Source organism: Polaromonas sp. P1_F8 (assembly GCF_056405635.1).
The window spans coordinates 1-113,231 of sequence record NZ_JBFUBS010000009.1 but is presented as its reverse complement, the minus strand read 5'-3'; the positions used below and the strand labels follow the sequence as shown (position 1 = coordinate 113,231).

General features: G+C 62.8%; 104 protein-coding genes and 2 pseudogenes (1 of these 106 running past the window's edge). 63 read left to right on the top strand and 43 right to left on the bottom strand.

The genetic code is table 11. From position 1 onward, the window contains the following. Together AC1D1J_RS21465 and AC1D1J_RS21460 are read left to right on the top strand one after the other, a co-directional pair. On the top strand, positions 1-629 hold the 3' portion of the coding sequence (locus tag AC1D1J_RS21465; protein ID WP_477695849.1) for an SMP-30/gluconolactonase/LRE family protein. The gene continues 283 nt to the left of window position 1, outside the view; only the last 629 of its 912 coding nucleotides appear in the window; the start codon falls outside the window, past its left edge; its stop codon occupies positions 627-629. 48 nt (positions 630-677) lie between these two features. Further along, the gene (locus tag AC1D1J_RS21460) at positions 678-1,604 is read left to right on the top strand and encodes an aldose 1-epimerase (protein WP_477695814.1); all 927 of its coding nucleotides are present in this window, start codon (positions 678-680) and stop codon (positions 1,602-1,604) included. Positions 1,605-1,618: 14 nt separating this feature from the next. On the opposite strand, the gene AC1D1J_RS21455 is transcribed toward AC1D1J_RS21460, so the two are convergent. After that, entirely contained in the window at positions 1,619-2,347 is a 729-nt protein-coding gene (locus AC1D1J_RS21455; protein WP_477695813.1) for an IclR family transcriptional regulator, read from the bottom strand. A 110-nt stretch (positions 2,348-2,457) separates the two neighbouring features. On the opposite strand from AC1D1J_RS21455, the gene AC1D1J_RS21450 reads away from it, so the two are divergent. Then, positions 2,458-3,399, top strand: a complete 942-nt coding sequence (locus AC1D1J_RS21450) for a hydroxymethylglutaryl-CoA lyase (protein ID WP_477687463.1) — start codon at positions 2,458-2,460, stop codon at positions 3,397-3,399. Continuing rightward, a complete protein-coding gene (locus AC1D1J_RS21445) occupies positions 3,392-4,603 on the top strand; it encodes a CaiB/BaiF CoA transferase family protein (RefSeq protein WP_477687464.1) in 1,212 nt (403 codons plus the stop codon). Before AC1D1J_RS21450 ends, AC1D1J_RS21445 begins: the two co-directional genes overlap by 8 nt. A 38-nt stretch (positions 4,604-4,641) precedes the next feature. On the opposite strand, the gene AC1D1J_RS21440 is transcribed toward AC1D1J_RS21445, so the two are convergent. After that, positions 4,642-5,574, bottom strand: coding sequence for a LysR family transcriptional regulator (locus AC1D1J_RS21440; protein WP_477695812.1), 933 nt, complete (start codon positions 5,572-5,574; stop codon positions 4,642-4,644). Positions 5,575-5,675: 101 nt separating this feature from the next. Here AC1D1J_RS21440 and AC1D1J_RS21435 point away from each other — a divergent pair. The 15 genes and pseudogenes from AC1D1J_RS21435 to AC1D1J_RS21365 form a co-directional block, all read left to right on the top strand. Further along, positions 5,676-6,617: pseudogene (locus AC1D1J_RS21435) on the top strand (ketopantoate reductase family protein); the annotation flags it as partial. 18 nt (positions 6,618-6,635) lie between these two features. After that, on the top strand, positions 6,636-7,046 hold the full coding sequence (locus AC1D1J_RS21430) for a VOC family protein (protein ID WP_477695848.1): 411 nt from the start codon (positions 6,636-6,638) through the stop codon (positions 7,044-7,046). Between the two features lie 10 nt (positions 7,047-7,056). Further along, positions 7,057-7,539 carry a MaoC family dehydratase gene (locus tag AC1D1J_RS21425; RefSeq protein ID WP_477695811.1) on the top strand — a complete coding sequence of 161 codons (483 nt, stop codon included), beginning with the start codon at positions 7,057-7,059 and terminating at the stop codon, positions 7,537-7,539. A 58-nt stretch (positions 7,540-7,597) separates the two neighbouring features. After that, positions 7,598-8,821, top strand: a complete 1,224-nt coding sequence (locus AC1D1J_RS21420) for a CaiB/BaiF CoA transferase family protein (RefSeq protein ID WP_477695810.1) — start codon at positions 7,598-7,600, stop codon at positions 8,819-8,821. Beyond that, positions 8,818-9,639, top strand: coding sequence for a shikimate dehydrogenase (gene aroE, locus AC1D1J_RS21415; protein ID WP_477695809.1), 822 nt, complete (start codon positions 8,818-8,820; stop codon positions 9,637-9,639). Before AC1D1J_RS21420 ends, aroE begins: the two co-directional genes overlap by 4 nt. A gap of 32 nt (positions 9,640-9,671) precedes the next feature. Beyond that, positions 9,672-10,268: a TetR family transcriptional regulator gene (locus AC1D1J_RS21410; protein WP_477695808.1), complete on the top strand. Its 597-nt coding sequence runs from the start codon at positions 9,672-9,674 to the stop codon at positions 10,266-10,268. Positions 10,269-10,442: 174 nt separating this feature from the next. Beyond that, on the top strand, positions 10,443-10,973 hold the full coding sequence (locus AC1D1J_RS21405; RefSeq protein WP_477687469.1) for a TRAP transporter small permease: 531 nt from the start codon (positions 10,443-10,445) through the stop codon (positions 10,971-10,973). Beyond that, complete coding sequence (locus AC1D1J_RS21400; RefSeq protein WP_457282361.1) at positions 10,970-12,253, top strand: TRAP transporter large permease subunit; 1,284 nt, start codon at positions 10,970-10,972, stop codon at positions 12,251-12,253. The genes AC1D1J_RS21405 and AC1D1J_RS21400 overlap by 4 nt, the downstream gene beginning before the upstream one ends. Positions 12,254-12,352: 99 nt before the next feature. Continuing rightward, positions 12,353-13,360, top strand: coding sequence for a TRAP transporter substrate-binding protein (locus AC1D1J_RS21395; RefSeq protein WP_457282362.1), 1,008 nt, complete (start codon positions 12,353-12,355; stop codon positions 13,358-13,360). A gap of 82 nt (positions 13,361-13,442) precedes the next feature. Continuing rightward, a complete protein-coding gene (locus AC1D1J_RS21390; RefSeq protein ID WP_477687470.1) occupies positions 13,443-14,495 on the top strand; it encodes a Gfo/Idh/MocA family protein in 1,053 nt (350 codons plus the stop codon). Between the two features lie 69 nt (positions 14,496-14,564). After that, the gene (gene aroQ / locus AC1D1J_RS21385; protein ID WP_477687471.1) at positions 14,565-15,014 is read left to right on the top strand and encodes a type II 3-dehydroquinate dehydratase; all 450 of its coding nucleotides are present in this window, start codon (positions 14,565-14,567) and stop codon (positions 15,012-15,014) included. 21 nt (positions 15,015-15,035) lie between these two features. Next, the gene (locus AC1D1J_RS21380) at positions 15,036-15,824 is read left to right on the top strand and encodes an SDR family oxidoreductase (protein WP_477695807.1); all 789 of its coding nucleotides are present in this window, start codon (positions 15,036-15,038) and stop codon (positions 15,822-15,824) included. A 97-nt stretch (positions 15,825-15,921) separates the two neighbouring features. After that, positions 15,922-16,755 (top strand): shikimate dehydrogenase family protein, encoded by an 834-nt coding sequence (locus AC1D1J_RS21375; RefSeq protein WP_477687473.1) that lies wholly within the window; start codon positions 15,922-15,924, stop codon positions 16,753-16,755. A gap of 101 nt (positions 16,756-16,856) precedes the next feature. Continuing rightward, positions 16,857-17,789: a LysR family transcriptional regulator gene (locus AC1D1J_RS21370; RefSeq protein WP_477695806.1), complete on the top strand. Its 933-nt coding sequence runs from the start codon at positions 16,857-16,859 to the stop codon at positions 17,787-17,789. A gap of 18 nt (positions 17,790-17,807) precedes the next feature. Next, the gene (locus AC1D1J_RS21365; RefSeq protein ID WP_457282368.1) at positions 17,808-18,257 is read left to right on the top strand and encodes a DUF2214 family protein; all 450 of its coding nucleotides are present in this window, start codon (positions 17,808-17,810) and stop codon (positions 18,255-18,257) included. A gap of 25 nt (positions 18,258-18,282) precedes the next feature. Here the strand turns inward: AC1D1J_RS21365 and AC1D1J_RS21360 are convergent, their stop codons facing one another. Then, positions 18,283-18,924: a LysE/ArgO family amino acid transporter gene (locus tag AC1D1J_RS21360; protein ID WP_477687475.1), complete on the bottom strand. Its 642-nt coding sequence runs from the start codon at positions 18,922-18,924 to the stop codon at positions 18,283-18,285. A gap of 96 nt (positions 18,925-19,020) precedes the next feature. Here AC1D1J_RS21360 and AC1D1J_RS21355 point away from each other — a divergent pair, with 96 nt between their 5' ends. After that, positions 19,021-19,941, top strand: coding sequence for an HTH-type transcriptional regulator ArgP (locus AC1D1J_RS21355; RefSeq protein WP_477695805.1), 921 nt, complete (start codon positions 19,021-19,023; stop codon positions 19,939-19,941). A 146-nt stretch (positions 19,942-20,087) separates the two neighbouring features. On the opposite strand, the gene AC1D1J_RS21350 is transcribed toward AC1D1J_RS21355, so the two are convergent. Next, a complete protein-coding gene (locus AC1D1J_RS21350) occupies positions 20,088-20,384 on the bottom strand; it encodes a PsiF family protein (RefSeq protein WP_457282371.1) in 297 nt (98 codons plus the stop codon). A gap of 135 nt (positions 20,385-20,519) precedes the next feature. On the opposite strand from AC1D1J_RS21350, the gene argS reads away from it, so the two are divergent. The 8 genes from argS (at position 20,520) to AC1D1J_RS21310 (ending at position 28,788) form a co-directional block, all read left to right on the top strand. Beyond that, positions 20,520-22,205, top strand: a complete 1,686-nt coding sequence (argS, locus tag AC1D1J_RS21345) for an arginine--tRNA ligase (RefSeq protein WP_477695804.1) — start codon at positions 20,520-20,522, stop codon at positions 22,203-22,205. 42 nt (positions 22,206-22,247) lie between these two features. Next, the gene (locus AC1D1J_RS21340; RefSeq protein WP_477695803.1) at positions 22,248-22,883 is read left to right on the top strand and encodes an SPOR domain-containing protein; all 636 of its coding nucleotides are present in this window, start codon (positions 22,248-22,250) and stop codon (positions 22,881-22,883) included. 82 nt (positions 22,884-22,965) lie between these two features. Continuing rightward, positions 22,966-23,628, top strand: coding sequence for a thiol:disulfide interchange protein DsbA/DsbL (locus tag AC1D1J_RS21335; protein WP_477695847.1), 663 nt, complete (start codon positions 22,966-22,968; stop codon positions 23,626-23,628). A gap of 158 nt (positions 23,629-23,786) precedes the next feature. Further along, the gene (gene lptA / locus AC1D1J_RS21330; protein WP_477687480.1) at positions 23,787-24,413 is read left to right on the top strand and encodes a lipopolysaccharide transport periplasmic protein LptA; all 627 of its coding nucleotides are present in this window, start codon (positions 23,787-23,789) and stop codon (positions 24,411-24,413) included. Positions 24,414-24,427: 14 nt separating this feature from the next. Further along, entirely contained in the window at positions 24,428-25,219 is a 792-nt protein-coding gene (lptB, locus tag AC1D1J_RS21325) for an LPS export ABC transporter ATP-binding protein (RefSeq protein ID WP_477687481.1), read from the top strand. Between the two features lie 146 nt (positions 25,220-25,365). After that, the gene (locus AC1D1J_RS21320; RefSeq protein WP_477687482.1) at positions 25,366-26,901 is read left to right on the top strand and encodes an RNA polymerase factor sigma-54; all 1,536 of its coding nucleotides are present in this window, start codon (positions 25,366-25,368) and stop codon (positions 26,899-26,901) included. 40 nt (positions 26,902-26,941) lie between these two features. After that, entirely contained in the window at positions 26,942-28,372 is a 1,431-nt protein-coding gene (locus AC1D1J_RS21315) for a THUMP domain-containing class I SAM-dependent RNA methyltransferase (protein WP_477695802.1), read from the top strand. Further along, entirely contained in the window at positions 28,369-28,788 is a 420-nt protein-coding gene (locus AC1D1J_RS21310) for a putative toxin-antitoxin system toxin component, PIN family (protein ID WP_477695801.1), read from the top strand. The genes AC1D1J_RS21315 and AC1D1J_RS21310 overlap by 4 nt, the downstream gene beginning before the upstream one ends. 44 nt (positions 28,789-28,832) lie before the next feature. Here the strand turns inward: AC1D1J_RS21310 and AC1D1J_RS21305 are convergent, their stop codons facing one another. Beyond that, positions 28,833-30,614 (bottom strand): FMN-binding glutamate synthase family protein, encoded by a 1,782-nt coding sequence (locus AC1D1J_RS21305; protein ID WP_477695800.1) that lies wholly within the window; start codon positions 30,612-30,614, stop codon positions 28,833-28,835. Positions 30,615-30,733: 119 nt separating this feature from the next. Between AC1D1J_RS21305 and AC1D1J_RS21300 the strand changes: the two genes are divergently transcribed. The 8 genes from AC1D1J_RS21300 to AC1D1J_RS21265 all read left to right on the top strand — a co-directional run bounded on the left by AC1D1J_RS21300 (position 30,734) and on the right by AC1D1J_RS21265 (position 39,022). Continuing rightward, positions 30,734-31,564 (top strand): YecA/YgfB family protein, encoded by an 831-nt coding sequence (locus AC1D1J_RS21300; RefSeq protein WP_477687486.1) that lies wholly within the window; start codon positions 30,734-30,736, stop codon positions 31,562-31,564. A 681-nt stretch (positions 31,565-32,245) separates the two neighbouring features. Beyond that, the gene (locus AC1D1J_RS21295) at positions 32,246-33,850 is read left to right on the top strand and encodes an ABC transporter substrate-binding protein (protein ID WP_477695846.1); all 1,605 of its coding nucleotides are present in this window, start codon (positions 32,246-32,248) and stop codon (positions 33,848-33,850) included. Between the two features lie 13 nt (positions 33,851-33,863). Beyond that, entirely contained in the window at positions 33,864-34,958 is a 1,095-nt protein-coding gene (locus AC1D1J_RS21290) for an ABC transporter permease (RefSeq protein WP_477690221.1), read from the top strand. Further along, positions 34,955-35,869 (top strand): nickel transporter permease, encoded by a 915-nt coding sequence (gene nikC / locus AC1D1J_RS21285; RefSeq protein ID WP_477695799.1) that lies wholly within the window; start codon positions 34,955-34,957, stop codon positions 35,867-35,869. Before AC1D1J_RS21290 ends, nikC begins: the two co-directional genes overlap by 4 nt. Next, complete coding sequence (locus tag AC1D1J_RS21280) at positions 35,866-36,714, top strand: ABC transporter ATP-binding protein (RefSeq protein ID WP_477695798.1); 849 nt, start codon at positions 35,866-35,868, stop codon at positions 36,712-36,714. The genes nikC and AC1D1J_RS21280 overlap by 4 nt, the downstream gene beginning before the upstream one ends. 23 nt (positions 36,715-36,737) lie before the next feature. Then, positions 36,738-37,502, top strand: a complete 765-nt coding sequence (locus AC1D1J_RS21275; RefSeq protein WP_477687596.1) for an ABC transporter ATP-binding protein — start codon at positions 36,738-36,740, stop codon at positions 37,500-37,502. Between the two features lie 73 nt (positions 37,503-37,575). Further along, the gene (locus tag AC1D1J_RS21270; RefSeq protein ID WP_477695797.1) at positions 37,576-38,547 is read left to right on the top strand and encodes a dipeptidase; all 972 of its coding nucleotides are present in this window, start codon (positions 37,576-37,578) and stop codon (positions 38,545-38,547) included. A gap of 28 nt (positions 38,548-38,575) precedes the next feature. Further along, positions 38,576-39,022 (top strand): acyl-CoA thioesterase, encoded by a 447-nt coding sequence (locus AC1D1J_RS21265; RefSeq protein ID WP_457282388.1) that lies wholly within the window; start codon positions 38,576-38,578, stop codon positions 39,020-39,022. Positions 39,023-39,040: 18 nt separating this feature from the next. Here the strand turns inward: AC1D1J_RS21265 and AC1D1J_RS21260 are convergent, their stop codons facing one another. Then, complete coding sequence (locus AC1D1J_RS21260) at positions 39,041-39,979, bottom strand: LysR family transcriptional regulator (protein WP_477695796.1); 939 nt, start codon at positions 39,977-39,979, stop codon at positions 39,041-39,043. A gap of 99 nt (positions 39,980-40,078) precedes the next feature. Here AC1D1J_RS21260 and AC1D1J_RS21255 point away from each other — a divergent pair, with 99 nt between their 5' ends. Further along, on the top strand, positions 40,079-40,723 hold the full coding sequence (locus AC1D1J_RS21255; RefSeq protein WP_477687492.1) for an NAD(P)-dependent oxidoreductase: 645 nt from the start codon (positions 40,079-40,081) through the stop codon (positions 40,721-40,723). A 171-nt stretch (positions 40,724-40,894) separates the two neighbouring features. Here the strand turns inward: AC1D1J_RS21255 and pyrF are convergent, their stop codons facing one another. After that, positions 40,895-41,734 carry an orotidine-5'-phosphate decarboxylase gene (gene pyrF, locus AC1D1J_RS21250; RefSeq protein ID WP_477687493.1) on the bottom strand — a complete coding sequence of 280 codons (840 nt, stop codon included), beginning with the start codon at positions 41,732-41,734 and terminating at the stop codon, positions 40,895-40,897. A gap of 199 nt (positions 41,735-41,933) precedes the next feature. Here pyrF and AC1D1J_RS21245 point away from each other — a divergent pair, with 199 nt between their 5' ends. The 3 genes from AC1D1J_RS21245 to AC1D1J_RS21235 all read left to right on the top strand — a co-directional run bounded on the left by AC1D1J_RS21245 (position 41,934) and on the right by AC1D1J_RS21235 (position 44,856). Continuing rightward, positions 41,934-42,830, top strand: a complete 897-nt coding sequence (locus tag AC1D1J_RS21245) for a cupin-like domain-containing protein (protein WP_477695795.1) — start codon at positions 41,934-41,936, stop codon at positions 42,828-42,830. Positions 42,831-42,851: 21 nt separating this feature from the next. Further along, entirely contained in the window at positions 42,852-43,631 is a 780-nt protein-coding gene (locus tag AC1D1J_RS21240; RefSeq protein WP_477695794.1) for a hypothetical protein, read from the top strand. A 334-nt stretch (positions 43,632-43,965) separates the two neighbouring features. Continuing rightward, positions 43,966-44,856: a DMT family transporter gene (locus tag AC1D1J_RS21235; protein ID WP_477695793.1), complete on the top strand. Its 891-nt coding sequence runs from the start codon at positions 43,966-43,968 to the stop codon at positions 44,854-44,856. Between the two features lie 7 nt (positions 44,857-44,863). On the opposite strand, the gene AC1D1J_RS21230 is transcribed toward AC1D1J_RS21235, so the two are convergent. Genes AC1D1J_RS21230 through tsaB form a run of 3 tightly spaced genes read right to left on the bottom strand, consistent with a single transcriptional unit; the run spans position 44,864 to position 46,874 of the window. Next, on the bottom strand, positions 44,864-45,646 hold the full coding sequence (locus AC1D1J_RS21230) for a uracil-DNA glycosylase family protein (RefSeq protein WP_477695792.1): 783 nt from the start codon (positions 45,644-45,646) through the stop codon (positions 44,864-44,866). Further along, the gene (rimI, locus tag AC1D1J_RS21225; protein ID WP_477687497.1) at positions 45,643-46,122 is read right to left on the bottom strand and encodes a ribosomal protein S18-alanine N-acetyltransferase; all 480 of its coding nucleotides are present in this window, start codon (positions 46,120-46,122) and stop codon (positions 45,643-45,645) included. The genes AC1D1J_RS21230 and rimI overlap by 4 nt, the downstream gene beginning before the upstream one ends. Then, entirely contained in the window at positions 46,119-46,874 is a 756-nt protein-coding gene (tsaB, locus tag AC1D1J_RS21220) for a tRNA (adenosine(37)-N6)-threonylcarbamoyltransferase complex dimerization subunit type 1 TsaB (RefSeq protein ID WP_477695791.1), read from the bottom strand. The genes rimI and tsaB overlap by 4 nt, the downstream gene beginning before the upstream one ends. A 176-nt stretch (positions 46,875-47,050) precedes the next feature. On the opposite strand from tsaB, the gene dacB reads away from it, so the two are divergent. Beyond that, the gene (gene dacB, locus AC1D1J_RS21215) at positions 47,051-48,556 is read left to right on the top strand and encodes a D-alanyl-D-alanine carboxypeptidase/D-alanyl-D-alanine endopeptidase (RefSeq protein WP_477695790.1); all 1,506 of its coding nucleotides are present in this window, start codon (positions 47,051-47,053) and stop codon (positions 48,554-48,556) included. Continuing rightward, entirely contained in the window at positions 48,553-48,816 is a 264-nt protein-coding gene (locus AC1D1J_RS21210; RefSeq protein WP_457282398.1) for a SemiSWEET transporter, read from the top strand. Before dacB ends, AC1D1J_RS21210 begins: the two co-directional genes overlap by 4 nt. A gap of 196 nt (positions 48,817-49,012) precedes the next feature. Here the strand turns inward: AC1D1J_RS21210 and AC1D1J_RS21205 are convergent, their stop codons facing one another. From AC1D1J_RS21205 to purE, 3 genes are read right to left on the bottom strand one after another with little or no spacing between them, the layout of a single operon-like run. Further along, positions 49,013-50,002, bottom strand: coding sequence for an L-threonylcarbamoyladenylate synthase (locus tag AC1D1J_RS21205; RefSeq protein ID WP_477695789.1), 990 nt, complete (start codon positions 50,000-50,002; stop codon positions 49,013-49,015). Next, complete coding sequence (locus AC1D1J_RS21200) at positions 50,002-51,270, bottom strand: 5-(carboxyamino)imidazole ribonucleotide synthase (protein ID WP_477687501.1); 1,269 nt, start codon at positions 51,268-51,270, stop codon at positions 50,002-50,004. Before AC1D1J_RS21200 ends, AC1D1J_RS21205 begins: the two co-directional genes overlap by 1 nt. Further along, on the bottom strand, positions 51,267-51,776 hold the full coding sequence (purE, locus tag AC1D1J_RS21195) for a 5-(carboxyamino)imidazole ribonucleotide mutase (protein WP_457282402.1): 510 nt from the start codon (positions 51,774-51,776) through the stop codon (positions 51,267-51,269). Before purE ends, AC1D1J_RS21200 begins: the two co-directional genes overlap by 4 nt. A 167-nt stretch (positions 51,777-51,943) precedes the next feature. On the opposite strand from purE, the gene trxA reads away from it, so the two are divergent. Continuing rightward, positions 51,944-52,843, top strand: a complete 900-nt coding sequence (trxA, locus tag AC1D1J_RS21190; protein ID WP_477695788.1) for a thioredoxin — start codon at positions 51,944-51,946, stop codon at positions 52,841-52,843. A 30-nt stretch (positions 52,844-52,873) separates the two neighbouring features. Here the strand turns inward: trxA and AC1D1J_RS21185 are convergent, their stop codons facing one another. From AC1D1J_RS21185 to def, 9 genes are all read right to left on the bottom strand, one after another. Next, positions 52,874-53,260: a hypothetical protein gene (locus tag AC1D1J_RS21185; protein ID WP_477695787.1), complete on the bottom strand. Its 387-nt coding sequence runs from the start codon at positions 53,258-53,260 to the stop codon at positions 52,874-52,876. A gap of 30 nt (positions 53,261-53,290) precedes the next feature. Continuing rightward, positions 53,291-54,199: a phosphoribosylaminoimidazolesuccinocarboxamide synthase gene (locus AC1D1J_RS21180; RefSeq protein ID WP_477687505.1), complete on the bottom strand. Its 909-nt coding sequence runs from the start codon at positions 54,197-54,199 to the stop codon at positions 53,291-53,293. Between the two features lie 122 nt (positions 54,200-54,321). Next, the gene (gene fba, locus AC1D1J_RS21175; protein ID WP_477687506.1) at positions 54,322-55,386 is read right to left on the bottom strand and encodes a class II fructose-bisphosphate aldolase; all 1,065 of its coding nucleotides are present in this window, start codon (positions 55,384-55,386) and stop codon (positions 54,322-54,324) included. Positions 55,387-55,803: 417 nt separating this feature from the next. Beyond that, positions 55,804-57,237 (bottom strand): pyruvate kinase, encoded by a 1,434-nt coding sequence (gene pyk, locus AC1D1J_RS21170; protein ID WP_477687598.1) that lies wholly within the window; start codon positions 57,235-57,237, stop codon positions 55,804-55,806. A 179-nt stretch (positions 57,238-57,416) separates the two neighbouring features. After that, the gene (locus tag AC1D1J_RS21165) at positions 57,417-58,610 is read right to left on the bottom strand and encodes a phosphoglycerate kinase (protein ID WP_477695786.1); all 1,194 of its coding nucleotides are present in this window, start codon (positions 58,608-58,610) and stop codon (positions 57,417-57,419) included. A gap of 303 nt (positions 58,611-58,913) precedes the next feature. Then, positions 58,914-59,249, bottom strand: a complete 336-nt coding sequence (locus tag AC1D1J_RS21160) for an AzlD domain-containing protein (RefSeq protein ID WP_457282408.1) — start codon at positions 59,247-59,249, stop codon at positions 58,914-58,916. Beyond that, on the bottom strand, positions 59,246-59,992 hold the full coding sequence (locus tag AC1D1J_RS21155) for an AzlC family ABC transporter permease (protein ID WP_477695785.1): 747 nt from the start codon (positions 59,990-59,992) through the stop codon (positions 59,246-59,248). The genes AC1D1J_RS21160 and AC1D1J_RS21155 overlap by 4 nt, the downstream gene beginning before the upstream one ends. 34 nt (positions 59,993-60,026) lie before the next feature. Then, the gene (gene fmt / locus AC1D1J_RS21150; RefSeq protein ID WP_477695784.1) at positions 60,027-61,013 is read right to left on the bottom strand and encodes a methionyl-tRNA formyltransferase; all 987 of its coding nucleotides are present in this window, start codon (positions 61,011-61,013) and stop codon (positions 60,027-60,029) included. Between the two features lie 83 nt (positions 61,014-61,096). Beyond that, on the bottom strand, positions 61,097-61,618 hold the full coding sequence (gene def / locus AC1D1J_RS21145) for a peptide deformylase (protein ID WP_477687510.1): 522 nt from the start codon (positions 61,616-61,618) through the stop codon (positions 61,097-61,099). Between the two features lie 216 nt (positions 61,619-61,834). Here def and AC1D1J_RS21140 point away from each other — a divergent pair, with 216 nt between their 5' ends. The 3 genes from AC1D1J_RS21140 to AC1D1J_RS21130 all read left to right on the top strand — a co-directional run bounded on the left by AC1D1J_RS21140 (position 61,835) and on the right by AC1D1J_RS21130 (position 64,882). Beyond that, positions 61,835-63,058 (top strand): LysM peptidoglycan-binding domain-containing protein, encoded by a 1,224-nt coding sequence (locus AC1D1J_RS21140; RefSeq protein WP_477687511.1) that lies wholly within the window; start codon positions 61,835-61,837, stop codon positions 63,056-63,058. Between the two features lie 103 nt (positions 63,059-63,161). Next, on the top strand, positions 63,162-64,310 hold the full coding sequence (dprA, locus tag AC1D1J_RS21135) for a DNA-processing protein DprA (protein ID WP_477695783.1): 1,149 nt from the start codon (positions 63,162-63,164) through the stop codon (positions 64,308-64,310). A gap of 59 nt (positions 64,311-64,369) precedes the next feature. Continuing rightward, on the top strand, positions 64,370-64,882 hold the full coding sequence (locus AC1D1J_RS21130; protein ID WP_477687513.1) for a Smg family protein: 513 nt from the start codon (positions 64,370-64,372) through the stop codon (positions 64,880-64,882). Between the two features lie 66 nt (positions 64,883-64,948). On the opposite strand, the gene AC1D1J_RS21125 is transcribed toward AC1D1J_RS21130, so the two are convergent. From AC1D1J_RS21125 to AC1D1J_RS21105, 5 genes are all read right to left on the bottom strand, one after another. Then, positions 64,949-67,411: a DUF1631 family protein gene (locus tag AC1D1J_RS21125; protein ID WP_477695782.1), complete on the bottom strand. Its 2,463-nt coding sequence runs from the start codon at positions 67,409-67,411 to the stop codon at positions 64,949-64,951. 28 nt (positions 67,412-67,439) lie between these two features. Beyond that, positions 67,440-68,393, bottom strand: a complete 954-nt coding sequence (gene secF, locus AC1D1J_RS21120) for a protein translocase subunit SecF (RefSeq protein ID WP_477687515.1) — start codon at positions 68,391-68,393, stop codon at positions 67,440-67,442. Between the two features lie 37 nt (positions 68,394-68,430). After that, complete coding sequence (secD, locus tag AC1D1J_RS21115; RefSeq protein ID WP_477687516.1) at positions 68,431-70,305, bottom strand: protein translocase subunit SecD; 1,875 nt, start codon at positions 70,303-70,305, stop codon at positions 68,431-68,433. Positions 70,306-70,373: 68 nt separating this feature from the next. Then, positions 70,374-70,715: a preprotein translocase subunit YajC gene (gene yajC, locus AC1D1J_RS21110; protein ID WP_477656808.1), complete on the bottom strand. Its 342-nt coding sequence runs from the start codon at positions 70,713-70,715 to the stop codon at positions 70,374-70,376. Positions 70,716-70,945: 230 nt separating this feature from the next. Next, complete coding sequence (locus AC1D1J_RS21105) at positions 70,946-74,512, bottom strand: indolepyruvate ferredoxin oxidoreductase family protein (RefSeq protein ID WP_477695781.1); 3,567 nt, start codon at positions 74,510-74,512, stop codon at positions 70,946-70,948. A 182-nt stretch (positions 74,513-74,694) separates the two neighbouring features. Between AC1D1J_RS21105 and AC1D1J_RS21100 the strand changes: the two genes are divergently transcribed. Together AC1D1J_RS21100 and AC1D1J_RS21095 are read left to right on the top strand one after the other, a co-directional pair. Then, entirely contained in the window at positions 74,695-75,180 is a 486-nt protein-coding gene (locus AC1D1J_RS21100; RefSeq protein ID WP_477687518.1) for an Lrp/AsnC family transcriptional regulator, read from the top strand. Between the two features lie 135 nt (positions 75,181-75,315). Then, positions 75,316-75,972 (top strand): hypothetical protein, encoded by a 657-nt coding sequence (locus AC1D1J_RS21095; protein ID WP_477687519.1) that lies wholly within the window; start codon positions 75,316-75,318, stop codon positions 75,970-75,972. Positions 75,973-76,062: 90 nt separating this feature from the next. Here AC1D1J_RS21095 and AC1D1J_RS21090 read toward each other — a convergent pair whose 3' ends face one another. Both AC1D1J_RS21090 and mltA read right to left on the bottom strand, forming a co-directional pair. Next, a complete protein-coding gene (locus AC1D1J_RS21090; RefSeq protein ID WP_477687520.1) occupies positions 76,063-76,401 on the bottom strand; it encodes a hypothetical protein in 339 nt (112 codons plus the stop codon). A 35-nt stretch (positions 76,402-76,436) separates the two neighbouring features. Next, the gene (gene mltA, locus AC1D1J_RS21085; RefSeq protein ID WP_477695780.1) at positions 76,437-77,549 is read right to left on the bottom strand and encodes a murein transglycosylase A; all 1,113 of its coding nucleotides are present in this window, start codon (positions 77,547-77,549) and stop codon (positions 76,437-76,439) included. Here mltA and AC1D1J_RS21080 point away from each other — a divergent pair. After that, positions 77,548-77,775, top strand: coding sequence for a hypothetical protein (locus AC1D1J_RS21080; protein WP_477687522.1), 228 nt, complete (start codon positions 77,548-77,550; stop codon positions 77,773-77,775). The two genes, mltA and AC1D1J_RS21080, sit on opposite strands and share 2 nt — an antisense overlap. 18 nt (positions 77,776-77,793) lie before the next feature. Here the strand turns inward: AC1D1J_RS21080 and AC1D1J_RS21075 are convergent, their stop codons facing one another. Genes AC1D1J_RS21075 through AC1D1J_RS21060 form a run of 4 tightly spaced genes read right to left on the bottom strand, consistent with a single transcriptional unit; the run spans position 77,794 to position 85,549 of the window. Beyond that, positions 77,794-78,420 (bottom strand): response regulator transcription factor, encoded by a 627-nt coding sequence (locus AC1D1J_RS21075; protein ID WP_477687523.1) that lies wholly within the window; start codon positions 78,418-78,420, stop codon positions 77,794-77,796. Positions 78,421-78,430: 10 nt separating this feature from the next. Next, positions 78,431-80,524, bottom strand: a complete 2,094-nt coding sequence (locus tag AC1D1J_RS21070) for a two-component system sensor histidine kinase NtrB (RefSeq protein ID WP_477695779.1) — start codon at positions 80,522-80,524, stop codon at positions 78,431-78,433. A 10-nt stretch (positions 80,525-80,534) separates the two neighbouring features. Beyond that, complete coding sequence (locus AC1D1J_RS21065) at positions 80,535-81,341, bottom strand: carbon-nitrogen hydrolase family protein (RefSeq protein ID WP_477695778.1); 807 nt, start codon at positions 81,339-81,341, stop codon at positions 80,535-80,537. Between the two features lie 2 nt (positions 81,342-81,343). Beyond that, a complete protein-coding gene (locus AC1D1J_RS21060; protein WP_477695777.1) occupies positions 81,344-85,549 on the bottom strand; it encodes a YhdP family protein in 4,206 nt (1,401 codons plus the stop codon). Between the two features lie 73 nt (positions 85,550-85,622). Between AC1D1J_RS21060 and glnE the strand changes: the two genes are divergently transcribed. The 8 genes from glnE (at position 85,623) to AC1D1J_RS21020 (ending at position 97,940) form a co-directional block, all read left to right on the top strand. Then, the gene (gene glnE / locus AC1D1J_RS21055) at positions 85,623-88,445 is read left to right on the top strand and encodes a bifunctional [glutamate--ammonia ligase]-adenylyl-L-tyrosine phosphorylase/[glutamate--ammonia-ligase] adenylyltransferase (RefSeq protein ID WP_477695776.1); all 2,823 of its coding nucleotides are present in this window, start codon (positions 85,623-85,625) and stop codon (positions 88,443-88,445) included. A 45-nt stretch (positions 88,446-88,490) separates the two neighbouring features. Continuing rightward, positions 88,491-89,249, top strand: coding sequence for a CerR family C-terminal domain-containing protein (locus AC1D1J_RS21050; RefSeq protein WP_477687528.1), 759 nt, complete (start codon positions 88,491-88,493; stop codon positions 89,247-89,249). Next, positions 89,236-90,762 (top strand): efflux transporter outer membrane subunit, encoded by a 1,527-nt coding sequence (locus AC1D1J_RS21045; protein WP_477695775.1) that lies wholly within the window; start codon positions 89,236-89,238, stop codon positions 90,760-90,762. The genes AC1D1J_RS21050 and AC1D1J_RS21045 overlap by 14 nt, the downstream gene beginning before the upstream one ends. 49 nt (positions 90,763-90,811) lie before the next feature. Next, positions 90,812-91,990 carry an efflux RND transporter periplasmic adaptor subunit gene (locus AC1D1J_RS21040; RefSeq protein ID WP_477695774.1) on the top strand — a complete coding sequence of 393 codons (1,179 nt, stop codon included), beginning with the start codon at positions 90,812-90,814 and terminating at the stop codon, positions 91,988-91,990. Between the two features lie 11 nt (positions 91,991-92,001). Further along, positions 92,002-95,136: an efflux RND transporter permease subunit gene (locus AC1D1J_RS21035; RefSeq protein WP_477687531.1), complete on the top strand. Its 3,135-nt coding sequence runs from the start codon at positions 92,002-92,004 to the stop codon at positions 95,134-95,136. A gap of 144 nt (positions 95,137-95,280) precedes the next feature. Further along, positions 95,281-96,327, top strand: a complete 1,047-nt coding sequence (locus AC1D1J_RS21030; RefSeq protein WP_477695773.1) for an SDR family oxidoreductase — start codon at positions 95,281-95,283, stop codon at positions 96,325-96,327. Between the two features lie 114 nt (positions 96,328-96,441). Then, a complete protein-coding gene (locus tag AC1D1J_RS21025) occupies positions 96,442-96,681 on the top strand; it encodes an acyl carrier protein (RefSeq protein ID WP_457282434.1) in 240 nt (79 codons plus the stop codon). 26 nt (positions 96,682-96,707) lie between these two features. Then, positions 96,708-97,940 (top strand): beta-ketoacyl-[acyl-carrier-protein] synthase family protein, encoded by a 1,233-nt coding sequence (locus tag AC1D1J_RS21020; RefSeq protein ID WP_477687533.1) that lies wholly within the window; start codon positions 96,708-96,710, stop codon positions 97,938-97,940. Between the two features lie 77 nt (positions 97,941-98,017). Here the strand turns inward: AC1D1J_RS21020 and rfaE2 are convergent, their stop codons facing one another. Beyond that, entirely contained in the window at positions 98,018-98,524 is a 507-nt protein-coding gene (gene rfaE2, locus AC1D1J_RS21015; protein WP_477687534.1) for a D-glycero-beta-D-manno-heptose 1-phosphate adenylyltransferase, read from the bottom strand. Positions 98,525-98,601: 77 nt separating this feature from the next. Continuing rightward, positions 98,602-99,471, bottom strand: a complete 870-nt coding sequence (locus tag AC1D1J_RS21010; RefSeq protein ID WP_457282437.1) for a ferritin family protein — start codon at positions 99,469-99,471, stop codon at positions 98,602-98,604. A 416-nt stretch (positions 99,472-99,887) separates the two neighbouring features. Between AC1D1J_RS21010 and AC1D1J_RS21005 the strand changes: the two genes are divergently transcribed. Next, a complete protein-coding gene (locus AC1D1J_RS21005; RefSeq protein ID WP_477695845.1) occupies positions 99,888-100,472 on the top strand; it encodes a glutathione peroxidase in 585 nt (194 codons plus the stop codon). Between the two features lie 633 nt (positions 100,473-101,105). On the opposite strand, the gene AC1D1J_RS21000 is transcribed toward AC1D1J_RS21005, so the two are convergent. Further along, positions 101,106-101,723, bottom strand: a complete 618-nt coding sequence (locus tag AC1D1J_RS21000; protein ID WP_457282438.1) for a glutathione S-transferase family protein — start codon at positions 101,721-101,723, stop codon at positions 101,106-101,108. A 176-nt stretch (positions 101,724-101,899) separates the two neighbouring features. Here AC1D1J_RS21000 and purB point away from each other — a divergent pair, with 176 nt between their 5' ends. Further along, positions 101,900-103,291: an adenylosuccinate lyase gene (gene purB, locus AC1D1J_RS20995; protein WP_457282439.1), complete on the top strand. Its 1,392-nt coding sequence runs from the start codon at positions 101,900-101,902 to the stop codon at positions 103,289-103,291. A gap of 206 nt (positions 103,292-103,497) precedes the next feature. On the opposite strand, the gene AC1D1J_RS20990 is transcribed toward purB, so the two are convergent. Together AC1D1J_RS20990 and AC1D1J_RS20985 are read right to left on the bottom strand one after the other, a co-directional pair. Beyond that, on the bottom strand, positions 103,498-103,803 hold the full coding sequence (locus tag AC1D1J_RS20990; RefSeq protein ID WP_477695772.1) for a putative signal transducing protein: 306 nt from the start codon (positions 103,801-103,803) through the stop codon (positions 103,498-103,500). Between the two features lie 77 nt (positions 103,804-103,880). Continuing rightward, positions 103,881-104,345 carry a DUF3717 domain-containing protein gene (locus AC1D1J_RS20985; protein WP_477695771.1) on the bottom strand — a complete coding sequence of 155 codons (465 nt, stop codon included), beginning with the start codon at positions 104,343-104,345 and terminating at the stop codon, positions 103,881-103,883. Between the two features lie 512 nt (positions 104,346-104,857). Here AC1D1J_RS20985 and AC1D1J_RS20980 point away from each other — a divergent pair. The 3 genes from AC1D1J_RS20980 to AC1D1J_RS20970 all read left to right on the top strand — a co-directional run bounded on the left by AC1D1J_RS20980 (position 104,858) and on the right by AC1D1J_RS20970 (position 106,633). Beyond that, entirely contained in the window at positions 104,858-105,583 is a 726-nt protein-coding gene (locus tag AC1D1J_RS20980) for a TerC family protein (protein ID WP_477695770.1), read from the top strand. A 79-nt stretch (positions 105,584-105,662) separates the two neighbouring features. After that, complete coding sequence (locus tag AC1D1J_RS20975; protein WP_457282443.1) at positions 105,663-106,112, top strand: hypothetical protein; 450 nt, start codon at positions 105,663-105,665, stop codon at positions 106,110-106,112. A 167-nt stretch (positions 106,113-106,279) separates the two neighbouring features. Beyond that, positions 106,280-106,633: a phage holin family protein gene (locus tag AC1D1J_RS20970; protein WP_477695769.1), complete on the top strand. Its 354-nt coding sequence runs from the start codon at positions 106,280-106,282 to the stop codon at positions 106,631-106,633. Here the strand turns inward: AC1D1J_RS20970 and AC1D1J_RS20965 are convergent. Then, a complete protein-coding gene (locus AC1D1J_RS20965; protein ID WP_477695844.1) occupies positions 106,589-108,142 on the bottom strand; it encodes a M48 family metalloprotease in 1,554 nt (517 codons plus the stop codon). The two genes, AC1D1J_RS20970 and AC1D1J_RS20965, sit on opposite strands and share 45 nt — an antisense overlap. Positions 108,143-108,206: 64 nt before the next feature. Further along, the gene (gene tfpZ, locus AC1D1J_RS20960; protein WP_477695768.1) at positions 108,207-108,983 is read right to left on the bottom strand and encodes a TfpX/TfpZ family type IV pilin accessory protein; all 777 of its coding nucleotides are present in this window, start codon (positions 108,981-108,983) and stop codon (positions 108,207-108,209) included. Positions 108,984-109,024: 41 nt separating this feature from the next. Here tfpZ and moaC point away from each other — a divergent pair, with 41 nt between their 5' ends. Then, on the top strand, positions 109,025-109,525 hold the full coding sequence (gene moaC, locus AC1D1J_RS20955; protein ID WP_477695767.1) for a cyclic pyranopterin monophosphate synthase MoaC: 501 nt from the start codon (positions 109,025-109,027) through the stop codon (positions 109,523-109,525). Here moaC and AC1D1J_RS20950 read toward each other — a convergent pair. From AC1D1J_RS20950 to AC1D1J_RS20940, 3 genes and pseudogenes are all read right to left on the bottom strand, one after another. Continuing rightward, positions 109,497-110,933: a PglL family O-oligosaccharyltransferase gene (locus AC1D1J_RS20950; RefSeq protein WP_477695766.1), complete on the bottom strand. Its 1,437-nt coding sequence runs from the start codon at positions 110,931-110,933 to the stop codon at positions 109,497-109,499. The genes moaC and AC1D1J_RS20950 overlap by 29 nt on opposite strands. Positions 110,934-111,085: 152 nt before the next feature. After that, entirely contained in the window at positions 111,086-112,756 is a 1,671-nt protein-coding gene (locus tag AC1D1J_RS20945; RefSeq protein ID WP_477695765.1) for a PglL family O-oligosaccharyltransferase, read from the bottom strand. A 268-nt stretch (positions 112,757-113,024) separates the two neighbouring features. Beyond that, positions 113,025-113,231, bottom strand: a pseudogene (locus tag AC1D1J_RS20940) (pilin); the annotation flags it as partial.

Here is a 113,231-nt window from a genome sequence, read left to right as displayed (position 1 = left end):
GCGAACCACACTACCTGCACCAACCCGAGGCTGCGTTGCCGGGCAATCGCTTCAACGATGGCAAGTGCGACAGGCAAGGCCGCTTTTGGGCGGGGACGATGGACTTTGACTGCGTGGCCCCCACCGGCGCGCTGTATCGCTATGACCCTGATGGCCGCTGCACGCGCCATGAAGAAGGTTTTGCGGTGACCAACGGCCCCACTTGGTCCGCCGAAGGACGCACCCTGTATTTCAACGATACCGTCAACGGCCGCATCCATGCGTATGACTTCGACAGCGCGGCGGGAACCTTGTCAGGCAAGCGGCTCTGGCTGGCCTTTGCGGCCGGCGACGGCGTACCCGACGGCATGACCACCGACGCCGCCGGCCGCCTGTGGATTGCCCATTGGGGCGGTGCCTGCATCAGCTGCCATGACCCGGTCACTGCACAGGAGCTGTGCCGCGTGCCGCTGCCGACAAGCCATGTGACCAACTGCGCCTTTGGCGGGCCGGACATGCGCACGCTTTTTATCAGCACGGCACGCACCGGGCTCACGGCCGAACAGCTTGCCGCAGAGCCGCTGGCCGGTGGCATCTTCGCGGTGTCGATTGACAGCCCGGGTCTGCCTGCCGGTTTGTTCGGCGGCTGATATCACGAACAAAACACCATCTACCTGCCCTCACGTGAAAGATCTTCAATGACCGATTCCGCACATCCTGTAGTCTGGCTGCGCCATTCCGGCCAGCGCCTGGGGCTGGTGCCCTCGCTCGGCGGCAGCGTCGCCGCCTGGCAACTCGACCGCGCGCAAGGGCCGCTGGACCTCTGGCGGCCCTGGGACGGTAAAACGGACGATCTCTACCAGACCGCTTCATTTGCCATGGTGCCGTGGTCCAACCGTATCAGCGGCGGAGGCTTCACGCATGAGGGGCAATTCCACGCCATGCGTCCGAATCGCGCGGGCGAACCCTATCCCATTCATGGCGACGGCTGGCTGCAGCCGTGGCAGGTTTCGCAGCCGGCTGCCGACACCCTGGTGATGACGCTGGTGTCGCACGGCTTCGACGGCAACCCGTACGACTACGAAGCCGTGCAGACCTTCCGGCTGGTCGAAGGCGGGCTGGACCAGCAGGTGCAGGTGCGCCACCTGGGCGTCAAGCCGCTGCCATATGGCTTGGGCGTGCATCCCTGGTTTCCCCGCACCCCGCAAACACGGATTACCGCGCCGGTGGAGGGCCTTTGGCTCTGCGGCGACGACCCGCTGCCGGTTGCGCACACGACCGACTTTCCGGCGGGCTGGGACCTGAACAAGGGTGCGCCGGCCAACGGCCCGCTCATCGACAACGGCTACACCGGCTGGGGCGGCAAGGCCTGCGTTGCCTGGCCCGAGCAGGGCCTGCAGGTCACGGCCCGCATGCCGGACTTTGCGCGCGACGGCGGTGCCGACGAGCACTTCTGCCTGGTTTACCGCCCACCGCAGGGGCCCGCGTTTTGTTTTGAGCCCATCACACAGCCTATCGATGCCTTTCATTTGCCAGGGCAGCCCGGCTTGCGTGTGCTGGGCCCAGGGGAACAGTTTTCGCTCAACATCCAGTGGCGCATCGAGCCCACTTCGGCGCAAGGCTGAACCGGGGGAAGCCTTTAAACCAGGCCTGTCAGGCGGCGGGCTGCTTCCAGCACGGGCTTGACATGGCGTTCGCTGTAACGATTGCCGGGCATGGTCAGCGTCAGCGCGCCTGCCAGTGCACCGTCGGCCCCAAACACCGGGGCCGAAATGCCGGCCACCTCGGCCAGTCGGTCGCCCACAGCCGTGTAGTAACCCTGTTCGCGGATTTTGGCGTATAGCTGACGGTCTTTTTGGTCTCGAGCCCTTAACCGCCCTGCGCCGAACGCTATCAAAATGCGAGCACCCGTGCCGCGGTTGGCGGGTAGCAGGTCGCCGGCCTTGATGTGGTCGCGGATCGGATGCGGCGAGTCCACGCGGTACAGGCACAGGCGGGCCTCGCCCTGGCGCACATGGTAGGCCGCGCTCTCGCCGGTGGCCGCAACCAGCTCACGCAGCACCGGCAGCACCACACGGTCCAGCGAAAACGAGGCGGCGTAAACACCATGCAGGCGCGCCACCTCGGCGCCCAGCGCGTAGCGGCCGTCGCCGAGTTTCTGGACCAGTCGCGCGTGCTCCAGCGAAGCCAGCAGCCGCAGCACCGTGCTCTTGTAAAGCTGCGTGCGCTCCGCCAACTCGCCCAGGCCCAGTGAGGCGTCGCCCGCCCTGAAAGCCGACAGCAGCGACAGGGCACGGTCCACTGCCGCGGCGCCGCCTGGCGCGGCATGGGTGTCTGCAACGGATTCTGTCTGGGCTTTGCGCGGCATGGCTCGATCTCCTGGGCTTTCGTGTCGGTTACCTGCTTGACAGTGCTTGCAACCTGCTTCATCATTTCATTAGAAAGAATATAGTTCTATCTTACAGAATACCAAAGACGATGCAAATCCCCCAGCCCAGCCAGGTGCTGATCAGTGAAGTCGGCCCGCGCGACGGCCTTCAAAGTGTCGCGCGCACCATGGCAACCGCCGACAAGTTGCACTGGATTACAGCCCTGCACGCTGCCGGCCTTCGCGAGATTGAAGTGGGTTCGTTTGTTCCCGCAAAACTGCTGCCGCAAATGGCCGATGTGGCGGAGGTGGTGCGGCATGCGCTCACCTTGCCCGGCCTCACGGTCATGGCCCTGGTGCCCAACCGCCGCGGCGCTGAAGCAGCGCTGCAGGCCGGCGTACACAAGCTGACCATGCCGGTGTCGGCCAGCGCGGCGCATTCGCTGGCCAATGTGCGCAAGACGCGCGAAGAGATGGTCGAAGAAGTGCGGGCCATTGCCGGCCTGCGCCGCGAATTGGCACCGCATGTCAAACTTGAAGCCGCCATTTCAACCGCTTTCGGCTGCACGCTGCAGGGCGAAGTACCGGAGGACGATGTGATCTGGCTGGCCGCGCAATGCATCACTGCCGGTGCTGATGAATCAGGTTTATCGGACACCGTGGGTTATGCCAACCCCGCGCAGGTGCGCCGCCTCTTCAGGCGCCTGCGCGCCGAGCTTGGCGCCAGGTCAGGCGCCGCGCACATGCACAACACACGCGGACTGGGCCTGGCCAACTGCCTGGCTGCGTATGAAGAAGGCGTGCGCACCTTCGATGCTTCGCTGGGTGGCCTGGGCGGCTGCCCCTATGCGCCGGGCGCGTCAGGCAATGTGGTCACTGAAGACCTGGTCTTCATGTTTGAGGCCATGGGCGTTTCCACTGGGGTGGATCTCGTCAAGCTGATGGCTGCGCGCGAACCACTCAAAGCCGGATTGCCGGGCGAACCGCTTTATGGCATGACGCCCGAGGCGGGCCTCCCCAAAGATTTTGTACAAGGAAGTTTGCATGCCTGAAGCCCGCGTATCCGGCGAACAAAGCCTGCCCTATGCAGGCCTGCGTGTCGTCGAATTCACCCATATGGTCATGGGGCCGACCTGCGGCATGCTGCTGGCCGACCTGGGGGCCGAGGTCATCAAGGTCGAGCCGATCACGGGGGACAACACGCGCAAGCTGCTCGGTTCCGGTGCGGGATTTTTCCCCCTGTTCAACCGCAACAAAAAAAGCATCGCGGTCGACCTGCAGACACCCGAGGGACGTGAGCTGGTGCTCAAGCTGGTTGCCACCGCCGACATCGTCAGCGAGAACTTCAAGCCCGGCACCATGAAAAAGCTCGGCCTGGATTACGCCAGCCTTTCGCAGCTCAACGAGCGGCTGATCTATGTCAGCCACAAAGGTTTTCTGCCGGGCCCCTACGACCATCGCACCGCACTCGACGAAGTGGTGCAGATGATGGGCGGCCTGGCTTACATGACGGGCCGCGCCGGTGACCCGCTGCGCGCCGGCAGCAGTGTCAACGACATCATGGGCGGCATGTTCGGCGCCATCGGTGCCATGGCCGCACTGGCCGCGCGCGAAAAAACCGGCAAGGGCCAGGAGGTGCAGGCCGCACTGTTTGAAAACAATGTTTTCCTGGTCGCCCAGCACATGATGCAGTTCGCGGTGACGGGCCAGCCCGCCGCGCCCATGCCGAGCCGCATTTCGGCCTGGGCGATTTACGACGTGTTCACGGTCAGGGATGGCGAGCAGATTTTTCTGGCGGTGGTCAGCGACACGCAGTGGGCCATTTTCTGTGAGGCTTTTGGGCTGCAAGACCTGCGGGCCGACCCGCGGCTGCTGACCAACAACGAGCGCGTACTTGCGCGCGAGTGGCTGATGCCCCTGCTGCGCTCACATCTGGCTGGGCACAGCGCGGCCGAATTGGGTGCCGTGTTCGAAAAACATGCATTGCCGTTTGCGCCCATCACCCGGCCGCAGGATTTGTTTGACGACCCGCACCTCAAGGCCACGGGCGGGCTGGCGCCCATCACCTTGACTGACGGCGCCCGCGCTGGACAAGAAAGCGCCACCGTATTGCTGCCGCTGACCCTGGGCGGCAAGCGCCCCGGGGTGCGCCTGAACCCACCCAGGCTGGGCGAGCACACGCGCGAACTGCTGCGGGAGCTCGGTTATGACGAGGACGCCATCCAGGCTCTTCAGGCCAACCGGGTGACGCACTGAGCTGAATTGCTATAAAAAATATAGCTGCTTGCGCCCGGCTATAAAGGGCTGGAGGCACTTTTCATAAACAACTCGGCACACACGCTGCGCAACCAGCGGGAGGCTGGGTCGTGGTGGTAGCGGGCATGCCAGTGTTGCTTCACGGTAAATCCGGGAATCGCCAGCGGGCAGGGCAGCACCTGGAGGCCAGCGGCGCGGGCCAGGGTTTCGCCGATGTGGCGCGGCAGCGTGGCGATCAGGTCGGTGGTGGACAAAATGGCCGAGAGGCCCAGAAAGCCCGGGAGCTCCAGCAACACCCGGCGCGAGATGTTTTGTGACGCCAGGGCGCTGTCCAGCAGCTGGTAGCCGGTGCCGGAACTGATGCCGATATGCGCCTCGGCCTGGTAAACAGCCAGGCTCCAGTCGGCGCCCAATTCGCTGCCCACCCGCGGATGCCGGGTATTGGCCAGGCAAATCCAGTCCTGGCCGTACAGCGTCTGCTGGTAGAAGCCCGTGTCGAGCCAGGGCAAAAAGCCGACAGCCAGATCGGCCTCGCCTGCTTGCAGGGCATGCGCCAGGCCGGTATCGATACGCGCGGCTTCCAGCGCCACACCCGGCGCCACCGCCCGCACATGGGACAGCAGCCGGGGCAACAGCGTGACGTGGCTGGCGTCGGTCATGCAGATGCGAAAGCGCCGCAGCGCCGTAGACGGGTCAAAGGCAGCCTCTGACTGGGCCAGTCGCTGCAACCCGCCCAGCACTTCGCGCACCGTGGCAATCAGCATATCGGTGCGCGGCGTGGGCAGCATGCCGCATGCCGTGCGCACAAACAGCGGGTCGCCAAGCTGCTTGCGCAGGCGCGCCAGCCAGATGCTGACGGTGGGCTGGCTTTGCCCCAGGGCCTCGGCCGACCGGGTGACGCTGCGGGTGGTGTAGAGCTGGTCCAGCAGCCGCAGCAGCTTGATGTCCAGCAGATCAAGGTCTCTTTCCATACCTCTATTGTTATACGCAATGATTGGTATTGCCTTCATTGCATGGACGACATGGTCGGACCCACCCAGAATTCGCTCCTGAATCACGAAGGAGTTCTGCAGTGAAGATTTGTGTTCTGGGCGCCGGCGCGCTGGGCTGTGCCCTAGGCGGCGTGCTGACGGAGGCTGGCCACGAGGTCTGGCTCATCAACCGCAATGCTGCCCAGGTCGAGGCCCTGAACAGCCGCGGGCTGATCCTGCGCGAAGGCGGTGTAGACCGTTGCGTGCAGGTGCATGCCGCGACCTCCGCCACGGGCGTGGCCATGGACACCGGTGCGGTGGACCTGGTGATCGTGCTGGTCAAGTCCTTCGATACCCGCCCGGCCATGGAGGCAGCCCTGTCGCTGCTGGGGCCGGACACTGTCGTTCTGTCACTGCAAAACGGGCTGGGACACGAAGACATCCTGGGCAGCATCGTGGGCCGCGAGCGTGTGCTTGCCGGCAAAACCTATACGGGCGGCACGCAGCTTGGCGCCGGGCATGTGCTGATTGGAACGCGCGGCAAGGACACCCACCTGGGCGAACTGGACGGCCGCATCACGGAGCGCGTGCAGCGCATTGCCGCCGCCTTCAACGCCGCCGGGCTCGACACCACCGTCAGCCGCAACATCATCGGCACCATCTGGGACAAGCTGCTGGTCAATGTGGCCACCGGCGCCGTCAGCGCCGCCACGCGTCTAACCTATGGCGAGATGTACCAGGTGCCCGAGCTTGAAGCCTGCGGCATTGCGGCCGTGGCCGAAGCGATGACAGTGGCGAAAGCCAGCGGCATCACGCTTGCCACCACCGACCCGCGCCAGCCCTGGGTCAAGGCGGGTGAAGGCCTGCCCTACGCGTTCAAAACCTCGATGCTGCAAAGCCTGGAGAAGGGCTCAATCACCGAGATCGACTTTGTGAACGGCGCGGTGGTGCGCCAGGGCGCGAAATGCGGCGTACCCACACCCGTCAACCAGGCCCTGGTGGCCTGCATCAAGGGCATTGAGCGCGCACTGCCTCGTCAACGCGATTCAAAAGAGCACACCATGGCCCCCCACAAACAAAAATCCTATGTAGAACACGTTGCGGTACGCGTCAAAGACATCCAGTGGCACATCAACTTCTTCCTGGAGGTGCTGGGCATGGATGTGCGCGAGATCGACGGACCCGCCGATGCACCGCACCAGTACTGGACGATCGGGGGCCTGCAGCTCATGAGTACGCCCGGCTTTGCGGCGCCGCCGTCCAATGACGCCGGCTGGCTGGCGCATCTGGGCATCATGGTGGAAGACCTGGAGGCCGCACTGGCCGGGGCACAGACATGGGGCGTGAAGCAACTGCCCCAGGGCCGCAACTGGCTGCAACTGCCCGATGGCCTGGCCGTCGAGCTGATCCAGGCCAGCACCGGCAGCGTGTCTGCTGTATTGGCAGTCAATCCCAGAGCCACCACTGCCTGAAAGGCGTCTCATGCCCAACCCCAACATCCAGTTCGCCACGCCGGAAAAATACTGGGACGACGCACAGGTCGGCGACGAGTGCACCAGCCCGTCCTACACCTTCACCGCCGCGCGCATCGATGCCTACGCCGAACTCACGGGCGACTTCACGCCGGTGCATGTGGATGAGGCCTACGCCAATGCCTCGCACTTCGGCTGCCGTGTTGCGCACGGCCTGATGGGGCTGTCGGTTGCCGACGGCCTGAAAACCCAGAGCGAATACCGCTTCCTGCCCGGCATGTCGCTGGGCTGGACCTGGGACTTCCTGCTGCCCATCAAGATCAATGACACGCTGCATGTGAAGTTTCGTGTGGACAGCATGCGGCCCTCCAAAAGCAAGCCGGGCTGGGGCATCGTGGTGCTGCCGGCCGAGTTGATCAACCAGGCCGGGCAGGTGGTGCAAAAGGGCGAGCACCGCCTGATGGTGCCGCGCCGGCCGTTATCTGAAAAGTGATCTGCTATGAAAAACATAGCTGCTTGCGCCCGATATACAAGGATGAACCCAGGTTTTTATGAGTAAAACTACACAAGCGCTGCCACTGGCGGGCATCCGCGTCGTCGATTACAGCCATTTCCTGGCCGGGCCTTATTTGTCGCGCTGCCTGGCAGCGATGGGTGCAGACGTCATCAAGGTCGAGCGGCCCAAGGACGGGGATGCGGGACGCGCCCACGCTTACTTCATCAAGGGACAAAGCGGCTACTTTTTGCAGCAGAACATGGGCAAGAAGGGCTTGTGCATCAACCTCAAGGACCCGCGCGGCCTGGAAATGATGCACAAGCTCACCGACACAGCTGACGTGTTCGTCGAGAACTACCGCCCCGGCGCATTGAAAAAACTCGGCCTGGGCTACGAAGAGCTGTCCCGGCGCAACCCTGGCCTGGTGTACTGCTCGATCTCCGCCTACGGCCATACCGGCCCGGACGCGCACCGTGCCGGCTTCGGCCTGATTGCCGAGGCCAAAAGCGGCATCATGGCCATGGTCGGCGAGCCCGGCAGCGCACCGCCGCTGCTGCGCGTTTCATTGGGCGACATGTATACCGGCATCCATGGCGTGGCGGCTGTATGTGCCGCACTGCTGGGCCGCATCAAGTCGGGCAGGGGCCAGCATATTGACTTGTCCCTGTACGACTGCCTGGTGTCCATGCACGACTATGCGGTGCAGTGTTACACCCTCTCGGGCGGCAAGGAAATTCCGCAGCAAACCGGGCACGACATGCCGCAAAGCACGTTGTACGGCGTATTTGCCGCCAGCAACGGTTACCTCGTGATTGCCGCGCAGGTCGACGACGCCTGGAAGCGTTTTGCCTTGCTGATAGGCGGCGAAGCGCTGGCGCTTGACGCGCGCTTTCACAGCGCCGCAGGGCGCAACGAAAACCGCACCGAAATACTTGCCCTGGCGAAAGCCTGGGTAGCGGGCCGTACTGTGGCCGAATGCCTGGCCGCGCTGGACGCGATTGATGTGCCCAGCGCCAAAGTGCAGAACATCGAGGAAGTGCTGAACGATCCGCAAATTCAGGCACGCAACATGGTGATTGAGCAGGACCACCCGGTGCTGGGGAAAATACGCCTGCCCAACCTGCCTTTCAGGTTTTCGGAGTGCGACACCTCACCTGCCTGCGTTGCACCCGGCATGGGCCAGCACAACCGCGAGATCGCCGCGAGCGTTGGTTATAGCGCCGCCGACATTGACGCGATGGAGCGCGACGGCGTGCTGTATGCAGAGGCGCAGCCATGACCGACCGCTATGCCGTCATCGGCAACCCGATAGGGTTCAGCAAATCGCCGCTGATCCACGGCATGTTCGCGCAGGCTTGCGGGCAGGACATGGAATACACGGCCATCGAAGGGCCGCCAGGCGGGTTCACCGGCGCCGTTGATGCCTTCCGCGCCCTGGGCGGCAAAGGCATGAACATTACCGCGCCATTCAAGCTCGACGCCTTTGCCTATGCCACCGAACGCTCGGAACGGGCGCAGCTCGCGGGGGCGGCCAATGCCATGAAGTTTGAAGGCACACGCGTGGTTGCCGAAAACTTCGACGGCGTTGGCCTGGTGCGCGACGTCACGCACAACCTGGGCTGCCAGCTGCAAGGCAAACGCGTGCTGCTGCTGGGCGCCGGCGGAGCGGCCCGGGGCGCGTTGCTGCCGTTTCTGGCGCAGGCCCCGGCCGAACTGGTGATTGCCAACCGCACGGTTGCCAGGGCACTTGAACTGCAGGCCATGGGCGCGGCCCAGGCAAACGTCCGCGGCTGCGGCTATCAGGATCTGGCGGGGCAGACCTTTGACGTGGTGTTCAATGCCACCTCGGCAAGCCTGCGCGCCGAACTGCCGCCGGTGCCGGCAAGTGTGTTCGCCCCCGGCTGCCTGGCCTACGAACTGGCGTACGGAAAAGGGCTCACGCCGTTTTTGCGCCTGGCGCAAAACGCGGGAACCCGGCGGCTGGCCGATGGCGTGGGCATGCTGGTGGAGCAAGCGGCCGAAGCCTTTGCATGGTGGCGCGGCGTACGGCCCGATACACGCGCTGCGATTGAACGCATCACCATTGCGCTGGTATGACATGACCTCAGCCTGCCCCCTATACTGCGCGAATGGACGAAACAGTACATTCGCAGGCAGCTTCGGCCAAGGTGCGTACGCGCAAAAGCAGGGCCCCGGTTGTGCAAACGGCCACGCGCACCAACGATCCGGCGCGCACGATGGCCGGCATCCTCGAAGTGGCCACAGCGGAATTCGCCGAGAAGGGCCTGAGCGGCGCACGCATCGACGAGATCGCGGCCGCCACCCGGACCAGCAAGCGCATGATCTATTACTACTTCGGCAGCAAGGAGGGGCTGTACCTCGCCGTACTGGAGGAGTCGTACCGGCGCATGCGCAGCATCGAGGCGGAACTGCACCTGGAAGACCTGCTGCCGGAAGATGCGCTGCGCCGCCTGGTGGGCTTTACCTTCGACCATCACCACAGCAACCCGGGCTATATCCGGCTGGTGATGTCCGAGAACATGGAGCGCGGCACCTACCTGGCGCAAAGCAAAATCATCCAGCAGCTCAATGTGCCGGCCATCGATGCCATCCGCAAGCTTTACGAGCGCGGCGTGGCGGCGGGCATATTCCGTACCGGCCTGGACCCGATCGACATTCATGCGTCCCCCCCCCCCCCCCCCCCCGCGACAGCATCATCGAAATGATCGTGCGCTTCGTGCGCAAGTAACTTCCGGATCGCGCCGGCCGGGGGGCCGGCATGTCGGGTTTCTACCGATTCGATTAAAACTAACTAGTTCGTACATTATGGGTTAAGGCAATCCTCAACAGGCTCAGCGCTGGACGGCCGCGCGCGCGGCCACGCATAAAAAGGAGACAACATGGACAAATGGATAAACCGGTTTTGCCGGGTGCTGGATGGCGTGATTGCGCTGTTCCTGGCACTGATGGTGGTGCTGGTGTTCGGCAACGTGGTGTTGCGCTATGGCTTCAACTCGGGCATCAATCTGTCAGAGGAGTTGTCCCGCTGGCTGTTCGTCTGGCTGACCTTTCTCGGTGCCGTGGTGGCGATCAACGAGCGCGGGCATCTGGGCACCGACATGCTGGTGGGGCGCCTGGGCCCCAGGGGCAAGAAGATATGCCTGGGCATCGGTTACCTGCTGATGATTTTTGCCTGCTGGCTGATGTTCCGCGGTGCGTGGGAGCAGGTCAAGATCAACTGGACCACCACCAGTGCCGTGATGGAAGTGTCCATGAGCTGGTTCTACGGCTCGGGCATGGTGTTCGCCGTGCTCGGCGGCCTGTTGCTGCTGCGCGACCTGGTCAGGCTGCTCAGCGGCAAGACCGGAGACGGCGAGCTGATGATGATCAGGGAATCCGAAGACCAGCCACATGAAGGGGGTCCGGCATGACCATCGCTATATTCCTCGGATCGCTGCTGGCCGCCATGGCGCTGGGCATCCCGATCGCGTTTTCATTGCTGCTGTGCGGCGCGGCGCTGATGTGGCACCTCGACATGTTTGACGCGCAGATCCTGGCACAGAACGTCGTGAACGGCGCCGACAGCTTTCCGCTGCTGGCCGTGCCCTTTTTCATGCTCGCCGGCGAGGTCATGAACGCAGGTGGCCTGTCGCGCCGCATCGTCAACCTCGCCATGGCCCTGGTCGGCCACATCAAGGGCGGCCTGGGCTATGTCACGATCGTGGCGGCGGTCATCATGGCGGCGCTGTCGGGCTCTGCCGTGGCCGACGCGGCTGCGCTGGCGTCGCTTTTACTGCCCATGATGGTGGCCGCCGGCCATGACAAGGCGCGCTCCGCAGGGCTGATTGCATCGGCGGGCATCATCGCCCCGGTCATTCCGCCTTCGATCGCCTTTGTCATCTTCGGTGTGGCCGCCAATGTGTCAATCTCCAAATTGTTCCTGGCCGGCATCTTCCCAGGTCTCTTGCTGGGGTTGTCGCTGTGGCTCACCTGGTGGTGGCTGGTGCGCAAGGAAGTGGTGAAAGCCCCGCCGCGCAAGAGCCGTGCAGAAGTCCTGGTGGCGTTGAAGGAGTCGACCTGGGCGCTGGTGCTGCCGCTGATTGTGGTGTTCGGCCTGAAGTTCGGCATCTTCACGCCGACCGAGGCCGCCGTGGTTGCTGCGGTGTACGCAACGCTGGTCTCCGTGCTCGTCTACAAGGAACTCACGCTCAGGAAGCTCTACCCGCTGTTCGTGGGCGCCGCCAAGACCAGCGCGATCGTGATGTTCCTGGTGGCCGCGGCCATGGTGTCGGCCTGGCTGATCACGGTAGCGCAGATACCGGGCCAGGTGGTTGCCCTGCTGCAGCCGCTTCTGGACAGCCCGAAGTTGCTGATGCTGGCAATCATGGTGCTGGTGATGGTGGTGGGAACCGCGCTGGACATGACACCCACCATCTTGCTGCTGACGCCGGTGCTCATGCCGGTCGTCAAGGCCGCCGGCATTGACCCTGTGTACTTTGGCGTGCTGTTCATCATCAACAACGCCATCGGGCTGATCACCCCGCCGGTGGGCACGGTGCTGAACACGGTGGCCGGGGTGGGCAAGGTGAGCATGGACGAAGTCACCAAGGGCGTGTTGCCCTTCATGTGGGCCCAGTTCGCCATCATGTTCCTGATGGTGGCTTTCCCGCAAATCGTCATCATTCCGGCGCGCTGGTTCTACGGCGGCTGACAACTTTCCGCGCTGCCGGGCGTGCTGGGTACGCCACGGCCGGCAGCCACGTCAAAGCGTACCGTGACACCTCATCCCCTCAAAAAACCGGAGACAACCATGAAACGCCTGTTTATCAAATCCGTCCTCGCCACCGTCGCCCTGGCGGCCTTCGGCATGGCCTCAGCCCAGGACATCAAGGAACGCACCGTCAAGTTCGCCACGCAGAACCCGGATGGCCATCCGATTGTGCTGGGCATGAAAAAATTCGCTGAAACCGTGGCAGCGAAATCGGGCGGCAAGATCAAGGTCAACCTCTTCCCCGGCGGTGTGCTGGGCGGTGACGCGCCGAACATCTCCGCGCTGCAAGGCGGCACGCTTGAAATGGTGGTGATGAATTCCGGCATCCTGGCCAGCCAGGCCAAGGAATTTGCCGTTTTCGATTTTCCGTTCATGTTTGCAAGCTCGCAGGAAGCCGATGCCGTGGTGGACGGGCCCTTCGGGAAAATGATGCTCACCAAGCTCGATGCCAAAAACATCCATGGGCTGGCCTACTGGGAACTCGGCTTTCGCAACATCACCAACAGCAAGCGCCTCATCACCAAGGTGGACGACATTGCCGGCCTGAAACTGCGCGTGATTCCCAATGCCATCAACATCGACTGGGTGACCGCCCTGGGCGCCAACCCGACGCCGATGGCTTTTCCCGAGGTTTATGCCGCGATGGAACAAAAAGCCATTGACGGCCATGAAAACCCGTTCACGGTCATCAACGCGAACAAGTTCTACGAAGTGCAAAAGTACCTGGCGGTGACCAACCACCAGTACAACCCGCAAACCGTCATCGTCAGCAAAAAGCTGTGGGACACCCTGAGCAATGATGAGAAAAAAATATTCTCGGATGCGGCCGCCGAAGCTGCTGCGTACCAGCGCAAGGCCTCGCGTGAACAGTCCGGCACCGCGCTCGAAAACCTGAAGAAGAACGGCATGCAGGTCAGCGAATTCAGCCCCGCAGAAATGGCCAAATTCCGCGAGAAGATGAAGCCCGTGATCGAGAAGCACTCGGCCATCGTGGGTGCCGATGTGGTCGGCGCACTGCAGGCAGAGCTCGCCAAACTGCGCAAATAAGATTTCACGCCCCGGCCGGCCCAGCGCACCGGAGCGCCGGGCCGGCCTGTTCTTTCATTCCGGTTCCGGGTATCTTTCCTTCATGAGCAAAATCCGCATCGCTGTCGCAGGGGCCGGCTACATCGGTCTCGCCCACATGGATGTGGCTCAAGAGAGCCCAACCTGCATCCTTTCGGCCATTGTCGATCCTGCGCCGGCGGCAAAGGCTATCGCCGCCAGGGCGGGCGTTCCGCTGTACCCATCGCTGGATGAGCTGCTCAGCAAGGACCGCCCCGACGGCGTGATCCTTGCAACGCCGAACCAGCTGCACGTGCCGCAGGCCCTGCAGTGCATCAAGGCCGGTGTGCCCATCCTGCTGGAAAAGCCCATCGCGCCCACGCTTGCCGAAGGTGAACAACTGGTCAAGGCGGTCGCTGAAACGGGCGCCAAGGTACTGATCGGCCACCATCGCGCGCACAGCCCCATCATGGCCAAAGCGAAAGAAATCGTTGATTCGGGAAAACTCGGCAAGCTGGTCGCCGTGATGGGCAGCGCCGCATTCTTCAAGCCCGACCGCTACTATGAAGACGCGCCATGGCGCCGCGAGATCGGCGGTGGCCCCATCCTCCTGAACATGATTCACGAGGTGCATAACCTGCGTATGTTGTGCGGCGACATTGTGGCCGTGCAGGCTTTCTCCTCGAACGCCACGCGCGGCTTTCCGGTGGAAGACACGGTGGCCATCAACCTGCGCTTTGCCAGCGGCGCGCTGGGCAGCTTCATGCTGTCGGATACCGCCGCCTGCGCGCGCAGCTGGGAGCAAACCTCCCAGGAAAACAAGGCCTACCCAAGCTATGGCGACGAAGACTGTTACGTCATTTCCGGCACCAACGGAAGCCTGTCGGTTCCGACCATGCGCCTGAAAACCTACCCCAGGCCGGAAGACCGTTCCTGGTGGAAGCCATTTGACGAGAGCGTGGCCGACATGGTGCGCGACGATCCGCTCAAGCACCAGCTGGAGCACTTCGGCGCCGTCATTCGTGGTGAAGCACCGCCGCTGGTCAGCGCCCGCGACGGCCTGCTGAACCTGCGCATCACCGAGGCCATTGCCCAGGCCGCCCAGACCGGCCAGGTGATCGAGTTGCCCGTTGTTTAAGCAGCTCGACCCTCCCACCTACAAATCAAACCACGACAAACAACGTCAACAACCAGGAAAGAAATCACCATGAAAGTGCTCATGCTTCACGGCATCAACCACAACATGTTCGGCAAACGCGACCCGGCGCAGTACGGCACCATCACGCTGGATGAAATCAATATCAGCCTGCAGGCTTTGGGTCGGGAGCTCGGCGCCGAGGTGGAACATTTCCAGACCAACAGCGAATGTGACATGTGCGAACGGATCCACCAGGCATTTACCGACAAGGTCGATGCCGTGCTGATCAACGCCGGTGCCTGGACGCATTACAGCTACGGCATCCGCGACGCGCTGGCCATCCTCACCGTGCCGGTTGTCGAGCTCCACATGTCGAACATCCACGCCCGCGAGCCTTTCCGCCATGTGTCGGTGTTCGCCGAAATCGTCAAGGGGCAGATCTGCGGCTTTGGCGCAGACAGCTACCTTCTGGCATTGCGCGCGGCTGTTTCGGCGATCAACGCTGCAAGGGTTTCGTAAATCATCAGAAAGAGAGCGGCCATGTCGCAGGAGTTCGCTGGAAAAGTCATCGTTATAAGTGGTGCCAGCCGCGGCATTGGCCATGGCATCGCCGCTGCGTTTGCCGCACGCGGTGCGCAAACCGTTTTGGCAGCATCCTCCATTGAGAACCTGAAGACTACCGCGGACGCGATTGCCAGTACCGGAGCAATCCGCCCTGAGATATGTGCTGCGGATCTTCGAGGCGCAGAAGGTTGCAAAGCGGTGTTCACCCTGGTGGCCGAAAAATTTGGGCGCTGTGACGTGTTGGTCAATTCCGCGGGTGCCACGCGCGCCGGTGCGTTTCTGGACCTTCCGGAGGACGCATGGCATGACGGCTTTGCATTGAAGTTCTTCGGCTGCGTGAACCTGTGCCGCCTGTTCTGGCCGATGTTGAAAACTGCGGGCGGGCACGTTGTCAACATCATTGGCGGCGCTGCCCGTACGCCCGACCCGGGCTTCCTGATCGGTGGGTCGGTCAACGCTGCGATGCACAACTTCACCAAGGGCCTGTCCGGGCTTGGAAAGCGGGACGGCGTCAATGTCAACGCCATTCTTCCGGGCTTGACTGAAACAGGCCGTGTAGCGCAACTGTTTCAGCAGCGTGCAGCCGCAAGTGGAAAGCCCGTCGAAGAAGAACGACAGGCACAAATCGCGCGCGAAGGACTCAGCCGGCTGGGTACGCCCGAGGATGTCGCCGCACTTGCGATATTCCTGTGTTCGGAGAGTGCCCGCCACATTCAAGGTACGGCCATCGCTGTGGACGGCGGTGGCACCCCTGGCCTGTATTGATCGCCAAAGGCATCTTTGTTGCCGGTGAATGACCGTCAGCACTGATCCTTCGGCGTTATTTTCAACAGCGGTTTAACTGCAAATTTCTGGAACTTCCATGATCAACGGCCATACCGAACTCATCGCCCACATCGGCTACCCGACACATTCGTTCAAGGCGCCGATGATCTACAACCCCTACTTTGAACAGGCAGGGGTGAACGCGGTGGTCGTGCCCATGGGTTGCAAAGCCGAAGACTACCCGGCCTTTCTGCGGTCGGTGTCTTGCCTGGAGAATTTCCGCGGCGCGCTGATCACCATGCCGCACAAGGTCACGACAGTCGATTTGCTGGACGAAGCCACAACCACGGTACGCATCGCCGGCGCCTGCAATGCCGTCAAGCGTGACGCGAACGGCAAGCTCGTGGGTGACATGTTCGATGGGGAAGGTTTTGTGCGCGGCGTGCAGCGCAAGGGCTTTGATCCGCGCGGCAAACGTGCCCTGGTCGTCGGCAGCGGCGGCGTGGGCTCGGCCATTGCCGCTTCACTGGCCAAGGCTGGCGCGCGCGCGCTGGGATTGTGCGACGTCAATGCAGACTCAGCGCAGGCCCTGGCAGGGCGGCTGCGTCAGCACTACGCGGCACTGGAACTCTCCACCGGGTCCAGTGACCCGGCAGGCTACGACCTCGTCGTCAATGCCACGCCCATGGGCATGAACGAAGGCGATCCGCTGCCCATGGATGTCTCGCGCATCGCCGCCTCCAGCTTCGTGGGCGAAGTGGTCATGAAGTCGGAAATGACCGCGTTTCTGGCGGCGGCCAAGGCGCGTGGCTGTACGGTGCAAGTGGGGTCCGACATGCTGTTCGAGCAGATCCCGGCCTACCTCGAGTTTTTTGGCCTGCCGACCACCACACCGGACGTCTTGCGGTCGGTGGCCCGGCTGAGTTATTAAAAAAGTGCAGGAAGGCGCGTGCACCGTGCGCCCTGGAGCAGGAAGTGTTGGAATCAATGCTAAAAACGTCTGATTTCAGACGTTCATGGACATAATCCAGCATGGACAAACTCAAGCAGCTTGAATCCTTCGTGTCGGTTGCGACGCGCGGCAGCCTGACCGCTGCCGCGAACGCCGAAGGCGTGGCGCCGGCCATCATGGGGCGCAGGCTTGATGCGCTGGAAGGCCGCCTGGGCGTCAAGCTGTTGGTGCGCACCACCCGGCGCATCACATTGACACATGAAGGCAGCGCCTTTCTTGAAGACTGCCAGCGCCTGCTGATTGATTTTGCCAACGCCGAAGCCAGCGTGTCGGCCGGCGGCGTCAAGGCCAGCGGGCACTTGCGCATCACAGCGCCTGCCGGCTTTGGCCGCCGCCATGTGGCGCCACTGGTCACACGCTTTCGCGAAGTACATGCCGATGTCACGATCTCGCTGAACCTGAGCGATCGGGTGGTCGACCTGGCCGGCGAGGGTTTTGACTGCGCAGTGCGCGTCGGCGACATGCCGGACTCTTCGCTGGTGAGCGTGCGCATGGCCGACAACCGCCGCCTGTGCGTCGCCACGCCGGCCTACCTGGCTCGCCACGGCACGCCCCAGCACCCCAGCGAGCTGGCGAAATTTGACTGCCTGACGCTGTCCAGCGACGCCTCGCAAACGCGGGGCTGGGCGTTTCGGGTCGAAGGGGAAGTAATCCACCTCAAGCCGGGCGGGCCGCTCGACTGCTCGGACGGCCAGGTCCTGCATGACTGGTGCCTCGGAGGCTATGGCATTGCCTGGCGCAGCACCTGGGAGGTCGAGGCGGAAATTGCCGCCGGCCAGCTAGTGGCGGTGCTGGAGGATTTTGCCGCGCCGCCCAACGGTATTTACGCCGTATTTCCGCAACGCAAGCACCTGCCACTGCGGGTTCGCCTTTGGCTGGATTTTCTGAAGCACCATTACAGCCAACCGGAGTTCTGGTGCTCGTCGCCAGCCGCCACCACCACAAAACCCTGACTGGAAAGGATCCCGACGATGGTTCTCGAATCTCTTTTGGCCTATGCCCACCTGCTGGCGATTCTCACCATGGTGGTTTTTCTGGCGAGTGAGGCGGCACTGTGCCGCACCGAGTGGCTGAACGCCGCCGTGATCGAGAGACTCGGCAAGATCGACATGGTCTACGGCATCTCGGCCGGCGCGGTGTTCCTGACCGGCCTGGCGCGCGTGTTTCTGGGCAGCAAGGGCGCAGCCTGGTACGCCCACAACCCCTTGCTGTACGTCAAGCTCGTCATGTTCCTGGCGATCGGGCTGATTTCCATCAAGCCCACCATGATGTTTTTGCGCTGGCGCCGCGAGCTGCGCGCCAGCGGCGCCCTGCCCGATGCACTGGAAGTCAAACAAGCGCGGCGGCTGGTGATGGTGCAGGCGCACATACTGCCCTTCATTCCGCTGGCCGCCGTCTTTCTGGCCCGCGGCTTTGGTTAGGCGCACGCCAGTGCTGCCGCCGGCGTCAGGCTGAAAACAGGCCATGCACCAGCCAGAAGGCGGTGCCCCACATCATCAGCGCCACCAATAGGTCCATGGCGCGCCATATGGCTGGCGTGTTGAGCCTGCGCCCCACGCACCACAGCGCCACACCCAGGCCGGTAAACCACAGCAATGAACCCGTGATGGCGCCCAGGCCGAACACGGCGTTGTCCGGCCGGGCGTAAGCCAGTGATGCGGTGCCGATGACCACGGCTGTGTCCAGCCATGCATGGGGGTTGAGCCACGACAGCGCCAGTGCCAGCCCGATGGCCTTGCGGCGCGGCATGGCCTCTGCGCCGGCCATATCGGGGTTCCGGGCAGACGCGTGCGCAGGCTGCAGAAAACGCCGCATGGCCTGGGCGCCATACACCAGCAGCACCAGCGCGCCCGCGCCGGTCATGGCGCCCAGCAGCTTGTCGGAAAGACCGCCCAGTTGCGCGAGGCCAGCAACGCCTGCGGCGATCAGGGCCACATCGGTCAGCACACAGACGGCGACGGTGAGCCAGAGATGCTGGCGCAGCAGGCCCATGCGGATCACGTGGGCGTTCTGCGGGCCTATGGCCATGATGAGCGAGAGACTGAGGACCATGCCGGTCAGAAAAGCGGGGGCGGTGAGCGGGTTCATGGCCGCAAGTGTGTGCCAAGGCTCATAATAGTTAAATAGAATTAACTAAAACTAGCTTTAGTCAATTATTAATTGATTTAATAGGCGCCTAACAACATGCTCGACGCCCGACAACTCGAAGCACTGGCCGCCGTGATCGAGCACGGCAGTTTCGGCGAAGCCGCCAAGGCCCTGAGCCTGACGCTGGCTGCCGTGTCCCTGCGCATCAAGTCACTTGAAAACGCACTGGGGCAGCGGCTCCTGGTGCGCGGCAAACAGGTACGCGCCACGTCGGCCGGCCAGGCTTTGCTCGGGCACACCCGGCAGATTCGCCTCATGGAAGGCGACCTGCTGGCCGGGCTGCAGGGCGGGGGAAAGCCCGCGCGCCTGCAAAGCCTCAGCGTGGCGGTGAACGCCGACTCCCTGAGCACGTGGTTCTTGCCGGGCGTGGCCTCAGCCCTGCACACTCACGGCCTGCTGCTCGATGTCGTGGTGGACGATCAGGACCACACCCACGAAGCCCTGAAAAGCGGAGATGTCACGGGCTGCGTGACTGCATTGGCGCAGGCCATGAGGGGCTGCGTGGCTGAACCGCTGGGCGTGATGCGTTACCGCTGCATGGCCTCGCCCGCACTGGTGGCGCAGTGGAACGAGCCCGCGGCGGGTGGCAAGGCCGCACCGAACCGGCTGGCCCATCGCCTGCTGGCCAGCCCTGCCGTGATCTTCAACCGCAAGGACGCGCTGCAGGATACTTTTCTTGAACAGCATTTCGGGCTGCGCGACGCGCTGTACCCGCGCCACTTCGTGCCGGCGGTGGATGCGTTCGAGCTTGCGCTGGAGCTTGGCATGGGCTGGGGCATGGTGCCCGACCTGTTGCTGGCCGCGCGCGCCCGTAAGCCGCCGCTGCAGGAGGTGCTGCCGGGCAGCACGGTCGACGTGCAGCTGTACTGGCAGCACTGGGCACGTGAACCCGCTGCGGCACAGCGATTGACGCAAGCGGTCAAGCAGGCGGCGCAAGAGCAGCTACTGCAGGTGTGACGGTGCGTTTATGAGAAAAAAGTGCCGCTTGCGCTTTGTGGACGGGCGCAAGCAGCTACTGAATTAATAGCATTCGCAAAGAAGTTTGGCGCAAAAAAAGCCCGCCATAACATCCATGGCGGGCTGGTTCTGTTTGATGCGACTGGCTACTTGCTCAGGCACTCTTTCATGAAGGCTTTGCGTTCGTCGCCTTTTTTGCCCTTGGCGTCGACGTTGCAGGTTTTCATTTTGGTTTGCTGCGTTGGCGCTTCTTTCTTGGCGCTGAGACACTCTTTCATGAATGCCTTGCGTTCGTCGCCCTTCTTGCCTTCAGCGTCCTTGTTGCAGGCACCCATTTTGGTTTGCTGCGCGGTTTTGGCTGGAGCGTCCGCGGCGTGGGCCACCGGAGACAAGGCCATCGAGACGGCAAAAACGGCGGCGATCAGGGATAACAGCTTTTTCATGGTGGCTCCATTGGGTTGGGGAATCAGGTTTGAGTTCCGGCTGGAATTCCAACACATAACGCCGTGCCGGGCAAATTCGATGACCGGGCATTTACCGGCTCCGGACGGCGCATGGCTTAAACGTAAAATCAGCCCATGCTCTCGATTAAAAAAGACCTGCTCGCGGCCCTGGCTGCGGGGCTGGAAGAACTTTCCCCCGGCGCAGGCGACAAAGCTGCCTTTGAATCCCCCAAAGTGGCGGCCCATGGCGACTTCGCCTGCACGGCTGCCATGCAGCTTGCCAAGCCGCTCAAGCTCAACCCGCGCCAGGTGGCGGAGAACCTGCGCGCCAACCTGCTCACCAAGCCCGCGTTTGAGCGCTGGGTAGACGCCATCGAAATCGCCGGCCCCGGTTTCATCAACATCCGCCTCAAGCCCGCCGCCAAGCAGGAGACCGTGCGCGAGGTGCTGGCCGCCGGCGCGCAGTTCGGCGTACAGCCCGCCGACCCGGCGCGCAAGATGATCGTCGAGTTCGTCTCGGCCAACCCGACCGGCCCTCTGCATGTGGGCCACGGCCGGCAGGCCGCGCTGGGCGATGCGATCTGCAACCTGTTCGCCACTCAGGGCGCGAAAGTCTGGCGCGAGTTCTATTACAACGACGCGGGCGTGCAGATCCAGACCCTGGCTACCAGCACGCAGGCACGAGCCAAAGGCATCAAACCTGGTGATGCCGGCTGGCCTGAGCCGGCCTACAACGGCGACTACATCGCCGACATCGCCGCTGACTTCCTGGCCAAAAAGACCGTCAAGTCTGACGACCGCGAATACACCGCTTCGGGCAACGTGGAAGACATCGATTCGATCCGCCAGTTCGCCGTGGCCTACCTGCGCCACGAGCAGGACCTGGATCTCAAGGCTTTCTCGGTCAGGTTCGACAACTACTACCTCGAGTCCAGCCTGTACAGCTCGGGCCGTGTCGACAGCGCCGTGACCAGGCTGAAGGACGCCGGCAAGACCTACGAGCAGGACGGCGCGCTGTGGCTGAAGTCGACTGATTACGGCGACGACAAAGACCGCGTGATGAAAAAGAGCGACGGCAGCTACACCTACTTTGTACCGGACGTGGCCTACCACCTCGCCAAATGGGAGCGCGGCTTCGGCAAGGCCATCAACATTCAGGGCATGGACCACCACGGCACCATCGCCCGCGTGCGCGCCGGCTTGCAGGCCGCTGGCGAAGGCATTCCGCAGGGCTACCCCGACTACGTCCTGCACACCATGGTGCGCGTGGTGCGCAACGGCGAAGAGGTCAAGATTTCCAAGCGTGCCGGCAGCTACGTCACTTTGCGCGATTTGATCGAATGGACCAGCGCCGACGCGGTGCGTTTCTTTCTGCTCAGCCGCAAGCCCGACACCGAATACATCTTCGACATCGACCTGGCGCTGGCCAAGAACAACGAAAATCCGGTGTACTACGTGCAGTACGCGCATGCGCGCATTTGCTCCATCCTCACCACCTGGGCCGGCCAGGGTGGCGACGAAGCAAGCCTCAAAGCTGTCGACCTCTCGGCGCTGGAGAGCCCGCAGGCGCAGTCATTGATGCTGCTGCTGGCCAAGTACCCCGACATGCTGACCAATGCGGCTGACGGATTTGCACCACACGATGTGGCTTTTTACCTGCGGGAACTGGCGGCAAGCTATCACAGCTATTACGATGCCGAGCGCATCCTGGTGGACGACGAAGCTGTGAAGCTTGCCCGCCTGGCGCTGGTCGCCGCGACCGCTCAGGTGTTGCACAATGGCCTCGCAGTGCTGGGCGTGAGCGCCCCGCGCAAGATGTAAACCATGCGAATTTCAGGACAAGGCAATGAACGTGGGCAAGGTATGAATACACAACGAGGCGGAACCCTGCTGGGGTTGATCATTGGCGCGCTGATCGGATTGGGCGCGGCGCTGGCGGTGGCGGTTTACATCACCAAGGTGCCGGTTCCGTTCATGAACAAGAGCCAGGCACGCAACCCCGACAGCGACGCTGCGGAAGCCAAGAAAAACAAGGACTGGAACCCGAACGCCCCGCTGGCCGGCAAGAACCAGCCCAAGCCGCCGCCTCCGGCCGCAGTTGAAGTGCCTGGTGTTCCGGTACCCGACCCCTCCGCCGGGCCCGCCCCCAAGGCCGCCGCTTCGGCGCCGGCCAAAGTGGCCAAACCAGCAGCGCCTGCCGATCCGCTGGGCGATCTGGCAAAGGCCAAGGTCGAAGGCCTGTCGTCCGCTCCAGGAGCGGATCCCTTCAGCTATTTCATTCAGGCCGGTGCCTTTCGCACGCCGGAAGACGCCGAACAGCAACGCGCCAAGCTGTTGCTGCTGGGCATGCAGGCCAAAGTGACCGAGCGCGAACAAGCCGGCCGCACCGTCTACCGCGTACGCCTCGGGCCTTTCGACAAAAAGGAAGACGCCGACAAAGCCAAGGAGCGCCTGGACAACAACTCGGTAGAAACGGCCCTGGTCAGGGTCCAGCGCTGACACTTTGCGGGGCGACTGAACTTTTTCAGCGGCCGCTGTACCAACCCGTACGAGTATTACCGTCATTCAGGAGAAAAATTTGATGCAACGCCGTGAGTTTTCGCTTTCTGCCGCCTCCATGGCTGCTGCTACCTTGGGCGGCACGACGCTGTCTACCGCGGCACGCGCCCAGGCCAACGCCTTCAAGGAAGGTGTTGATTACCTGACACTGGACAAGCCCGTTCCGACCGAGGCACCCGCAGGCCGGGTTGAAGTCGTGGAGTTCTTCTGGTACAGCTGCCCGCACTGCCACGCCTTTGAGCCCCAGCTCGAAGCCTGGGCCAAGCAGTTGCCGAAAGACGTCACGCTCAGGCGCGTGCCCGTGTCCTTCCGTCCAGACTTTGAACCCCAGCAGCGCCTTTATTACGTGCTCGAGGCCATGGGCAAGGTCGAAGAACTGCATAAAAAGGTGTTTAACGCCATTCACGTAGAAAAACAGCCGCTCAATACCGCCGATGCGGTGATTGCCTGGGCTGAAAAACAGGGCCTCAACAAGGCCAAGTTTGCGGAGATGTACAACTCCTTTTCGGTGACGACCAAAGCACGCAAAGCGACGCAACTTCAGGACCTGTACAAGGTTGACGGCGTTCCCGCACTGGGTATCGCAGGGCGTTACTACACCACAGGCTCCCTGACCCAGACCATGGCACGGGCGCTGCAGGTCACCGATTACCTGGTTGGACAGACCCGTAACGCCAAAAAGTAAGGCCCGGCAAAGCCAGGCCGGCGCCTGCCTTTCGAAAACCCGCCCTTTGCACGGCGGGTTTTTTTATGGCTTTTATGCCCCTACTTTTTCGGTGTAAGCCATTCCCGCAGCTGGCATGGCTACAATGACCCAACACCAAGCAGCAAGATTCGTGCCTTATGAAACACCCCATTTTTTCCCTCATCCTGCCGGTCATCCTGGCGCTGGGGTCGGCTTTCCCGGCCGCTGCCGAAAAAGCTGATCGGGACAAGCCCATGAACGCGGAAGCAGATGCCCTGCGTTATGACGACCTGAAGCAAACCAGCGTTTTTACCGGCAATGTGGTGATCACCAAGGGCACGACCATCGTGCGCGGCGAGCGCGTTGACGTCATGCAGGATCCCGAGGGCTACCAGCAGGCGGTGTCCGTCGCGGCGCCCGGCAAGCTGGCGTTTTACCGGAAAAAGCGTGACGGCGTAGACGAATACATCGAAGGCGAAGGCGAACGCATTGAATATGACAGCCGTGCCGACCTGGTGAAGTTCATCAAGCGGGCGGTGGTGCGCCGCTACAACGGCGCCACCCTGGTGGACGAAACCACCGGCAGCCTGATCGTTTACGACAACAACACCGACGTCTTCACCGTGGATGGGGGCGCGCAAAACCGCACGGCCAGCAACCCCACGGGGCGGGTTCGCGCCATGCTGTCACCCCGCGCGACAGCCTCGACACCCGTCGCGGCGCCGCCCGCAGGCCCCGCCCCGGTTCTGCGCCCCAGCACGACGCTGGGCAATGAAAAGAACTAGAAAGACCTGCACAGATGGATGTGGTGACTGACACTTCAGCGGCCCCGGCCGCTCCTGCCTTGACCCCCAGTCGCCTTGTTGCGCAAGGTCTGCAAAAATCGTACGGCAGCCGCAAGGTGGTGCAGGACGTTTCGCTGTCCGTGCAAAAAGGCGAAGTCGTGGGCCTGCTGGGCCCCAACGGTGCCGGCAAAACGACCTCGTTCTACATGATCGTGGGCCTGGTGCGCGCCGATGCAGGCGAAATTTCCATCGACGGCGAATCGGTCGAGCACATGCCGATTCACCTGCGTGCCCGCCTGGGCCTGAGCTACCTGCCGCAGGAAGCGTCGATTTTCCGCAAGCTCACGGTGGAAGAAAACGTGCGTGCCGTGCTGGAGCTGCAGCTCAACAAAGCCGGAAAACCGCTGGGGCGCGCAGACATCGAGTCGCGGCTCGACGCGCTGCTGCAGGATTTGCGGGTAGATCATTTGCGCAATTCACCGGCGCCGGCGCTTTCCGGCGGTGAACGCCGCCGGGTCGAAATCGCGCGGGCGCTGGCAACCCAGCCGCGCTTCATCCTGCTGGATGAGCCCTTTGCCGGTATCGACCCCATTGCCGTGATCGAAATCCAGCGCATCATCGGCTTCCTCAAATCGCGCGGCATCGGCGTGCTGATCACCGACCACAACGTGCGTGAAACACTTGGCATTTGCGACCACGCCTACATCATCAGCGACGGCCACGTGCTGGCCCAGGGTACGCCTTCCGAAATCGTGAACAACGCCGATGTGCGCCGCGTCTACCTGGGCGAGCACTTCAAGATGTAAGAAGATGGCTCCCCCCTGTTGTCGCTCACTTCGTGTAGCTCCCTCTCCCCCTCCAGGGACGGCGCCTGCGGCCTGGCAAAGCCAGTTCCGCGGCGCCCGCTGGTTAAAGACGTATCGCCTCAACCTTCCGCAAGTTTGAAAGTCCAGTGAAACAAGGTCTGTCATTACGCGTCTCGCAGCATCTTGCGCTGACACCTCAACTACAGCAGTCGATCCGGCTGTTGCAGCTGTCGACGCTTGAGCTGAGCCAGGAGGTCGAGCAGATGCTCGACGAAAACCCGTTCCTGGAAGTGTCGGAAGAGACGGCGGTGCGCGAAGAGTTTGGGCTGGAGCACATCAACACGCCGGTCAGCCAGGACAGCCGCGAGTTTGAATCTGCTACGGATTCGATAGCTGGCGGCGCCGACGAGACCAGTGCTGCAACCCCGAATGACGCAGAAGTCAGTGCGGAGCCCAAGCTCGAGGAAAGCTGGGAAGGCGATGGCACGGTAGAAACCGCGCCCGACGACAGCGAGTGGGGAAGTGACGCACCGGCGCGCAAGAACAACAATGAAGAGAGCGAAGCCGAGGCCTCCGACCTCACGGGCAGCCATGAGTCGCTGCAGGACCACCTGCACCGGCAATCGCTGAGCTTGCGCCTGTCGGAAGAAGACCGCGCCGCGCTGCACTTCCTCATTGAATCGCTCAACGACGACGGCTACCTTGAAGACAGCCTGGCGTCGCTCGCGGCCGGTCTAGCAAAAGATGACATGGCGCAGGCGGAAGAGCTGGAGCAGCGTTTTGCGATGGCGCTCAAGCTGCTGCACCACATGGAGCCTGCCGGTGTCGGTGCGCGCAACCTGGCGGAATGCCTGAGTCTGCAGCTGCTGGACTGCAAGGACTGCGAGGAAACCCGCGCCGCCATTGCCATGTGCAAGCAACCGATGGAGCTGCTGGCCAAGCGCGACGTCAAGCGCCTGTCTCACCTGTGCGGTTTCACCGAAGCCGCCATCAAGGGTGCGATCACGGTGATAGGCCGGCTCGACCCCAAGCCCGGACGCCGCTTTGTAAACGTGGAGCGCAACCTGATCGTGCCCGACGTCATCGTCATCAAATCGGGCCGGGGCTTCAAGGTTTCGCTCAATGGCGACGTCATGCCGCGCCTGCGCGTGCACGACATTTATGCCAATGCCCTCAAGCAGCACAAGGGCCAGGGCGGCCAGGCGCTGCAGCAGCGCCTGCAGGAGGCCCGCTGGTTCATCAAGAACATCCAGCAGCGCTTTGACACCATCCTGCGCGTGAGCAGCGCCATCGTGGAGCGGCAGAAAAACTTCTTCACGCACGGCGAACTCGCCATGCGCCCGCTGGTGCTGCGCGAAATTGCCGACGAACTGGGCCTGCACGAATCCACCATCTCACGCGTGACCACGGCCAAGTACATGGGCACCCCTTTCGGCACTTTCGAGCTCAAGTATTTCTTCGGTTCCGCGCTCGGCACCGAAACCGGCGGCAATGCTTCCAGCACAGCGGTGCGCGCGCTCATCAAACAATTTGTCTCGTCAGAAAGCCTCAAGAAGCCGCTCAGCGACAACCAGATTTCCGAAATGCTCAAGGAGCAGGGCATTGAATGCGCACGCCGCACCGTGGCCAAGTACCGCGAGGCGCTCCGCATCGCGCCCGCCAACCTGCGCAAATCACTCTAGCCGCCAACCAGGCCGCGCTGCCCGTCCCTCAAAGTCAGTCATGAATCAACTCCAATTGTTTTTACCGTGCGCCGCAGGCGTCGAAACCCTGCTGGCCACCGAGGTCAAGCGTGTCACCGGGATCGACGGCAAAGCCTGGCGCGCCGGCGTGCAGCTGCAGGCTTCGTGGCGCGACGCGCTGCAGCTCAACCTGCACAGCCGGCTGGCGCAGCGTGTACTGATCGAGCTGCAGCACAACCAGTACCGCAGCGAACAAGACCTCTACAACGCTGCCGCCAATGTGGCCTGGGAAATCTGGTTCACGCCCAAGCAGACCTTCAAGGTCGAGATCACCGCCCAGCACAGTCCGCTGCAAAGCCTGAACTTCGCGGCGCTGAAGATCAAGGACGCGATCGCCGACCGCTTTCGCGCCAAGTTCGACGACGTGCGGCCCAGCGTCGACACGCGCTGGCCCGACGTGCGCGTCTACGTGCACCTGACGACGGACACCGTCACGGTTTATATCGACACCTCGGGCGAGCCACTATTCAAGCGCGGCTGGCGCGAAGACAAGGGTGATGCCCCGCTGAAAGAAACCCTGGCCGCCGCCATGATTGCCGCCAGCGGCTGGGATCAGCTCTGTAAAGAAGGCGTGCCGCTCTATGACCCCTGCTGCGGCTCGGGCACCATCGCGATTGAAGCCGCGCAAATCGCCTGCAACATTGCGCCCGGCATCAACCGACGCTTTGCCTTCCAGAAATACTTGCCCTTCCAGGGCCATGTGTGGGATGGCCTGCTGGACCAGGCCGAAGCCGCCATCACCGAACCCACCGCGCCGGTGTTCGGCAGCGACGTGTCCTTCCGCATGGTCGATTTCGCCGAACGCAATGCCGAGCGTGCCGGCGTAGCCAATGCGGTGGAATTCCGCGGCGGCGACGCACTGCAGCGCATGCCGCCCGCGCCTTCGGGCGTGATGCTGGTGAATCCGCCTTACGGCGAACGGATCGATGTGGCAGGCGTGGCCGGCATCACCGGCCTGCAGGGACGCGACCAGCGCCGCCAGCAAGGACATGCCGAAGGACGCGTGCAGCAGGACCACCGCAACCAGCCCATCGACGAATTTGGCCAGCCGCTGAACCGGGACAGCGGTGATCAGGGCGACACGCGTGAAGAACCCGCCTTCGAGACATCGCGGGACCGTTCTGCCAATCCCGGCCGCGAGCAGGCACAAAACGCCTGGGGCGAAGAAGCGACGGACTTCTTCCCGCAACTGGCCGCGCACTGGAAGAAAAACTACGCCGGCTGGACCGCTCACGTGCTCACGCCCGACCTCAAACTACCCGGCAAGATGCGTCTGAAAGAATCGCGGCGCGTGCCGATGTGGAACGGTCCCATCGAATGCCGCCTGTTCCGCTTTGACATGGTGGCGGGCTCCGCACGCGGCAAGCCCGGCGCAGCCACCCTCACCCCACCGAACGAGCCGGCGGCGTGACGGCCTCAGTGCGCCAGCCTGTGGTGCTGGACACCAACATCGTCCTCGACGTGTTTGTCTTCAACGATGCGGCAGCGCAGCCACTGAAAAAAGCGCTGGAGGCCGGCGAGCTCGACTGGCTGGCCACGCAGGCCATGCGCGACGAACTTGAGCGCGTGCTGGCCTATCCGCAAATCATTCCCCGCCTGGCGTTTTACGAATTAAGCGCCGGTGACGTGCTCGCCGCCTTTGACCGGCATGCTCGCCTGACGGAGGTGGCAGCCAAGGCGGGCGTCACCTGCAGCGACCCCGACGACCAGAAGTTCATCGACCTGGCGGTGGCCGGCAAGGCCTTGCTGCTCAGCAAGGACCGGCATGTGCTTTCAATGAAAAAAAGGCTCCTGACCCAGGGAATACGGGCGCAAGCAGCTATTTAACTGATAGCAACCCGTTCATCGCCCTGAAACGCCGTGAGGGGCGTTCAACCCGCAGCGCGCTCTGCGGAGGCGCCGGGGGGAACTGCCCCCGATACCGCCGAGGCATCACCCGTCACCGGCACACGGATGCCGTTGGCCTGCGCAGGCATGTGCCCCCCGGGCCCTACGCCGTTGGCGCGAAAACTGTGCGCGCTGGCCAGCGGCCAGTAGTAGCTGAACACCGTGTTCTGTTTTTCCAGCGAGCCCAGCAGCGCGCCGGGCTCCACCTGCATGATGAGGTTGCTCAGCAGCCGTACCTCGGTATCCGTCAGCCGCCGCACGATGTGATGCGCGTTGACTTCGCGCGGGTGGCACAGGCCCGCGGCTTGCACCAGCTCCTGCAGCGCATGCAGCGTGCTGCGGTGAAAGTTGCGCACCCGCTCGGCCTTGTCGGGCACCACCAGCGCCTGCTGGCGAACCGGGTCTTGTGTGGTGACGCCGGTGGGGCATTTTCCGGTGTGGCAGCTTTGCGCCTGGATGCAGCCCAGCGCCATCATGAAACCGCGCCCGGCATTGCACCAGTCGGCGCCCAGCGCCATCAGCCGCACCATGTCAAAAGCGCTCACCACCTTGCCGGCGGCACCGATGGAAACGCGGCTGCGCAGGTTCACGCCGATCAGCGTGTTGTGCACCAGCAGCAGGCCCTCCTGCAGCGGTGCGCCCACGTGGTCTGTGAACTCGACGGGCGCAGCGCCCGTGCCGCCCTCGGCGCCGTCCACCACGATGAAGTCCGGCGTGATGCCGGTCTCCAGCATGGCTTTCACAATCGCAAACCACTCCCAGGGGTGGCCGATGCAGAACTTGAAGCCGGTCGGCTTGCCGCCCGACAGCTTTCGCAGTTTGGCGATGAAATGCATCATCTCGACCGGCGTGGAAAACGCACTGTGGCTGGAGGGCGAGATGCAGTCCTTGCCTTGCGGCACACCGCGCGCCGCCGAGATTTCCTCGGTGACCTTCGGCCCGGGCAGGATGCCGCCGTGGCCGGGCTTGGCGCCCTGGCTCATCTTGAGCTCGATCAGCTTGACCTGCGGGTCGCGTGCGTTGGTGGCGAAACGCTCCTCGCTGAACGTGCCGTCCTCGTTGCGGCAACCAAAGTAACCCGAGCCGATTTCCCAGATCAGGTCACCGCCATGCAACCGGTGGTGCTGCGAGATCGAGCCCTCGCCCGTGTCGTGCGCGAAGCCGCCGAGTTTGGCGCCCTTGTTCAGCGCCATGATGGCATTGGCCGAGAGCGATCCGAAGCTCAGCGCCGAGATGTTGAACACGCTGGCGTGGTAAGGCTGTGTGCAGGGCTCCACCGAGGGCGACGGGTGATCGGGCGTGCCGCCTATCCAGACGCGAAAGTCGTGGGTTGGCAGTTTGGTCGGCGACATCGAATGGTTGACCCACTCATACCCTTGCGCGCCCACGTCGAGCTGCGTGCCGAAAGGTCGGTTGTCGGGTTCGCCCTTGGCGCGCTGGTACACCAGCGAGCGCTGGGCGCGTGAAAACGGCGTGGCCTCGCTGTCGCTTTCGATGAAGTACTGGCGCATTTCGGGCCGGATGTACTCAAACAGGAAACGCATGTGGCCGATGACCGGGTAGTTGCGCAGCACGGCATGGCGCGTTTGCCGCAAGTCGCGCACACCGACACACACCAGCACCACGCCGGCCACCAGGGATACCAGCGCCAGCTTCCCCACGCCAAAAACCATCAGGCCGAGCAGCCCCAGCAGCGCGGCAAGCCCGCACAGGGCCATAAAGGTGTAACGGACGGGGAACCAGGCATCCAGGCGCTGAAGAAACATGACAGGGCTTCCGTGGGAGGGGATCACAAAAGGGCACAAAACACAGGCATGCAGCCGCGACGCGCCAGATACACTTTGCATCATAAGAGCCTCACGTGACGCTCATAACTGTTTTTTTCATGAAGTCCACGCCCAAATCCGTCATCCCCTCAAAGCCCTCGCCGGAGCCGGTTTTCCTGGAAGTCGAGGCGTTCGACGAGCTCGATGCCATCCTCGATGACCTGCGCACCCGTTACGACGAAACACCCCAGTGGGAATTCTGCGAAGGCTTCATGGCCGCCGTGATCTGTTCGCGCCGGCCCATCGAGGCAGCCGAATACCTGCCCGTGCTGCTGGCCGTCCCCGCTGAGGGCGAGGCGCCGGATCCGGAAGGCGGTTCGTTCGCCAGCGAGGCGCAACGTGAACGCTTTCTCATGCTCTGGAGCCAGCGCTGGCAGGAAGTCGAAACGGCACTGGACGCCGAAGTAGATTCGCTCGAAGACGACAACTGCTACCACCCCGAGGTCATGGACATACGCGGCGCCGTGGCCGACATGCCGCCCGACGAACGTGCCGCCTTCAAGGGTGAAGACCTGCCCGCATTCGCGCAGGTCTGGGCGCTGGGCTTCATGTTTGCGGTGGAAAGCTGGCCCGACGAGTGGATGGCGCCGCGTGACAAAGACGCCGCCAAATGGCTCGATGGTGCCCTGCAGGCCGTGGTCGCCATGACCGAAGACGACAGCGCCCCGCCCGAGGTGTCACCCCTGAGCGAAGACGGCACGCCCAGCACCAGCATTGCCAGGCTCAACGCGTTTGGCGAGGCCATCTGGGCGGTGTATGACCTGCGTGAGTTGTGGAAGACCATGGGCCCCAAGGTCGAGACGGTGCGGGTGGAGGCCACGCCCGGGCGCAACGACCTGTGTTATTGCGGTAGCGGGAAGAAGTACAAGAAATGTCACGGGGCGGGGTAAAGGCCGTGATCTGACGGCAGGTGTCCTTTGCCGGATCCGGACGCATTGAATATTCGCTATCAATTTCATAGCCTGTTGCGCCCGATTTAATTGGCCTCTAGCCACTTTTGACCCGAAAAAACAAGGCCCACGCCCCCCCGAACGCACGCCAGAAGAAGGGACTTCCCCCCCAAACTGAAACCAGACCCGGTTCAGGCTGTTTTCAGGGGAGGTTTCGGCCTTAAGCCCAATATGGATGGGCGCCAGCAGCTATGCTTTTAATAGCAACAACAAACACCGGTAAAACCCGCAGAGTCCAGCCGGTTGTCCACCAGGATATTCCGCCGAACAGCAGGTCGTAACGCTTCACCCTGGAAGGCGGCTTCTGGACACTTTTTTGGAGCAACGGTGTTGGCTACATAGGCGACGGCCAGGCGGTCCGCCGCCGGACCGCCGGTTTTCATGAAGTCAGCAATCGCGGAAAACCCGGGTCTTGACGCGCGCGGTCGGCGGCGCAGAATGCATCAGTCGCCCTGGACCGTGAACAGGTCCCTGACTTGTATGTACAAGTTACCGGCGGCAACCACCAGCGGTATGGGCATGATTCCTGCTCACCCCTGAGACCCCCGGGCGCGGCCGCCACAAGCGGTCAGGCGCAATGTTTGTTTGACTGTCCAACCGAAGGAAATCATCTTGAACCACATGCTTCCCCACCTCAGCCGCCGCGTTCTTTGCGCCACCGCCGCAGCCGCCATGCTGGCCTGCAGCGCCGGCGCCGTGCTGGCCGCCACGCCCAAAGACACCCTGGTGCTGGCCTTCGGTTTCGATGACATCATCACCATGGACCCGGCCGAGGCCTTTGAGCTGTCCGCCGGCGAGATCATGGGCAACACCTATGACCGCCTGCTGCGCCTGGATGTGAACGACCCTTCCAAACTGGTGGGCGACGTGGCCAAATCCTGGACCGTCTCGGCCGACGGCAAGACCTATACCTTCGAGCTCAAGCCCGGGATCAAATTCGCCTCCGGCAATCCGCTCACGGCCGAAGAAGTGGCGTATTCGCTGCAGCGCGCCGTGATGCTGGACAAGTCCCCCGCCTTCATCCTGACCCAGTTCGGTTTCTCCAAGACCAACGTCAAGGACAAGATCAAGGCCACCAGCCCGACCGTGGTGACCCTGGAAACCGACAAGGCCTATGCACCCACCTTTGTCTTCAACTGCCTGACGGCCAACGTGGCCGGCATTGTCGACATGAAGCTGGTGCAATCGAAAGAGGTCAACGGTGACTGGGGTTACGCCTGGCTGAAAACCAATTACGCCGGCTCCGGCCCGCTCAAGCTGCGCGAATGGCGTGCCAATGAAATCGTGGCGCTGGAACGCAACGACAACTACTACGGCGCCAAGCCCAAGCTGGCCCGCGTGATCTACCGCCACGTCAAGGAATCGGCCACGCAACGCCTGCTGCTGGAAAAAGGCGACATCGACATCGCCCGCAACCTGAGCCCGCAGGACATCGCCGCGCTCTCGGCCAACAAGGACGTGAAGATGACCTCCACGCCCAAGGGCACGGTCTACTACATCAGCCTGAACCAGAAAAACGCCAACCTGGCCAAGCCCGAGGTGCGCGAGGCCCTGAAATACCTGGTCGACTACGATGCCATCGGCGACACGCTGGTCAAGAACATCGGCGTGATCAACCAGAACTTTTTGCCGCAGGGCCTGCTGGGCGCCAGCACCGTCAAGCCGTACAAGCTCGACGTGGCCAAGGCCAAGGCGCTGCTGGCCAAGGCGGGCCTTGCCAACGGCTTCAAGGTCACCATCGACATGCGTACCATCCAGCCGGTACAGGGCATCACCGAGGCCTTCCAGCAGACGGCCAAGCAGGCCGGCATTGACGTCGAGATCATTCCCGGTGACGGCAAGCAGACGCTGACCAAGTACCGTGCCCGCACCCACGACATGTACATCGGCCAGTGGGGCGCCGACTACTGGGACCCGCATTCGAACGCCGACACCTTCACGCGCAACCCCGACAACGCCGACGATGCCAAGGCCAAGCCGCTGGCCTGGCGCAATGCCTGGGCGATTCCCGAGTTGACCAAGCAGTCGGACGCGGCGGTGCTGGAGCGCGACGCCGGCAAGCGCAAGAAGATGTACGAGGACCTGCAGGCCGAGTTCCGCAAGACCAGCCCCTTCATCATGCTGTACCAGCAAACTGAGGTGGCGGCTTTCCGGAGCAACGTGGACGGCCTGAAGCTGGGCCCCACCTTCGACAGCAACTACATGTTCAACGCCTCCAAGCGCTGATAGCCCACCGACTTTGGCCATTCCCGACCCCACAGCTGCCGGCGTGGCACCGCTCAGCGCGGTAGCCACGCGCACGGCAGGCCAGCGCTTGACGCCGCACGCCAAAAGCTTTGGCAACTTCCTGGTGGTGATTTTGCTCACCTACCTGGGTCTGCTCGCGGTCACGTTTTTTATCGGCCGCGTGATCCCGATCGACCCGGTGCTGGCCATCGTGGGCGACCGCGCGCCGGCGCACGTGATCGAACGCGCGCGCCAGGAGCTGGGGCTGGACAAGCCGCTGTATGAACAGTTCTACATCTACATCGGCAAGGTGCTCAAGGGCGATTTCGGCGTCTCGGTGCTGACGGCCAACCCGGTGATGACGGACATCAAGCGCGCCTTTCCGGCCACGCTGGAGCTGGCGAGCCTGGGCATCCTGATAGGTGCGGGCCTGGGCGTGCCGCTGGGGGTATGGGCCGCGGTGCGGCGCGGCAAGCTGGTGGACCAGGTGGTGCGCGTGATCGGCCTGGTGGGCTATTCGGTGCCCATCTTCTGGCTGGGGCTGATGGCGCTGGTGGTGTTTTATGCGCGACTGGGCTGGGTCTCCGGGCCGGGCCGGATCGACGTGAGTTATGAGTACACACTCAAGCCCATCACCGGGCTTTTGCTGCTCGACACGGCCATGACCGGCGAGTGGGAGGCTTTTCGCAATGTGTTTTCGCACCTGATATTGCCGGCTTCGCTGCTCGGCTATTTCGCGCTGGCCTACATCAGCCGCATGACGCGTTCCTTCATGCTCAATGAACTCGCGCAGGAATACGTGATTGCTGCGCGCGCCAAGGGCCTGTCGGAGTCGCGCATCATCTGGCGCCACGCGCTGCGCAACGCCATGGTGCCGCTGGTCACGGTGATCGCGCTGTCGTACGCGGGTCTGCTCGAGGGCTCTGTGCTGACCGAGACCGTTTTTGCCTGGCCGGGCCTGGGTCTCTACATCACCAACTCGCTCCAGAACGCCGACATGAATGCGGTGCTGGGCGGCACGATTGTGGTGGGTTCGATTTTTGTGGGCTTGAACTTGCTCTCTGACGTCTTGTACAAATTGCTGGACCCAAGGACGCGAATCCGATGACTTCAAAGGTTGCATCTTTGCGCGACTGGCTGAGCACCGACCGCCCTGCCTCGCGCCGCCAGGCCTTCATGGGCCGCATGTACCACGGCTGCCACGATTTTTCGCGCAACCGTCTGGCCATGCTGGGCCTCTTCATCGTGCTGGGCCTGGTCCTCGTGGCGATTTTTGCCGACCTGCTGGCGCCGTATTCGGCCTACACCGGCGACCTGCGCACCACACGGCTGCTGCCGCCTTCGTGGGCGCACTGGTTCGGCACCGACGACCAGGGGCGGGACATCCTCTCACGCATCATCATCGGCTCGCGCATCACGCTGATGGTGGTGATTCTGGTGGCGGTGCTGGCCGCGCCGCTCGGCCTCATCGTCGGCACTGTGGCCGGTTATGCCGGCGGCTGGGTCGACGCAGTGCTGATGCGCATCACCGACATCTTCCTGGCGTTCCCGCGTCTCATCCTGGCGCTGGCGTTTGTCGCGGCGCTGGGCCCCGGCATCCAGAACGCGGTGATCGCCATCGCCATCACCTCCTGGCCGCCGTATGCGCGCATGGCGCGGGCCGAGACGCTGACGATACGCCAGACCGACTACATCGCGGCCGTGCAATTGCTGGGTGCCTCGCCCTGGCGCATCGTGCTGGGCCACATCATGCCGTTGTGCGTGTCGTCGGTGATCGTGCGCGTCACGCTGGACATGGCCGGCATCATCCTGACCGCCGCCGGGCTGGGTTTTCTGGGCCTGGGCGCACAGCCGCCCATGCCGGAGTGGGGCGCGATGATCGCCAATGGCCGCCTTTATGTGCTGGACCAGTGGTGGGTGGCGGCCGCGCCCGGTGCGGCGATTTTTGTCGTGAGCCTGGCCTTCAACCTGCTGGGCGACGGCCTGCGCGATGCGCTGGACCCGAAGGCCGCCAAATGACGGGCGCCAACAGGCCCCTGCTGGTGGTCGACGACTTGCGCGTGAGCTTTCCGCGCCGCGACGGCGGCATGACTGAGGCCGTGCGCGGCGTGTCCTTCACGCTCGGCCGCGAGCGCCTGGGCATCGTGGGCGAGTCGGGTTCCGGCAAATCACAAACCGGCCGCGCCATCATGGGGCTGACCGCACCGGAGGGTCGCATCAGCGCCAAGCGTCTTGAGTTCGCCGGCGTGGACTTGCTCAATTGCCCGCCCGCCCAACGCCGCGAACTGCGCGGCGGCCGCATCGCCATGGTGTTGCAGGACCCGAAGTTTTCGCTGAACCCCGTCATGACAATTGGCGCGCAGATCGTGGAGACGCTGCAAGCCCATACCCGGGTGTCGTCGGCGGAAGCCAAAAAGCGTGCCCTCGCCGCGCTGGAGTCCGTGCGCATCGACGACCCGGCGCGCGTCTACAAGCTCTACCCGCACGAGGTGTCGGGCGGCATGGGCCAGCGCGCGATGATCGCGATGATGCTCATCGCCGACCCGGACCTGCTGATCGCCGACGAGCCGACCTCGGCGCTGGACGTGACGGTTCAACTGCAGGTGCTGTCGATCCTCGACACGCTGGTGGCTGAGCGCGGCATGGGCTTGATTTTGGTCTCGCACGATCTGCGGCTGGTGTCCACCTTCTGCGACCGCATCCTCGTGATGTATGCGGGCCGCGTGGTGGAAGAGCTGGCCGCCGGCGGCCTCGCGAACGCGCAGCATCCCTACACACGCGGCCTGATGGCCTGCCTGCCGCAGCTGGGCGCGTCCACGCATCCGCTGGCGACGCTGGACAGGCAACCGGAGTGGGCGCTGTGAACGCCGTGGCTTCATCCGCATCGCTGGGCCTGGAAGTCAGCAACCTGCGCGTGGTGTACGACAGTTTTGTCGCCGTCGCCGATACCTCCTTCATCGTGACCCCCGGCGAAAGCTTCGGCATCGTCGGCGAATCGGGGTCCGGCAAGTCCACCGTGCTGCGCGCCATCTGCGGCCTGGCGCCTCGCACGGCCGGCACGGTCAAGTTATTGGGCCAGGACAGCGCACCCGGCAGCAAGGCCTTCAGGCGGCAGGTGCAGATGGTGTTCCAGGACCCGTATGGATCGCTGCACCCGCGCCATACGGTAGACCGCATCCTCGCCGAGCCGCTGGCCATCCACGGCATCAGCGATGCGGAAGCGCGCATCGAACGTGCGCTGGAAGAAGTCGGCCTGGGCACGGGCTTTCGCTTTCGGTACCCGCACCAGCTCTCGGGCGGGCAGCGTCAGCGCATCGCGATTGCGCGCGCCTTGATTCTCGAGCCGCAAATCCTGCTGCTGGACGAGCCCACTTCGGCACTGGACGCCTCGGTGCAGGCCGAGGTGCTGAACCTGCTGGAAGAACTGCGCCGCAGGCGCGGCCTGACCTTCGTCATGGTGAGCCACGACCTGGCCGTCGTCACGCATCTGTGTGAACGGCTGATGGTGATGCAACGCGGCCAGACGGTGGAGATGCTGCCTGCGGCCGACCTGGCGGCACACAAAGTCACGAATGCCTATACGCTGAGCCTGATGGAAGCCTCCACCGGGTTCAAACGCCGCGCAGCGGCGGATGTGTCCGCCACGGCGTAAATCGTTACCAGGCAGGTCTGGCGTGCCGCAGCGCCGCATGCTTTAATTTCTCTTCAACACCACACGCCACGCCATGATCCACTGGGAAGCCCACGCCTGCCTGCCATTGCACCCGGCAGCCAATTTTTCGCCGATGGACGCGTTGCGCGCCGCGGGCGTGAACTATGTGTCCGTCAATGTCGGCATGGACATGAACCCGGTGGCGCAAGTCATGGCGGTCATTGCGGCCTTCCGCGCGAAGATCGCCGCGGACCCCGGGCGCTTGCGACTGGTGTCCAGTGTGGATGAGATCCGCGAGGCCGCAGCGGCGGGCCAGCTTGCCATCGGCTTTGACCTGGAAGGCGCGATGCCCTTGCAGGAGCGGCCCGAGATGGTGAACTTGTATCGCGACCTCGGCGTGCGGCAAATCCATTTCGCCTACAACCGCAACAACAGCGTGGCCGACGGCTGCCACGACGAAGCACGCGGTCTCACGCCGCTGGGTGTGCGCATGGTGCAGGCAGTGAACGAGGCGGGCCTCTTGATGGACTGCTCGCACACCGGCCGCCGCTGCAGCCTCGACATCATGGCCGCCTCGGCCAAGCCGGTGATCTTCAGCCACGCCAACCCGCTTGCGCTGGTGGAGCACGGGCGCAACATCACCGACGAGCAGATACGCGCCTGCGCCGCGACCGGCGGCGTGGTGTGCGTCTCGGGCGTCTCCGCCTTCCTGGGTACGCGCACGCCAACGGCTGACGACATGGCGCGGCATGTGGCCTATGTGGCGGGCCTGGTCGGCGCGCAGCATGCGGGCATCGGCCTGGACATCAGCTTCCGGCAGGACGAGCTCAATGACAACCCGCCCGGCGACTACGACCCCACCTACTGGTGGCCCAGGTCTGCCGGCTACGACCGCGCCGTGCAACGCATGACTTACACACCGGTTGAAACCTGGCAACTGCTGCCCGAAGCGCTGCGCCGGGTGGGCCTGGGTGCAACCGAGATCGAAGGCGTGATGGGCGACAATATGATGCGTGTCGCCGGCATCGCCTGGCAGCACGCATGAGAACCTCGTAAAACTACCGGCAGCCTCCATGTCCTCCATCACCCTCCGCTTCCTGGCCGAACCCAGCACCGTCAACTTCGGCGGCAAAGTGCACGGCGGCACCGTCATGAAATGGATTGACGAAGCCGGCTACGCCTGCGCCACCAGCTGGGCGAAACGCTATTGCGTCACCGTGTCGGTGGGCAGCATACGTTTTCAGCGCCCCATCATGATCGGCGACCTGGTCGAAGTCGAAGCCCGCCTGGCCTATACCGGCACGACCAGCCTGAACATCTCGGTGGAAGTGCGCGCCGGCGACATGAAAGTCGGACAGATGCAGGTCATCACCGAATGCCTGGTGGTGTTTGTCGCCGTAGACCTGGACGGCAAGGCCTTGCCCGCCCAGGAATGGCGGCCAGAGACCCCCGGCGACGTCGCGCTGGCCCAGCGTGTGAAGGCGCACCTGGATGCCGCGCGCTCCATGCAACTGACCTGAGCCGCCGCACACTGGTGTTCAGGCCGCGTCCGCAACAGGCCTGGCCCCGGGCTGCCCGCCGCCAAACCAGGCCGCCAGCAGCTCCAGCGTGTAGCGCACCTTGGCCGGCTGCTCGCCGCGCCGCGGCGTGACGGCGTAGACCGGAACATCCGCCATGCGCCAGCCCGGCAGTATCGGCAGCAAGCGGCCTTCGGCCATCGCTTTGCGGTCGTCCTCGCTCACACCCATGCTGATGCCCCAGCCGGCTATGGCCAGCGCATGCAGCGCCGTCACCTGCGAGGCCTGCACCCGGCCTTCCAGCCTCAGGGTTTCGCGTTCGCCGGACGGGCCCAGCAGCTCCAACATGTCCGCGCTGTTGCTGCTGTTGGGTTTGCTGGCCAGCCAGTCGTGGCGCAGCAAGTCCTGCGGCGTGGCGGGCCAGCCCCGTTCGGCCAGGTAGGCCGGCGAGGCGCAGAGCTGGCGCGTCATATCGCCCAGCTTGCGTGCCACCAGGCTGGAGTCGGCCAGCTCCCCCACGCGCACCGCGATATCCACGCGTTCGCCGATCAAGTCCACCAGCTTGTCGTCCAGCAGCAGGCGCAGCGTGAGCCGGGGGTAGCCGCGCAGCGGCGCCAGCGCCGCTGCCAGCAGGCTGCCAAAGCCGGCCGGCGCGGCCAGGCGCAGCTCGCCTTCGGGTTCGTCGCGCAGCCGCACCAGCGCCTGTTCCGCCGAGCGCGCAGCCGCCACCATGGCAGCGCAACCAGCGTGGTAACGCTCACCCGCTTCTGTCAGCGTCAGGCGCCGGGTGGACCGGTGCAGCAGGGCCAGGCCGAGCGACTGCTCAAGCTGCCGCAAATGCTGGCTCACGGCCGAAGGCGTCATGCCCAGCTGCCGCGCCGCCGCAGTCAGGGACCCTTTGGCAACCACCTCGGCAAAAATGGCCATGCGCTTGAGCTGGTCCATGGATTTATCGCTCATTAGTTAGCTCTACTTCACAGTGTTAGCGAATTTTGCCGTCTATTCAGACTGTTGTGAAGTAATGACACTGGAGGCTCTTTTCACCCACAGGAGTTTTTTATGAACATCGCACTGATCGGCGCCACAGGTTTTATCGGCGCACCTATTCTTTCCGAGCTGCTGAGCCGCGGCCACAAGGTCACCGTGCTGGCCCGCAACCCCGGCAAAGTCACCCCGCAAACCGGCCTGACCGTGGTCGCCGCCGACGCACTGAATGCCGGCCAGGTGGCCAAAGCGGCAGCGGGCCACGATGCTGTCATCAGCGCCTACAACCCGGGCTGGAGCGAGCCGAAAATCCACGACCTGCACCTTGAGGCGAGCCAAGCCATCGTGAGCGGCGTCAAGCAGGCGGGCGTCAAACGCCTGCTCGTGGTGGGTGGCGCCGGCAGCCTGTATGTGGCGCCCGGCCTGCAGCTCGTGGACACGCCGGAGTTTCCCGCGCAATACAAGCAGGGCGCGCTCGCCGCACGCCAGGCGCTGAACCAGCTCAAGCTCGAAACCTCACTGGACTGGAGCTTTGTCTCGCCTCCCATTGGCTTGGCGCCTGGCGAACGTACCGGCAAGTACCGGCTGGGCGCGGACGACCTGCTGCCTGGCCAGGGTGACAAGCCAGCCGGTATTTCGGTGCCTGACCTGGCTGTGGCCATCGTGGACGAGATTGAAAACGCGCGGCATGTTCGGCGCCGGTTCACGGTTGCCAATTAATCGTCTTATTGGCCTTACACCCAATAGGGACGGGCGCAGGCAGCTCCTAAATTAATAGCTATTTTCTTTTTTGGTTGTTGTTGTTTCGGTGTTTGCGGTCTTTGCTGAGGGTTGCTGGCCGGGGGTAGCCCGGCCAGCAACACTCAGCAAAAAGCGCTGGAACAAGAAAGACTACAGCTTCAGAGCCTCACCCCGAGCCGCCTCCAGCACATCCCGAGTCTTCACCGCCTCGCGCCGGGCAGCCTCCGCAAAATCATCCGCTGAAGAGGCATAAATAATCGCGCGCGACGAATTCACGATGATGGGCGCACCAGCGCGCCAACCCGCCTTCACGGTCGCCACCGCATCGCCGCCTTGCGCCCCCACACCAGGAATCAGCAGGGGCAAGGTAGGCGCGACTGAACGCACACGTTCGATCTCGGCCGGATAAGTCGCCCCCACCACCAGACCCAGCTGGCCATTGAGGTTCCACGGCCCTTGCGCCAGGCGCGCCACGTGCTCGTACAGCAGCGGCTGACCTTCAATCGAGGCGAAGCGCTGGTTCTGCAGGTCGTCGCCGCCGGGGTTGGAGGTGCGGCACAGCAGGAAAGCGCCCTTGCCTTCGTATTTCAAATACGGTGCCACCGAATCAAACCCCATGAAGGGCGAGAGCGTCACCGCGTCGGCACCGTAGCGCTCAAAGGCTTCCTTGGCATATTGCTCCGCCGTGCTGCCGATGTCGCCGCGCTTGGCGTCCAGGATGATGGGTACTTGCGGCGCCACGCGGCGCATGTGTTCCATCAGGCGTTCAAGCTGGCCTTCGGCGCGGTGTGCGGCGAAGTAGGCGATTTGCGGCTTGAAGGAAATCACCAGGTCGGCAGTGGCGTCAACAATCGCCGCGCAGAAATCGTAGATCTTGTTGGCGTCGCCCTTGAGCTTGCCGGGGAATTTCGTGGGTTCAGGGTCCAGGCCGACGCAGAGCATGGAGCTGTTCTGGCGTTCTGCGGCGCCCAGCATGTCGAGAAAAGTCATGTCCCATTTTAAGCTCCCACGATCTCCGCAGCTTGCACCGTGCCCCTGATGGAGAACCCCCTGTATGCCAAACGCGCGATTGTCGCCAGTGGCTACTTGTCTGGCGTTTTACACGACGCAACAAAAAACAAGCGCTAGCGTCATCAGGATTTCACAGTGAATTTTTACGATCACCGCATTGCAAGTGCTGGAGGTCGTTGTGAATTTGCGGATCAGTCAAGGCGAATGCCCGCTGGAGATACCTCGTTCCAGGCTCGGGGCCGTGCCGGAGATGGTGTCTCCCCAGGGGCATGAGTGGATAGGTCATGGCCCTGTTGTTTTGCGGGGCATGGGGCGCAACTGGGCAGCGCTGGAGCGCTGGACATTTCAGCACCTTGCCCATCTGGGCGGGGCCAGGCCTGTGACTTTGGTGGTGGGTAATCGGGAGAGGTCCAGTACCCGGTTTGTGACGTCCACACTTGACCACTATGTGGCACAACTGGAGTTGCAGACAGCCGCGCAGGAAGAAGGCTCGCATATCGGCTACCTCAAAGAGTTTGATCTGCTCAAGGAGATACCCTCACTGCGCCAGGACGTGCAGCAAGACGCATTATTCCCGCCAGGCAACATCGTCTCCAGCAGCGCATGGATTGGCCCGCAAGGTGCCCACACAGGTTTGCATTACGACTTGCTGGACAACCTGGCGGTGCTCACGCGCGGAGTCAAACGCTTTTACCTGGCACGCCCCGGCACCGTGGAGCACCTGGGTGCGATCTCGCAGAAGTATGACCGCTGGGCCAAACTGGCATCGGTGGGCATGCGCGATCTGGCACAAAGCGATGTGCCGGCAGACGCACTGTTTGCTGTCGATCTGTATCCGGGTGATGCCATCTACGTGCCTCGTGGTTGGTGGCATGAGGTGGTGAATTTGCAAGCCAGCATTTTTCTGAGCGGATTTTTCGGCAGCAAGGCACGAGTCGTTGGATTGTGGCTCGCCACAGGTGCTGTGCAGCTGATGCATGACTTCCAGCCATCGGGCACTCGCAATTGCTCCTGCCATTCGGGTACCGCACACCCACCACCAGCACCCGTAGTTCCGGGCAATCAACTCCTTTAACACCCGCGCATACCGTTACCCATGACAACCAAACCGACCATCAAAAAGCGCAGCTACATCACCCGCAATTTGCGTATCGGCGATATTCCGTCCTTGCTGGATCTGGAGCGCAAGCAATGGACGCAAGAGCAGCAAGCCACCGCAGAAGACTTTCGATCACGCATTGCCGCGCATCCCGATTTGAGCGGGGGTGCATTTTGCGCAGAAACGGGTGAATTGCTGGCGTCGCTCTTTTGCAAGCCCACCACGGAGGCGGAGTGGGTCAACCCGGGCGACTGGCAAAAGAGTGCCGCTCTGGACGGCAAGGTGCCGAAGAATAAGCACGCCTCCAACTGCCTGTTCGGCATCAGCCTGACCAGCGTGGATGCCGGCGCTGCCTTGCAGCTGATCGCTTTTAACTATCTGTATGCGGTGAAATGCGGCAATCGTGAAGTGTTTCTGGGCTCTCCCATGCCCGGGCTCAAGCGTCATTTGCAACGTAAACCAGGCGCATCGGTAGAGGCCTATGCACGGGCTACGCGAGCCGGTTTGCCGGTTGATCCACAGCTGCGCTACTACCACGGCAAGGGGTTTTGTGAGCTTGTGGCCGTGCGTGAGAACTACTTCCCCCACGAAGCCTCGTGTGATTACGGCGCCATTCTGAAATCCAGAGTGCCATATCCCTGGCTGACGCCGCTATTTCGCTTGGTACCCGTCCCGGTGTTGAGGTCGCTTGCAGCATTGGCGCCACGCTATGCCATTCCAGAAGACGACGGGGTGCCCGCACGAACAGGGTCTGCCGCTGAGCCAGAGGCGGCGTAGCCGTTCAACCCGTGGTGCGCAGCCCAGCCGGGCAGGTTACGCCACCGATTCTTCAACCCAGTATGAGCCGTGGAACCGGCGAAGCCGGACCCTCGGCCCTCACTGGTGAAATACCTTCATCACTGGTCGTACCCACCGAATTGTTCAAGCCAGCGGGTGCAGCGGAACCGGCTTTGCCGGGCCGCAGGCACCGTCCCCTGCAAGGGGAAAAGGGCTACACGCAGTGAGCCCGATAGGGGTGTGCCAATTTCGGCTTTGCCAGACCGCAGGCGGGCGGCCCCCTCGGGGGGCAGCGCATTACACGAAGTGAAAAGCGTGGGGGCACAATAGTTCCATGCAACTCTCCCAACGCCAACTCATCCTGCTGGTTCTGCTCACCCTGGTCTGGGGCCTGAACTGGCCGGTGATGAAACTGGGGATTGCGGACTTTCCACCCTTGACGTTTCGGGCGATGTCGATCTGGCTGGGCATTCCGGTGCTGGGCATCGCCATGGTGGTGCTGAAGGTGCCGTTTGGGGTGCCCCGGGGCAGGTGGCGTGAGCTCTTCTGGCTGGCTGCGGCCAACATGTTTGTCTGGCATGCACTGATCATCCTCGCCGTCAAAAACTTGAGCAGCGGCCGCGCGGCGATTCTGGGCTACACCATGCCGATTTTTTCGGCGCTGCTGGGCGCCTGGTTTTTTGGCGCGACGCTAAAAGCCCGCAACTGGCTGGGTGTGGCGGCCGCCGCGCTGGGCGTGGCGCTACTGCTATGGAATGAAATGACCAACCTGTCGGGCAGCCCCCTGGGTGTGCTGTGCGCGCTGGTGGCGGCCGCGGTGTGGGCGCTGGGCACGCAGCTGCTGCGCAAGACCACGATACCGGCCGCGACGCTGACGTTGTCGTTCTGGATGACGGTGATGACCGCCGTGATGCTGACCGTGTTGGGTGTCGTGTTTGAGATGCCGCAGTGGAAGGCACCTTCGCCCACGACCTGGGGCGCGATTCTTTACAACGCGGTGCTGATCTTCGGTTTTGCGCATGCGGCGTGGTTCACGCTGGCGCGCGCGCTGCCGCCGGTGGCTTCCACGCTGAGCGTGATGATGATTCCCATCCTCGGGGTGTTTTCAGGCGCTCTGGGCCTGGGCGAAGTGCTGCACTGGCAAGACTGGGCTGCCGTGGTGCTGATGGTGGTGGCGATTGCTTCAGTGCTGGCGCCCAGCCGCACAGTACCTGAAAAGGCCTGAAGGAAAATCAGGCGACGCCGGGAGTAACGACCAAACTCATGGCCAGGCACAGGTCGTCCCAGGCCTTGCCCTTGTCGGCCGGGTTGCGCAGCAAATAGGTGGCGTCGTAGGTCACGACCATGCGGGCTCCATGCAGGCTGTGCAATTGGCCGCGCTGTTTGCCGAAAGGCTCTGTCGATTGCAACACCGCCTGCGCGGCCAGGCGGCCCATGACGAGCACGACATCAGGCTGCGCGCTGGCCACCAGGGCGGGCAGCGCTTCGGGCAGGCCGGCGCCCGCACCGGATGCCGCCTGCCGGACCAGCGGCGCCAGCAGCACCATGCCGGCCTTGTGCAGCCGCGTAGCGCGCAGCATGTTGTCAAGCAGCCTGCCGGCATCGCCTTCAAAGGGGTTGAAAGGCTCCCGTTGCAGTGCAGCCGCCGGCGTTTCGGCCAGCACCAGCCAGCGTGCGCCTTCAGCATGGGCGGCGTCGGCATACAGGGCTTGCGCGTCGCCCATGCGCCACGCTGCCGTCGTGCCGGGCGCAGCGGTTTCGCGCGCCTCGGCCTGCGGGCGAGCCGGCGCCTGCATGGGCCGCACGGGCGGCGCAACCTCTCGCGGTCCAGCGGACGTGGAAGGCGCACTGACTTTTTGATCAAATTCACTTGCAGGCGTTACTGACCGTGCGCCAGCAGCTACCAAATCAATAGCAGCGGCAGCTTCAGCAGGCGCAGCGGCAACCGGCAGCCACACGCGCACACCCATTTCGCGCAGCATGGCGCGCTGGCGTTTGTCGAGGTCCAGGCTCATAGCGCCAGGCTCATGACGACCGCATCTTCGCGCGTGGAAGCGCCGTCCGGGTAGTAGTTGCGGCGCGTGCCGACGTGGCGAAAGCCGTAGCGTTCATAGATGGCCTTGGCCCGCACATTGCTCACGCGCACTTCCAGCCACAACCACTGCGCGCCCTCTCCGCGCGACCAGAGGGCCAGCGCATCCAGCATGATGCGGGCCCAGCCCTGGCGCTGGTGTTCGGGGGCCACGGTGATGTTGAGCAGGTGTACTTCGTCAACGCCCTTCATGGCCACGAAATAACCCAGCAGCACGGCGTCGGGCGCATTGCCGGCAGTGAGCAGTTGCGCCTGGTAGCCGGCGTTGAGCGAATCGTTGAAATTGCCGTGCGTCCAGGGGTGGTCATACGCGGTTTTTTCCACGCGCACCACCTCATCCAGCCATGCGGGTGTCATGGCTTCGAACTGGGCTTCGAGGGGCTTGAGGATGGCGTTCATGAAAGGGGTGGGGCGGCCGCCAGTTTGGCGGCCTTGACCTGGTCGCGCTCTTCGGTGGTCAGCGCTACTTTATCGCGAACGTAGAGCGGCAGGGCGAGGTCGGCGCTGACGCACAGCCCGGCAGCAGCCAGCTGCGGCGCCAGGCGCAGCATGGCGGTGGCCGTGGGCAGGGCCTCGGCCTGTGCAAATGCCGCAAGGCCGCCCGGCAAACGCCCGGCGTACACCGCGAAAACATTGCCCGCGAACAAACCGGCCGCAGTGTCCGGCACCAGGTTTTCAGGCCGGACCAGCCCGCATTCGCCCAGCGCCCGGCAGTGCCCGCCGCTGAACTCAAAACCCTGCACATACATTTCGTCCATGCGCGCATCCAGCAGTGCGGTGACGCGCAGGGACGCTTCGCCATCACCCTGCTGCTGAAAGCGCGCTTCTTCAGCCACAGCCATCAGCGTGTCGACAGGCAGCACGGGAATGCCGGCGCCCTGGTTGGCGCCCAGCGCCAGGCCTTGCGCCACCGCGCAGGCGGTGCGCAGGCCGGTAAAGGAGCCGGGGCCGCGCCCGAAGGCGATGGCATCCAGCTCGCCCAGCGCCAGGCCAGCCTCGGCCAGCAACGCCAGTATGGCGGGGATCAGCGTGGTGGAAGCCTGCGCGCCGCCTGGGCCGTTGTGCTGCCAGACGTGCGCACCGTCGGTCAGCGCCACGGACATGCGGTCGGTGCTGGTGTCAAAAGCGAGGAATTTCACAAGTTCAGGCATTAAATCGGGCTCAAGCCCTTATATATCAGGCGCAAGCAGCTATTAAATTCATAGCAATCTGCGGGTACCCGGAGGCTGGGGCCGATGGGTAAGCCCTGATTATCCGCGCCAATGGCCGGCCACCCCGGCGCCCACCGGCAGCGCCTTGCAGAACGCTCAACCGCGATAATCCCCGCATGACCCACGACTTGCTGCGCCCGCGCACGACACACACTGTTGCGCTGGCTGCCCTGGCGGCCATGGCAGCCCTGGCCGCAAGCCCCGGCCTGGCACAAACCGCACGCCTGCCGGCCCCGATTGAAAAAGCCCTGTCGCGCGCCAGGGTGCCGCGCGATGCGGTGTCCATGCTGGTGGTGGAAGCCGGCAGCGGCAAACCGGTGCCGCGCCTGAGCTGGCGCGCCGATGTGCCGATGAACCCTGCCTCCGTCATGAAACTGGTGACCACGTACTCGGCGCTCGACGCGCTGGGCCGCGACTTCACCTGGAAGACGAAGGTGATACTGGACGGCAGCACCTCGGGCGGCCTGCTCAACGGCAACATGGTGGTGCAGGGCGGCGGCGACCCCAAGCTGGTCGTTGAACGCCTGCAGGCCTTGCTGGCCGAGGTGCAGGCCGGAGGGGCGCGGGCGATCCGCGGCGACATCGTGCTGGACCGCAGCGCCTTCAGCGTGCCGCCCACCGATCCGGGCGAATTTGACGGCGAGCCGCTGCGCCCCTACAACGCCCGGCCCGATGCGCTGCTGATCAATTTCAAAACCATCGTGATGACCTTCACGCCGGACCTGCCCAGCGGCCGCGCGCTGGTGCGCTATGAGCCGCCGCTGGCAGGTGTGCAGGTGGGCGCGAGCGTGCCGATCGTGCGTGTGGCGCGTTGCGGCGACTGGCGCAGCGAGCTGCGCGCCAGTGTTGAAAATCCCGTCAACATCGAATTCCTGGGTACCTATTCTTCGGCCTGCGGCGAAAAAGTGTGGCCCAGCGCCTATGCCGACCCCGTGAGCTTTGCGGCGCGCGCCATCGAAGGGTCGTGGCGGCAACTGGGTGGCCTGCTGACGGGAACGGTGCGCGACGCCACGCCGGCAGAGCTGGCCGTGCTGCGCAGGAGCGGCACCCTCTCGGGCGAAAAGGCCGCAGTGCGGTTTGAATACCAGTCGCCGCCACTGCTGGAAATGGTGCGCGACGTCAACAAATACTCCAACAACATCATGGCCCAGCACCTCTTTTTGACACTCGGGCTTTGGGCCGGCCTGGGCCAGCCCAAGGCCGGCACGCTTGAATCTGCGCGCGCAGCGCTCACCGCCTGGTGGCGCAAAAGCCTGCCCGGCAGCACGCCCCCGGTGATGGACAACGGCTCGGGCCTGAGCCGCGATGAACGCATCAGCGCCGCCAGCCTGTCGGCCCTGCTGCAGCATGCCGCCAAAAGCCATTTTGCCGCCGATCTCGCCGATTCGCTGCCGGTGGCCGGCACCGACGCCACCATGCGCGAACGCGCCAGGCCGGTGGCCGGGCTGGCTTTCGTCAAGACCGGCTCGCTGCGCGACGTGACCGCGGTTGCCGGTTATGCCAATGGCGACAGCGGCGCACGCTACATCGTGGTGGGGCTGATCAACCACCCGAACGCGCCCGCTGCGCGCCCGGCACTGGATGCCATGCTGGAATGGGCCGTCAAGGAGGGCAAGCGATGAACGCAACAGACATCGTGGGCTTTCTGGCCGCCGTGCTGACCACGGCGAGCTTTGCGCCGCAGGCCTGGCTGACCTTTCGCAGCCGCGATGTCAGCGGCATTTCACTGGCGATGTACAGCGCCTTTACGGTTGGCGTGGCACTGTGGCTGGCCTACGGCGTGCTGGCGGGCGCCTGGCCCATCGTGCTGGCGAACGCGGTCACGCTGGGCCTGGCGCTGGCCATTCTGGTGATGAAGCTGGTGTACGGACGCGGTGACTGAATAGCCCGGTCCCACACACGCCCAGCGCGGCAGGCACGGATGCTTCATCAATGTGCCTGCAAGTTATCCCTGCCGCCTGTGGACAAGGCTGTTGATGGCGGCGGGACTTGTGGACGAAAACACCGCTTGGCGCGGCATTGCGCCACAATGCCCGAAATTTGGGCAACCGCCCTAGCGGCCTCCCGGGAAGGGCGCCTCAGCTCGCGGCAGCGCGCCCCAGCCGGTCGCGCACGCCATCCCACTCGGCGGCCGCCGGCGGGTTTTCAATCCAGATCAGCTTGACGCCCTTGGCATCAAAGTCGCGCAGCACGGCAAACAGCTGCTGCGCGGTGGCCAGCGCATCGTCGGGCATGCGGCGATACAGCACCTTGTCGGACTTGATGCGCACGATGCTGCGCGCGTACACGGCGATGTGGGCCGCGTCGGCGCCCAGCAAATCGAGTGCGGTTTGTATGGGGCCTGCGTCCATCAGGCGCACCTTGGCATCGGGCGCGTAATGCGCTTCCAGCGTGCCGGAAGCACGCGGCGCATCGCCCAGAGCCTCTTGCTCGAATTCGTCTTTCCCCAGCACGGCTTCACCGCACGCGGCCTCGAGTTGCGCGCGCGTGAGGATGCCCGGGCGCAGCAGCACGGGGCGCCCGCGCGTGCAGTCGACGATGCTGGACTCGATGCCGACATCGCAGGGCCCGCCTTCGAGCACCAGCAGGCTGTCGCCAAATTCCTGCTGCACGTGCTGCGCGGTGGTGGGGCTGATGCGGCCGAAACGGTTGGCGCTGGGGCCGGCCACGCCGGTGTCGCAAGCCTTCAGAAAAGCCAGCGCGACAGGGTGCGAGGGGCAGCGCAGACCGATGGAATCCTGGCCACCAGCCGCGGCCGCCGCCACGCCTTCCTTGCGCGGCAGGATCACGGTGAGCGGCCCGGGCCAGAAGGCTTTCATCAGGCGCGCGGCAAACGGCGGCACGCTGCTGGCGTAAGCGTCTACGTGCGCCGCATCGGCCACGTGCACGATGAGCGGATGGTCGGACGGACGGCCCTTGGCTTCAAAGATGCCGGCGACGGCTTGATCGCTGGAAGCGTCGGCGCCCAGGCCGTACACCGTCTCCGTCGGGAAGCCCACCAGCCCGCCGGCCCGGATGCGGCGTGCGGCTTCAAGAATGGCCTCAGGGTCCGTACCGGGAAGAATCATCAGAGGGGGTCCAGGCCGGGCAGGCCCAGGATGGATGCAACCTGGCGCGCTGCGGCCTTGACTGAAGCGACGTCGGGGCCCGTGATGTTGAGATGGCCCATCTTGCGGCCGGTGCGGGCTTCGGTTTTGCCGTAGAGATGCAGGTGCGTGCCGGGCAGTGCCAGCACGGCCTGCCAGTCGGGCGTGCGCATCTTTCCATGGGCGTCAAACCACACATCACCCAGCAGGTTGAGCATGATGGCGGGAGAATGCTGGCGCGGCTGCGGCAGCGGCAGGCCGGCCATGGCATGCACCTGCAGGTCGAACTGCGACACGTCACAGGCGTCCATCGTGTAGTGGCCGCTGTTGTGCGGGCGTGGCGCCATTTCATTGACGATGAGCGCGCCATCGGCGCTGCCGTCGTCCACCAGGAAGAACTCGACGCAGAGCACGCCGACATAGTCAATGTGTTTTGCTATGGTTTTGGTAGCTGCTTGCGCACGATCGGCAAGCGCTGCGGGCATATTTCCTTCATAAGCCTGCGTCACCGCGAGAATGCCGTCGACATGCACGTTCAACTGGGGCGCAAAGCCCACGACGCTGCCGTCCCAGCCGCGCGCCACGATGACCGAGCACTCGGCCTTGAGCGGCAGCATTTTTTCGAGCACACAGGGCACCTGCTTCAGGCCGGCCCAGGCGGTGGCCAGTTCGTCCGCATTCTTGACGCGGACCTGGCCCTTGCCGTCGTAGCCCATGCGTGCCGTCTTGAGGATGCCGGGCAGCAAGCCGGCCGGCACAGCCTTCAGCTGCCCGGCTGTTTCAATCACGGCGTAGGGTGCGCAGGTAACGCCGGCCAGCACGCCGGATTCGGCAGCGCTGGCGGTGAAGTGGGATTTTTCCTCGATGCGGTTTTGCGCGATGGCCACGGCGGCAGCGCCAGGTGCCACGGGCCGGCTGGCGGCCAGCGCCTGCAGCGCGCCGGCGGGCACGTTTTCAAATTCGGTGGTGACGGCGGCGCACAGTGCGGCCAGTTGGGTCAGCCCTTTTTCATCGCTGTAGCCGGCCTGGATGTGGTGATGGCTCACCAGGCCCGCGGGGCTTTGCGGATCGGGGTCCAGCACCGCCGTGAAATAACCCAGGCGCTGCGCGGCATGCACAAACATGCGGCCCAGCTGGCCGCCGCCCATCACGCCGAGGGTAGCGGGCTGGCCGGAGGCCGAGGCCGTGCCGGGAAAAATAGGCAACTCCGGCAGGCTGGAGGCGGCCCGGGAAGAGGCGGAGGCGGTCATGCGGGCGGCAGCGTCATGGCGTGCGCGGCAGCGGTTTGCTCTGCACGGAAAGCCTGCAATTGGGCGGCCAGCGCCGGGTTGTGCAGGGCCAGCATGGCCACCGCGAACAGGGCGGCATTGGCTGCGCCGGCATTGCCGATGGCAAAGGTGGCGACCGGAATGCCCTTGGGCATCTGCACGATGCTGTGCAGCGAGTCCACGCCCTGCAAATGCTTGCTGGCCACGGGAACGCCGAGCACCGGCACGGTGGTTTTGGCGGCCAGCATGCCGGGCAGGTGCGCTGCGCCGCCGGCGCCGGCAATGATGGCCTGCAAGCCGCGTCCGCCGGCACCTTCCGCATAGGCAAACAGCTCGTCGGGCATGCGGTGGGCCGACACCACCCGGGCTTCGTGCGCAATGCCGAACTGCGTCAGGATCTGCACGGCGTGCTGCATGGTCTCCCAGTCGCTGCTGGATCCCATCACCACGCCTACCAGGGGTTTTGCCGAATTGTTGCTTGTTGTCATGCGGGGACCTTCAAGGCCGGGGTTGCAGGCTGCTTGCCCGTAACCCCTGATTTTAAGGGCAGGCCACCGCTAGGGCCGTGCCGTGCGTGCTACGCTCTTGCCTCCCAGGCGTCCAGCTGCGCCGACCGGGTTGAAAACCGGCCCCGATACCCCAACTCTGCCAGACCATGATCGACGTCACCATTGCCAACTTTGAAGCGGAAGTCGTTGCCGCATCCATGACCACGCCTGTGCTGATCGACTTCTGGGCGCCCTGGTGCGGCCCCTGCAAGTCGCTGGGCCCGATTCTTGAGAAGGTGGAGGTGGAATACGCCGGCCGCTTCAAGCTGGTCAAGATCGACTCCGACCAGGAGCAGCAACTCGGTGCCGCTTTCGGCATCCGCAGCATCCCAACCTGCATATTGATGATGAACGGCCAGCCGGTGGACGGTTTTGCCGGCGCCCTGCCCGAAGGCAAGGTCAAGGAATTCCTCGACAAGCATTTGCCGCCGGCTGAGGAGCAGGCTGAAGAGCCTGAATTGACGCTCGAGGAAGAAAGCACCGACCCTGCCGCCGTGCTCGAAAAACTGCAACATACCGTCGCCGCCAACCCGGCCGACGACAACGCCCGATTTGACTATGTGAAGCTCTTGCTGCAGCTGGGCCGCGAAGACGACGCCAAGGTGGCATTCGCACCGGTGATTGCGCAAACCACGGTGGTGCGGCGATTTGACTCGCTCAAGCGCTGGATGGATGCTATGGATTTTGTAGCTACCGGCGCTCATGGGGTGGGCGCCGCAACCGGTTTTGATGCAAAGATTGCGGCCAACAAACGCGACTTCGAAGCACGTTTTGACAAAGCCCGCTGGCTCATCGCACAGCAGCGCTGGACCGAGGCGCTGGACGAGTTGCTGGAAATCCTGATGCGCGACAAGACCTGGAACGAAGACCTGGCCCGCAAGACCTACATCGCCGTGCTCGACGTCATGGAAGCGCCCAAACCCAAGGTGGCCGATGGGCAGATTCCGCCGGAAGATGCGACCGTGGCTACGTATCGCCGGCGCCTCAGCAGCGTCGTGTTGAGCTAAGGCGTCGCCGGGGCCGGCTTGCCGCGGGCTTTAGTGCCCAAACAAAAGCCGGCTGAGGTTAAACGCCATGCCGGCCATAAAGGCCTGAAACACAATGGCGCGCCCGGACCATGGCGCCGCGCCCGGCGCAGCGGACCTGGGCCGGTTTCTTCGCCACAGCAGAATCAACAGCGCGGCCAGCAGCGGGCTGAGCAAAGCGTTGAGCCATTGAAGAATGGGTTCACGTAAAGCCAACAGGGGAATGAAATAGACGCTGGCAAGTCCCAGTGCAAACCCGAGCGCCACCCCCACCAGGAGGTCGCCCAACGGGTCTGCCTCTGGGCGTGTGCGCAGTGATTTGCGCAGCCCGAGGTTGAATAACTCCGAGAAGAGAGTCAGCACGCCCTCGATCAGGATCTCGGCGATGAACTCAACCATTGGCCGTCCTGCGCTGAGCGTAGCGGCGGTTCAGGCCGTCAGGCGGGCCAAGGCCTCTTGATATTTGGCGGCCGTTTTGGCGACCACATCGGCCGGAAGGTGCGGCGCGGGCGGCGTTTTGTCCCAAGGCTTGCCGTTGATGCGTACGCTTTCCAGCCAGTCACGCACAAACTGCTTGTCGTAACTCGGCGGGTTCAGGCCTGCTGCGTAGGCAGCTTCGTAACCCTCAATCGGCCAGTAGCGTGAGGAGTCGGGCGTCAGCACTTCATCCATCAGCGTGAGCGTGCCGTCTTCGTCGAGCCCGAATTCGAACTTGGTGTCGGCAATGATGATGCCCTTGGTGAGGGCGAAGGCGGCAGCGGTGCTGTAGATCTCGATGCTGATCTTTTTGATCTGCGCGGCGAGCTCGGGACCCACGACCTTCACCACCTGCTCGTAGCTGATGTTTTCGTCGTGCTCGCCGGCTTCGGCTTTGGCGGCCGGTGTAAAGATGGGCTCGGGCAGTTTGCCTGCGTTCTTCAGGCCCGCGGGTAGCGGTACGCCGCAGACGGCCTGGCTCTCCTGGTATTCCTTCCAGCCGCTGCCGGCCAGGTAGCCGCGCACCACGGCTTCAACCGGGATGGGCTTGAGGCGCTTGACCAGCATGGAGCGGTTCACGACCTGCGGCACCTCGGCCGGCGTGACCACGCTTTCTGGCGTCTCGCCGGTCAGGTGGTTCGGGCAGATGTGGCCGAGCTTGCCAAACCAGAACAGCGCCATCTGCGTAAGCAGCGCGCCCTTGCCGGGAATCGGCTCACCCAGGATGACATCGAACGCACTCAGCCGGTCGCTGGCCACCATCAGCAGCCTGTTCTTGCCCACGGCGTAGTTGTCGCGCACCTTGCCGCGCGCCAGCAGGGGCAGGGAGGTCAGGGCGGAGGTATGGAGTGCTTGGGTCATGGTGGGGGCGAAGCGTAACGAAGGTGAGTCAAAGTAAAAAGCCCGCGCGACTCAGGAAGAGTCCACGGGCTTTGAATTATCGCCAATCCGCGCGGGCGGGCCGCGGGAATTTTCGGTGCTTTTTAATGCACGACCTGGGCCAGCTCGCCCTTGGCGTACTTGGCAGCCACGACCTGCAGGTTGTCGCCCTTGATCTTGGCGCCCTGGCCTTCACAGCCGAATTCGATGTAGCGCTGCTTGCACAGGGCCTTGGCGGCTTCGCGGGCGGGCTTGAGCCACTCGCGGGCATCGAATTTTTCGGGGTTTTCAGCCAGGAACTTGCGCACCGCGCCGGTCATGGCCAGGCGGATGTCGGTGTCGATGTTGATCTTGCGCACGCCGTGCTTGATGGCTTCCTGGATTTCCTCGACGGGCACGCCGTAGGTTTCCTTCATCTGGCCGCCGTACTGGCGAATGACAGCCAGCATTTCCTGCGGCACCGAGGACGAGCCGTGCATCACCAGGTGGGTGCTCGGGATGCGCTTGTGGATTTCCTTGATGCGGTCAATCGCCAGGATGTCGCCGGTGGGCTTGCGGGTGAATTTGTAGGCGCCGTGGCTGGTGCCAATGGCAATCGCCAGCGCGTCAATTTGCGTGCGCTTGACGAAGTCGGCGGCCTGCTCGGGGTCGGTCAACAGCTGCTCGCGCGTCATGGTGGCGTCGGTGCCGTGGCCGTCTTCCTTGTCGCCCTTCATGGTCTCCAGCGAACCCAGGCAGCCGAGCTCACCTTCGACGGTAACGCCGTATTTGTGGGCCAGCTGCGAGACCTTCTTCGTCACCTCGACGTTGTATTCATAGCTGGCGATGGTCTTGCCGTCGGCTTCGAGCGAGCCGTCCATCATCACGGACGAAAAACCAAGGTCGATGGCGCCCTGGCAAACGGCAGGGTTCTGGCCGTGGTCCTGATGCATGACCAGCGGGATGTTGGGATACATCTCGATGGCCGCCTCGATCAGGTGTTTGATGAAGGGTTCACCGGCGTATTTGCGGGCGCCTGCGCTGGCCTGCAGGATGACGGGCGCGCCGGTCTCTTTGGCCGCTTCCATCACGGCTTGCACCTGCTCAAGGTTGTTGACGTTAAAAGCCGGAATGCCGTAGCCGTTGACTGCCGCATGGTCCAGCAGCTCGCGCATAGAAACGAGTGCCATGTGTGATATCCCCAGAAGTTAGAAAAACACTGCCAAAAGGCGGGTTCCTCGCGAGGGCCGTGCGGCGTAAAAGCCGCCTGGAAACGCCCGTAACCACGAAGTAACCGAAGCCCTGATTCTAACGTTTACCCGAATAGGGTGGGATAACCGAACTTGTGTCTGAATGCATGCCGTAACGGCGTGTAAGCATCGTCCACCCCCGTCCAGGCTCACTGCGTGTAGCCTGTTCCCCCCTCGAGGGGGCGGCGCCTGGGGCCGGCGAAGCCGGACCCGCGGCCCCCCTGGTGGAATACCCCACGCTAGTTGCGCCCTGAATTCTTCATACCAGCATGAGCCCCGGAACCGGCTTTGCCGGGCCGTAGGGCGGGCGGCCCCCTCGGGGGGCAGCGCATTACACGAAGTGAAAAGCGTGGGGGCTCAAGCTACCCTGCAGATCTTCAGCATATTGGTGCCGCCCGGCGCGCCCATGGGTTCACCGCAGGTGATAGCGTAGATATCACCGCTTTCGACGATGCCGCGTTTTTTCAGATGCGCCTCGGCATCGCCGAGTGCGGTATCGCGCTCGACACTCTGGTCCATCAGCAGCGGCCTGACATTGCGGTACAGCGCCATCTTGCGCTGGGTCGTCAGTTTGGGCGTCAGTGCGTAGATAGGGATATGGATACGGTGGCGGCTCATCCACAGCGCCGTAGAGCCCGAGTCGGTCAGCGCCACAATGGCTTTGCAACCCAGGTGATGGGCCGTGAACAAGGCGCCCATGGCGATGGACTGGTCAATGCGGTCAAAGGTCATGCCGGTGAAGTCGGCGTCCAGTTTCACGTCCTCGGCTTTTTCGGCTTCAGCGCAGATATTGGCCATCTCGATGATGGTCTCCAGCGGATAACGGCCGGCGGCGGTCTCGGCCGAGGTCATGACGGCGTCGGTGCCGTCAAGCACCGCGTTGGCCACGTCGCTGACCTCGGCGCGCGTGGGCACCGGGTTGGTGATCATCGACTCCATCATGTGGGTCGCGGTGATGACCACCTTGTCCAGCTCACGGGCCATCTTGATCATGCGTTTTTGCAGCGCCGGCACAGCGGCATTGCCGACCTCGATGGCCAGATCGCCGCGCGCGACCATGATGCCGTCGCTGGCCCTGCAGATGGCTTCCAGATTGGGGATCGCCTCGGCACGCTCGATTTTGGCGATCAAGCCCGGCTTGTGGCGGTGCTCGGCACCGGCCACGTTGCACAGCTGACGCGCCATTTCCATGTCACTGGCATTCTGCGGAAAGCTTACCGCGACATAGTCGGCCTGGAAACTCATCGCGGTGCGAATGTCTTCCATATCCTTGGCCGTCAGTGCCGGCGCCGTCAGGCCGCCGCCCTGCTTGTTGATGCCCTTGTTGTTGGACAACACGCCGCCGACTTTGACCGTCGCATGGACCTGCTCGCCCTTCACTTTGTCGACAGTCATGACGATCAGGCCGTCGTTGAGCAGCAGGGTGTCACCGGCCTTGACGTCACGCGGCAGTTCCTTGTAGTCCAGGCCCACGCCATTGATGTCACCCAGCTCGGTGCGGGACGCGTCGAGCACAAACTTCATGCCTTGCTCGAGCTGCACCTTGCCCTCGGCAAATTTGCCGACACGGATTTTCGGGCCCTGCAGGTCGGCCATGATGGCGACCTCGCGCCCGGCGCGGGTGGCGGCCTCCCGCACCAGCCTGGCACGGTCGATGTGGTCTTGCGCCGTGCCGTGGCTGAAATTCAGCCGCACGCAATTGACGCCAGCGCGAATCATCTGCTCCAGCAAGGCCGGATCGCTGGAGGCGGGGCCAAGGGTGGCAACGATTTTGGTGCCGCGGCGCTGCATCTTCATGTCTGTCTCCTGTAATTTAGTTTCTTATTTTTACACGAATGAGTTACACAGCGGTTACCAAGCCACCGCCGCAGCCGGGGTATTGGCCAGAAGCCGGAGGGTGGCCCGTTGCATGCAGCGTGTCGCGCCCTGAACCTGCAAACCGCGGTTTGCCGTATTTTGCAAGTAGCGCCTCAATGACCCGCGCGCTTTTGCAGGATTTCAAAGGCCGGCAAGGTCTTGCCTTCCAGCACTTCCAGAAAAGCCCCGCCGCCGGTCGAGATGTAATCGACCCGCTTTTCAATACCGTACTTGGCAATGGCGGCCAGCGTGTCCCCGCCTCCGGCGATGGAGAACCCGCTGCTGTCCGCAACGGCGCGCGCAATACCTTCGGTGCCCTTGGAGAAGGCGTCGAACTCAAACACGCCGACCGGGCCGTTCCAGACGATGGTGCCGGCCGCCTTGAGCTGCGCCGCCAGCCGCGCCGTGGTTTGCGGGCCGATATCAAGAATCAGGTCGTCATCGGCGACGTCAGTGGCCGCCTTGACGGTGGCCGGCGCATCAGCGGCAAAGGTTTTGGCGGTGACGACGTCCGTCGGGATGGGCACCTCGGCGCCGCGCGCCTTCATGGCCTCGATCACGGCTTTGGCTTCAGTCAGCAGATCGGCTTCGGCCAGGCTTTTGCCGATTTTCAAACCAGCTGCCAGCATGAAGGTGTTGGCAATACCGCCGCCCACGATGAGCTGGTCCACATTGCCGGCGAGTGATTTGAGGATGGTGAGCTTCGTCGAGACCTTGCTGCCGGCAACGATGGCAACCAGCGGCCTGCGCGGGCTGGAGAGGGCCTTGGAAATCGCGTCCATCTCGGCGGCCAGCAGTGGGCCGGCGCTGGCCACAGGCGCGTATTGCGCAATGCCATAGGTGGAAGCCTCGGCGCGGTGCGCCGTGCCGAAAGCATCGTGCACAAAAATATCGCAGAGCGCGGCCATCTTGCGCGCCAGCTCTTCGCTGTTTTTCTTCTCGCCCTTGTTGAGCCGGCAGTTCTCCAGCATCACCAGCTGGCCGGGTTTGACATCCACACCGTCCACCCAGCCCGACACCAGCGGAACGTCGCGTTTCATCAGCTCGCCCAACCGTTTGGCCACAGGCGCCAACGAATCAGAAGGCTTGAATTCACCCTCCACCGGCCGACCGAGGTGGGACGTCACCATCACCGCCGCACCAGCGTCCAAAGCCATTTGAATACAGGGGATGGAAGCGCGGATGCGCGTGTCTTCGGTGATGTTGCCGCTGTCATCCTGCGGCACGTTGAGGTCGGCACGGATGAACACGCGCTTGCCGGCAACTTTGCCGCTGGCACACAGGTCGGAGAAACGGATGAAGTTCATAAATCGCTCGCAGAATAAAAAAGGCTTTGGGCCACAGCGCCCAAAGCCTCAAATTGTAGGTGCCTGTATGTACCTGGGCCCGTCAGACAAAGCCGGGAAAACGTAAATTTACGCATCAAATCGACCTCCAGCCCAAGCAGAACGAGCGCAAGCAGCTACTGATTTGATAGCACTCACCATCAACCGCGATGCGAAGCGAGCCGTACCAGGCCAGCATGAGCCCCGGAACCGGCTTTGCCGGGCCGAAGGGCGGGCGGCCCCCTTGGGGGGCAGGGAGCTACACGAAGTGAGCGACCGTGGGGGCTACCAATTCAACCCCATATGCAGCGGCAAATACACCGCCATGCCAGCCAGGATGGTGCCCAGCACGCCGTGGCGCCAGTAATACCAGGCGGTGCCGGCGACCACGGCAAACAGCCGCGCGTCTTTCCAGGTTGCGATGAAATGGCCCTGCGTCATCACCATTTCCGGCACGATCACTGCGGCCAGCGCAGCAATGGGCGCGTAGTGCAGGCCGCGCTGCGCCCAGCCGGGCAAAGTCCAGGGCTTGCTGGAGAGAAAAAAGAAGGAGCGCGTGAGGACGGTCATCAGCGTCATGCCGATGATGGTCACCACCGTCCAGAGATCGGTCTGGTTCATGCTGCGTCTCCGGTTCCTGGAGTGGATACCGCAGGCTTGGTCGGAGCTGATTTTTCCAGCACCAGACAGACGATGACGGCTACGGCAATGCCCACCAGGATATTGAGCTTGAGCGGCAAGGCGAAGGTGGCGACAGCGGCGGCACCCGCGATGGCTGCAGACACCGCGCGCAGTCGGGTGGTGGCCAGCGACCACATGATGCCCAGCAGCGCCAGGATGCCGGCAAAGCCCAGGCCCCAGGACAGCGGAATGGAATTGGCCAGCGCAATGCCCACCAGTGTGGCGCCCACCCAGCTGACCCAGCTCATGCCGCAGCTGCCGACCCAGTAGGCGTCCTGGGCTTCAATGCCGGCAGCATCGGCGGCCGGGTGCGGGAAGCGTTTGGTAAAAAGCACATAGTTCAGGTCGGCCATGCCGTAGCCAAAAGCCATGCGGCGCCACAGGCTCTGGTGCATCACATAGGGGCGCAGGTGGGCGCTAAAGACCATGAAGCGCAGGTTGACGCAAAACGAGGTGGCCAGAATCACCCACATGGGTGCGCCCGCTACGATGAGAGGCAAGGCTGCCAGTTGGGAACTGCCGGCAAAAACCAGCACCGCCATCAGCAGCACCTCGATGAGGCTCATGCCCGACTTCACCATTGCCACGCCCGTCATCAGGCCCCAGGCGGCGATGCCCGGCGCGACGGTGGCGAGCTCACTCACCCCGAGCCGGAAGTCCGGATGCTTGAAGAATGTCTTCACAAAAACCCCGCCCTTTTCTGTTCCGTCATTTTTTTCACCCCTGTTTGGCGATATCCGGTTGAATGAAGACCATGCCGGGACGGATCTCAAACCCCCGCAAAAACTCGGACGCATCCAGCGCCTTGCCGCCGGCTTTTTGAAGCCGGCTCACACGCAGAACGCCATCGGCGGCACAAATGTCCACGCCTTGGGGCCCTGCGGCCAGGACTTCACCGGCCTCGGCCCCACGCGGCCGGCTGACATCCGCCAGAACTTCGGCACGCCAGAACTTGAGGGTTTGCCCGTCTACAACACCGGCCGCGCCGGGAAACGGGTTGAACGCCCGGATCCGCCGCTCGAGTACGGAAGCGCCTTGCGACCAGTCCAGTAATGCCTCATGTTTTTCAATTTTGTGTGCGTAAGTGATGCCGTCCGCGGGCTGAGAGACCGCCTGCAGGCCTCCGCACGCAGCGATCTCGAGGGCCTCCACGATGAGCCGCCCGCCCAGATTGGCCAGCTTGTCGTGCAGCGAAGCCGTGGTGTCGCCGGGTGCGATGCGCAGCTTTTCCGTCAGGAGCATGTCGCCCGTGTCCAGCCCGGCATCCATTTGCATGATGGTGACGCCGGTTTCCGGATCACCGGCTTCGATGGCCCGGTGAATCGGCGCGGCACCGCGCCATCTCGGCAACAGCGACGCGTGGATATTGAGGCAGCCCAACCGCGATACATCCAGAACCCACTGCGGAAGAATGAGTCCATAGGCCGCCACCACCATGACGTCCGCGCGCGCTGCGGTGATGGCTTCGCGCGCAGCGGCTGCATCGTCAGGGAATTTGCCGTCCAGCCGCAAGCTTCTGGGTTGGGCGATGGGTGCGTGTGAGGTTTCGGCCCATTGCTTGACGGGCGAAGCCTGCAGTTTCATGCCGCGGCCTGCTGGGCGGTCAGGCTGGCTCAGTACGAGGGGAATTTCAAAACCAGCTGCGTGCAGTTTTTCCAGGGCTACTCGGGCGAATTCAGGGGTACCGGCAAAAATAACGCGCATGGGGTCCGATTCTAAAGACCCCTAAGCAAATCCGGGGCGGCAGCAGCAAAGCCCCGCGTATCCGGCAAGCCGACCGGAAACGCTCAGCGCACGGCGTCGCGCTCTTCGTCCTTCTTCTGCTTGATCATCTTGGTCTTGATGCGGTTGCGCTTGAGCGGCGACAAGTATTCGACAAACACCTTGCCCATCAAATGGTCCATTTCATGCTGGATACAAACCGCCAGCATGCCTTCAGCCTCATGCATCTGCAGCTTCCCGTCCAGGTCAAGGGCCTGCACCTTGATGGACGTGGAGCGCTCAACGCCGTCATAAATGCCGGGAACCGAAAGACAGCCTTCGTCGCCCACCCGCGTTTCTTCGCTCGCCCAGACGATCTCGGGATTGATCAGCACCAGGGGCTGGGTCCGGTCTTCGCTGACATCAATCACGACCAGGCGCTCATGCACATCCACCTGGGTTGCCGCCAGGCCGATGCCCGCCGCTTCGTGCATGGTTTCGAGCATGTCGTCGACCAGCTTGCGCAGGCGTGCATCAACGGCCGCCACAGGCTTGGCAACGGTGTGGAGGCGGGGGTCGGGGTAACGAAGAATGGTTAACTGGCTCATGGAGGAAGGCTGGGCAATGGGTGAGATGTCGCTATTTTCGCCACTTTTCCCTGTTTTTCGGCATCCTGATATTCCCAGAATCGTGTATTCGTTGCTTAATCAAGGGCTTAGGTACAAAATCGTTAGTGATTTATCAAGATATAGACACGGTTTTTTCGCGGGGTTGCACCCCGAAAACGCCGTACTAGCCCCATAAAAGCGCCGAAGGCCTACAAGATGCAAACAATTTCTGGTCGTTTCAGTCAAATTTCAATAGCCGCCGCAGCTCTTTTGGGCATCTCAGTCGGCCTGCATGCTCAGAACTTTCCCATCACGGCCGACCAAAAAGCCACGGCAGCCCAAGTGGCCCAGACAGGCGTTCCCCTGGGCGACCTGGCTCCCAATGCGCCCGATACCTACACGGTGAAGCGCGGCGACACCTTGTGGGCAATTTCCGGTTTATTCCTGAAAAACGCCTGGCGCTGGCCCGAGCTATGGGGCATGAACCTCCAGGACATCCGCAACCCTCACCGTATTTACCCGGGGCAACAGCTCTATCTGGAGAAATCCAATGGGCGTGCCGTTTTGCGAACCCGCCAGGCCCAAACCGATGGCCCGCCGACAGACACCGTACGCGTTTCTCCGCGCACCCGCTTTGAAACCCTGGCAGACGCCTCCATTCCCACGATCGCGCCCAACCTGATCGAGCCCTTCCTGAATGAGGCCCTGATTGTTGATGAGGCCATGCTGTCCAACGCTCCCCGCATTGTGGCGGCCCAGGAAGGCCGTGTCCTGCTTAGCCGCGGAGATCGCGCCTATGCGCGTAGCCAATACGGTGCCGGCAGCACCACCGGCAAGCCCCTGAGTATTGAAAAAGGCGAACCGGTCAATTACCGGGTGTTTCGCAACGCAACGCCGCTCAAAGACCCGACGACCCAGGCGATTCTGGGCTACGAGGCGCAATACGTCGGCAAGGCGGAAATAGCGCGCGGCGAATCCGTTGCGGAGATAGCCGGTAAAGACGGCAAGCTGCAATCCGAAATCGTGCCCGCCACAATTGACATTGTTGCCACCAAAGAGGAAATGCGTGTAGGTGACCGGCTGTTGGTGGAACCACCACGCGAGTTGCTGAACTACATACCGCATGCACCCTCCACTGCCGTTGCCGGACAAATCGTCTCGATTTACGGCAGCGCCGTGACCAATGCGGCGGAAAACCAGGTCGTAGTCATCAATCGCGGCGCCAAGGATGGCATGGAGCGTGGCCATGTTATGGCCATCCTCAAGGACGGTGCACGACTCCAAGACAAGACTGACAGTAGCCGCGCGCAGATCAAGCTGCCCAACGAGCGAAATGGCCTGTTGATGGTGTTTCGTACTTTCGATGCCGTTTCCTATGCCCTCGTCTTACAGGTGACTGATGGCGTGAAGGTTGGAGATCGCTTCGTCAACCCCAATTAACCGGCGGACAAGCAACGCAAGAACTTGGGCAAGCCAGGTCCATCGACATTCGAGATATTCTCGAATTCGTTGATCCTGTTTTTCTTTTAGCCCTGGCCATCACGTGGAAAAACAAGAGCTCCGGGCCTGGTTGCGCCTGACCCTCTCGACGGGGGTAGGAAATGAGAATTCCCGCAAACTGTTAGCCGTGTTTGGCTCAGCGCAGGCGATTTTTGACCAGAATTCGACTACTCTGGAACAACTGGGGTCTGAGAAACTGGCACGAACTCTCCAGACAGCGCCTCCGAATCTGGCAGCCCAGTTGCAAATGACACTGGAATGGCTGCAGGCTGGGGATGACCGGCGGGTGGTCGCGTTGGGAGATGAGGCCTACCCTGCGGCCTTGCTCGATATCGCCGATCCCCCGCTGATGCTCTACATGCTCGGCAAGCATGCAACCCAGCCGCAGACGTTATCGCCATCCCACGTGGCCCATATAGCCATTGTAGGCAGCCGCAACCCGACGCCGCAGGGCGAAGCTAATGCGCGCCAATTCGCCAAGGCCCTGGCCGGTGCCAAACTCTGCGTTGTGTCAGGCTTGGCCTTGGGTATCGACGGCGCGGCGCATGACGGCGCCATGCAGGCCGGTGGAGATACCATTGCCGTGGTGGGTACCGGACTTGACCGCGTCTATCCCAAAAAACATCTCGAGCTGGCGCACCGTATTGCGCAGCAAGGCATGCTCATCAGCGAATTCCCGCTCGGCACGCCACCGCTGACCGCGAACTTCCCGAGACGCAACCGCATCATTTCCGGCCTGTCGCTGGGCACTCTGGTCATCGAGGCGGCTCTGCAATCCGGCTCGCTGATCACCGCGCGGCTGGCGGCCGAACAGGGCAAAGAAGTGTTTGCCATACCCGGCTCCATCCATTCGCCCCAGTCGCGCGGCTGCCACGCACTGATCAAGCAGGGAGCCAAGCTGGTGGAAACTGCGCAGGACGTATTGGAGGAATTAAATCTCCCTGCACGGGGCATGGCGCCGGGTGCAGCGGCGCATACGCCAACAGAGGAAGAAACCGGTCCCCTGGTCGAACCCCCTCCATCTACCGCCCTGATCGCCGCGCTGGGATTCGACGTGGTGAGCCTGGACACACTACAGGCGCGAACCGGGATCGAAACAGCCTTGCTGCAGGCACAGCTACTTGAGCTGGAACTCGACGGGCAGGTGTTCAGGCTTCCCGGCGGCCTGTTCCAGCGACGCGCTGACGCATAAACACCGCACTCTTTTCACCGGCTTGACAATGCTGCCGCCAACTGCGTTATATTGGACGCATGTTCGAAGTACTCGTGTACGTCTACGAAAATTACTGGCAAGGTGACGCTTGCCCCGAACTTCAGCGGCTCGGCCGCAAACTGACAGCGGCGGGTTTTGAGGCGGAAGAAATCCAGGCGGCCCTCGTCTGGCTCGACGGCTTGAATATCGCTGCCCAAGGCACGCAAATCAGCCTGCCGGCCAGTGCCCCGTCAGAGCTCACTGAGCCCGGTGCACATCCGCTCATTCAGCCCCAATCCCCCGACAGCCTTCGCGTTTATTCGGTTGCCGAGCAAACACAACTCGGCGCACAGAGCCTGGGATTTGTGAGCTTCCTTGAGTCGTCCGGCGTATTGCCTCCGCACATGCGCGAGATTGTGATTGACCGTGCCATGGCGGCACCAGGCGACCCCGTCACGCTGGATGACCTGAAAATCATCGTATTGATGGTCTATTGGAGCTTCGGCGAAGAACCCGATGCGCTGGTTCTGGACGAATTGTGCGACGACGCGGAAGGTCGCCTTGCTCACTGAATAGCACTGCGGCACAAAAACGACATTTTTGAACCGGTTGCCCGGGCACGCCGGACAACGAGGCGCTTAGCCGAGCAACCGCTCGGGATTTGCATCCAGCTTGGCAAGCGCGTCGCGCGTGGCACGTACCGTGAGCGCCTCCTCTTCAGTAGGCACCAGCAAACCCGACTGCAGGTAGGCCGCGAGCCGACGAGCCTGGATCAGGAAGTTCCGGCCATCGGCAGAAGCAAACAGGTGCAACTGCTTGCGATCACTGCACCAGGCAAACTGCACATGACTGATCTTGCCGTTGTGGTCCAGGCTGAACCATGTACCTACCTGGAGCTCCCGGGCCCATGCGCGCATGGCTTCCGTGGGCTGGCTGCCGCCATCGGCGATCACTTCAATGTCGGTAGCATCGATCCCGATCATGGTGACCAGGCTGTCAGTATCCAGCGGCAGGTCGCCGACGTCCTCATCGGAAAGATAATCTTCCAGGTTCATCAGCCGTTTGGCCATGATCTCCACCCGCTCCTGCGAAATGGTGTCGGTTTTGGACATGAATGCATCGGCCAGCGTATCGCTGATGGTCTTCAGGTGCCCGTCCTGGTCAGACACACCCAAGCCCAGCATGGACATGCCCAGGCGCAGCAGCTGCAGCAATTTCGGCAGGTCTGCAATCACGCGGGCGCGATCATTGCGGTTCGGTTTGGCGCTCGCGGCCCACACCAGATCAGCGGCAGCCCGCTTGAGCGTGATGGTTTCCTCGTGCTGCGGCCCGTTCTTCATCGCGGCGATCGCCAATACCTCAGCCCATACCTTGAAGAGGAATTCGCGGATCTCGTCACGAACCGGCATGTCATTGAGCATGTTCCGCATCTCAATGGTGTACTGGATCGTCATGGTCTCTTTTTGTTCGACCTGTTGCGCGACACTCACAACACGGGCGGCGCTGCCATGCTCGGAAAGGAATTTGGATAAAAACTTTTCGAACTCGTCATAAACCAGCTGAAACACCCGGCGCCCTGTTTCGGGATACTGCTCTATCACTTGCACAATGCGCTTGACTTCAGATTCCATGGCCCCGCCGGCCACCGTGACGTCAAAGCCCAATACGCAGGAACCCATGCGGTCGATCAACCGGCGTGCAGGATGCTGCAGCGACTCAAAGAACTCTGGCTCGGAAATCGCCACACGCAATACCGGCATCTGCAAACGGGCAAACCAGACCCGGATCACAGGCGGAATGCGGTCTTCGGCAAGAATGCTCTGGAACATCAGGGCCACGATTTCAATCGTCGCCTTCTCGGATGAGGTGGACGCCGCCTGCTTGAGCGTATTGGTTCGTTCCCGCAAGGCAGTAGCAGCATTGTCGACATGCACCTGGCCATAGATCTGGCCTTGCGCATCTGCGAGCAAGGTACGCTCTGCACCGGTTTCTTCCAGCTTCTGCACACTCACCATGGCCTGCGCGAGCTGAGGGGAAGCCTGTGTGGGGTGGGTATCGTCGAAGCCTGCGACCTGGTTCGACAGCAAACGCTTGAGGTGCCCCATCACACCCTGGGCCCTCATGCGTGCCCTGGCGAGCGGCGTCGTCGCCGTTTGCATGCGGGTTTCATCGTAGACTGCGCCGCCTTGCCTGGATACGCCTGGCTGCGACCCTGCTCCTTCGGACGCTGCACCTGGAGAAGCTGCACCCTGACGGCCGGCAGAGGCTGAAGATCGCCCGCCACCCACACCCTGAGCCCGGCCATCAGGCCCATCGCCTTGGCCTCCACCAAAACCACGTGCACCACCGCCCTCAGACCCGCCGGCCCTGAACCCGGTTTCGCCGCCGAATTTGCCGCGTTCCTTCTCGGGACTGGAGGCTTTCCTGGCAGACGCCCCGGCATCCGCCGCGGAGGGAGTGCGTTTGACCAGCGGCCGTAAGTCGATTTCCGCCATCACCCCCTGCTGCACCAAAAACTCGTTGGTGGCGTGGTAAGTCTCCAGCAGGTGTGTACCCATGTCCTTCTGGATGACATCCTGGACAACGAGCCAGACATCCCGTGGCAGCGATGCAAGACTCCATTGTTCAACCATGTGCTGTGCAAGCACCTCGGGGCGAAGAATGTCCTGCTTGTGCAATTCCGTGACGGCCTCCAGGTTTTGGATGCGCAACCGCAGGTCGTTCAACTCCCAGCTTGCGAAGTCCAGCAACCGAAGCGCGAGCCGCGAAGCAAGGATTTTGTCCTCCATCACGTCGTTACCCATCAATTCAAATTTGCCGCTGTCGGCAAACCTCGAGGGCGAGTTTGGTGCGGGAATCGTCTGGGCAGTGGTCCATGCGGCAGTTGTGCCACGGACCCAGGTGGCACCACTTTTCTGGAAAGCCATCCAGGCATCACGCCGGTCCTGCATTTCCCGGACGCTACCGGGCTGATCAACCGCGGCAGTGAGCCTGTCCTGAATGGTTTTCGCCAGCGCAGGCAGTACGCGTACAGCGCGCTCCGCAAACAGCGCACGTGCCTGCTCGACCAGAACCCTGCTATTTTTGTTACTTGGAGCCACAGCCGCCCTAGGATGATTAAGTCATAGCTTACACCGTGGCCCCGGCGTTGGGGTCATTGGGATCCTCGTCTTTTTTGGCCGGCCCTTTCATCAGGTCTTCACGCCGGATGCCTAGCCACATGGCGATTGCAGCGGCAACAAACACCGACGAATAGATCCCGAACAGGATGCCGATGGTCAGCGCCAGGGCAAAGTAAAACAGGGTCGGGCCGCCAAAGAGAAGCATGGACAGCACCATGATCTGGGTGGAACCGTGGGTAATGATGGTACGGCTGATGGTGGACGTGATCGCGTTGTCGATGATCTCGGTGGTATTCATCTTGCGATAGCGTCGAAAATTCTCGCGGATCCGGTCAAAAATCACCACCGACTCATTGACAGAGTAGCCCAGCACCGCCAGCACAGCAGCAAGCACAGCCAGTGAAAACTCCCATTGGAAGAAAGCGAAGAATCCCAAAATGATCACGACGTCGTGCAAATTGGCGATGATGGCCGCCACGGCGTATTTCCATTCAAAGCGGAAAGCCAGATAGACCATGATGCCGAAAACGACCATGGCGAGCGCCTTCAGCCCGTCGTGGGCGAGTTCCTCGCCCACCTGCGGGCCGACAAATTCAGTGCGCCGCAACGTCACATCCGGGCTGGCAGTTTTCAGGGCTGCAAGCACCTTGTCGCTTTGCTGCGCAGTGCTTACACCCTTTTGCGCCGGCAGGCGGATCATCACGTCGCGTGAGGTGCCGAAGTTCTGGACCTGCACATCGGCGAAGCCCAACCCAGCCACCGTATCGCGGATTTTCCCGACGTCGGCAGCCTGGGTGTAGTTCACCTCCATCAGGGTGCCACCGGTGAATTCCACGGACAGGTGCAAGCCCCGCGAGAACAGGAAGAATACGGCCAAAGCGAACGTGGCAAAGCTGATGGCATTGAAGATCAGGGCGTGCCGCATAAACGGAATGTCACGCCGGATTTTGAAAAATTCCATCTGGAGTCCTTGGGAAATTCAGGAAAAAGGGCCGGGCTTACTTCGCAACCACACCCGAAGTGGCGGGCCGCCATACGGTGCCAATGGAAACCGTCTTGAGCTTCTTCTGGCGGCCATACCAGAGGTTGACCAGGCCGCGCGAGAAAAAAACCGCCGAGAACATGCTGGTCAGGATACCGATGCAATGCACAACGGCAAAGCCGCGGACCGGGCCGGACCCAAAAGCCAGCAACGCAAGACCCACGATCAATGTCGAGGTGTTGGAGTCCAGAATGGTTGCCCAGGCCCGCTCATAACCTGCATGAATCGCCGCTTGCGCGGAGGCACCGTTTCGCAACTCTTCCCGCACACGCTCATTGATCAGCACATTGGAGTCGATCGCCATACCCAGCGCAAGCGCCATGGCCGCCATGCCAGGCAAGGTCAGGGTAGCCTGCAGCATTGACAGCACCGCGACCAGCAACAGCAGGTTGACGGCTAGCGCCAGGCCGGAAAACAGGCCAAAAAGCATGTAATAGGCCGCCATAAACGCCACGATCACGACGAAGCCCCACGACACACTGTGAAAGCCCTTGGCAATGTTGTCGGCGCCCAGCGTCGGGCCGATGGTGCGCTCTTCAATGATTTCCATGGGGGCGGCCAGCGAGCCCGCACGCAGCAACAGGGCGAGATCGTTGGCGGCATTGATATTCATGGCGCCCGAGATGCTGAACCGTGTACCCAGTTCACCACGAATGGTTGCCACCGAAATAGCCTGCCCTTTGCCCTTTTCGAACAGCAGGATGGCCATCGGCTTGTCCATGTTCTCGCGGCTTGTTTCGCGCATCACCCGCCCACCCTTGGCATCCAGCGTCAGGGATACATTGGGCTCCTGCTTTTGCGAATCGAAGCCGGCCTGGGCATCCGTCAGGCTCTCGCCGGTAACAAGAACCTGCTTCTTCACAATCACCGGATTGCCGCTGATATCGGGGAATTTTTCCGAGCCGAAGGGCACCATGCCTCCCCCGGTCATGGCTGCACGGGCCTCAGCGCTGTCATCCACCAGACGCATTTCCAGGGTGGCGGTACGGCCAATAATTAGCCGGACCCGGGCAGGATCCTGAATACCCGGTAGTTGCACAACAATGCGATCTATGCCCTGCTGCTGTATTACCGGCTCTGCCACGCCCAGCTCGTTGACCCGGTTGTGAAGGGTCACCATGTTCTGTTTGAGAGCCTGGTCCTGAATGCGGCGCGCCGCCTCAGGCTTGATCGTAGCCGTAAGCTTGTATTCCGTGCCCTCGGGGACCTCAGCAGTCTGGAGGTCGGGAAACTGGTCTTGAATCAGGGCTTTGGCTGATGCCAGCGTGGCAGAGTCACGCACCTTGATGTCAATGGCCTGTCCATTACGGGCGATGCCGCCGTGCCGGATATTTTTCTCACGCAGCGATGTCCGGAGGTCGCCAACCAGGGACTCGGCGCGCTTGGTTAGCGCGGCCTGCATATCCACCTGCAGCATCAAATGCACGCCGCCTCGCAAGTCAAGCCCGAGGTACATTGGGAAAGCATGAAGCCGGGCTAGCCAGGGAGGTGAGAGCGATAGCAAATTGAGCGCAACGACATACGGAGGATCTTCGGAATCCGGCGCCAGTACTTTCTGGATCGCGTCCCTGGCCTTGAGTTGCGTATCGGTATCGCCAAACCGCGCCCTGACGGAAGTATCGTCCAGGGCGACGGCATCGGCCGCAATGCCGGCTTCCTTCAGTATTTGCTCCACTTTCGCCATCGTCGTACTGTCGATCTTGACGGTGGACTTGGCGCTGGAAACCTGGACCGCAGGCGCTTCGCCGAAAAAGTTGGGCAGCGTGTACAGGGCTGCGACGATGAGCGCGATCACAATGATGGCGTACTTCCAGGCCGGATAACGATTCATGAGAGGGCTGTTCCTGGTGGACGGATGAACAAAGTCAGGCCTGCCGGCCGTTGCGGCCGGCGAAAGCCTTATTTGGCTGGATTGATAGCGCCTTTGGGCAGCACCTGGATGATCGCGCTGCGCTGCAGCTGGACTTCGACGCCTGGCGCCAGTTCGAGGGTCAGGTACACGTCGCCCAGCTTGGTCACCTTGCCCAGCAGGCCGCCTGCGGTGGCGACTTCATCGCCCTTGGCCAGCGCCTCAATCATGGCGCGATGCTCTTTCTGCTTTTTCATCTGCGGGCGGATCATGACGAAATACAGCACCACGAACATCAGCACCAGAGGCAGCATGCCCGTCAGCGAGGACATCATGTCACCGCCGGCAGCGGCAGCGGGAGCGGTTTGGGCAAAGGCGGAAGAAATGAACACGGCTAACTCCACAACGATTTAAAAGACACACTGGCGCGCGCCATCCGGCACGGACAGCGCACAGAGTTCACGATTGTATGCGGCGGGGCATCCGCAGAAAGGGGTAACTGGCGCGCGCCAGGGGCTTTTCAAGCCGGGGGTGCGCGCAAGGGGCTGCTGCAAGCTCCGCAGCAAAGCCGTCCCATGAAGGAAACACCGGACCGGCGGCGAGGCCAGCGCCGGTCCAGGCTTTAAGCCGCTACCCGCTGAACGGTAGATCCGGGGGTACGAAAGGACTCCATCAACGCGGCCCACTGGGGCCGCGCGGCGGCCAGGTGGCGTGCCTTGACATGGCCATAACCCTTGATCATTTCCGGAATCCGGGCGATTTCCAGCGCCGTGGCATGGTTTTCGGCCGTCAGGCCCGCCATCACGTCCTGCAGGCTCGCCTTGTATTCCTCAATCAGGGCCCGCTCGGTGCGCCGCTCCTCCGTGCGGCCAAAGACATCCAGCGGCGTGCCGCGCAGACCTTTCAGGCGAGCCAACACCTTGAATGCGCCCAGCATCCAGGGGCCGAACTGCTTCTTCTGCAGCTCGCCCTTGTCGTTTTTGGACGCAATCATGGGCGGCGCCAGGTGGTAATTGAGCTTGAAGTCGCCTTCAAACATGCCGTTGACTTTGTTCAGGAAACCAGTGTCGGTGTGCAGGCGCGCCACTTCATACTCGTCTTTGTAGGCCATCAATTTGAAGAGGTAGCGAGCCACCGCCTCGGTCAGCAGCGTCTTGCCCAGCGGCGCTTCCGCGGCGCGCACCTTCTCGACGAAGGCCTGGTAGGTCTGCGCATAAGCCGCATTCTGGTAGGCCGTCAGGAAGTCAACCCGCTTGGCCAGCATGTCGGCCAGTGCGGGCCGTTTGACGAACTCGATCACCTGGGCTGCCTTGAACAAGGCCTGCACAGCAGCCAGGTCGTGCGCGCAGCGCCGGCCCCACTCAAAAGCTGCCTTGTTGTTGTCGATTTGCACGCCATTGAGTTCAATGGCCCGCATCAACGCAGCATGCGACAGCGGCACCCGGCCTTTTTGCCAGGCAAAGCCGAGCATGAGCGGGTTGGTATAGATCGAGTCACCGACCAATTGCACCGCCACCTGCTCTGCATCGAAGCTACCGAGCAAGTCAGCGCCCACTGCAGCAGTCACGGCCGTCTCGCAGTTGCCGCCAGGGAACTGCCAGGCGGGGTTGGTCACAAAGGCAGCCGTCGGCGTACCGTGCGAGTTCATCGCCACATAGGTGCGGCCCGGCTGCATGACGGTGAGCGTGTACTTGCTGGCCGCCACGATCGGGTCGCAGCCAATCACCAGGTCGGCCTTGGCGGTGTCGACCTTGGTCGTGTAAATGGCTTCCGGCCGGTTGGCGATCTGGATGTGGCTCCAGGTGGCGCCGCCTTTTTGCGCCAGGCCGCCCGCATCCTGCGTGACCACACCCTTGCCCTCAATGTGGGCTGCCATGCCCAGCAATTGGCCGATGGTGATGACGCCGGTGCCTCCCACGCCGCCTACCACGATACCCCAGGCGTTTTCCGCCACCGGCAACACGGGCTCGGGAACCACAAACAGGCTGCTGGGTGCGCCTTTCTTGTCTTTTTTTGGCTTCTTCAGCTGCCCGCCTTCGACAGTGACAAAGCTGGGGCAAAAGCCCTTCACGCAGGAGTAATCCTTGTTGCAGGTGTTCTGGTTGATGCGGCGCTTGCGGCCGAACTCGGTTTCCAGCGGCTCCACTGACAGGCAGTTGGATTGCACCGAGCAATCGCCGCAGCCTTCGCAGACAAGCTCGTTGATCACCACGCGCTTTTCAGGGTCCACCAGGGTGCCGCGTTTGCGGCGGCGGCGCTTTTCGGTCGCGCAGGTCTGGTCGTAAATGATCGCGGTCGTGCCCTTGATCTCGCGGAACTCGCGCTGGATGCTGTCCAGCTCGTCGCGGTGGTGCACCGTCACGCCCTCGAGCAGCGGCGCGCCGTCGTATTTCTGCGGCTCATCGGTCACGATGACCAGTTTGGCCACGCCTTCGGCACGCAGGCTTTGCATGATCTGCAGCACCGAATGGCCTTCGGGCCGCTCGCCGACCTGCTGGCCGCCCGTCATGGCGACCGCGTCGTTGTAGAGGATCTTGTAAGTGATGTTCACACCCGAGGCGATGGCCTGGCGGATCGCCAGCAGCCCGCTATGGAAGTAGGTGCCGTCGCCCAGGTTGGCAAAGATGTGTTCGTCGGTCGTAAAAGCCGCCTGGCCCACCCATGTCACGCCCTCGCCGCCCATCTGGGTGAAGGTGGAGGTGGAGCGGTCCATCCAGGTTGCCATGTAGTGGCAGCCGATGCCGGCCACGGCGCGCGAGCCTTCGGGCACGCGCGTGCTGGTGTTGTGCGGGCAGCCGCTGCAAAACCAGGGCGCGCGCTCGCCGGTGTCGGCTTTGCCGGCGGCCAGGGCGCGCTCGCGCCCTTCGATGACGGCCAGGCGCTCGTCCATGCGGGAGATGATGTCGGCGGGCACGCCCAGTTTCTTCAACCGCTTGGCAATCGCCTTGGCGATGATGGCCGGCGTCAGGTCGGCCTTGGCGCGCAGCAGCCAGTTGTCGCTCGGGTTGGAACGGCCCCATTCCCCGCCCGACTGGTCGCCTTCAGGTTCATCGAACTTGCCCAGCACATTGGGGCGCACATCGGCACGCCAGTTGTAGAGCTCTTCCTTGATCTGGTATTCGATGACCTGGCGTTTTTCCTCGACCACCAGGATTTCCTGCAGGCCTTCGGCGAAGTCGCGCGTGATGGTGGCCTCCAGCGGCCAGACAACGTTGACCTTGTGCAGGCGAATGCCGAGCTGGTGGCAGGTCTCTTCGTCCAGGCCCAGGTCGGCCAGGGCCTGGCGCGTGTCGTTGAAGGCCTTGCCGCTGGCGATCAGGCCGAACCGGTCTTTGGGGCCGGCGATGACGTTGTAGTTCAGCTTGTTGGCGCGAATGTACGCGAGCGCCGCGTACCACTTGTAGTCCATCAGCCGCGCTTCCTGCTCCAGCGGCGCGTCGGGCCAGCGGATGTGCAGGCCGCCGGCCGGCATCTCGAAATCTTCGGGGATGATGATCTTCACGCGGTCCGGATCGACCAGGATGGAGCTGGACGACTCGACAACTTCCTGGATGGTTTTCATGCCCGACCAGACGCCGGAAAAGCGGCTCATGGCAAACGCATGCAGCCCCATGTCGAGGATGTCCTGCACATTGGAAGGAAAGAACACCGGCAGGCCGCAGGCCTTGAAGATGTGGTCGCTCTGGTGGGCGGCGGTGGAACTCTTGGAGACATGGTCGTCGCCGGCAATGGCGATCACGCCGCCGTGTTTGGCCGTGCCCGCCATGTTGGCATGCTTGAAGACGTCGGAGCAGCGATCCACGCCCGGGCCCTTGCCGTACCAGATGCCGAATACGCCATCGAATTTTTTGCTTTGCGGGTACAGGTCGAGTTGCTGCGTGCCCCAGACGGCCGTGGCACCCAGCTCTTCATTGACACCGGGCTGGAACACGATGTTTTGTGCAGCCAGGTGCTTTTTGGCGGCCCACAGGGCCTGGTCATAGCCGCCCAGCGGCGAGCCGCGGTAGCCACTGATAAAACCCGCCGTGTTCAACCCCTCGATCGCATCGCGCGTGCGCTGCAGCATGGGCAGGCGGACCAGCGCCTGGACACCGCTCATGAAAGCGCGGCCGTGGCCTAAAGAATATTTATCGTCAAGCGTGACGGTCTCTAGCGCTTTGCGGATGTGTTCAGGTAGGGGCGCGTTCATGTTCGTGGGTCTCCAGGACTGTTTTTAGTACCGCCTTGTGGGCAGGCCGAGAAGGGTCACCCCCGGATAGGGGGCGCCCTCTAGTTGCATGCAAAGTGTATGCCGCCAGCCGTGATATGTCTTTGCTTTGTTTGCCCGATTTAGGGCACTTCCAGAAAGAATATTGCTGTAAAGTGGCAAACATGGAAACATTAGACAAGTTTGACATCGCGATCCTGAATGAGTTGCAACTCGACGCCCGGTTGACGAACACGGAATTGGCCTCCCGTGTGGGCCTGTCGGCCGCGCCCTGCTGGCGGCGGGTGCGGGCGCTGGAAGAATCGGGCTTCATCACCGGCTACCGTGCCGAGATCAACCGCCACAAGATCGGGCTGGGCGTTCTGGCCTTTGTGCGGCTGGACGCTGACCGCAACAGTGGCGACGCAACGCGCCAGCTGGAAGAGGCCATCAAGAAGCTGCCGGAGATCGTCTCTTGCCACTACATCAGCGGCACCGGCACTTTCGAGCTGCAGGTGGTGGCGCAAGACCTGGAGGCTTTCAGCAAGTTTGCGCTGCAAAACCTGATCAACCTGCCCAATGTGAAAGACTTGCACACCAGTTTTTCGCTGGGCGAAGTCAAAGCCAGCAGCGCGCTGCCGCTCGGGCACCTGACGCGGGTTACAGCCTAAAATTCAAGAAAATAGTGCCTGAAACCCTTTACCGACGGGCGCAACCAGCTATTTATTTAATAGCACCAAACTCGCTCGCTGTGCACATGGCCGGCACATGAAACACCTGCAAGATAACGCCTGAAGGAGCCCCGCATGAAACCATCCGCCCGTCCCGCCTCTTTGGCCTTTATGCTTTTTATGGCCCTGGCGCCCGCCCTGCAAGCGCAACCAGCTATCAATTCAGGAGCAAACCCGGAGGCGCTGCCCATGCGCAACCTGCAGATAGAAGTGCGGCAGGCCGGCAGCAGCCTGCGCTCCCAGAGTGCCCTGGGCGCACAGGGCGGTGTTGTGCTGCAACCGGGCCGTTCGGGCCTCAATGCCCAGATCACAGCCCAGGACAGCCAGCGCAGCGATTCACGCGACCTGGTGCAGCGCGTGCTGGTGCTCAACGGGCGCAACGCCAACATCAACCTGGGCAACAGCCAGCCATTGCGGCTGGTGCAGGCACGCCAGGCCGGCACCGTGTTCATCGAGGCCAACAGCGGCTTTTCAGCCAGGCCCACCTGGTACGGCGGCGACAACGTGGAGCTGGAACTGGCCGCGGGGCAGGCCAGCCGCACAGGCTCGTCGCCGCAGGCGCCCCTGTCCTCATCGTCCACCAGCACCTCGCTGACCGTTCGCCTCGGGGAATGGGTCACCGTGGCCGAGTCGGACGATACGGGCGCCGGCAGCAGCAGCGGCATCGCCGACAGCCGGCAATCCACCCGTCGGGACGGGATGAGGGTGGAAGTCCGCCTCTCCGTGCGCTAAAAAAGAGCCGCTCACAAAACCCGGCGAAGCGGTCCTGGCATGGCAGGGCGGCGCGACAACGCCGGGAGGGTTTTGAGCGCCTCCGGGGAGTCAGTCGCGCACGCAGCGCGCGACCAGCGGCAGCAGCGGATAACGCAGCACCGCCTCGCGGCCGCTGGCGCCCAGGCCAAACTCGGCGCGTATGCGCGGATTGCTGTACACCGTCTGCTGTGCACCCTGGCCGCCTGCGTCGCGAAACAGCAGGTCCGAGCCGCCGGCGCTATCCAGCACGGCGGTGTCGTCCACAAACTTCACCTTGAAGTCAGCGCCGTGTTCGCAGCGGTACTGCGCGGCAAACGAAGGCCCGCCACCTGCCGCGCAGGCTGCCAGCACAAGCGCTCCGGTCACCGCTACAAAGCCCATCCCGGTCCGGGTCGACAGTTGTTTCATGGAATCTCCTTCAGCTTGCCCAACGTTTCGAGCACTCACTTCGGCCAGAGCACCCAAAGCCGCAGCGGCTGGTTGACACGCGCCGCCAGCAGGCCGGCTTCGGGGCCGGTTCCGGCAAAATAATCGGCCCTGACCGCACCCACAATCGCGCTGCCGGTATCTTGCGCCAGCACCAGCTTCTGCAGATTGGCCGCGCCGCCGCGGGACGCCAGCCATACCGGCGTGCCGTACGGAATACTTGCCGGGTCAACCGCGATTGATCGGCCCGGCGTCAATGCCACGCCCTGCGCACCTTTGGGTCCAAAGGCGGTGTCCAGTTCACTCAGCGGCTGCTCCTGGAAAAAAGTGTAGCGCGGGTTGCTCCAGAGCATTTGCTGGGAGCGCTGCGGATTTTTCGCAACCCATGCCTTGGTGGACTCCACCCAGGGCGCCGTCATGCGGCCTTCGCCCTGCTCCAGCAGCCACTGGGTCACGCTGCGAAACGGCTGCTCGTTCGTGCCTGCGTAGGCCACGCGCACGACACGCTGCGAGCCGTCGGCTTCCGTGATGTTCAGCCGGCCCGAGCCTTGTATGTGCAGCGACATCGCCTCAACCGGGTCGGCCAGCCAGGCGATCTCGCGGCCGCGCAGCGCGGCTTTGGCTTCGGCAAGGGTGTCGATTTCCTGCCGCGAGAACCACGGTTTGCGGCTGCCCAGCGATGCGGGAGGGCGGTACAGCGGCACCTCGTAGCCCGCACCGGGCTGCCGGCTGGCCTTGAGCACAGGCTCGTAGTAACTGGTCAGCAGCCCCTCGGCAACGCCTTGCAGGCTCTCCACCCGGTAGGGCTGCAAGCGCCGGACCATCCAGTTGCGCTGCTCATCGGCAGACGCAATGCTGAGGCGCCGGATCTCGCCGCACAGGGGGGCAAAACCCGGGCCGGGACGCTCGCAGCTCTTGAGCCAGGCGTTCCAGGCCTCAAACAGCGCGTCTTCTTCGAAGCCGGGCAACTCGGCCCAGCGGACCGCGACCCAGCGGCTTTTCCCCTGCACCATGGGCGCGGGCAATGGGCCGGTATCGCCGGCGCGGACGCCCGGGGCTGTGGGCTCGCCCGCCGGGACGGTCGAAGGCGGCCGGGGCGGGCTTGCGCAGGAAGCGAGCAGCGCCACCATGGCGATAATTGGGACAAGCCGCAATGAGCGCATTGACGGCAGCACAGGCATCGAAGCCTTTTTTGAAATCCAAGGAAATGTCATGGCCCTACTTTTGCTCGAAGCCCTGGGGGCGTTGCTGCTGCTGGTGTTCATTGTGTGGTGGACGATGTTTTCGGGCCGCAAAAATGGCGAGTTGAAGGAACCAGTCCATTCAGAGACTCCTGCCGAGCCCGGAAAAGAATAAGCCGGCGCCGCGCCGCAGCTACAGGTTGCGCAGCAGATTGGCCAGTTCCACAGCCGACTTGACACCCATTTTGTCAAAAACCCGGGCACGGTGGACCTCCACCGTGCGCACACTGATGTCAAGCTGGTCCGCCACCAGCTTGTTGGGCAACCCACCCACCACCAGTTTCATCACATCGCGCTCCCGGTCCGTCAAGCCGTCAAGCCGGGCTTGCAGGCCGGTCGACTCGCTGTGCTGCGCCAGTGCCCCGGCGGAATGGTTCAGCGCCTGTTCAATGCGGTCTACCAACGCGTTGTCTGAAAAGGGCTTTTCGCAAAAATCAAAAGCGCCGCGCTTGACCGCGTCGACCGCCGTGGGAACGTCCGCATGGCCCGTCAAAAAGATCACCGGCAGCGTGGGCAGCAAGCCGTAGGCAATCAGTTTCTCGAACATGGCCAGGCCGCTCAGGCCCGCCATGCGTACATCCAGCAGCACGCAGGAAGGCGACTTGACAGCGAAGTGCTGTGACACGCGCGCATCAAACGCCTCGGCACTGTCGAAGGTTTCGCTCAACAGGCGGCGCGAGCGCAGCAGCCAGGCCAGCGCGTCGCGCACGCTGGCATCGTCGTCGACGATATAAACCGTGGCATTTTGAATGGGTTCCATGCTGTGTCCTTCAGGCTGTCGGCGCACCTGCATCATGCGGCAGCGCCGCCGGCAGGGTGAAACTGAAAATCGTACCCCGCGGCTGGCCGGGCTCAAACCCCAGGAAGCCGCCGTGCTGCTCAATCACCGTGCGGCACAGGCTCAGGCCCAGCCCCATGCCCTCTTCCTTGGTGGTGAAAAATGGCGTGAAGAGCTGCTCGGCCACTTCACTGGAAATGCCTTCACCGCAATCCGTCACCGAAAATTCCACCCAGCGGCTCTGCGCGTTCGATGCGGCCGGACGGATACGCAGCGTCAGCACTTTTTCCCGCGGGGCCGCCTGCGCCGCCCCGCCTTCATGGATCGCGGCCTGCATGGCCTGCATGCCGTTGCGCGAGAGGTTGAGAAGCACTTGCTCAACCATGGTGCGGTCGCATAGCACGGGCGTGCAGGTCTCGTCGACCTCGATCACCACGCGCACGCCGAGCTTGCGTGCCTGAAGGGTCACCAGTGGCATGATGGCGTCCAGCAGCGCGCGAGGCTGCACGGCTTCGCGCACCTGATCGCGCCGCCTCACAAAATCATGCACGCTCTTGATGACCTTTCCCGCGCGTTCGGCCTGCTCGGCAATGCGGCGCATGGCCAGCTGCAAATCTTCCGACAACGGCGCCACCGCTGAGCTGGCATTCGCTGCCAGCGGCTTGTCGTGGTCCATGCCGTCCTGCAGCAGGTTGAGCGAGCCTGTGGCGTAGCTTGAAATGGCGGCCAGCGGCTGGTTGAGTTCGTGACTGAGCAGCGAGGCCATCTCGCCAACCATTGCCAGCCGTGCGGTGGCCTGCAGGCGATCCTGGCTGGCACGGGAAAGTTCTTCCACCCGTCGCTGTTCACTGACGTCCAGAATCGCGCTCATCCAGCCGGTGTGCTTGCCCACGGCATTGATCAGCGGAGCCTCCATGATCAGCACGGGGAACCGCGTGCCATCGCGCCGCATGAACACCGATTCGTGGCCCTCCCTGGGCAGGCTGTTGCCTGCCAGCCGGATTTCCTGACGCTGCTGATAAACGCCGGCCAGTTCGGGGGGCCAGTAGGGTGAGGGAAAGCTCTGATTGAGCAGATCCTTGGCGTCCACGCCAACCATCTTGCAAAACGCCGGATTCACGTAAGTGATGCGCCCTTGCAAGTCTCGCGCGCGCAGGCCGGTCAGCACAGAGTCCTCCATGGCCTTGCGAAAAGCCAGGGCTTCGCCGAGGTCATGCTCGACTTTCAGCCTGCGTCGCATATCCCTTGCGAGGAGGTACAGCACGGCAAGCAGCGCCAGTGACATGGCGGTTACCAGCGCGGTGAGCACATTGGGGAAAAGGGCCGGCGTGCCCAGCCGGCTTTCCATCCTGACCACCAGCGTATTGCCGGGCAGGTCCAGCAGCTGTTGCGCAATATAGATACGGCTGCCGCGCGAAGGCACGCCTTGCAGGGCCAGACGCGTGCCGTCCGCTTCGGTAAAAGACAGACCGATGCCCCGGGCGAGCTGGCGGCCGACCAGTTCCCCCAGAATGTCCTGCAGCGAATAGGTGACCACGCTATACCCCGTGAGGCGCCCCGCCACCACGACGGGCAGGCACATGTCGAGCACTTCCAGGCCCAGGCCATCGCGCTGCGGCATGAAATAACTGGTGGAGTAGGCCGCACCGCTCAGACGCCGGGCCGTGGTGCAGGTCAGGCCCACGTCGGTTTGCAAACTGCCCCGCCCGAGCCGCTCGAACACCGAAGTGCGATAGGGCGTCTCCACAAACCCGAGCACATCGAGCGCTTCGTTGCGCCATTCAAGCCGCATGATTTCACGGCGCTCGCGAAGCAGCTCAGCGGCGGATGGATGCCACGACTCCGGCGTACGGTCGCTGGACTGCAGGGCCTGCACGGTCTGGATATTGCGCGTCAGTCCCGAGCGGATGTCTGTTACGGCTTCCGCTGCGTCATGCTCCAGCCGGCTTTGCACCATGCTGGACTCATACCGTCCCGCCAGCCACACCAGAATGCCCAGCAACGCCACCAGCAGCGCCACCAGTAGCGCCCACAGGGACCAGCGCTTGCTGGCGCGGCTGACACCCTTTGCAAACGGAAACCTCACGCGCCCGGCCTCATAGGAAACGATGGTTCAATGCAGGCAAACGGCTTCGTACACCTTCCGTGTGAGTGCTGGAGATTTCACCCAGAACAACGCCTGCGCCTTCAGCCTGTTGGGCCACCACCTCACCCCAGGGATCCACCAGCATGCTGTGGCCCCAGGTACGGCGGCCGTTTTCATGCGTGCCGCCCTGCGCCGCCGCAATGACGTAGGCCTGGTTTTCAATGGCGCGTGCACGCAGCAGCACTTCCCAATGCGCCTGCCCGGTGGTGTAGGTAAACGCGCTGGGCACCAGCAATACATCGGCCTTCAGCGCGCGGTAAAGCTCCGGAAAGCGCAGGTCATAACAAATGCTCATGCCAACAGCGTAGACATGGCCATCGCGGGAAGCCAGATCAAACCGGACGGGCTGTGCGCCAGGCTCCAGCACACGCGTCTCGTCATAGTCTTCCTTTCCCTGCGCAAAGCGAAAAAGATGGATCTTGTCATACCGCGCGATGCACTGGCCCGTCGGCGCATAGGCCAGCGAGCAGTTGCGCGCGCGCGCCGGATCAGACGTTGCCATGGGCAGCGTGCCGCCCACGATCCACAAGCCGAGCTCACGCGCCGACCGGCTCAGGAAGTCCTGTATCAAGCCCGTTCCGACGCTCTCCTGGACTTTCAGCTTGTCGGTGTCTTTGAAGCCCATGATGCAGAAATACTCCGGCAGCACCGCCAGCTCGGCGCCCTGGGCCGCAGCCTGCTCAAGCAGGCTGCGCGCCGCGGCAAGGTTGTCCTGCACGCGCGTACCTGAGACCATCTGGATGGCAGCTATCTTCATGGTCAACGAACCTCCTGAACAGGCTCTGCTGCAGCCTGTGCCTTGCGATCCACCTTGATGATTTTCGGGTCAGACCAGGTTCCTTCTATGTGGAATTCCTGGGTCGCCGCCTGCATCAAAGGCCGGCGCAGGAACATCTGGGCAAGGAAGCTGCCCAGGCCGATGGCCGGGTTGATGACTGTGGCGATCAGGGAAGCCGTACCGGCATTGATTTCCGGCACCACGACCGCCTTGATGTTCTGCGTCTCCTTGGCAATATCGGCACTGCCCTCCATCAGCACGGCCGCATTCACGCCCTTCATCTGCAGGTTGTTGGTATAGGCGACGCCCTGGTTGATATTGATGTCGCCGCGGACAAAGTCGAAGGCAAAGCCTTCGGAAAAAACGTCCCGGAAATCCAGGGTCAGCCGCCTGGGCAAAGACTGCAGGCTCAACACGCCCAGCAGTTTTGTGATGCCCGGGTCAGCCTTGACAAACTGCCCTGACTCCACATTGACATTGAACTGTCCGCTCATGCTGGGATAGTCCAGGCTGAGAGGTGACCCCATCCACGCGACCTGCCCCTCCAGCTTGCCCTTGCCGCGGCGAATGACCTCACCCATGCCAAAGCGCTTGAGCAGCTCACCCGAATCGGCGATGTCCAGCTTGAAATTCATCACGGTGCGGCGGCGCTCGGCAGCCGCGCGCGCGGCACGCGGCGCATTTGCCGCAACGCTCTGGGCATTGATCGCCACCCAGTTGCCCGTTGCCGTCAGCACCGCCTCGGGAAGGATCACATTGAACTTGTTCAGGCGCCATTCGCGCACGCCCTCGCGGGCCGCGGCAGACGCTCCGCGGTTGACGGCGTCGATCTCGACCCGCCCCAGTTTTTTGCCGCGCAGTTCCAGGTCTTCCACCACGATGTCCAGGGCAGGGATGCTGGCAGGCTGCTCGTTCAGGATTGCTTCCACGTCACTGGCCGTACCTGGCGCCAGGCTCAAACGGGAAAGCCGCGCATAGACCCGCCCGGCGCCTATGCCGCCAGGCTGCCGGAATTCGACATATCCATTGAGCTCCGACGCGTCGATATTTGCACGCCATGTCAGGCCTTCACGGGAACCTCCCACCACCACGTTGTTCAGCTTGCGCCCTTCAACCACCAGCTCCTTTGCGCGAATGGCCATCGAGGTCGGCAGATAAGTCAGGGACGCGTTCGCGGCGGCCCGATTGGTCGCCGCAGTGGCAGCCACCGGCGGAGGTGTCTGGAGCGCGCTGCCGGAAGAAGAATCTGCCAGTATTTTTTGCCAGGCATCGAGGTCCACGTGGGCCAGGTTGATATTGGCCGCCACACCGGCCTCCTGCACAGGCACTGTCTCCCCCGGCTCAAGTCCGACGCCAATTCCGCCCCGTATCACACGAGGTTCGCTGCCGCTGACGTCGCGCACATACATGATGGACGCTACACGGCCGATGGTCACCGACAGCTGGTCCTCCAGCTTTTGCCCTGGCCCCATGGAGGTCGGCAAAAGCGAATTCTCAAACCGCAGCGGCAATGCCGCTTCCGCTGTCTTGCTCAGGGGCGCGGGCAGGTTAAGCGCCATGCCTTGCAGGCTGCTGGCGACAACCAGCTCAGGCACGCCACGGCGAAAACCCAATGAGGCGGTGTAGGCAGTGCTGCCCGTGGCATTTTGGGCCATGCGCGAAAGCGCGCCGAGCTCCCTGGCCTGGCGCAACCCTTCAGCGGTGACAACGCCTTGCGCCTTGAATGCCACCAGGCTTTCCGGCTCTGCATTGCCGGGTGATCGCGCCTGCACCCGCGTGCCACCGTCAAAACGGACGTCGCCGCCAAGCAGCCGTGCCTGAGCACCTGTCACGGTGAAACCGCGTTCGCTCACGGTCACAACGCCCTTGAGTTTTGTCAGCGCTGGGGTATCCAGGCCAAATTGCAGGTCATTGCCGGGCAGCGTGACGGTACCGTCCACCCGGGATTTATCGATGGTGTGGATAGGCAAGTCCAGCCGGAACCGGTATTCGCCCGACCCGGCCGCAACTGCTTTGGCCAGCACATGGCTGGTCATGCCGGCAACCGGGGACTGGTTGACGAACCCCAGCGCATCAGCAAGCGGCCCCTTGAGGTGTGTGTTCACCTCGACAGTGGTGTCATGTGTCAGGTCAGGGATACGCGCATTACCCTTGACCAGCTGCAAACCCGGCAGGCCATTGACCTTGCCGGTGACGTCGTTGACCTCAAGTGCCGCATGGTTAAACACCAGTTCGCCGTTGAGTTCCGTCAAGGCCGGCCACCCCGCCGCTCCGGCCGGTTGTATGGATTTGGGCACATAGGCATAGTGCCCGTTCCGCACCTTGGCGGTCACCCGGAAGTCCCCTTGCGCCGGGTTGGTGAAAGGCAATTGCGCCAGCGGCCCCTTGACCTTGAACTTCACGTCGCTGACCTGGCCTTGCACGACCGCGTCACGCACATAGTGGCGCACCCGGTCCGGCAATACCAGCGGCAAATAACGGTGTACCCGCTCGCCATCACCGCGGCTCAAAACGCCCTGCAGATCCAGCACACCCGGGAATCTGGGGTCTGCTGCATCTGCAGCATGCGGCTTGCTGGAAACCACATCGTCGGTATGCCATGCGGCTTGCGCTTCTCCCTGCGCGTCGGCATTGGCAAATCGCAGGTTGTTCAGCTGCGCTTCGATTTTCCGGCCCGCAAACTTCCATTGCGTCTCGGCGGAAAGCTGGTCAAACGGCACCAGCGAATCCTCAAACACGCCCGGCAGGTCGAGCGAGCCGTTGAGTATCTTGACCCCGGCCCGTCCACCCGCTTGCGTCAGGTCAAAGTCAATGGTGGCGCCACTGATTCCCGGCCTGCCAGGCTTGGGATGCACTGACGCTGGGCTGGGCGGCGCGGGCAGGGCAGCAATACTCAGCCCGGCGACGCGCCCTTTTGCGGCGTAGGCGGCAGGGGCATCCAGCGGTCCCTGCCAGCGGGCCTCAACGCTTTCGACCAGCCCCTTCGGGGCAAATGAAGCGATCAGCCCATGGACGGGAGCATCAAGCGGCAGGCGATTGGCAATCTGTGCGAGCGCTGCAAGATCGAGCTTGTCGGCCTTGAGTTCGGTGTGCTGCGCAACGCCGGCCTCGTCCCCTGTGTGCACCAGCGCCACATTGCCACCTGGCCACTGCAGGCCGTCGCGGGTACGAAAGCGCAGGCCTTCGGTATTGAAATCAAAACCATTGGTACGCTGGCCGCCACCCACACGCCCGGCGACAAAATCAAAGGCCAAAGGCTGCAGCTTGGCACCCAGGCGGGCATCTACATCCTGCAGTGCCACATCGGCCGTGCCGCCGGTCACCCGGCCTTGGGAAATATCTGCCCATGCGCGAAGCGCGCCATTCCCGCGTGTCAGCTCAATGCCCAGTGCGTCCAGGTTGAGGTACGGCTTGATGCGGGACGCATCCACCCGGTCGAACCCGGCAAATAGCTGGCCTGTCCAGGCATCAAAATCACCGGCGCTGCTTGACAACAGCGCTTGGCGGAAGATGCCCCGGACAGTGAAACGGTCACCCCATTCTGCGGGGGGTGTGGCATCCAGGCGCATGAGGTGGCGCCGCCGCGTATTGCGCATCACCCAGTCGACCTGCGTCAACGCCAAGGGTGGTGCCGGATTCATTTCATCTGTCCAGCGCACGGTGCCGCCTCGCATGACAAACTCGGTCTGCGAGAAGAACCAGTCCGCAGCGGCGCTCTCGCCGGCCGCCCGGTCCTGCGAAACATCGAGGCCGCCGACATAGATCTTTCCGTCAGCGGTTCGCCGTATGTCCAGCTCGGGCTTGTCGATATAAAGCTGCTCGAAGCCCAACCCCCAGATCGAAGAAGCGGACAGGGCGCCGAGAATCACCGGCAGCCGCAGGGCCTCGCGCCCCTGGGCGTCGAGCAGGGTCACGTCGCGCAACTCGAACGAAGGAATCATCCCCTGGGAATGTGCGGTGATTCCGCCAATGCGAACAGGCACCCCCAAAGCCTTGCTGGCCTCTATTTCCAGGCGCGGACGGAACTCCCCGATTCGCGGCACAATCCAGCCATGCAGCACGAACCAGGTCAGGCCAAAGAGCACCCAGGCCGTGGCAACAAGCCACAGCAACACGCGCAGGGTAAGAGCAAGCCATCGCAGTCGTTGCGGCGGCGGGGTAGGCAGGCTGGGGATCGTTGGCTCCATTGACATGAGAATTATGACCGCCGGGGCCAGCGTTCGCCCGGCAGTGAACCATGAAGTTTTGTGAAGTAGTGTGATGACCGTCGCCCAAACCGCCTGCCCTGATACCTTACTCGCCGCCGGGCCGGCCGCGTCGGACTATTCACGGTTCGTCCAGCGCATCCGCCGCCGCTACGCCGATCAACTCTTCCTCCTGCCTGCGGGCGCCCCCGTGCGCGCCGCCATGCAGGTCGCGCTGGACGCGCTGCTGGCGCAGGGCATGGCGACAGGCGCGGCGCTTCGGGTGCTTCGCCAGCTGGTCATGGAAAGACTGGTGGTGCTCGACTGTGACGGTGCCCTCGAAAGCCAGGCCCCACTTGCCGTGGTGACCTGCGCCATGACCGAGCTGGCCGAGCTGGCCCTGGATGTCGCCATGCGCGAGTCGGGCGCCGAACTTGACGGGCTGCATGGCGCACCGCAAGGCCCCGACGGGGAGCGTGCGCGCATGTGGGTCGTGGGCATGGGCAAGCTGGGTGCGCGCGAACTCAACGTTTCCAGCGACATCGACCTCATTTATGTCTACGACCACGACGGCGAAACCCGGGGGCGCAGCGATGGCCGCGGGCAGATATCCAACCACGAGTACTTCGCGCACCAGGTCAAAGCCGTCTTCAGCCTGATTGGTGATGCCACGGAGCATGGTTTTGTGTTTCGGGTGGACCTGGCGCTCCGGCCCAACGGAAGCTCCGGGCCGGCGGCCATTTCACTGAGCGCGCTTGAGGAGTATTTCCAGGCACAGGGTCGTGAATGGGAACGCTTTGCCTGGCTCAAGAGCCGGGTGGTGGCGCCGCTTGAATGCGTGCAGGACGGCTCGGCGCAGGCCCTGCGCGGCTCCGTGCTGCCCTTCGTCTTCAGGCGCTACCTTGACTACAACGTCTTCGATGCGCTGCGCACCTTGCACCGGCAAATCCGCGAGCATGCCGCCAAGCGCTGCGCCGGCCACCCGGAGCGGGCCAACGACGTGAAGATGTCGCGCGGCGGCATTCGCGAAATTGAATTCACCGTGCAATTGCTCCAGGTGGTGCGCGGCGGACAGTTTCCCGAGTTGCGCACCCGCCCCACGGTCGACGCCCTGCAGCGCGTGGCACGCGCGGGCCTGATGTTGCAGGAAACCGCCGATGCGCTGGCGCGGGCCTATGATTTTCTTCGCCGGGTGGAGCATCGCATCCAGTACCTCGATGATCAGCAGACCCACGTCCTGCCGACACGCGATGACGACCTGGCATGGATCGCGGAAACGCTGGGCTACAGCAATTGCTGCCTTTTCCTCAGCGAACTGGACACCCACCGGGAGCTGGTGGCCGGGGAATTCGACAAATTGCTGGGCGGCAAGCCCGACTGCAAAGGCTGCGGCAAAACGGCCAAGGCGGCGCCGCAGCAGCTCGAAGACCTGCTGGAGCAATTGTCGGAACAGTGGCCGGAACAGTTTCGCGCGCGCCTGACACTGTGGCGCCAGCACCCGCGGGTGCTGGCCTTGCGCGAAGACTCCCGGGCGAGGTTGACACGGCTGGTGCAACGCACAGCCGCCTGGCTGGCGGAAGGCGCAGTCACCGAAGAAGCAGCCGTACGCATCATCGACTGGATAGAACCGCTCCTGAGGCGGGAGAGCTACCTGGCACTGCTGCTGGAGCGCCCTGCGGTGCATGAGCGCCTGCTGCGCCTGCTGGGGGCCGCCAAATGGCCCGCGCGCTACCTGCTGCAGCACCCCGGCGTTATTGATGAACTGGCCAGCGACGAGCTGCTCAAGGAACGCTTTGACGGCACAGCCTTCGCGCGTGACCTGCAACAGCGGCTGGCCGCGCTCAGGAGCACGGGCGAGGACGACGAGGAAACCTGCCTGAACCTGCTACGCCGCGCCCACCATGCGGAAGTGTTTCGCACCCTGGCACGCGACCTGGAAGGCGTACTTACGGTCGAGCAGGTGGCCGACGATCTGACGGCTCTCGCCGAAGCGGTGCTGAGCATCACCACCGACTGGTGCTGGCAACGCCTCAAAAACCGGCACCGTGAAACACCGCAGTTCGCCATCATTGCCTACGGCAAACTGGGCGGCAAAGAACTGGGTTACGGCAGCGATCTCGACATCGTGTTCGTCTATGAGGACGACGATGAGCGGGCGCCCGAAGTCTATGCGGCGTTTGTGCGCAAGCTGATCAACTGGCTTACCATCAAGACCGGCGAAGGCGACCTGTTTGAAATCGACACCGCCTTGCGGCCCAATGGCAATTCAGGCCTGCTGGTCACCAGTTTTGAGGCCTATACCCGCTACCAGCAGCAGCGTGGCAGCAATACCGCCTGGACCTGGGAACACCAGGCCATGACACGTGCGCGCTTCGTGCTGGGTGACGAGTCGCTGCGCCTGCGGTTTGACGAGGTCCGGCAGACCGTCATCACCGCCCCGCGCGACATCGTTGCGCTTCGCAACGAAATTGTGGCCATGCGCGAAAAGGTTCGCGACGCCCATCCGGTCAAAAGCCTCCACGCAACGCCAAACCCCACAGGCGGATCCGTCTCAGGCCCGCCTCCGCTCAAGGCTGAAAAATTTGACGTCAAGCACAGCGCGGGCGGCATGGTGGACGCCGAGTTCGCCGTGCAGTTCCTGGTGCTTTCCCAATCAGCCCGGCACCCGGAATTGAGGGACAACGTCGGCAACATCTCGCTCCTGCAACGCGCAGAAACGGCCGGCCTGCTGCCGGCCGGCGTCGGCCAGCGGGCGGCAAGCGCCTACCGCGAACTGCGGCGTGTCCAGCACCGCGCACGCCTCAACGAAGAACCCACCCAGGTCAACCCGCCTGCGCTTGAGGCAGAGCGCGGCGCGATCCAGCAACTGTGGGTTGCCACTTTTAGATCAAACAATTGATTTAATTCAATCGATTGTTTGATTAATGTGCTCTAATCCGGGCACATGACACCCGACCCGCCCTCTCAAACACCTTCGCACCCAGCCAAGCCTGAAGGGGAAAGCCGAAAACAGCGCTCCGACGGCGCCCATGCCAGGGCGCACCTGTTGCTCGCGGCACTCAGGCTGTTTTCCGAAAAAGGGTTTACCAAAACCTCGATTCGCGATATCGCCCATGCAGCGGGGGCCAACGTGGCGGCGATCAGCTATTACTTCGGCGATAAAGCCGGCCTGTACCGGGCTGTTTTCACCGAACCGCTGGGCAGCGCGCGCGATGACATTGCGCTGTACAACCAGCCCCACTTCACCTTGCGGCAGTCTCTTGAAGGCTTTTTTTCGAGCTTCCTCGAACCTTTGCGTCAGGGTGAACTGGTGCAGCTGTGCATGAAGCTCCACTTTCGTGAGATGCTGGAACCCACAGGCCTGTGGGCCGAGGAAATCGACCAGGGCATCAAGCCGGCGCATACCGCGCTGGTCACCGTGCTTTGCCGCCATTTAGGCCTCACCAAAGCCGACGACGAGGTGCACAGGCTGGCGTTTTCCATCACCGGGCTGGCACTTCAAATGTTCCTGAGCCGCGAGGTCGTGGAAGCGATCCGGCCCCAGCTGTTCGGAACACCTGAAGCCCTGGAACAGTGGGCTGTCAGCCTGGTGGCATATGCCGAAGCCATGGTAGGTGTCGAAATGGCACGCCGAAATCACCTTTCCGATCACCCCGCGGCTGACAGGCCACGACTGAAAACAGCACACCATGAAAAAAACTGACTCCGGATGCGAACGCTTGCGCTTGCTGACAGCGGGGCCGCTGTTCGGCGCGTGTGCGCTGTTGCTGGGCGGCTGCGCCTCCGACAATCCGCACACACCGCCTGCCATCTCGATTCCCGCGCAATGGCAAACGCCTTTGCCGGCGGCGGGCACCACGGCCGCATTGCCCCACGGCGGCAGCCTGAAAGGGCTGGCGCAATGGTGGCAGCAGCAAAATGACCCCTTGCTGGTGGAATTGATCATGGCGGCGGAATCGGTCAGCCCGTCCGTTTCAACAGCGCGCTCCAACATCGAGCAGGCACGGGCTTCGCGCGTGGCTTCCGGCGCAGCCATGTTGCCCACGCTCGATGGCACCGCCAGCGCCAGTCGCGGACGCTCGGCGCCCGTGAACCGCACAGCGCCGCCCATTTCCACAACCACCCAGGTGGGGTTGCAGACCTCCTGGGAAATCGACCTCTTTGGTCAGTACGCCGCGAGCCGGGATGCCGATCAGCAGCGGCTGGAAGGCTCCCAGGCGCTGTGGCATTCGGCGCGTGTATCGGTTGCCGCCGAGGTCGCCACCCAGTACTACAGCCTGCGCGCTTGCGAAAAGCTGCTCGAGGTTGCGCGCTCCGATGCCGCATCCCGGGGTGAAACTGCACGTTTGGCGGAACTCAGCACCAGGGCAGGTTTTCAGGCGCCCGCCACCGCGGCATTGGCCAGGGCCAGCGCGGCCGAAGGCAACAGCAACGCCATCCAGCAGCGCGCACTGTGCGACCTGGATGTCAAGGCACTGGTGGCCCTGACTGCCATCGATGAACCCGCACTGCGGCAAAAACTGGCCAGCACACCGGTCGACCTGACTCTGGAATCGGTAGCGCCTGTCATCAGCGTGCCGGCGGAAGTGCTGGCCCAGCGGCCCGATATCTTCAATGCGGCACGCGAAGTGGATGCCGCTCACCTGGAAGTCGGCAGCGCGCGCGCGCAACGCTTTCCAAGGCTCAACCTGAGCGGCTCGGTTGCGACCAACAGGTCATACACCGCCAGCACCACGCAGCGCTTTGACACCTGGACCGTCGGGCCGCTGCAGCTGACCATCCCGATCTTTGACGGCGGCGCCAGCGAGGCCAATGTAGAAGCCGCCAAGGCGCGCTACGAGGACGCCGCCGCCCAATACCGCGGCAGCGTGCGAAAGGCCGTGCGGGAAGTCGAGGAAGCGCTGGTCAACCTGCAAAGCACCGCCGAGCGCAGCCAGGATGCATTGGTCGCCACACAAGGCTATCGCGCGTCATTCGTCGGCACCGAAGCCCGCTACAAAAGCGGGCTGGCGAGCCTGGTCGAGCTTGAAGACGCCCGCCGCACCCTGCTGGCCGCACAAAGCGCACTGGTCACGTTGCAACGCGACCGGCGCAGCGCCTGGGTTGCGCTGTACCGGGCGCTCGGCGGCGGCTGGTCCACCGCCGAACCCCCTGTGTCGCCGCTGGTCTCTGATGTGCCGGCACCTTTCACCCCTGCTGCCCTCACCGCCCCCTGAGGCGCGGTTTGCCGACCCTGCCACACCTATGACAGATCCTTTGAACACCATGCCAAACTTCAAACTCAAACCCGTCGCTCTCGCTGTGATCGCTGGTGCCGTGCTCATTGCCGGAGCTGCGGCCTTTTTTCTTCTGAAGGCCGACGCAAAAGAAGACAAGACTGCCACTGCAAAGCCGGCATTGACTGTCGCAACCGCGCTGCCGTCTCAAGTGACCTTGCCGGTGAAGCTCAGCGCCAACGGCAATATCACCGCCTGGCAGGAAGCCGTGATCGGCTCCGAATCGAACGGCCTCAGGCTGGTGCAGGTGCAGGCCAACGTGGGCGACCAGGTCAAGGCCGGTCAAGTGCTGGCGGTGTTCTCTGGCGACAGTGTGCAGGCGGACACGGCTCAGGCCAAAGCCAGCCTGATCGAGGCCCAGGCCAATGCGGCCGATGCAGCAGACAACGCAGCGCGTGCTCGCACACTGGCGAATTCGGGCGCTTTAAGCGAGCAGCAGATCAACCAGTACAACACCGCCGAGCAAACCGCCAAGGCGCGTGTCGAGGCCGCCAGGGCGCTCCTTGAGGTTCAGCAGGTGCGCGGTAAAAACACGCAGGTGCTGGCGCCCGACAACGGCGTGATCTCCGCCCGCACCGCAACGGTGGGGTCGGTGGTGCCGGCAGGCACCGAGCTGTTCCGCCTGATCCGGGGCGGCCGCCTCGAATGGCGCGCGGAAGTCACCTCGGCCGAGCTGGGCCGGATCAAGGCCGGCACGGTTGCCAGCGTGATGGCTGCCAGCGGCGCCGAACTCAAAGGCCGGGTGCGCATGATCGCTCCGAGCGTGGACCCGCAGACCCGCGCGGCGCTGGTCTATGTGGACCTTCCGGTTTCGGCTGGCATGGCCTCTCCGGCCAAGGCCGGCATGTTTGCCCGCGGCGAATTCGATCTGGGCAGCACCTCCGCGCTGACCATCCCGCAACCTGCGCTGGTCGTGCGCGACGGGTTCAACTACGTCTTTCGCCTCAACCCGGACAACCGCATCAGCCAGCTCAAGGTGCAGACCGGCCGGCTCGCGGGCGACCGGGTCGAAATTACCTCCGGCCTCACCGCCGATACAAGAGTGATCGTCAGCGGGGCGGGTTTCCTCAACGATGGCGACCTGGTCCGGGTCAGCGACGCCACTCCTGGAATTACGGCAAATCCGGCCGTAGCACCTGCCAGTCGTGCGCAAGCAGCTATCAAATAAGGAGCGACCCAATGAATGTCTCCTCCTGGTCAATCAAGAACCCGATCCCCGCCGTCATGCTGTTTGTGCTGCTGACGTTCGCCGGCATGCTGTCGTTCAAGGCGATGAAGGTGCAGAATTTTCCCGACATCGACCTGCCGACCGTGACGGTTGCGGCGTCGTTGCCGGGTGCCGCGCCCGCCCAGCTCGAGACGGAAGTGGCCCGCAAGCTTGAAAATTCCATTGCCACCGTGCAGGGCCTCAAGCACATCTACACCAAGGTGCAGGACGGAGGTGTGACCGTGACCGCCGAATTCCGGCTTGAAAAGCCGGTACAGGAAGCCGTGGACGATGTACGCGCGGCCGTGTCGAAGGTCCGCAGCGAATTGCCCGGCGACGTGCGCGATCCGGTGGTCAGCAAGATGGACCTGGCCAGCCAGCCGGTGCTGGCCTTCACCATCCGCTCACCGCGCATGGACGACGAGGCGTTGTCCTGGTTTGTTGACAACGACATCTCCCGCAAGCTGCTGGCGGTGCGCGGCGTCGGCGCGGTCAACCGCGTGGGCGGCGTCTCGCGCGAAGTCCGGATTGCGCTGGACCCTTCGAAGCTGCAGGCCCTGGGCGCCACGGCTTCAGACATTTCCCGCCAACTGCGGCAGGTGCAGACTGAAAGCGCGGGTGGGCGCGCCGACCTGGGCGGCAGCGAGCAGCCCATGCGGACGCTGGCGACGGTGAAGTCCGCGCAGGAGCTGGCTCAGCTTGAGCTGGCGCTCAGCGACGGACGGCGCATTCGCCTCAGCGAGGTCGCCACCGTGAGCGACACAACCGCCGAGCCGCGCGCCGCCGCGCTGCTTGACGGCAAGCCAGTCGTGGGCTTTGAGGTGTCCCGCAGCCGGGGAGAAAGCGAAGTGGCGGTCGGCGCCGCAGTGCAGGCGGCACTGGCCGAGCTGAAGCAGCAGTACCCTGAAGTGGAAGTCCACGAAGCCTTCAATTTCGTCACGCCGGTGCAGGAAGAGTACGACGGTTCCATGCATCTGCTTTATGAAGGCGGCATTCTGGCGGTGCTGGTGGTGTGGTTATTCCTGCGCGACTGGCGCGCCACCTTTGTGTCGGCCGTTGCGCTGCCGCTGTCGGTGATCCCGGCTTTCATCGGCATGCACCTGCTCGGCTTTTCGATCAACGTCATCACGCTGCTCGCGCTGTCGCTGGTGATCGGTATCCTGGTCGACGATGCCATCGTCGAGGTCGAAAACATCGTGCGGCACCTGCGCATGGGCAAGTCGCCGTACGAAGCCGCCATGGAAGCGGCTGACGAAATCGGCCTGGCAGTGGTGGCCACCACGTTCACGCTGATCGCCGTGTTCCTGCCCACCGCCTTCATGAGCGGCGTGGCCGGAAAATTCTTCAAGCAGTTCGGCTGGACGGCCTCGCTGGCGGTGTTTGCCTCGCTGGTGGTGGCCCGCGTGCTGACCCCCATGATGGCGGCCTACATCCTCAAGCCGGTGGTGGGCGCCCATTCCGACCCGAAGTGGATGAACACCTATATGCGCGCAGCTGCCTGGTGCATGAAACACCGCGTCGCCACCATGGCAGCCGCCACGGTGTTTTTCTTCGGTTCGGTGATGCTGATCCCGTTGCTGCCGACCGGTTTCATCCCGCCCGATGACAATTCGCAAACCCAGGTTTACCTGGAACTTCCCCCGGGCGCGTCGCTTGCGCAGACCAAGGCTTCTGCCGAACACGCGCGGCTGCTGATCAGCAAGGTCGAGCACGTCAAGAGCGTCTACACCACCATCGGTGGCGGTTCAGCTGGTACAGACCCGTTTGCCATGCAGGGCGCGGCAGAAACCCGCAAGGCCACGCTCACGGTGCTGCTGGACGAACGCAGCGAACGTCCGCGCAAACAGGGCATTGAAAGCAAGATGCGGACGGCACTGGAAACCCTTCCAGGCGTGCGCAGCAAGGTGGGGCTGGGTGGCTCGGGAGAGGCCTATATCCTCATGCTGACCGCCGAAGACTCCAATGCCCTGCAAACTGCGGCGCTCGCGATTGAAAAGGACCTGCGAACCATTCCCGGCCTGGGCAATATTTCGTCCAGTGCCAGCCTGGTACGCCCCGAGATTGCCATCAAGCCGGATTTCGCCCGGGCAGCAGACCTTGGCGTGACCAGTTCAGCCATGGGCGAAACCCTGCGCATTGCCACGGTCGGAGACTACGAAGAGTCGCTGCCCAAGCTCAATCTTTCGCAGCGGCAGGTGCCCATCGTCGTCAAACTCGATGAGGCAGCGCGCAAGGACCTCAGCGTGCTGGAGCGCCTCGCGGTTCCAAGCGTCAAGCCAGGCGTCGGGCCCGTCATGCTGGGGCAGGTGGCGAGCCTGGAAATCACGGCCGGCCCGGCCGTGATTGACCGCTACGACCGCTCCCGCAATGTCAAGTTCGAGATAGAGCTGTCGGGTCGGGCGCTGGGTGACATCACCGAAGCCGTGAAATTGCTGCCGTCCGTCAAGAGCCTGCCGGCCGGCGTCAAGGTGGTGGAAGTCGGTGACGCAGAGGTCATGGGCGAGCTGTTCGCCAGTTTTGGCCTGGCCATGTTGACGGGTGTGCTCTGCATCTACATCGTGCTCGTGCTGCTGTTCAAGGATTTCCTGCATCCCGTCACCATCCTTGCGGCGCTGCCGCTGTCGCTGGGCGGCGCCTTCGTCGGCCTGCTGATCGCGCAGAAGAGCTTTTCCATGCCCTCGCTGATCGGGCTGATCATGCTGATGGGGATCGCGACCAAGAATTCCATCCTGCTGGTGGAATACGCCATCGTCGCGCGACGCGACCACAACCTGTCGCGCTGGGATGCACTGCTGGATGCCTGCCACAAGCGCGCCCGGCCCATCATCATGACCACGCTGGCCATGGGCGCGGGCATGATGCCGATTGCCCTGGGCTTCGGTGCGGCCGATTCCAGCTTTCGCTCACCGATGTCAATTGCGGTGATCGGCGGCCTGATTACTTCCACCGTGCTCAGCCTGCTGGTGGTGCCTGCCGTGTTTACCTATATCGATGACCTTGAGCGGCTGATCAAGCGCATGGCGGCAAGATTGCGCGGGCACAAGGGTGAAACAGAAAAAAATGGCCATCTGGCAGCCGAACCCGGCACGCAACCGGCCGCGAAATAATGCACGCATTGCCGCGTACCGCTTTGTAAAAGACAACCAGGACGTGTAATTTTGCTGATTTAGACCGGCCCGCCCCAGCGATTTAGGGTGGGCCGTCCCATACCCCTCGCTTATACTTGCGGGCTCAGCTTTACATTTCTTAACATGTCAAAACGCGTACTGCTTTCGGGCGCAACCGGCCTGATTGGCGGCGAGTTAATGCTTCTTCTGGCTGCGCGCGGCGTCTACAGCACCGCTGTGGTGCGTGCCGCCGATTCGAACCAAGCCCGCGACCGCCTCCTGGACCGCCTGAAAAAGAGCGTCCTTTGGAAGCCCGAATTTGCCGACATGGTGTCCGCCGAGGCCGGCGATGTGGTCGAGCCCGGTTTTGGCCTCAGTTCAGCGGTCCTTCAGTCTGCCGATGTCATCCTGCATTCGGCTGCCAGCACCTCGTTCAAGCCCGGCGCCGGGGTCTACCCGATCAACCTCAAGGCCGCCGAGCATTTTTCCAGCATCCTGAAAGACCTGCGGCCCTCACAACGCGGTTTTTTTGTCGGAACGGCGGCAGTGACCACCGAGCCGCGCGGCGTGATCACCGAGGACATGCCGTTTGCCGGCTATGCCAACGACTACATCCGCTCCAAACGCGATGCGGAAACCCTGCTGCGCGGCAAGGGCCATCCTTTTGTCAGCTTGCGCCCAGGCATTGTGCTGTCGCGCGGTATTGACGACGCCAAACTGGCACGCAACATGTTGTGGTCCATCCCGGTCATGGCCGAACTCGGCGACGTACCGCTGGACCCCTTGGGCAAACTTGACTTCGCGCCGGTGGATTTCATCGCAAGCGCCTTCGCCGAGATGCTGCTCAAGGACGAGCTCCGGCACGATTGTTATCACGTGTCCACGGGCGAAGACTCCATGACGTTCGCGGCGCTGGCCGAAGAACTGAAAGCCAGCATGCCCGGCATCGGCAAGATGGTGATGCGCGGCCGCGATTTCGTGCCCACACCGAAGTTTGCGCGCCAACGCTGGATGTTTGAAGCGCTGCAGCCGTATTTACCGTTCCTGACGGCCGACGCGGTGTTCAGCAATGCCCGCCTGCGGGCAGAAATCGGTGCAGCAGCCGTTGCGCCGGCGCCCATCAGTTACCTGGGTGAGTTATTGGGAACCTTCAGCCTGTCGGACGCCGTCAGGCAGATGTACACGCCTTGAGGCGCTAAAACAACGCGGCTGCTTTTGTAAAATGCCCCTACAGGCCCGAAGAGGCCGGCCGTCATATCGATGGTGGGACAATGGCGGTTCGCATTACATATTTACTGGTTCGTGATGAATTCTGATTTGATTAATCTTTTTGCCGAGACATTTGGCATCAGCGAAGAAAAACTGCTGCCGGATGCCACGCTGGAGAGCCTGGGCCTTGACTCCCTCGCCGTCATCGAATTTCTGTTCCAGATTGAAGACCAGTTTGGCATTCAGATTCCGGACCAGGCCAGCCCGCCGCGCACCCTCGCCGAAATGGTCCAGCTGATTGAACCCCTGCTGCCATCAGGCAAGCCCGCCGCCTGAGCCCTGCCGGGCCCGCCAGACCGCCCATGCGTCGCGTAGCCATCACGGGTCTTGGCGTTGTTTCCGCCGTTGGAACCGGCACTCCCGCATTCTTCGAGTCCCTGCTTTCCGCCCGCTCCGGCATCCGGGGCATTGACATTGGCTTTCCCACCGGCAGCGAAAGCGTGCTGGGCGGCGCCATCCAGTTCGACCCGGACCAGCATTTCCCCCGCGCCCGTCTCCTGACCATGGACCGGGTCAGCCAGCTCGCGGTGGTGGCTGGCCGCGAAGCCATGGCGCAGGCTGGATGGGGCCCTGAGGGTGGCTTCGCACCCGAGCGTTTCGGCGTCTCGCTGGGCACAGGCAGCGGCGGCGCAGGATCCACGGATGTGGCTTACACGGCATTGCTGGAGCAAAAAGTGGCGCGGCTGCGCCCCATGACGGTCGTGCTGGCCATGCACAACGCCATTGCCGCGCATGTGTCCATGGAGTTCGGGCTGAAGGGCCCCAGCAGCACAGTTTCCAATGCCTGCGCATCGTCGGCCACCTCCATTGGAGAAGCTTTCCGGCAGATCCGCCACGGTTATGCCGACGCCATGCTGGCCGGTGGTTCTGAAGCCTTGCTGAACCGCGGCACCATCAAGGCCTGGCAAGCCATGCACACGCTGGCCAGGCCACATGCCGACGGCGCCGAAACGTCATGCCGTCCGTTTTCCGTTGACCGCTCCGGCCTGGTGCTGGCCGAAGGCGCCGCCATGCTGGTCCTGGAAGAGTGGGAAAGCGCCAAAAGGCGCGGCGCCAACATACTGGCCGAACTCTGCGGGTACGCATCGACCACCGACGCCCACCACCTGACGCAGCCCGACGCCACAGGTCAGGCGCGCGCCATGACGCTGGCGCTGGCAGACGCGGGATTGCAGGCAGTCGACATCGGCTACCTCAACGCCCATGGCACCGCCACCGATGTCGGCGATGTGGTCGAGACCAGCGCCATCAAGCTGGCCTTCCAGGATCTGGCCGGGCGACTGCCCATCAGCTCCAGCAAAGGGGTGCACGGACACGCCATGGGTGCCGCCGGTGCCATGGAGTTCATTGCCAGCGTATTGGCCTTGCGCGCGGGGCAACTGCCGCCAACGGCTTTCCTGGAGAACCCTGACCCGCGCTGTGACCTGGACTACATACCGCTGACGGCACGCGATGCCAAGGGCCTGCGCGCGGTGATGTCCAACTCGTTTGCCTTTGGCGGCTCCAACGCCGTGCTGGTGGCGAAGTCCGCCTGAGGGCGCTTTCCCTCCGGAGAAAAGCGGGCCGGGCTCTCCCAATACCCAAATACCCAATACCGGCTGGTATCAGCAGATCAGCGCGCAGCGCGGATTTTTTTCACCAGGGCCGTCGTCGAATAGCCATCCACAAACGGGATTGCCCGCGCACTGCCGCCATACGCCTTGACTACCGCGGTCTCCGCCAGTTTGTCCATGTCGTAATCTCCGCCCTTCACCAGCAGATCTGGCTGGAGCTCACGGATCAGCTCCAGCGGCGTGTCTTCGTCAAACCAGGTGACCAGGCTCACCGACTCCAGCGCAGCCATCATGGCGGCGCGGTCGTGTTCGTTGTTGAGCGGCCGGTCAGGGCCCTTGCCCAGCCGTCGCGCCGAGGCATCGGTGTTCAGCGCCACCACCAGGCTCGCGCCCAGCGCGCGTGCGTCGGCCAGGTAGGTGGCATGCCCCCGGTGCAAGACATCAAACACCCCATTGGTAAAGACAACAGGATGCGGCATTGAAGCAAGCCGCTGCCGCGCTTCTTCGCGGGGGACTATTTTTTGCAGGAAGTGGGCAGAGGAGGGGGTAGGGAGCTCGCTGGGCATGCCGCCACTTTAACGGAAGGCCCGGGTTACCACCCGGCTTCTGCCGCCCGAGGCACCCGGCCAGCGGACGTCGTGCATCAGGCGCCGGCAGGTGCCGGCTTGGCGGCGATGGACTCCGCCAGTTCCTTGGCGACTTCCTTGCGGTAGCGGTTCAGTTCCTGCACGGTCTTGAAGCTCTGGTTCAGCAGCAGGCTCAGGTTGTGCAGGATGCGCTCGACCACCTTGCCCTCCCACACCGCGTCAAACTTGATCTGCGTGTCGAGCCAGTGCTCCAGCCACTCGGGGTTGGGCAGGCGGCTCTGGATGGTGTCGCGCGGAAACAGGCTTTTGTTCACATGCAGGTTGGTCGGATGCAGTGCCTGGGCGGTACGCCGTGCGCTGGCCATCAGCACGCCCACCTTGGTGAAGGCGGACTTGGCTTCATTGCCGAAGTTGTTGATGGCGCGCTTCATGTAGCGCAGGTAAGCGCCGCCATGGCGGGCTTCGTCCTGGCTCAGCTGGGTATAAATCTGCTTGATGACGGGTTCGGTATGCCATTCGCTGGCGCGGCGGTACCAGTGGTTCAGGCGGATCTCGCCGCAGAAATGCAGCATCAGCGTTTCCAGCGCGGGTGCGGGTTCGAACTCAAAACGCACTTCGTGCAATTCCTTTTCCGTGGGAGCGAGGTCCGGGCGGAAGCGCTTGAGGTATTCCATTAACACCAGCGAGTGTTTTTGCTCTTCAAAGAACCAGATGGACATGAAGGCCGAGAAATCGCTGTCGTCCTTGTTGTCGCGCAGGAACATTTCCGTGGCGGGCAGCGCAGACCATTCCGTGATGGCATTCATCTTGATGGTCTGGGCCTGCTCGTCGGTCAGCTTGGACGCGTCAAAACTTGCCCATGGAATGTCCTTGTCCATGTCCCAGCGGACGGATTCAAGTTGTTTGAACAGTTCGGGATAAAGCATGAGAACTCCTTCGCAAGGGATATGCAGATATATCTGCCTCGGATGTCCTGCGGGAGCATCCTGGGTACTTGTAACGATTTTAGGCGGCTAATGTGACAACGGGCGACTTATGCGCCATTTACCGGCAAATCAGGGTAATTCGGACCCCATTCCGGCGTGTTGGACCACACAAGTGCTCTTTTTCGGACTGCATTGTGCCAAATAAAGCCACGCAGACCCCGGATAGTCCGGGGCTGAATTCCCGCTGAATCCATTCACCGCGATACGGGCGTATCGTCAGGGCATGTTGTGAAACATGTATGACAACGCCAGAATAAACCTGAATCGGCCCGATCACCAGCCCGCGAGTTTAGCCAATGACTGCCACTGCCTCTTTTTGCGCCCCTCGCCAGGCGGCCCAGTTCCTTTTGCTGATCATGCTGGCCGCCCCTGCGCTGCTGGCCTCCCGCGGCGCGCTGGCTGCGCCACCGGCACCTGCCGTAGCGCCCGCCGGCCCCGCACCGGCAACATGCCCCGCGCTGCTGCAGCAGACGTTTTTACGGCTGCAGGACGAAAAGCCGCAGACGCTTTGCCAATACAGCGGACAAGTGGTGGTCGTGGTCAACACCGCCAGCTTCTGCGGCTTTACCCCGCAGTACCAGGGGCTTGAAGCGCTCTACGCCAAATACAAAGACCGGGGCCTGGTGGTGCTGGGTTTTCCATCCAATGATTTTTCGCAGGAAACAGGCAGCAACAAGGAGATCGCGGACTTCTGCGAAAACACCTTCGGCGTGAAGTTCCCCATGTTCACCAAGACCAGCGTGACAGGAAAGGACGCCAACCCCCTGTTCCAGAAACTGGCGGCCACAACAGGCACCACGCCGCGCTGGAATTTTTACAAATACGTCATTGCACGCGACGGCGCCAGCGTCACCAGCTTCAATTCCATGGCCGACCCGGCTGGCGGCGCGCTGGTCAAAGAGATCGAAAAACAGCTGGCCATCAAGCCCGCGGCCCGTTAACAAAAATTTACCTGGGAGACCTTTTATTTGCGGGAACTACCCCGCACTTGTGCTCTCATACTTCTGCAAGCGCAATTTGCCTTCATTGGCGGCGCTGGCAAAAAACAGTTTCATTGTTGCGAAGCCTTCTGAGCCGTCCAGGTTCAGCTGCAATCCCGGGGCGCTCCTCCTCCTCCCTCCCTCCCTCGTTCGCGCCGGGGCGCTTCGCAGCATTTTTATATTCCGGCCCCTTGCGGGCCAGGGCCAACACATGCGTTGCGCCCCGCCTGAAGTTCACCGCCGATAGCCTGGTGAACTTCCATCGTGATGACCGGGAAACCCGTGAAGCCCCCGCAAGCGCTATTATTTTGATAGCTGCTTGCGCTTGTTCTGATTGGGCCAGGAGCCATTTTGATGCCTGAAATCAGGCCATCTCGACCTCAAAACACCTGAAAAGGGCCGCCCATGGAGCGTTGAAGAAGCCTTGGGCCTGTTTCTGGACCAATTTCAAATGTGAAAGTAGCCAGGGCCCAATAAAGACGGGCGCAAGCAGCTACCAAATGCATAGCAAATAGCCGGCGGCGTCTTCAGTTTGTATGCGATGGGGTGATTTGGCGTCAGCGAGAAGTGCCGTCTCCTTCACCACCCTTCGCATCAGCCCGGCGGAATGCTTTCCGCAAAGCTCGGCCGCTGCATCAGCTTGTCCTGCAGCTTGGTCAGGTTCGGATACATCTCACGCCAGTTGATTTGCGCAAAACGCAGGTCGAGGTAGCCGAGCGCGCAGCCGACCGCGACGTCGGACAGGCTGAAGTGGATGCCGCTGCAGAACGACTTGTCGCCCAGGCCGGTGCTCATGGCCTTGAGGGTAGCTTCGATCTTGCCCATCTGGCGGTCGATCCAGGCGTCGCTGCGTTGCTTGACGCTGCGGCCGGCCCAGGTGGCTTCGAGGCGCGCCAGGATGGCGGCGTCGATGAGGCCGTCGGCCAGGGCTTCCCAGGTTTTGACTTCAGCGCGCTCACGGCCCTGGCTGGGGATGAGCTTGCCGACGGGTGACAGGGTGTCGAGGTATTCGACGATCACGCGGGAATCAAATACGGCTTCGCCGCCTTCCATGACCAGGCAGGGCACCTTGCCGAGCGGGTTGGAGGCCTGGATGGTGGTGTTGGCTGCCCAGACATCTTCCAGGACAAACTGGTAGTCGAGCTTTTTCTCGGCCATCACTATGCGCACTTTGCGCACATAGGGGCTGGTAGCGGATCCGATGAGTTTCATGATGGTGTGAGATCGTGGTCCGGGGGAAGAGCATTCTATCGAGTAAGCCGGCAGCCGGGCTGACAGGGGTGTAACGCGCCGGGCAAGAAGATTCGCAAATATGCACATCTTTTCGGGCTCGCGGCAGCGGCTCCCGGCACGGCCGGCGCGGCAGGCACCCGGCCTACAATTGGGCCATGAGCTCTTCCCCCCCTTTTTCCACGATCAACGCCCTGTCCCCTCTGGACGGCCGCTACGCGAACAAACTGAACCAGTTACGTCCCCTGATGTCCGAACAGGGCTATATGCACCGCCGCGTTCAGGTCGAAGTGGCGTGGTTTATCGCGCTGTCCGATGCCAAATTCGCCGAATTCAAGCCGCTGAGCCCGGGTGCCCGCACCTATTTGCTGGGTCTGGTCAAAAACTTCTCGGAGGCCGATGCGTCGGCCATCAAGGAAATCGAAAAGACCACCAACCACGACGTGAAAGCCGTCGAGTACTGGATCAAGTCGAAGTTCGAAGCCCGGCCGGAGCTGCAGGGCGCCAGCGAATTTGTGCACTTTGCCTGCACCAGCGAAGACATCAACAACACCAGCCACGCGCTGCAGCTTAAAAGCAGCCGCGACCTGGTGGTGCTGCCGGCGCTGGACAAGGTCATTGCGCAGCTGCGTGAAATGGCCCACATCTATGCCGAAGAACCCATGCTGAGCCGCACGCACGGCCAGACCGCCAGCCCGACCACGGTCGGCAAGGAAATCGCCAACGTGGTGGTGCGTCTGGCCAATGCACGCGACAAGATCGCCGGCATCAAGCTGATGGCCAAGATGAACGGCGCGGTCGGCAACTACAACGCGCATCTCTCGGCCTGGCCCGACTTTGACTGGGAAGCCTTCAGCCGCAACGTGATCGAAACGCCGGAGCCGCTGGGTCTGGGCCTGACCTTCCAGCCCTACAGCATCCAGATCGAGCCGCACGACTACATGGCCGAGCTGTTTGACGCGGTGGCCCGCACCAACACCATCCTGATCGACCTGGCGCGCGACATCTGGGGTTATGTGAGCGTGGGCTACTTCAAGCAGCGCCTGAAGGACGGCGAGATAGGTTCCTCGACCATGCCGCACAAAGTCAACCCGATTGACTTTGAAAATGCCGAAGGCAACCTGGGCCTGGCCAACGCGCTGCTGCGCCACCTGAGCGAAAAGCTGCCGATTTCCCGCTGGCAGCGCGACCTGACCGACTCGACCGTGCTGCGCAACATGGGTGTGGCGCTCGGCTATGCCGTGCTGGCCTACAACTCAATGGGTGTGGGGCTGAACAAGCTCGAACTCAACCGCGAAGCGCTGGGTGACGACCTGAACGCCTCATGGGAAGTGCTGGCCGAACCGATCCAGACGGTGATGCGCCGTTACGGCGTGCAAGGCGCTTACGAGAAGTTGAAGGAAGTCACGCGCGGCAAAACCGTAAAGGCCGAAGACCTGCACGCGCTGATCCGTTCGCTGGAAATTCCTGCGGCGGAGAAGGAACGCCTGCTGAAGATGACGCCTGGCAGCTATGTCGGCATGGCGGCCGAGCTGGCGAAACGGGTGTAACCCCCGTCCAGGCTCACTGCGTGTAGCCTGTTCCCCCCTTGCAAGGCGGCGGCGCCTGCGGTCTGGCAAAGCCAGTCCCGCGGCACCCTTGGTTGTGCCCCACTGAACTCCTCAATCCAACATGAGCCCCGAACCGGCTTTGCCGGGTCGGAGGGCGGACGGCCCCTCGGGCACTGGGAGCTACAAGCAATGAGCGGCCGTGGGCTCTACCCCACTGCGGGGGCTAGTCCACAGTTCCAACACTGCTCAAATCCGCCCTCGACGATTTCGCCGCAGACGCACAGCCATCGCCGCTGCGGCATGTTCTGCAGGTTGTCGAGCAACTCCCGTGCGCGGGGTTCTTCTTCATGGTGGGTGAGCCAGACTTCGGGCTGGCACTGGTCGGGCGGGAGTTCCCCGGCGACGCTGCCCAGAAAATAGCGCTGCACGCTGGCGGCAATACCGGCCTGCTGCAACAGGTCGACCCACAGCGCAGCGATGGCGATATTGGGGGCACGCGTCAGTCTGAGCATGCCGTCAGTGTAGCGAAATCACTATCAAATTCATAGCTGCTCGCGCTCGCCGTTTATGGGCTGCAAGCCCAAAAGGCTTAGATTTTTGGCGTGGCGACCGGGGCGGGTGCCGCGTCTTTCTGCGCGTCCTTGTCCTTGTTCTCAAGCGCGCGGTCAGCGTAGCGGCCAAACCGCCAGGCAGTTGCTTCCTGCGTGATGCGCCGCCAGGTACCGCGCTTCTCGGCAGGCGTCATCTCGGGCCAGTGCTGCACTTCGTCAAACGTGCGGCCGCAGCCCTTGCACAGGGCGTCCCCCTGGCTGGTTGAGCAAATCGCAATGCAGGGCGTGTCAGCTGTCGTGTCGTACCAGGTCCGCCACGCCGCCCGCGCCTTGGGCGGAAAGCTTTTTTCGTCGGCCTCGTCCTCATGGTAGAAAACCAGGAGCGCGTAGACCTCGGCGAGCGCACGCAGCTCAGGAGCCAGCGTCACCCCGTCGGGCGAAGGCTTTTTGTCACGCCAGTAGTTGATGGCGGCTTCAATATCGGTGATGTGGATGCCGGGCATGGAACGGTGGGTCTAAGGGCTGCCGCTGAGCGGATGGAGCGAGCGCAAGGAGGCGAAGAAAGGCGAGGAAGCGAAGTGACAGCGCCGGGCCGTTCATTATCAGCCAGATGGGCGGGCCAGCCGTCTATGGGGGAAATGGAGCATGTCCCCGCATCGCACCCCTGCGCGGCAAGACCGGGTTGCAAAAAATCTTTTTTTATTGTCAAATACCCAGACGAAGGGGAGTAACTCCCTCGTTTTGCTGCAATATACGAAAACAGACACCACAGCAAAATCGCTAACAACAAGTCGTCATTACGAAGTTGACACTTCCGGCTTGTTGGGCATGCAGCGACACTGCATGTCGAGCCAGACCTTCGATTGAAACCTGAACAGGTTTGATCGAGGTATCTGCGGCGTCCACGGGCGCCGACCCCAGCCACCCATCACACCCGTTCCGGTTTCACGAAGCCGGAAATCCGTCGTGCGCCGTCACGCAGATTTCCAAGTCGAAACTTGACATGGAGTGTGACGTGGAACTATTTACTGCCCCCTGGTGGTCCGCCCTGCTGGCGATCATCCTCATTGACCTGGTGCTCGCCGGCGACAACGCCATCGTGATCGCACTGGCCGCGCGCAACCTGCCATCCCACCTGCAGAAAAAAGCCATCGTCTGGGGTACGGTTGGCGCCATTGTGGTCCGCTCTGCCATGACGGTTGGCGTGGTGTGGCTGCTGAAAATTCCCGGCCTGATGCTGGTGGGCGGCCTGGGGCTGCTGTGGATTGCCTACAAGCTGCTGGCCGACCAGGGTGACAAGGAGCACGACGGCCCGGTTGCCCACACCTTTTGGGGCGCCATGAAAACCATCGTGGTGGCCGACGCCCTGATGGGCATCGACAACGTGCTGGGTGTGGCCGGCGCCGCGCACGGCTCGTTTGACCTCGTGGTCATCGGCCTGCTGGTCAGCATCCCGATCGTGGTGTTTGGCAGCACCATGGTGCTCAAGCTGGTGGAACGTTTCCCCATCATCATCAATGTCGGCGCTGCTGTTCTGGCCTTCACCGCCGCGAAGATGATTGTGAGCGAACAGCTGCTCGACCCGATCTATGGCGGCCCGGGCACCATGCCTTCCGCTGAAACCCTGCACCTTGCAGCGCAGTGGGCAACCTACGCCCTTGCAGTGGCAGGCGTGCTGGGTGCGGGATGGTGGGCCACACGGCGCTCCCGATCGCAGGATGCCGACCTGATTCCACATTGAACCCAGCAACCCACGGGGGGCGTATGCCCCTCTTTCAGCCAGCAAGCTTCTAAAACGACGACAACTCAAGGAGAACTTTATGGACAACATCATTGTGTACATTGACGATGCCGCATATGCCCTGCAGATGCTGCAACCCATGCTGCCGGCCGGCGAGGCCCACAGCCCCACCCGCTGGATCGTGGTCGGCTGCGCACCCCGCGTGACGCACCGCGTCAGCAAATGGGTGACACACAGTGCGCGCGAAAGCTGGCGCGGCAAATGGGCCGAGAAGGTATTCGCGCAGCTGACGCCTCTTCTTCAGAAAGAGGGCAACACCGTGTTGACCCAGCTGGCGCAGGCCACTCTGATCACCCAGACCGAGGGCCTCATCAAGCAGTATGGCGTTGCACGCGTGCTGGATGCCCGGCGCCCGAAATTCGGCCAGGACATGCAACCGGTCACGGCAACGCAGGCCCAGGAGAGTCACGGCATCCTCGGTTATGCCACGGCGCTGGCAGGTGCCGGGCTGCTGGTCGCAAGCGATTGAGGGCTTTCACCTCGTGCTGGAATCCCGGGGAGGGTTACTTCCCCGGTTTGGTTCGCTGAAATCGGGCTGCGCTCTGGTTGAAAAAGCCTGTGCCGCCCGGGAATGCAGCTTCTGCTCGCCGGAGTGATGAGGGGCCGAATCGGGCAGGCCGGTGGTATTCTTTGCCCATGAAACTTATCCTCAAATGGCTTTTAAGCGCGGTGGCCTTGCTGGCCGTTGCCTATCTCTATCCCGGAGTCGTGGTGACCAATTTCACCGGCGCTCTGATTGCCGCGGCGGTTCTGGGTGCGCTCAACATGCTGGTGCGCCCGATCCTGGTTCTGCTGACGCTGCCGGTGACGCTGGTGACGCTGGGCTTGTTCCTGTTTGTCATCAACGCGCTGATGTTCTGGGCCGCGGCCAGCCTGATCAGCAGCCTGAACGTCACGGGTTTTACTGCCGCGCTGATAGGCTCGCTGATTTACTCGGTGCTGCAGCTAGCGATCGACTTTGTCCTGGAGCGCCTGCTCTTTAACAAGTAGTTCCGTCTGGCGGGTTCGTGTGTCGATGATCGAACCCTCCACGTAATCTGCGCTGCCGGGGCTGCTGCGCATCAAGCCCTGCGCCGCCTTGAAGCGGTCCAGCGCTGCAGGGTAATCCAGCTGGGCAGCGCGGCTTTCCGCGTCGGCGCGAATCGCCTGAACCTGCTTGTTTTGCTTGCCGTACGCCACCGCTAGCAGCTGCCAGGCCATCGCATCCTTGGGATGCAGCGTCACCCAGCTTTGCAGCCGGCCCGAAACGTCCTGCGCACGGTTCGCGGCCATCAGCGACTGGGACTGCAGCAGCACCTCAGCGCGGGATGTCGCCCTGGAAATGTCGGCAGATGCTGCTGTCGGGGGAACCACGCCGGCCATCAGGTCAATTTCAACAGCCAGCAAATCCACTGCATTGGCGACATGTGGAACACCCGCGGCAAGCGGTTTCAACCGTTCCAGCAGGCTTTTAGCGATGGGGAAATCGCGCAGCCGGGCCGCCGCAAAAGCGCCACCATACAAGACTCCGGCATCACGCACATTGTCGGCCGTGGGAAGCGACTGCAATGCGGCGACCGGGCCAGTCTGGCGCTGGGCCTCCGCCACCATGGAGCGCAGCGCATCAACCCCCGGGGCGGCCAGGATGCGTGCCCGCGATGCCATCATGGCGTGCAACACACGGGCCCTGCCGGCCTCGGTTTCTTTTTCGCGCGAGGGTTTTGCCGCGTCCGTGGAAGACAGTTGCACACGTGCGCGCGCCTCGGCAATCCGCTCGGTCGTCAATGGATGGGACCTCAAATAGGGAAAGGCGCCGTTGTCGTTCAGGCGCGAGGCCTGCTGCAGCTTTTCGAACATGGCCGAAACGCCACGGCTTTCAAAACCCGCATCGGTCATGACCCCGAAACCCACGCGATCAGCCTCCCGTTCCATGTCCCTGGAAAAGTTGAGCTGGTTCTGCATCGCGACCGCCTGCCCGCCGACCACGGCGGCGCTGCCGGCATTGCTGCTCTTCCCGGCAGCCAGCACGCCGAGGATCATGGCGGCAATCATCCAGGGGGTCTGGCGCGACTGCTGCGTCAGCATGCGCGCAATGTGCCGCTGGGTCACATGGCTGAGTTCATGGCCCATTACTGCGGCCACCTCATCGGAACTGCTCACCGCGGCCAGCAGGCCCAGGTGCACGCCAAAGTAGCCCCCGGGTAATGCAAAGGCATTGATGCTGCGGTCCCGGATCAGGAAAACCTGCCAGGCAAAACGCTCTTCAAGTTCGGCATTGAGCTCGCCCCGGGCCCTTGCGGCGGCCACCAGCGGCAACCAGATACTCTGGAGGTAATCGCCGAGCACCGGATCATCAATGTAGTCAGGGTCGCGGTAGATGCTGACGGCGATGCGGTCTCCAATACGGCGCTCTGCAGCCGCTGCGAGGTCGGAAGTTTCACCCAGCGATGGCAATGAACCCGTCGAGCCTCCGGCCGTACCGACGGGCGCCTGAGCCAGCGAGGAACCGCCCAAAGCCATGAAAACAATGCAGGCCAGGGCAAGGCGGTTCAGGGCCGAACGCGGCTTCACGGACACAGTTCGCCTAGAAGGAGTCAATGGGTACAAATCCAATTACCTCTGCCGTTTTGGTATCGATGAACGCTGTCCAGAAGGTCTGCCTGCCGATCATGGGGACGTAGCCGATGACTTCGGTCGGATGCGAGGGCAGTTGCGCTTTCAACGCAGCGTCAATATCGGCCACACGGCCAGGAAACCGGCTTTTCAATTCCGCCAGAGGGCGGCTCACGCGGACGACCTGAGCCTGTGCCTTTTGGTAGCTTTGCCACAACTGCGGCTGCGCACTTAACGTCAAACCTTGCACCGCGGCCATGGTAGCGTCAAAGCTCTCCTTGGAGTCCTTGAACTCACGCAGAGACAGCCGTGTGGGTCCTGCGAGCGGCAACCGCTGGAACTCCGCAGGAGCTTGTACCAGGGATCCGGGCTGCACATCAACGGCGTGCACTACGCGGAATCGGTCCAGCTCAAAGACCAGGTGCACAGGGCGCGCCAGCATCATGGTCCACAGGCCATAGGCAAGAGCCGCCATTTGCAGCAGGCCGATGACCGTGAGGTCCCGGCGCAATACCTTGTTGGACTTCCTTCGGTCGAAAATCGCCAGCGTTAACAAGGGGCCCATGACAACATCGACAGCCACAAGCAACAGAAACAGTTCGCGGCCGCCGGATATTTCCCGATAAGGATAGGGGTACCAGACTTCAAAGACGAGGGCTGCCGCCATAAATGCGACAGCAAGGCTGACACCTAGATGAATACCGGCAGCCAAAAACCGGCTCTTTAAAAGACTTTCTTTGGTAAACATGCTCTTATGATGAGGGTTGGTTGTAAAGGTTTTGTAACGGTATGACAACGACTTCACCACTGACTCATTTTGATGCGAACGGCCAGGCCCACATGGTTGACGTAGGTGCAAAGGCCGCGACGCATCGTATTGCCGTTGCGCAGGGGAGGATTGTCATGAATCCGTCCACGCTGATGTTGATTCTAGAGGGCACGGCCAAAAAAGGCGATGTGCTGGGTGTCGCCAGAATCGCCGGCATTATGGCGGCAAAACGGACCAGCGATTTAATTCCCCTGTGTCATCCGCTGGCGTTGACCCATATAAATGTTGACTTCGCGCCTGACGAAACCGACAGCACCGTAACATGCACGGCAACCGTGGAGACACTTGGACCCACGGGTGTTGAGATGGAGGCACTAACCGCGGTGCAGATTGCCTTGTTGACAATTTACGACATGTGCAAGGCAGTCGATCGCGCAATGATCATCACTGAAGTGCATGTAGTCGAAAAACATGGCGGAAAATCTGGAAGCTTTATTGGTTCGGGTAGCCGGACCGAATAGCCGGAAACCTGAAAGAATTTAAGGCGGTCCAACGAGCATAGTCATCTGGAAATGCGGCGCGATACCGCGCAAGGTGTTCCACCGCGTCATCTTCCCAACCTAACATCGTCGCGCTTTCAATTACCTTTTCAATGACCTGAGGCTCGGGCGAATAGTGCAACAAGTGCTTTGCTGTGTCATATGTCCATTGCGCGTTGGCCGATGTCAATGGCGAGATGGTGAGCTCGGCGAAGGCTACCTGATTGGCGAAGATCCACGATCCTTGAATTTTCGCCAGCGTGTCGGTGCGATAAGCAGGGCTGCGATTCTCGGACGGAAGGTAGATCTGACTAACTCTGTGATAGTCCCACAGCGCATAGCCGCAGAGCATGAGTCCCGTCGCCGCGAGCCCGGCCAAGCCGGCACGCGCGCGCGGCCCGACCGCAGTCGCCGCGCCGTGGCGCCAGAGGATCGCCACCGCTCCGCCAGCGGCAATTTGGAACGGCCCATACCAGAGCGGGTATTCGAGCAGGCTGTGCAGGCCGATCACTGCCAGCACAGACCAGGCCAGTTGCCGGCCTGTGTCGCTCTCACACCACGGACGATTGCGGCATATCCACCAGAGCAGGCCGCCGCAGGCGAGCAATGCGAACGGAAGACCGAGTTCCACCGCAAGATGCAGCGGCAGGTTGTGCGCATTGTCGAGAATCTGGCAAAACCGCAACCCGTCGAAGACGGTCGTGTAGTGTGCATAGTCGAGCTCACCCCAGCCCCAGCCTGTCCAGGGCTTCAGCGCGATTAGCTCGAGCACGTTAGACCAGAGTGCGATGCGGCTCGTACAGGCCTCATCACCCGCACGCAGACGCGATATCAGACCATGCAGGGAGGGATCCATGCCGGCAAACCACGGCAGCAACAGGGTCGCTGCCACATAGCCAGACAGCGCCACGGTGAGGATTCGTCGTGTCGCACCGTCGTGCCTGCTCCAGGCGAGCTGCACGCAGCAAAGCAGCAGCAGTTGCACGAAGCCCGTTCGCGATGACGAAGCGGCATTGCCCACCACCAGTAGCAGTGCGGCCGACATCAGCCACCAAGCGCGGCGCCCGCCCGCTCCCGCGCCGACGCCGAGCCAAAGCAGCGCAGCCAGTGCGATGCTTGTCAAAGTCGCAAATTGATTGCGCTGCCGAAGGTTCGCATAGGCTTCGCCAGCATTCGCCCGGCTGAGCCAGGGCCAAAACGTGTCGGCGGCGGCATAGTACTGAAGCAGGCCGATCACGCTGCTGACCAGCCCTGCGACCAGCCACGACCAGGCCAGCAGCGACACACCATTGCGGCAGCGTTCGCTGGCGGGGATCGCCATACGAGAACCGAATGTGACGGCCAAGAGCAGCGACGTGCAGGCGATCACCAGCGAGACCAGCCACGGCACCACCGCCGGCGACGGGCCTGGTGCGAATGGAATCAGCCAAGGCGACGCGAGTAGCGCGACGAACCCGACGCGGGCGACTACTGATCCGGAGACAGCCGGCGCGCTAGTCACTTGCTGAGTTCCACAAGCCCGCAACTCTCGCGCGGTCCGGTTCAGCGGGCATCCTTGACGTCATAACAGGTCTTCTCAAACATCGTGGCCGACCGCGGTGCGGACTCCTTGGTGTCGAGCCAGGCCAGCACCTCGGGGCCGCGCGGCGGATTCGCATCCGTGATGGCCTGTCTGAACTGCCCGACTCGCCCTTGTTTTTCCAGACGCCGGTAAGAATGCAGAATCCATTTGGCGTCATCGATGCGATCCGCAAAAATCAGCGCCACGACGGTATTCGGTTGATACCAGGATTCATAGATCACGCAACCGAGGGTGGCCGCCTGCTCGAGATGCTGCCGATAGTTTGCAGGCGTAACCTTGCCTCGGTAGAGCTCAAGGAAGTCGACATACTGCCGGAACCAGAAACCGCTGCGTGCCACTTCGAGCCGCGGCTCCAGGTCGGTGGCTAGACCGGGCGTGAACACCGGCGTAACCTTGTAGTAATCCCGATTCATTGACGCGGCCATCACAAATAGCCCGATACCGATCATTGCAACAAACCAGGTCCGCCAGACTGCACGAGGCGCACCGGCCGAAGCGCCCGCCGTCGTGGCGACACCTGCGGCGTTGGCCGGTGCATCGCCGTGGCACAACCAGCCGAGGGCCCAGCAGGCCGGCAGCAGGAAATTGGTGTACCAAAGGGGAAACTCGACCTGCGAGTGGATCAGCAGGCAGCCGATCAGCGCGAACGAGAAAAAGCCGCCCGTGTTCAGCGCCTGTCGCCAGAGCCGCAACAACACCCATGTCATCAACCCAATGAACACCAGTGCAACCGGAATGCCGAACCCGAAGGCGAGCTGTAAAAACCCGTTGTGCGAGTGCGTCATGAAAATACCCGCTTTGGCCGCACCGCCACTCAGAAAAAACGCAGCCGCGTAGTGCGGCAACCCCCAACCGAACCAAGGCCGCTCCAGAATCAGCTGCCAGGTTTGGCGCCAGGCCTCGGCGCGCAGGCCTACACCTTCGGATGCAGTCTGCGCGAGCTTGTCAGCACCGTAGAAACCCGCGCCGCCACCCTGGCTGAGCCGGTAAAGACAAACCCACAGCAGTGCGGCACAAAGCAGCGGATAGAACGCTTTCCAGACGCCCAGGCCATTGCGCCGCATAAAAGGGATCGCAAACGCCGAGACGAAGCCCAGCTCGAGCAGCCCCGTCCGCGAACCCGTGGAAACTATGCCGAATGCGAACAGCGGAGCCAGCAGCAGCAAGGCCCAGGCCGCCTTGGTGCGGCCGACTAAAGCCTGCAGCGCAAGCAGCGCGACCACGCCGAGGCAGATGAACGTGGCCTGATGGTTGGGCTGCCGGATAAAACCGAAAGTTCGGCCGGACTGCACGACCGGCGACAAGAGTACCCCGCTGCCATCGATACTGAAATACTGCGCGATCGCGGCGAGCGAAGCGATCGCGCAACCAGCGACAAAAGCGAAGGTCATGCCGCGTAACCAGCGCAGGCCGTTGGCGCGCGTATTGGCCAGATAACCGACCCAGGCCGCCATCATCGCAAGCATCAGGTAACCGAAGACAAAAAACCAGTTGACCGGGTTGTGACGGCCAAACACCAGGTATTGCACGGCCACCGTCAGCGCCAGCAGGCCGAACGCCAGCCCGACGTTGCGCAGCTCGGCGGTCGACGCGCGCGACTCGCCATACTGCGAAGCCAGTACCAGCAGCATTGCGAAGCCGACGACGCTAACGATTTCGGCGACAAAGTTGGTCAGTGGCAAGGTGCCATAGCCGAACAGGAAAGGTGAAGCCAGCGCGACAAAGCAGGTCAACGCAATGATGCGCGTGTGACCCTCTGGGTCGACTGGCTTGGTCATCGCCGACTTTCCATGCCATGTCCATGGCCGGTTGAATACGCTCACATATGCTCCCATTGAGACTTACAAAAAAAAAGGCACCCAAAGGTGCCTTGCGGATTTTAGTAAATCTGCGAAACGATTAGCCGCGGCAAGAACCTGGCAGGAACTTGAGAGGGATGCCTGAGGCCGTGCTTGGGCCGCAGCGCCATTCGCTGATCAGCGAACCAGGTGCGAGGCCCGTGCTGGCGCCTTGCGAGTAAGGAACCAGCGACAGCCACTGGCTGTTGATCAGCGAGTCGTTCATCGTCGTCGAAGCCTGAACGCTGATGATGCCGCCACCATTGGT

Excerpts from the sequence above, each read along its gene's own strand:
- AC1D1J_RS21460 (WP_477695814.1), top strand. The coding sequence starts at position 678 with ATGACCGATTCCGCACATCCTGTAGTCTGGCTGCGCCATTCCGGCCAG.
- AC1D1J_RS21455 (WP_477695813.1), bottom strand. The coding sequence starts at position 2,347 with ATGCCGCGCAAAGCCCAGACAGAATCCGTTGCAGACACCCATGCCGCG.
- AC1D1J_RS21450 (WP_477687463.1), top strand. The coding sequence starts at position 2,458 with ATGCAAATCCCCCAGCCCAGCCAGGTGCTGATCAGTGAAGTCGGCCCG.
- AC1D1J_RS21445 (WP_477687464.1), top strand. The coding sequence starts at position 3,392 with ATGCCTGAAGCCCGCGTATCCGGCGAACAAAGCCTGCCCTATGCAGGC.
- AC1D1J_RS21440 (WP_477695812.1), bottom strand. The coding sequence starts at position 5,574 with ATGGAAAGAGACCTTGATCTGCTGGACATCAAGCTGCTGCGGCTGCTG.
- AC1D1J_RS21430 (WP_477695848.1), top strand. The coding sequence starts at position 6,636 with ATGGCCCCCCACAAACAAAAATCCTATGTAGAACACGTTGCGGTACGC.
- AC1D1J_RS21425 (WP_477695811.1), top strand. The coding sequence starts at position 7,057 with ATGCCCAACCCCAACATCCAGTTCGCCACGCCGGAAAAATACTGGGAC.
- AC1D1J_RS21420 (WP_477695810.1), top strand. The coding sequence starts at position 7,598 with ATGAGTAAAACTACACAAGCGCTGCCACTGGCGGGCATCCGCGTCGTC.
- aroE (WP_477695809.1), top strand. The coding sequence starts at position 8,818 with ATGACCGACCGCTATGCCGTCATCGGCAACCCGATAGGGTTCAGCAAA.
- AC1D1J_RS21410 (WP_477695808.1), top strand. The coding sequence starts at position 9,672 with ATGGACGAAACAGTACATTCGCAGGCAGCTTCGGCCAAGGTGCGTACG.
- AC1D1J_RS21405 (WP_477687469.1), top strand. The coding sequence starts at position 10,443 with ATGGACAAATGGATAAACCGGTTTTGCCGGGTGCTGGATGGCGTGATT.
- AC1D1J_RS21400 (WP_457282361.1), top strand. The coding sequence starts at position 10,970 with ATGACCATCGCTATATTCCTCGGATCGCTGCTGGCCGCCATGGCGCTG.
- AC1D1J_RS21395 (WP_457282362.1), top strand. The coding sequence starts at position 12,353 with ATGAAACGCCTGTTTATCAAATCCGTCCTCGCCACCGTCGCCCTGGCG.
- AC1D1J_RS21390 (WP_477687470.1), top strand. The coding sequence starts at position 13,443 with ATGAGCAAAATCCGCATCGCTGTCGCAGGGGCCGGCTACATCGGTCTC.
- aroQ (WP_477687471.1), top strand. The coding sequence starts at position 14,565 with ATGAAAGTGCTCATGCTTCACGGCATCAACCACAACATGTTCGGCAAA.
- AC1D1J_RS21380 (WP_477695807.1), top strand. The coding sequence starts at position 15,036 with ATGTCGCAGGAGTTCGCTGGAAAAGTCATCGTTATAAGTGGTGCCAGC.
- AC1D1J_RS21375 (WP_477687473.1), top strand. The coding sequence starts at position 15,922 with ATGATCAACGGCCATACCGAACTCATCGCCCACATCGGCTACCCGACA.
- AC1D1J_RS21370 (WP_477695806.1), top strand. The coding sequence starts at position 16,857 with ATGGACAAACTCAAGCAGCTTGAATCCTTCGTGTCGGTTGCGACGCGC.
- AC1D1J_RS21365 (WP_457282368.1), top strand. The coding sequence starts at position 17,808 with ATGGTTCTCGAATCTCTTTTGGCCTATGCCCACCTGCTGGCGATTCTC.
- AC1D1J_RS21360 (WP_477687475.1), bottom strand. The coding sequence starts at position 18,924 with ATGAACCCGCTCACCGCCCCCGCTTTTCTGACCGGCATGGTCCTCAGT.
- AC1D1J_RS21355 (WP_477695805.1), top strand. The coding sequence starts at position 19,021 with ATGCTCGACGCCCGACAACTCGAAGCACTGGCCGCCGTGATCGAGCAC.
- AC1D1J_RS21350 (WP_457282371.1), bottom strand. The coding sequence starts at position 20,384 with ATGAAAAAGCTGTTATCCCTGATCGCCGCCGTTTTTGCCGTCTCGATG.
- argS (WP_477695804.1), top strand. The coding sequence starts at position 20,520 with ATGCTCTCGATTAAAAAAGACCTGCTCGCGGCCCTGGCTGCGGGGCTG.
- AC1D1J_RS21340 (WP_477695803.1), top strand. The coding sequence starts at position 22,248 with ATGAATACACAACGAGGCGGAACCCTGCTGGGGTTGATCATTGGCGCG.
- AC1D1J_RS21335 (WP_477695847.1), top strand. The coding sequence starts at position 22,966 with ATGCAACGCCGTGAGTTTTCGCTTTCTGCCGCCTCCATGGCTGCTGCT.
- lptA (WP_477687480.1), top strand. The coding sequence starts at position 23,787 with ATGAAACACCCCATTTTTTCCCTCATCCTGCCGGTCATCCTGGCGCTG.
- lptB (WP_477687481.1), top strand. The coding sequence starts at position 24,428 with ATGGATGTGGTGACTGACACTTCAGCGGCCCCGGCCGCTCCTGCCTTG.
- AC1D1J_RS21315 (WP_477695802.1), top strand. The coding sequence starts at position 26,942 with ATGAATCAACTCCAATTGTTTTTACCGTGCGCCGCAGGCGTCGAAACC.
- AC1D1J_RS21305 (WP_477695800.1), bottom strand. The coding sequence starts at position 30,614 with ATGTTTCTTCAGCGCCTGGATGCCTGGTTCCCCGTCCGTTACACCTTT.
- AC1D1J_RS21300 (WP_477687486.1), top strand. The coding sequence starts at position 30,734 with ATGAAGTCCACGCCCAAATCCGTCATCCCCTCAAAGCCCTCGCCGGAG.
- AC1D1J_RS21295 (WP_477695846.1), top strand. The coding sequence starts at position 32,246 with ATGCTTCCCCACCTCAGCCGCCGCGTTCTTTGCGCCACCGCCGCAGCC.
- nikC (WP_477695799.1), top strand. The coding sequence starts at position 34,955 with ATGACTTCAAAGGTTGCATCTTTGCGCGACTGGCTGAGCACCGACCGC.
- AC1D1J_RS21280 (WP_477695798.1), top strand. The coding sequence starts at position 35,866 with ATGACGGGCGCCAACAGGCCCCTGCTGGTGGTCGACGACTTGCGCGTG.
- AC1D1J_RS21270 (WP_477695797.1), top strand. The coding sequence starts at position 37,576 with ATGATCCACTGGGAAGCCCACGCCTGCCTGCCATTGCACCCGGCAGCC.
- AC1D1J_RS21265 (WP_457282388.1), top strand. The coding sequence starts at position 38,576 with ATGTCCTCCATCACCCTCCGCTTCCTGGCCGAACCCAGCACCGTCAAC.
- AC1D1J_RS21260 (WP_477695796.1), bottom strand. The coding sequence starts at position 39,979 with ATGAGCGATAAATCCATGGACCAGCTCAAGCGCATGGCCATTTTTGCC.
- AC1D1J_RS21255 (WP_477687492.1), top strand. The coding sequence starts at position 40,079 with ATGAACATCGCACTGATCGGCGCCACAGGTTTTATCGGCGCACCTATT.
- pyrF (WP_477687493.1), bottom strand. The coding sequence starts at position 41,734 with ATGACTTTTCTCGACATGCTGGGCGCCGCAGAACGCCAGAACAGCTCC.
- AC1D1J_RS21240 (WP_477695794.1), top strand. The coding sequence starts at position 42,852 with ATGACAACCAAACCGACCATCAAAAAGCGCAGCTACATCACCCGCAAT.
- AC1D1J_RS21235 (WP_477695793.1), top strand. The coding sequence starts at position 43,966 with ATGCAACTCTCCCAACGCCAACTCATCCTGCTGGTTCTGCTCACCCTG.
- AC1D1J_RS21230 (WP_477695792.1), bottom strand. The coding sequence starts at position 45,646 with ATGAGCCTGGACCTCGACAAACGCCAGCGCGCCATGCTGCGCGAAATG.
- rimI (WP_477687497.1), bottom strand. The coding sequence starts at position 46,122 with ATGAACGCCATCCTCAAGCCCCTCGAAGCCCAGTTCGAAGCCATGACA.
- tsaB (WP_477695791.1), bottom strand. The coding sequence starts at position 46,874 with ATGCCTGAACTTGTGAAATTCCTCGCTTTTGACACCAGCACCGACCGC.
- dacB (WP_477695790.1), top strand. The coding sequence starts at position 47,051 with ATGACCCACGACTTGCTGCGCCCGCGCACGACACACACTGTTGCGCTG.
- AC1D1J_RS21210 (WP_457282398.1), top strand. The coding sequence starts at position 48,553 with ATGAACGCAACAGACATCGTGGGCTTTCTGGCCGCCGTGCTGACCACG.
- AC1D1J_RS21205 (WP_477695789.1), bottom strand. The coding sequence starts at position 50,002 with ATGATTCTTCCCGGTACGGACCCTGAGGCCATTCTTGAAGCCGCACGC.
- AC1D1J_RS21200 (WP_477687501.1), bottom strand. The coding sequence starts at position 51,270 with ATGACCGCCTCCGCCTCTTCCCGGGCCGCCTCCAGCCTGCCGGAGTTG.
- purE (WP_457282402.1), bottom strand. The coding sequence starts at position 51,776 with ATGACAACAAGCAACAATTCGGCAAAACCCCTGGTAGGCGTGGTGATG.
- trxA (WP_477695788.1), top strand. The coding sequence starts at position 51,944 with ATGATCGACGTCACCATTGCCAACTTTGAAGCGGAAGTCGTTGCCGCA.
- AC1D1J_RS21185 (WP_477695787.1), bottom strand. The coding sequence starts at position 53,260 with ATGGTTGAGTTCATCGCCGAGATCCTGATCGAGGGCGTGCTGACTCTC.
- AC1D1J_RS21180 (WP_477687505.1), bottom strand. The coding sequence starts at position 54,199 with ATGACCCAAGCACTCCATACCTCCGCCCTGACCTCCCTGCCCCTGCTG.
- fba (WP_477687506.1), bottom strand. The coding sequence starts at position 55,386 with ATGGCACTCGTTTCTATGCGCGAGCTGCTGGACCATGCGGCAGTCAAC.
- pyk (WP_477687598.1), bottom strand. The coding sequence starts at position 57,237 with ATGCAGCGCCGCGGCACCAAAATCGTTGCCACCCTTGGCCCCGCCTCC.
- AC1D1J_RS21165 (WP_477695786.1), bottom strand. The coding sequence starts at position 58,610 with ATGAACTTCATCCGTTTCTCCGACCTGTGTGCCAGCGGCAAAGTTGCC.
- AC1D1J_RS21160 (WP_457282408.1), bottom strand. The coding sequence starts at position 59,249 with ATGAACCAGACCGATCTCTGGACGGTGGTGACCATCATCGGCATGACG.
- fmt (WP_477695784.1), bottom strand. The coding sequence starts at position 61,013 with ATGCGCGTTATTTTTGCCGGTACCCCTGAATTCGCCCGAGTAGCCCTG.
- def (WP_477687510.1), bottom strand. The coding sequence starts at position 61,618 with ATGAGCCAGTTAACCATTCTTCGTTACCCCGACCCCCGCCTCCACACC.
- AC1D1J_RS21140 (WP_477687511.1), top strand. The coding sequence starts at position 61,835 with ATGCAAACAATTTCTGGTCGTTTCAGTCAAATTTCAATAGCCGCCGCA.
- AC1D1J_RS21130 (WP_477687513.1), top strand. The coding sequence starts at position 64,370 with ATGTTCGAAGTACTCGTGTACGTCTACGAAAATTACTGGCAAGGTGAC.
- secF (WP_477687515.1), bottom strand. The coding sequence starts at position 68,393 with ATGGAATTTTTCAAAATCCGGCGTGACATTCCGTTTATGCGGCACGCC.
- secD (WP_477687516.1), bottom strand. The coding sequence starts at position 70,305 with ATGAATCGTTATCCGGCCTGGAAGTACGCCATCATTGTGATCGCGCTC.
- AC1D1J_RS21105 (WP_477695781.1), bottom strand. The coding sequence starts at position 74,512 with ATGAACGCGCCCCTACCTGAACACATCCGCAAAGCGCTAGAGACCGTC.
- AC1D1J_RS21100 (WP_477687518.1), top strand. The coding sequence starts at position 74,695 with ATGGAAACATTAGACAAGTTTGACATCGCGATCCTGAATGAGTTGCAA.
- AC1D1J_RS21095 (WP_477687519.1), top strand. The coding sequence starts at position 75,316 with ATGAAACCATCCGCCCGTCCCGCCTCTTTGGCCTTTATGCTTTTTATG.
- AC1D1J_RS21090 (WP_477687520.1), bottom strand. The coding sequence starts at position 76,401 with ATGAAACAACTGTCGACCCGGACCGGGATGGGCTTTGTAGCGGTGACC.
- AC1D1J_RS21080 (WP_477687522.1), top strand. The coding sequence starts at position 77,548 with ATGGCGATAATTGGGACAAGCCGCAATGAGCGCATTGACGGCAGCACA.
- mltA (WP_477695780.1), bottom strand. The coding sequence starts at position 77,549 with ATGGTGGCGCTGCTCGCTTCCTGCGCAAGCCCGCCCCGGCCGCCTTCG.
- AC1D1J_RS21075 (WP_477687523.1), bottom strand. The coding sequence starts at position 78,420 with ATGGAACCCATTCAAAATGCCACGGTTTATATCGTCGACGACGATGCC.
- AC1D1J_RS21065 (WP_477695778.1), bottom strand. The coding sequence starts at position 81,341 with ATGAAGATAGCTGCCATCCAGATGGTCTCAGGTACGCGCGTGCAGGAC.
- AC1D1J_RS21060 (WP_477695777.1), bottom strand. The coding sequence starts at position 85,549 with ATGGAGCCAACGATCCCCAGCCTGCCTACCCCGCCGCCGCAACGACTG.
- glnE (WP_477695776.1), top strand. The coding sequence starts at position 85,623 with ATGACCGTCGCCCAAACCGCCTGCCCTGATACCTTACTCGCCGCCGGG.
- AC1D1J_RS21050 (WP_477687528.1), top strand. The coding sequence starts at position 88,491 with ATGACACCCGACCCGCCCTCTCAAACACCTTCGCACCCAGCCAAGCCT.
- AC1D1J_RS21045 (WP_477695775.1), top strand. The coding sequence starts at position 89,236 with ATGAAAAAAACTGACTCCGGATGCGAACGCTTGCGCTTGCTGACAGCG.
- AC1D1J_RS21040 (WP_477695774.1), top strand. The coding sequence starts at position 90,812 with ATGCCAAACTTCAAACTCAAACCCGTCGCTCTCGCTGTGATCGCTGGT.
- AC1D1J_RS21035 (WP_477687531.1), top strand. The coding sequence starts at position 92,002 with ATGAATGTCTCCTCCTGGTCAATCAAGAACCCGATCCCCGCCGTCATG.
- AC1D1J_RS21030 (WP_477695773.1), top strand. The coding sequence starts at position 95,281 with ATGTCAAAACGCGTACTGCTTTCGGGCGCAACCGGCCTGATTGGCGGC.
- AC1D1J_RS21025 (WP_457282434.1), top strand. The coding sequence starts at position 96,442 with ATGAATTCTGATTTGATTAATCTTTTTGCCGAGACATTTGGCATCAGC.
- AC1D1J_RS21020 (WP_477687533.1), top strand. The coding sequence starts at position 96,708 with ATGCGTCGCGTAGCCATCACGGGTCTTGGCGTTGTTTCCGCCGTTGGA.
- rfaE2 (WP_477687534.1), bottom strand. The coding sequence starts at position 98,524 with ATGCCCAGCGAGCTCCCTACCCCCTCCTCTGCCCACTTCCTGCAAAAA.
- AC1D1J_RS21010 (WP_457282437.1), bottom strand. The coding sequence starts at position 99,471 with ATGCTTTATCCCGAACTGTTCAAACAACTTGAATCCGTCCGCTGGGAC.
- AC1D1J_RS21005 (WP_477695845.1), top strand. The coding sequence starts at position 99,888 with ATGCTGGCCGCCCCTGCGCTGCTGGCCTCCCGCGGCGCGCTGGCTGCG.
- AC1D1J_RS21000 (WP_457282438.1), bottom strand. The coding sequence starts at position 101,723 with ATGAAACTCATCGGATCCGCTACCAGCCCCTATGTGCGCAAAGTGCGC.
- purB (WP_457282439.1), top strand. The coding sequence starts at position 101,900 with ATGAGCTCTTCCCCCCCTTTTTCCACGATCAACGCCCTGTCCCCTCTG.
- AC1D1J_RS20990 (WP_477695772.1), bottom strand. The coding sequence starts at position 103,803 with ATGCTCAGACTGACGCGTGCCCCCAATATCGCCATCGCTGCGCTGTGG.
- AC1D1J_RS20985 (WP_477695771.1), bottom strand. The coding sequence starts at position 104,345 with ATGCCCGGCATCCACATCACCGATATTGAAGCCGCCATCAACTACTGG.
- AC1D1J_RS20975 (WP_457282443.1), top strand. The coding sequence starts at position 105,663 with ATGGACAACATCATTGTGTACATTGACGATGCCGCATATGCCCTGCAG.
- AC1D1J_RS20970 (WP_477695769.1), top strand. The coding sequence starts at position 106,280 with ATGAAACTTATCCTCAAATGGCTTTTAAGCGCGGTGGCCTTGCTGGCC.
- AC1D1J_RS20965 (WP_477695844.1), bottom strand. The coding sequence starts at position 108,142 with ATGGCTTTGGGCGGTTCCTCGCTGGCTCAGGCGCCCGTCGGTACGGCC.
- tfpZ (WP_477695768.1), bottom strand. The coding sequence starts at position 108,983 with ATGTTTACCAAAGAAAGTCTTTTAAAGAGCCGGTTTTTGGCTGCCGGT.
- moaC (WP_477695767.1), top strand. The coding sequence starts at position 109,025 with ATGACAACGACTTCACCACTGACTCATTTTGATGCGAACGGCCAGGCC.
- AC1D1J_RS20945 (WP_477695765.1), bottom strand. The coding sequence starts at position 112,756 with ATGCTGCTGGTACTGGCTTCGCAGTATGGCGAGTCGCGCGCGTCGACC.